This is a genomic window from Paraburkholderia phenazinium, assembly GCF_900100735.1.
In the GTDB taxonomy this organism is placed as follows: domain Bacteria; phylum Pseudomonadota; class Gammaproteobacteria; order Burkholderiales; family Burkholderiaceae; genus Paraburkholderia; species Paraburkholderia phenazinia.
Genome location: NZ_FNCJ01000011.1, coordinates 1 through 112,337, shown reverse-complemented (window position 1 = coordinate 112,337; position 112,337 = coordinate 1). Strand labels below are relative to the sequence as shown.

Here is a 112,337-nt window from a genome sequence, read left to right as displayed (position 1 = left end):
TCGGTGGGGATTCTGGACGCCGATATCTACGGCCCGTCGCTGCCGATGATGCTTGGAATCGTTGGGCGCCCCGAGTCGGTGGACGGCCAATCGATGAATCCAATGCGCGGCCACGGCGTGCAGGCCAACTCGATCGGCTTTCTGATCGAGCAGGACAATCCGATGGTGTGGCGCGGCCCGATGGCGACTTCCGCGCTCGAACAGCTGCTGCGCCAGACCAACTGGCAAGACCTCGATTACCTGATCGTCGACATGCCGCCGGGTACCGGCGACATCCAGCTCACGCTGTCGCAGCGCGTGCCGGTGACCGGCGCGGTGATCGTCACTACGCCGCAGGACATTGCGCTGCTCGACGCGAAGAAGGGCCTCAAGATGTTCGAGAAGGTCGGCATTCCGATCCTCGGGATCGTCGAAAACATGGGCATCCACATCTGCTCGAACTGCGGTCACGAAGAGCATATTTTCGGCGCCGGCGGCGGTGACCGGATGGCCAGGGAGTACGGCGTCGAAGTGCTCGGTAGCCTGCCGCTCGACATCGCCATTCGCGAGCAGGCCGACTCCGGCCAGCCCACCGTGGTGGCCGATCCGGACGGCCGGATTGCGGAGACTTACCGCTCGATCGCACGCAAGGTGGCCATCCATATCGCCGAGCGGGCCCGCGACATGACCTCGAAGTTTCCCAATATCGTCGTGCAGAACACCTGAGCCTTCCTGCGCAAGGCTGCTGAGACGCGGCGGAAGGCGTTGGACACGCCTCCGCTCGCGGTATCATGTCGACTTCATCAGGTTCGGCTCGGCGAGTCGCAGGGGCGGCCGGCGGTCGACAAGAGGATCGCATGGGAAAACGAATTGACGGACAGGCGGTGCATGCGTTCATCGTCCTGGCTGCCAGCAGTCTGCTGTTATGCGGCTGCACTGCATTCCTGAGACCACAGGAGAAACGCGCCGATGCACAACTACTGCCCACAGTGGGGAATCAGGCGCGGGGTCTGGTCACGTTCATCGAGCGCTCGGACGGCGTGCAGGTGACCTACAACCTGAGCGGCTTGCCGCCCGATAGCGACCACGCACTGCAAGTGCACGAGCGTGGCGACTGCAATGCGGCGGACGGTTCCAGCGTCGGTCCGGTGTTCGCACCGGCGGCCGAGCGGCTGAAAATGGGCTCGCGGGTCGAGGGCGACCTCGGCAATATTCACGCGGATTCGACCGGCGTCGCCACCGGCTTTATCGTGGCCCCGGACGTCTCGCTCGACGGCATTCGCTCGGTGCTGCAACGCGCCGTCGTGCTGCATCGCGACGCTTCCGATCCTTACGCCTGGCCGCAGCATGGCGCAGGTGCGCCGCTTGCCTGCGGCGTGATCCGGCAGTAATGCCGCTTGATGCCTCATTGATGCCTCGTTGATGTGGCTTCGCTGCGCTGCAGCAGGGCGCGGCGGCATCCGGTCAAACGTCCGCGCCAACGAGGTTATGCGGTTTTCGGCGGCATGCCGGACGCATCGAAACCGCCCCCAGCCAGCCCTTATTTGCCGCAGTTGCGGCAGCGGCGCGCTGATCGCGTAAAATAAGCGCCTTTCTTCCGGCAGCACGCGGCCCCACGGGCCCCTGGCTGGACTTCACCCCCGACTTGACGCGGCGAGCAGCGTACACATATGACCATCAAATCCGACAAGTGGATCCGGCGCATGGCCGAATCGCACAAGATGATCGAGCCGTTTGTGCCCGATCAGGTGCGTCTTTCCGAGGACGGCCGGAAGATCGTTAGCTACGGCACGTCGAGCTACGGCTACGACATCCGCTGCGCTGACGAATTCAAGATCTTCACGAACATCAATTCGACGATCGTCGACCCCAAGAACTTCGACGAGAAGTCGTTTGTCGATTTCAAGGGTGATGTCTGCATCATCCCGCCGAACTCGTTCGCGCTGGCCCGTACGGTGGAGTATTTCCGCATCCCGCGTAGCGTCCTGACGGTGTGTCTGGGCAAGTCCACCTATGCCCGTTGCGGGATTATCGTCAACGTCACCCCGTTCGAACCGGAATGGGAAGGGCACGTGACGCTGGAATTCTCAAATACGACACCTTTGCCTGCGAAAATCTACGCGAACGAAGGTGTCGCCCAGGTGCTGTTTTTCGAAAGCGACGAAATTTGTGAGACGTCGTACGCGGATCGCGGCGGCAAATATCAAGGTCAGCATGGCGTGACGTTGCCCAAAACGTGACGCCCGCAGCGCACTGACCCACCCGGCTATACAGGTGACCGCTGCACTTTACAAAAGTCAGCGGTCGTTCCTTTTGGAGAATCGCCCATGAAGTTTCGTTTTCCCGTCGTCATCATTGACGAAGATTTCCGTTCCGAGAATATCTCGGGTTCCGGCATTCGGGCTCTCGCCGAAGCAATCGAGAAAGAAGGCGCGGAAGTGCTCGGGCTGACGAGCTATGGCGATCTGACCTCCTTCGCGCAGCAGTCGAGCCGTGCCTCGTGCTTCATCCTGTCGATCGACGACGATGAGCTGCTGCCGTACGTCGACAATGTCGTGGTCGAGGGCGAGACGCCTGAACTGGCCGCCGCGATCGTCGCACTGCGCGCGTTCGTGACGGAAGTGCGCCGCCGCAACGCCGATATTCCGATCTTCCTGTACGGCGAGACGCGGACCTCGCGCCACCTGCCGAACGACATCCTGCGTGAGCTGCACGGCTTCATCCACATGTTCGAGGACACGCCGGAGTTCGTCGCGCGCCACATCATCCGCGAAACCAAGGTGTACCTCGATTCGCTCGCGCCGCCGTTCTTCAAGGAGCTGGTGCAGTACGCGGACGAAGGTTCGTATTCATGGCACTGCCCCGGGCACTCGGGCGGCGTGGCGTTCCTGAAGAGCCCGCTCGGCCAGATGTTCCACCAGTTCTTCGGCGAGAACATGCTGCGTGCGGACGTCTGTAACGCCGTCGACGAACTCGGCCAGTTGCTCGACCACACCGGTCCGGTGGCCGCCTCCGAGCGCAACGCGGCGCGCATTTTCAGCGCCGACCACGTGTTCTTCGTGACCAACGGCACGTCGACCTCGAACAAGATCGTCTGGCACAGCACGGTTGCGCCGGGCGACATCGTGCTGGTGGACCGTAACTGCCACAAGTCGATCCTGCACGCGATCATGATGACCGGTGCGATTCCGGTGTTCCTCACGCCGACGCGCAACAACTTCGGCATCATCGGCCCGATTCCGCGCAGCGAGTTCGAGCCGGAGAACATCAAGAAGAAGATCGCGGCGAATCCGTTCGCCCGCGAAGCGCTCGCGAAGAATCCGAACCTCAAGCCGCGCATCCTGACCATTACGCAGAGCACCTACGACGGCGTGATCTACAACGTCGAGATGATCAAGGAAATGCTCGGCGACTGGCTCGATACGCTGCACTTCGACGAAGCGTGGCTGCCGCATGCCGAGTTCCATGAGTTCTATCAGGACATGCACGCGATCGGCGCGGGCCGTCCGCGCATCAGTGCGCTGGTGTTCGCCACGCACTCGACGCACAAGCTGCTGGCCGGCATTTCGCAGGCTTCGCAGATCGTCGTGCAGGACTCGAAGAACAGTAGCTTCGACAAGCACCGCTTCAACGAAGCGTATCTGATGCACACGTCGACGAGCCCGCAGTACGCGATCATCGCCTCGTGCGACGTGGCTGCGGCGATGATGGAAGCGCCGGGCGGTACTGCGCTGGTGGAGGAGTCGATCGCCGAAGCACTCGATTTCCGCCGCGCCATGCGCAAGGTCGACGACGAATACGGCGACGACTGGTTCTTCAAGGTGTGGGGTCCGGAGGAATTCGCGGAAGAGGGCATCGGCTCGCGCGAAGACTGGATGCTGCGCCCGAACGACGCCTGGCATGGCTTCGGCTCGCTGGTCGACGGCTTCAACATGCTCGACCCGATCAAGGCGACCATCGTCACGCCGGGTCTGGACATGGACGGCGGCTTCGGCGAATCCGGCATTCCGGCGGCGATCGTCACCAAGTACCTGGCCGAGCACGGCATCATCGTCGAGAAGACGGGTCTGTATTCGTTCTTCATCATGTTCACGATCGGCATTACGAAGGGCCGCTGGAACTCGATGGTGACCGAGCTGCAACAGTTCAAGGACGACTACGACAACAACCAGCCGCTGTGGCGCGTGCTGCCGAAGTTCGTCTCGCATCATCCGATGTACGAGCGCGTGGGCTTGCGCGATCTGTGCGAGCAGATCCACAGCGTCTATCGCGCCAATGACATTGCCCGCCTGACCACGGAGATGTACCTGTCGAGCATGGAGCCGGCCATGAAGCCGTCCGACGCGTTTGCCAAGCTGGCGCACCGCGAGATCGACCGGGTACCGATCGACGAACTCGAAGGCCGCGTCACGTCGATTCTGCTCACGCCGTATCCGCCGGGCATTCCGCTGCTGATTCCGGGCGAGCGCTTCAACAAGACGATCGTCAACTACCTGCGCTTTGCGCGTGAGTTCAACGAACGCTTCCCGGGCTTCCATACCGACATCCACGGCCTGGTAGGCGAGACGATCAACGGCCGCATCGAGTACTTCGTCGATTGCGTGCGCGGCTGAAGATGGGGCGGTTGCAACGGCTCGGCGGCGCCCGCAGGCTTGCCATCGCGGTAGTGCTGGCGGCGGCGTCGACCATGACGATCAACGCCCGCGCCGAAGTGGCCGCGGCCGATCCGATCGACGCGGCGATGCGCGCCTGTCTGGCGCGCAGCGACATGTCCTCGACGGCGGGCCAGTTGCAGTGCATGGAGAAGGCCCGCTTCGGCTGGCAGGCCGCGATGAACACCGCGTGGCAGCAGCTTCTGGCGAAGCTGCCGCCGGCGCGGCGCAAGGTGTGGGAAGAAAGCCAGACGCGCTGGCAGGCGTCGCGCGATGCGCAGGCGCCGCTGCTCGACGCGGTCTTTGCGACGGCGCACGGCGCCATGTACCAGATCGGTGAAGCGGACATGCAACTGCAGCCGGTTCGCGACCGCGCGCTGGCGCTGCGCAGCGCGGCTGCCGGTGCGGCTACCGGCGCGACCGCACCAGTTCGCCCGCGCGCGTGTTCGGCGGATGCACTGTGCGAGCACGCGACCTTCGACATGAACCGCTACTACCACCGTCTGCAGACGAAGCTACCGGCGCGTGCCCGCCCGACCCTGGTGCAGGCACAGCGGGCGTGGAACGCTTATCTGGTGGCGGCGACGGCGGTGACCGACGAGCGCGGCCGGGTGGACATCATCGGCGCGCGGGTGGCGACGCTCAAGCGCCTGTCGGAGACGGTCGGCAACGACTGAACGGGCCACGCGCGGCGGTGCTTGAGGGCACCGCTGTTTGGTGTATCTGTGGGTCGCCTTTGGGTTCGCCCAGCGGTGCGGGCATTAGCTGACCATGAACTGCTCTTCTTCCGGGCCGGGGATGACGAGGGCCGGTTCGCCGAGCAGATCGCGCATGGCGTCCTCGATATAGACGGACATCATGTTGAGGGCGAGGTCGTTGTCGTCGATGCCGAAGGGGTCTTCGAGCTGTGAGGCGATGGCTTCGTGGGCCATGAAGGCATACGCGACGAAGACGGCGAAGACTGGCGTAAAGATGCCGATGCTCTCGACGAGTCCGAACGGCAGCGCCGCGCAGAAGAAGTAGACGGTACGGTGAATCATCACCGAGTAGGCAAAAGGCAGCGGCGTAGAACCGATACGCTCGCATCCGCCGATGACATCCGAGAGTGAATTCAGATTGCGATCGAAGGCCAGCATGGCCATCGGGTCGATGGCGCCTGCGCGCGCCTGGCGGTGCACCCATTCTCCGAGCACGAGCATGAGGGTGGTGGGGCGATAGCGCGATGCCATGACACGTTCAAGCAGGGGCGCGGGCAGGCGCGCGGCCAGCTCTTCGCGGGGATCGGTTTTGCGGAGTTGGTGACGCAGTGCGTGGGGGAGCGCGCTGAGCAACTGCACGAATTCTTTGACTTCGTCGTTGCTTAGTGACTCGCGGGGCAGGGTGAGGGCCTGGCGGGTCATGGAGCGGGCGTCGTTGAGGAGTTGGCCCCAGAGCTTGCGGGCTTCCCACCAGCGGTCGTAGCTGGCGTTGTTTCGGAAACCGAGGAAGACGGCTAGCGCGATGCCGATGAGGGAGAACGGTGTTGTGCTTAGGTTGACCGTGATGTTCAGGATGTGGTCGTGGACGGCCACCGCGACGATCGAGATGCAGAAGATCAGGAAGAGGCGTGGTAGTAGTCGCGGGAGAACCGAGCCGCGCCAGGCTAGCAGCATGCGGAACCAGTGGAGGTGGGGGCGGATGATCATCGCAAGGGGTTTGGTTTTTTTGACCTTCGGTCGGTTTGGGTATTATCGCTCCTGTGGTGTTTGTTTTGCCTGCGGCGGCTCTTTGTTGGTTTGCCTACGGCGTTGGCCTTTCCTTGCATTCTTATCGGTCTATTAGCTTCGCCCCTGTGCGGGGCGGCACTTACTTTCTTTGCCACCGCAAAGAAAGTAAGCAAAGAAAGCGGGCTGACAACCGCCAGCTCGTAGTGAGCCGTCTCGGACTGCCACAGGGAACGGCCCAAGACGAGACCTGCCCTCGCACATTCCCACTCAGTGACACAGCACTCATCCGTTCCAGCGTCGCGCTGCGCGCCCCGCCGCCGGGCAGAACGCCTTCTGCCAATTCCGTAGGTATTCTAACTATTGCGGCTGCCCGCTTTCCCAGGCATACCCATCCGCGACGCACGTAGTGCGGAGTGGGGTGGATGAGCGCTGTGTCACAACCGTGGGAAATGCGAGGGCAGGTCTTGTCTTGGGCCGTTCCCGGTAGCAAACCGAGACGGCTTACTATCAACTAGCGGGGTGAGCCCGCTTTCTTTGCTTACTTTCTTTGCGGCGGCAAAGAAAGTAAGTGCCGCCCCGCACAGGGGCGAAGCTAATAGACCGATAAGAATGCAAGGAAAGGCCAACGCCATAAGAAAACCACAAAACCAAGGCGCCGCAGGCAAAAAGACCAAACCCCTACTTCAAAGCCAGCCGCGCAGCGGCCACAGCCTGACGTACTTGCTCCGGCGCGGTTCCACCAGGATGATTCCGGCTAGCCACAGACCCCTCAAGCGTCAAATACTCAAACACATCCTCCCCGATAAGATGCGCCACATTAGGCAATTCCGCCCGCATCTCATCGAGAGAAAGATCAGCCAAATCGCAATTACGATCAACACAAATCCGCACAGCATGTGCCACAGCCTCATGCGCATCGCGGAACGGCAGGCCACGCTTAACGAGATAATCTGCCAGGTCAGTAGCAGTCGAAAAACCTTGAAGTGCCGCAGCCCGCATAGCCTGCGGCTTAACCGTAATTCCCGCTACCATCTCCGCGAAAATGCGCAGCGTATCGGCAACGGTATCGACCGTGTCAAACAGCGGTTCTTTGTCTTCCTGGTTGTCCTTGTTGTACGCCAGAGGCTGACCCTTCATCAACGTCAGCAAGGCCATCAAGTGACCATTCACGCGCCCCGTCTTGCCGCGTGCCAGCTCGGGTACATCCGGGTTCTTCTTCTGCGGCATGATCGACGAGCCCGTGCAGAAGCGGTCCGCCAGGTCGATAAAGCCCACGCGCGGGCTCATCCACAGCACCAGCTCTTCCGAGAAACGCGACACGTGCGTCATCACCAGCGCCGACGCCGCCGTAAACTCAATCGCAAAGTCGCGATCCGATACCGCGTCCAGCGAGTTAGCGCAAATTCCATCGAAGCCCAGTGTCTTCGCCACCGCGTGGCGGTCGATCGGGTAGCTCGTGCCAGCCAGCGCCGCCGCGCCTAGCGGCAGGCGGTTCACGCGCGTGCGGCAGTCGCGCATGCGCTCGGCGTCGCGGGTGAACATCTCCACGTAGGCCAGCAAGTGGTGGCCGAACGTCACCGGCTGCGCCACCTGCAAATGCGTAAAGCCCGGCATGATCGTTTCAGCGTTCTGCTCCGCCAGGTCGATCAGCGCCGTGCGCAGATCCTTCAGCAAGCCGCCGATCCGGTCGATCTCGCCGCGCAGCCACAAGCGGATATCCGTCGCCACCTGGTCGTTGCGCGAGCGGCCCGTGTGCAGGCGCTTGCCCGCGTCGCCGATCAGCGCCGTCAGGCGAGCTTCGATGTTCAGGTGTACGTCTTCCAGGTCGAGTTGCCATTCGAACTCGCCTCGCTCGATCTCACCCTTGATCTGCGCCATGCCGCGCTGGATGGCCGTCAGGTCGTCGGCGCCGATGATCTTCTGCGCGGCCAGCATCGCGGCGTGCGCCAGCGAACCCTCGATGTCGACGAGCGCCAGTCGCTTGTCGAAGAAAACCGACGACGTGTAGCGCTTGACGAGCTCCGACATCGGCTCCGAGAAGCGAGCCGACCAGGCTTCGCCTTTTTTATGCAGTTGGGACGTCATGGTGTTGGGCAGTTGAGCTGTGAGGAGGCTGAATGCATTCGCCCGCACTGTCGCAGGCGCCGCCGAAGCGTGCAAAGACAGAGATTTTAACACCGGCCGCGGGCCTTAAAGACGCTGCCGGCGACGCGCCGTGCTCGTCGAAGCCCGTCGAAGCCCGTCGAAAGATGGGGGCGGCCAGAGCGGCCATGGCTCGCGTTCCTGTACCGCCAGTTCGCGATCCTCGCGGGATACGGGCTCGAGCCTGCCGTCGATCACTTCAGCGCAGCGCTAATCACATGCGATTTGCATACGACAAAGCGCCTTAATCAGCGTGACGGAAGTCCTTCTGCTGGGCAACGTTTGGAAAACGTTTACTCAATTTGTACTCGCTGATAATATTAGATAAAGACAAGGTGACGCCCGATAATTATGTTTCATAAGGAAAACGTTGCCCAAAGGAATATCTCAAAAATAATCGGCTTGTCAAAACGTTGTGGCATTTCAACCCAGTAGAAAAACGGAGGCAAAATGAAGAGCGGAATCGCGACCTGTTTAATTGGGGCGCTGTTGGTAAGCATGCTGTCGGCGTGCGGCGGCGGGAGCCCCGGCGGCGGAGCGGCGGCAGTTGCTCAAAAGCAAGTGGTTCAAGATGTAGCGCTGCCAGCGCTCAGCACCACCAGTCCGCCGGGGTCGAACTTCGATCTCACGCCGTTTACGCTGCAGTTGCCGACGGGCTCGTCAGGCAAGGTCGACACAGTCAGTGGCGCCAAGCTTGCCGCCGGCTACACGAACCCGTACTACTTCTATACCGACAGCTCGGACGGTTCCATGGTCATGATGGATCCCGCCCAGGGCTGGACTACCTCCGGTTCGCTGCATCCACGAGTCGAATTGCGTGAAAACGCAATCTGGAGCACGGACGGCACCAACAAGCTGGACGCCACGGTCGCCGTGACCCAGGTGCCGAACCACACCACCATCGGCCAGATTTTTCAGGGTAGCGGACCCAGCAAGCCTCTGTGCGAATTGCAGTTCACCTCAAGCGGTGTGGTGCAGCTGTTACTTGAGAGTACTAACCAGGGCGGAAGCTCGACGACGACTGCCATTGCCAGCGTTCCGCTCGGCACGGCGTTCAACTATGAGCTGAGCCTGACCGGCACCACGATTACCGTGACGGTCAACGGGACGGTGAAAACCTTTACGATGGATTCCAGCTTCGATGGCGAAAGTTTCTACTTCAAGGCTGGCGACTACGATCAATCCGCTGTGTCGGGCACGCCTTTGACGACCCCGGGCACCGTCGTCAAGTTCTCCGCTTTGACGCTGACACACCAGTAGGCGTTTCTGTTCATACTGGTCAGGTGTGGCCGAAGTGCCCCGGAAGCGACGGGGCACTACTTCGATCGTTCTTCAGCGCTTACGGCCGCATGTACAACATGCGCACGTTCGATCAGTAGCGCTTATTCGCGCACCAGCACCACCAGTTTCAGATCTTCCCGGTGCGCCGGCTTGAACGTGATCTGGTCGTACACCACTCGGCCATCGCGCGGATGGTTGAATTCGCGTCGGCCGCCTTCGCGTTCGCCCACGTCCTGCGAGGCCCAGAAGCGCGCAAAGGCGTCGCTCGTACTCGTCAGCGTATCGATCAGGCCGCGTGTGGGTGCGTCGCTCAGGTGCCGGATCGAGTCCGCGCGAAACTCCGCGGCGAGCCGCCGTGCCCGGGTTTCCCAGTCAACAATGAGTTCGCGCGCCGCCGGTTCCGTGAACGTGAAACGCAGCAGATTGCGGTCATGGGTGCCGTCCAGCCAGCCCACAAACAGGTCGGCCGCGCGCTCGTTCCAAGCCAGCGCGTTCCATTGCCGGTCCAGCACATAAGCTGGCGCGTTGACGAGTTGCACTGTCTCGAGCAGTGTTGCGGGAGCGTCGGCGGCGGCCGGGTCTGGCTCGGCTGGGTCGCGCTGCGCCGCCAGTTCGAACAGATAGGCCCGTTCGGCGCGCGACAGTTGCAATGCGACGGCGATCCGCGCCAGTGCATCGGCGGAGGCCGACACCGGCCGTCCTTGTTCGATCCACGTGTACCAGGTGGGGCTCACCCCGCACAGTTGCGCGACTTCCTCGCGGCGCAGGCCCGGCGTGCGTCGGCGCGGGCCGGGTGGCAGACCGACTGCCTGCGGCGAAAGCCGTTCGCGGTGGGCGCGGATGAAATCGCCCAGCGCGTGAGCGGGCGTCGCATCGAGCGGGGGCGGGGACGATTCGGCGGAGGGCGGCGTACTCATCGTGTCAGCAAGAGGGGTGTTGGCGATACCAGAATAATTGCTTAACTTGTACTGGTACAGGGTGGGCTCTATTGTAGCGGCTGGAACGGCGCATGCGCGCCGCGATGTGGCTCGCAAGCGATCCCGAGTCACCGTTCCATCCTCGCCACCAAGAGTAAGGGAGCCCTCATGAAGCATCACGATCAGGTCGCCGACGCCTTCGGCTCGACTGCTGCGTCTTATTTGACGAGTCATGTGCACGCCACCGGCGCCGATCTGCAAACGCTGGCGGCGTCCATCGCGGCGACGCCCGGCGCCACGGTGCTCGACATGGGATGCGGCGCCGGGCACGCGAGCTTTGCCGCTGCCCAGCATGCGCAAGCCGTGGTGGCTTATGACATCGCCCCGCAGATGCTCGCCACGGTTGCCGCAGCCGCCAAAGAGCGGGGTCTCGACAACATCCGCACCCAGCAAGGGGCGGCGGAAACCCTGCCGTTCGACGATGCGTCGTTCGACTGGGTCATTAGCCGGATGAGCGCGCATCACTGGCACGACGTGCCGAAGGCGCTGGCCGAAGTGCGGCGCGTGCTGAAGCCGGGCGGCCGGGTGTTGTTCATCGATATCGCCGGCATCGATCATCCGCTGCTCGACACGCATATCCAGGCGGTCGAGGTGCTGCGCGATGCCTCGCATATCCGCGACTATCGCGCGGACGAGTGGCTGGCCTATTTCGCGGCAGCGGGCTTCAAGGCGACGATTCGCGAGCGCTGGCGCCTGCCGATCGAGTTCGCCTCGTGGGTGGCGCGTATGCGTACGCCGGAGCCGCGCGTGGTGGCGATCCGCTCGTTGTGGACCAGCGCGCCAGATGAGGTGCGCCAGTATTTCGATGTGCAGGAGGACGGCTCGTTCAAGCTCGACGCGTTGATGATCGAGGCGAACTGAGGGGCGCCGACGGGCGGAGCATCCGCCCGTCGGCGCAAAACCTGCCTCAACCCGTATTGCGCAGCCCCGCCGCAATACCGTTGATGGTCAGGTGAATCCCGCGCCGCAAGCGCGCATTCGTATCGCCCGCGCGGTGGCGCTTGAGCAGTTCAACCTGCAAGTGATTCAGCGGGTCGAGATACGGGAAGCGGTTCTTGATCGAGCGCGCCAGCAGCGGATTGTCCGCGAGCCGTTCGCTCTTGCCCGTGATCTCGGAGAGCACCTTCGACGTACGCTCCCATTCCGCCACGATGCGCTCGAACACATGCTTGCGCAGCTTCTTGTCGGTCACGAGCGCAGCGTAGCGCGAGGCGACCGCGAGGTCGGTCTTCGCCAGCACCATGTCCATGTTCGACAGCAGGTTCGAGAAGAACGGCCAGGTCTTGTGCATCTTCTTGAGCAGCGCGAGGCGCCGGGCCCGCTCGGCATCGGAGGGCGCGCCGTCCAGATGCGCAGCCACCGCGCTGCCGAAGCCGTACCAGCCGGTCAGCAACAGGCGGCACTGGCCCCACGAGAAGCCCCATGGAATCGCCCGCAGGTCCTCGATCTTGCGCTGCTTCGGATCCTGCAGCTTGCGCGAGGCCGGACGGCTGCCGATGTTCAGCTCGGCGATCTCCGAAATCGGCGTCGACTCGAAGAAATACTCCTTGAAGCCGGGCGTTTCATAGACCAGCGCGCGGTACGAGGCCATCGCCGCGTCGGACAATTGCTGCATCGTTTCCTCGAAGGCCGGCAACTGCGCCGGCGTATTGCCGTGCGGCAGCAGCGAGGCTTCGAGCGTCGCGGCGACCACGGTTTCGAGGTTGCGGCGGCCGATTTCCGGATTGCCGAACTTGCTGGCGATCACTTCGCCCTGTTCGGTCAGACGAATCTGGCCGTCCACGGTGCCCGGCGGCTGCGAGAGGATGGCCTGGTAAGTCGGGCCGCCGCCGCGTCCTACTGTGCCTCCACGGCCATGGAACAGCCGCAGCGTCACGCCGCGTTCGTTGAACAGCGACACCAGCGCGAGTTCGGCGCGGTACAGTTCCCAGTTCGAGGTCAGGAAGCCGCCGTCCTTGTTGCTGTCCGAATAGCCAAGCATGACTTCCTGCTCGCCGCCTTGATGTTCGATCAGCGAATCGACACCCGGCAGCGCGATCAGGTCGCGCATGATGTGCGGAGCGTTTTGCAGGTCGGGGATCGTCTCGAACAGCGGAATCACCATCAGGCCGGCCTTGGCCGGATGGTGCGCGTCGCCGAGGAGCCCATTGAGCAGCCCGGTTTCCTTTTGCAGCAGCATCACTTCCACCAGATCGCTGACGGTTTCCGTGTGCGAGATGATGTAGTTACGCACGGCGCGCGGGCCGAATTTCTCGCGCGTCACGCGGGCGGCTTCGAGCACGCCCAGTTCGCTTTTCACCAGATCCGAATACTCGAGATACGGCGAGCGCAACAGGCGTGGCTGCGCGAGTTCGGATAGCAGCACGCGCAGCTTGTCGGCTTCGGACAGCGCTGCGTAGTCGGCTTCGACGCCGGCGCGCTTGAGCAATTCGGCGATCACCGCTTCGTGGATATCCGAGCTTTGCCGCAAGTCGATGCTGGCAAGGTGGAAGCCGAACACTTCGGCGGCGCGCGCGAGCGGCGACAGGCGCGGACTTGCCAGCGAGGCGCCGTGGTGCTCGGCCAGCGAATCGATCAGTACGTGCAGGTCGCGCGCGAACGCATCGGAGTCCTCGTAGGGTTGCGCGCGCACCGGCGCTGCGCCGCGGCCGGCGCTGCGCAACGGCACTGCGCCTTCGCCCAGGCGTACCCGCGAGCTTGCCGCGAGGCGCGTGTAGATGCCGATCAGCGCGCGGCGGTACGGCTCGTCGACGCGGTGCGGCGACTGGTCCGGCGAGGCGGCCGCCAGTTCCTTCAGCGCGTCGCTCGCGCCCGTCAGCAGGTTCGATACCGACAGCTCGGCGCCGAGCTTGTGCACCTGCTCCAGATAATGTTCGAAGATCACCGCGGCCTGGCGCGTGATGGCTTCTTCGAGCGTGGCGGCCGTGACGTTGGGATTGCCGTCGCGGTCGCCGCCGATCCAGCTGCCCATCTGGAAGAACGCCGGCAGGCGGGCGTCGAGACCGTGCTCGGCGAGCGCAGCTTCGACGTCGGCATACATGGCCGGGATTTCTTCGAGGAAGGTGGCGCGATAGTACGACAGCGCGTTCTCGATTTCGTCGGCCACCGTCAGGCGGGCGTCGCGCAGCATGCGCGTTTGCCACAGCGAGGTGACGCGGGCGCGCAGCATCGCTTCGTTGTGGGCGCGCTCGCGCTCGGTCAACTGCTGGTCGCGCTCGGCGAGCAGCCGCGCAATGTCGTGCTGCGCATCCAGAATGCTTTTGCGCTGCACTTCGGTGGGGTGGGCTGTCAGTACCGGGACGATCAACGCGTCGTTGAAAAACTGCTGCAGGACCGGCGTGGCGGCCGCGTTGGCCTCCATCAGCCGGTCGAGTGCATGAGCGATCGTACCGGCCTGCGAGGTCGAACCGGCCAGCGCGTGAATCCGGTGGCGGCGGTTGCGATGGCGATCTTCAGCAATGTTCGCCAGATGCGAAAAGTAGCTGAATGCCCGCACGACGCTCACGGTCTGCTCGGGGCTCAGCGAGCGCAACTTCTTGTCGAGCGTCTGCGCGGCGCTGCTATCGTCTTCGCGGCGAAAGCGCACCGCCGTTTGCCGGATCGTCTCGACCACGTCGAACACGGCGTCGCCTTCCTGCTCGCGCACCACGTCGCCGAGCAGGCGGCCCAGATAGCGGATGTCCTGGAAAAGCGGCTGGTCCTTGTCTTCACGCGTGCGGCTGCCGGCTTTCGGCGCCGGCGCTACCGTGTCTTTCGACACTTCATGCAGGATCGTGGCGGCCGTGCCGTTGCTGGCCGGCGTGCTGGCGCCGGCTTTGGTCTTCGAGGACTTGCCGGTTTTCGCGGCGCTTGCCGCATTGGCGGCTTTATCGGCCTTCCCGACCTTGGCGGCCTTGGCCGTTTTGACGGCTTGCGCGGTCTTGGCGGGGCGCTCGGCGCTGCGTTTGGCGAGGGCGCTGGACGTGGCCGGTGCGGTAGGGGCGACTACGGGCGCACCCGCAGAACCGTTGAGCGATGCAGTGTTGCGGCGGGCAGGGCGCGCCGATCCGGAAGACGTCACGATGGGTTTCCTCAGGGAAGCCAGGGTCTATTGAGAGATGGACTGCTACTACACGAACTACGCATGAACTACGTACGAACTGCGGGAACTGCAGAAACTTCGGTCACGACGAGAGCGGCAACAAACGCTGCAGGAAGCACGCGGGAGAGGAGAGGCCCCAAGTGCTGTCACGCGGTGCGCCGCATTGCATCATCCCGCATGATGCCTGATAGCGCGCGAACGATCGTGCGTGAACGGCGGCACAGCGATGGCTCGAGGCTTGCGATGCACCCGGCGCGAGCCTGTCTCCTCCAACACCGACGCGCCGGCACGGCCATCGGGCCGCTAAAGCGAGGTAGGGGCGCGTGCTAACATTGTTTGTTATTACCTCCCGTCATCCAGTGACCTTGCAATGAATTCCGAGACGCTTTCGGCGCCACCGCCCTCTACCCTGGTCATCGCTTCGCGGGAAAGCCGCCTCGCGATGTGGCAGGCTGAGCACGTACAGTGTGCGCTGCACAAATTATATCCATCTTGCGACGTAAAAATCCTCGGGATGACGACACGTGGCGATCAGATTCTCGATCGCACCTTATCGAAGGTTGGTGGTAAGGGCCTGTTCGTGAAGGAACTGGAGAACGCGCTGGCCGAAGGCCGTGCCGACCTGGCCGTTCATTCGCTCAAAGACGTGCCGATGGAGCTGCCGCCGGGTTTCGAGCTGTCCACCATCATGGAGCGCGAAGACCCGCGCGATGCCTTCGTTTCGAACGCCTACGATTCCCTCGCGGCATTGCCGGCGGGCAGCGTAGTCGGCACCTCCAGCCTGCGCCGCGAGGCGATGCTGCGCACGCGCTATCCGCAACTGGTCGTGCAACCGTTGCGCGGCAACCTCGATACGCGTCTGGCCAAACTCGACCGTGGCGACTATGCGGCGATCATTCTGGCCGCTGCGGGTCTGAAGCGCCTGGGTCTGGGCGAACGCATCCGCGCCTTGCTCGATCCCGAAGACAGCTTGCCGGCTGCAGGGCAGGGTGCGCTCGGCATCGAGATTCGCGCGGGGCGCCCCGAACTCGCGGCATGGCTCGCGCCGCTGCATCATGAGCACACCGCTGCGGCGGTCGAGGCCGAGCGGATGGTCTCGCGCGCGCTAGGCGGCAGTTGCGAAGTGCCGCTCGCGGCGTATGCCACGTGGCACGACGGCGCGCTGCATCTGCGCGGCATGGTTGCGACGCCTGATGGCCAGAGGGTGCTGAGCGCCCAGGCCTCGGCGCCGGCGCCGACCGTCGAACGCGCGCTGCAGTTGGGCCGCGAGGTTGCGGACGCCCTCGAAAGCCAGGGCGCGCTTGAAATCGTCCGTGCGCTCAGCACGGCGAGCGGTCCGGCGACTGACGCGTGATGGCGGAGCAGGCTAGCGTCAACTCATCCCCCAACTCGCCTGGCAAGGCGCGGTATACGGTTGTGGTCACGCGTCCGGCGGGGCAGTCGGCCGCGCTCGCGGCGCAACTGGCGGCGGCCGGCATTGCCACGCTCGAGTTTCCGCTGATCGACATCGCGCCCGCCGAGGACGCGGGACCGCTGCATGCGGCGCTCGGCGCGCTGGAACGCTATGCGCTAGTGGTGTTCGTCTCGCCCAACGCGGTCGATTACGCGTTCGGCCAGTTCGGCTCGATCTGGCCGCATGCGCTGCCGGTCGGCGTAGTCGGGCCGGGCAGCGTCGCGGCGCTGGCGCGTCACGGCGTAGAAGCGCCGGCGTATCGCGTGATCAGCCCGTCGGCCGCGGAGGACGACGAGGCGGCGCGGTTCGACTCCGAGGGCCTCTTTGCGGCGATCGACGCTGCGCTCGAGGTTGCCTCGCTCGAGGGCAAGCGCGTGCTGATCGTGCGCGGCGACGGCGGCCGCGAGTGGCTGGCCGAGCGTCTGCGTGAAGCAGGCGTGGAAGTGGAGACCGTGGCGGCCTACCGGCGGCTCGTGCCGGAGCCGTCCATCGGCGCCTGGACGCGGGTGCACGAACTGCTGGCGGGCGAGCCGCATGCGTGGCTCGTCACCAGCTCAGAGGGCGTGCGCAATCTGGACGAACTCGCCCGCGAACATCTGAACACCGGCGAAATCGCGCAACTGAAGCGCGCCACCCTCGTCACGCCACACCCACGCATCGCGCAGACCGCGCGCGGACTGGGTTTTGATAGCATTACGGTGTCCGGTGCGGGCGATGAGCGCATTGCCCATGCCTTGCTTCTAGCCGTACCTCCCGTTGTTCAACCGGTACCGACCAACCCGGCTCACTCACGCATGACTGAATCGAACGCATCCACGAACGCTTCACCCCAGCCGGCTACAACCGCTGCGTTGCCGCCCAATCCTCCCTTCACGCCCTACGAAGCGCAACAGCGCCGCAGCGCGAGCGGACCGTTGCTGTGGTTGGTCGTCGTGATCGTCGCCTGTGCCGCCACGGCGGGCGGCATTGCGCTTAATCGCAAGGTGATCCGTCTCGATCAGCAGTTGACCCAGCGTCAGCAGGCCAACGATGCGCAAACCGCCGAACTGCGCGTGAAAACCGATCAGGCGGTGACGACCGTTCACGACATCGATTCGCAGATGTCGCAACTCGACGGCAAGCTGGCCGATGCCCAACAGGCCCAGCAGGCGCTGCAGCAACAGTACGCAGACCTCGCGCGCAATCGCGACGATTGGACCCTCGCCGAAGTGGGGCAAATGCTCTCGAGCGCGAGCCAGCAGTTGCAACTGACGGGCAACACGCAACTCGCGCTGTTCGCACTGCAAAGCGCGGACACGCGTCTTGCGGCGTCAGACTCCCCGCAGGCGCTGGCGGTGCGCAAGGCGATTGCACAGGACATCGACAAGCTGAAGTCCGCCCCTTCGACCGATCTCACGGGCCTCGCCATCAAGCTCGACAACGCGATCGATCAGGTCGACTCACTGCCGCTCGACGGCGAAGCGCTGATCGCTCACACCGTGCCGCACGCCATGCCGCCCGCCGATACCGCCAAGGTCGCGGCGGCTACCGGCGAGCCGCGCTGGAAGGTGTGGTGGCAGGAGTTCTCGGCCGGGATTGGCCAGCAGTTGACGAGCCTCGTGCAGGTGCGCCGCATCGACAATGCCGATGCGATGCTGGTCACGCCGGATCAGGGTTACTTCGTGCGCGAGAACCTGAAGCTGCGCCTGCTGTCGGCGCGTCTCGCGCTGCTCTCGCGTAACCAGACCACGCTGAAGTCCGACCTGCACGCCGCCGACGCGGCGCTCGCGCGGTACTTCGACAACGCCTCCAAACGCACGCAAACCGTGCGCGAACTCGTCAAGGATGTCGACACCGGTTCGGCAGCGGTGGAAGTGCCGAACCTGAATACGAGCCTGCAGGCCGTCAATCAATACCGGAGCCGGGGTTAATCATGGCGATCCGGGGACTCCTGTGGTTGGCGTTGCTGTTTGTCATCGCGGTGGCATTGGCGACGGTCGGGCGCTTCGATACGGGGCAGGTGCTGCTGGTCTATCCGCCGTACCGGGTGGATGTGTCGCTGAACCTGTTCGTGGTCGCGCTGGTGGTGCTGTTTATCGTGGTGTATGCGCTGCTGCGCATCGTGCGCAACATCTGGCGCATGCCGCAGCGCGTGGCCGCTTACCGGGCCCGCTCGCGAGTGGCGAAGGCGCATGCAGCGCTGCGTGATGCGATCGGCAATCTGTACGCCGGACGCTTCTCGCGCGCTGAAAAAGCGGCGCGCGACGCGCTTGCCAATGGCGACAACAAGGGCGCGGCGGGCCTCGTCGCAGCCACCGCGGCGCACCGCATGCACGAGTACGCACGGCGCGACGAATGGCTCGCGCAGATCGACGAAGCGGACTGGCAGGACGCGCGCCTGATGGCGACCGCCGATATGCGTGCGGACGGCCGCGATGCGGACGGCGCGCTGGCCGCGTTGACGGAGATGCAGTCGCAAGGCGGGCGGCGGATTCATGCGCAGCAGATCATGTTGCGCGCGCAGCAGCAGTTGAAGAACTGGAGCGAAGTGCTCAAGCTCGTCAAGACACTGGAAAAGCGCGAGGCAATTCACCCGGCCGTGGCGGTGCGTCTCCGCCAGCTTGCCGCTGAGAACCTGTTGCGTGACCGGCGTCACAACGCGGATGCGCTGCTCGAATTGTGGCATTCGCTATCGCCCACCGAGCGGCACTCGCCGCGTCTCGCCGACCTCGCCGCGGAGTTGCTGGTGGCGCTCGGTCGCCCACACGACGCGCGCAAGATCGTCGAGGAAGCGCTCGCGCAGAACTGGGACGCGCGCCTGTTGCGCCGCTATCCGGACACGACCGGCGGCGATGCCTTGCCGCTGATCCAGAAGGCCGAAGCCTGGCAGAAGGAACGTCCGGACGATGCCGATCTGATGTTCACGCTGGGCCGTCTGTGCCTGCACCAGCAACTATGGGGTAAGGCGCAGTCGTTCCTCGAGGCGGCACTCAAGCTCGCTGACAACGAGACGCTGAAGATCCGTTCTCATCGCGCGCTCGCGCGCTTGCACGAGCAGCTTGGCGATACCGATAGGGCGAGCCAGCACTATCGGGAAAGCGCGCTCGCGATGAATATCGTCTGAGCGCGCGGCGTCTCTATTTGTTGACGAGCTTTGCCGGCACGGAAAGCGCAAGCAGTCCACCCAGCAGCATGAACGCCGCCAGCATGTACATGCCGGAGTCGTTCGCTGCGGTGGCCTGCTTGAGCCAGCCCACCGCATAGGGACTCAGAAAGCCGGCCAGATTGCCGATCGAATTGATCATCGCAATCCCTGCCGCCGCGCCGGTGCCGGCAAGAAACGCAGTGGGCAAACTCCAGAACAGCGGCAGCGTGGTGAGGATGCCCATGGTGGCGAGCGTAAGCGAAGCCATCGCCAGCAGCGTGTTATGCGCCCACACCACGGACAGCACCAGGCCGATCGCTCCTGCCAGTGCCGGTAGCGCGATATGCCAGCGCCGCTCGCGCCGGTGGTCCGCGCTGCGCGACACCAGCACCATTCCCACCACCGCCGCCGCAAACGGGATGGCCGAGAGCAGGCCGATCATGAACGCATCGGTCACGCCGGTCGCCTTGATGATGGTCGGCAGCCAGAAGCTCACGCCGTACAGCCCCATCACGAACGAGAAATAGATCAGGCTCATTAGCCAGACGCGCGGGCTGGCGAACACCTGGCGGATCGGCAGGTCATGCTTGGCCGCGTCTTCGGTGGAGATATTGCTTTCCAGCAGTTGCCGTTCTTCCGGCGTGAGCCAGGTGGCCTTGGCGATGCGGTCGTCGAGCACGACGAACACCAGAACGCCCACCACGATGGACGGGATGCCTTCGAGCAGGAACAGCCACTGCCAGCCATGCCAGCCGTTGGCGCCGTTGAAGGTCTTCAGGATGTAGCCCGACACCGGTCCGCCGATTACGCCCGACAGCGCAATGGCGGTCATGAACCAGGTGGTCATGCGGCCGCGCCGGTGCGCCGGATACCAGTAGGTCAGATACAGGATGATGCCGGGGAAGAAGCCCGCCTCGGCTAGGCCCAGCAGGAAGCGCATGACGTAGAACATGGTGGGCGTGGTGACGAACATCGTCAGCATCGAGATCACGCCCCACGACACCATGATCCGCGCAATCCACACCCGCGCGCCGACCTTGTGCAGGATCACGTTGCTGGGGATTTCGAAGATGAAGTAGCCCAGAAAGAAGATGCCTGCGCCGAAGCCGTAGACCGCATCGCTGAGGTTGAGATCCGTGGTCATCTGCAGCTTGGCGAAGCCGACGTTCACGCGATCGAGGTATGCCACCACGTAGCACAGCATCAGGAGCGGCGTGAGGCGCCACGCGACCTTGCGGTAGGTTGCTTCCTCGAAGGTGGATGGCGGCGCGCCCGCGCCGGGATGGTGAAGCGGATTCGCAGGACTGCCCATCGTGGTGTCTCCTCGTTTTCTTGTGGATTTGGGTGCCGCCGGGTTTTACATGGTGTTACCTGGTGTTGCCACCGCGAATTCCAATCACCTAGACGCAGCGACCGCCGTCCACCTCCAGGCACACGCCGGTGATGAACTCCGCTTCGTCCGAGGCCAGATAGAGACAGGCGTTGGCGATGTCCTGCGGGGTCGAGAGGCGGCCGAGCGGAATCCCCGCGAGAAAGCGCTTGCGGTTTTCCGGCGTATCTTCGACGCCCATGAACTCCGACAGCAAACCGGTTTCGCCCATCACGGGGTTGACGCAGTTGACGCGGATGCGCTCGGGGCCCAGTTCGGCCGCGAGCGCCTTGCTGGCGATGATCACCGCGCCCTTGCTGCCGTTGTACCAGACGAGGCCGGGCCGCGGGCGCACGCCCGCCGTGGATGCGATGTTGATGAACACGCCGCCGCCTTGCTGGCGGAAGTACGGCACGAAGGCCTGCACGCTCCAGTAGAGGCTTTTCACGTTGACCGCATAGACGCGGTCGAACTCGGCCTCCGTCACCTCGAGCACGGGCTTGTTGCGATGCGTGGTGCCGGCGTTGTTGACGACCACCTGGACACTGCCGAAGTCCTCGAGCGCGGCCTCGCGCAGGCGGGTCCAGTCGTCGCTGCGGGTGACGTCGCCGGCCACCGCGATGGCCTTGCCGCCCGCCAGCGCGATTTCGCTGGCAACGCGTTCGGCCGCCGGCCCGTTCAGATCGTTCACCACGACGTTGGCGCCTTCGCGCGCGAAGGTCTTGGCAATGCCCTCGCCGAAACCCGAGCCGCCACCGGTGACGATGGCCGTTTTACCTGTCAAACGCATGATGTCTCCGTTTTTATGTTGATCCTTGTTGGCCGTGCTCTGCATTAGCCGTGGCGGATCGCAACCGTCTTCAGCACCGTAAATCCGTACAGTGCCTCGAAGCCTTTTTCGCGCCCGTGACCCGAATGCTTGACGCCGCCGAACGGCAATTCCACGCCGCCGCCCGCGCCGTAATTGTTGATGAACACCTGGCCCGAGCGCACCCGCCGCGCAAGCCGCAACTGGCGCGCGCCGTCGCGCGTCCAGATGCCGGCGACCAACCCATACTTCGTGCCATTCGCGAGCGCCACCGCTTCGTCCTCGTCGGCGAAGGCCATCGCCGCGAGCACGGGACCGAACACCTCCTCATGCGCGAGGCGGTGGCCTGGCGGCACGTCGCGCAGCAAGGCCGGGGCCTGGTAGAAGCCGGTTTCCGGCGCGTCGTGGATCACTTCGCCGTGGGCCGCCATGGCGATCCCGTCGTGATGCGCGTCGGAGAGAAAATCCCATACGCGTTGCTGCTGTTTGGCGCTGATGAGCGGGCCGCAGTCGAGATCGGCATGGGCGGGCCCGACCCGCAGCGCATTGAAGGCCGTGGCGAGTCGCTCGAGCAGCGGCTCATAGACTGCGCGCTCGATCAGCACCCGGCTGCCTGCCGAACAGGTCTGTCCGGCGTTCTGCACGATGGCCGAGACGAGTACCGGCAACGCCGCATCGAGATCCGCATCGGCGAAGACGATCTGCGGCGACTTGCCGCCCAGTTCGAGGGTGACGGGCACGTGGTTTTCCGCCGCCATCTGCACGACCAGCTTGCCGGTTTCCGGCGAGCCGGTGAACGAGATGTGGTCGATGCCGGCATGGCTTGCAAGCGCGGCGCCCGCCTCATGGCCGTAACCGGTGACGATGTTCAGCGCGCCAGCCGGCAAGCCGGCCTCGGCAGCGAGTTCGGCCACCCGCAGCACCGACAGGCAGGCGTCCTCGGCCGGCTTGACGACGCATGCGTTGCCCGCCGCGAGCGCCGCGCCGACGCTGCGGCCGAAGATCTGCATGGGGTAGTTCCACGGCACGATGTGGCCCGTTACGCCGTGCGGCTCGCGCACGGTGAAGACGGTGTAGCCGGCCTGATAGGGGAGAGTCTCGCCGTGCAGTTTGTCGGCGGCGCCTGCGTAGAACTCGAAATAGCGGCCTAGCGCCGCCGCGTCTGCGCGTGCCTGGCGCAGCGGTTTGCCGGTGTCGCGCGCTTCGAGTTGCGCGAGTTCTTCATGACGCGCGGCGACCAGCATGGAAAGCCGGTACAGGATGCGTCCGCGTTCGGCTGCGCTGGCTGCCCCCCAGGCGCCTTCGAAGGCGCGCCGCGCCGCCTCTACCGCGGCGTCGATATCCGCGGCGGTGCCGCGGGCCAATTGCGTGAACGGCTGTCCGTCGGACGGATCGAGCACGGGAATCGTCTCGCCCCCGAGAGGGGCGGTCCATTCGCTGCCGATGAAGTGCTTCGCTTCTTCCATGCATGCTCCTGGCTGAAAAGGCTTCCGAGGCGCCCGCGAGTGCATCTGCAAGGGCGCCCGCAATCCCGCGTTCGCCCTCGTCCTGACGCGCGGTGCAGCGATGCGGTTGCAACGATTATCGCGCCGATCGTCACGGCGGTGCCATCGGCCGATTGGCTATAATGCTGTATTCCGCACTTGCGGCCCGCGGTGCCTTGTCTGATCTGAGTCAGACGCTGCAGCGCGCGCTGTGTTCCGACTTCCATCCTGATCAGAGAGCGCTCATGAGCTTCAATCACGTCCCCGCAGGGAAAGACCTCCCGCACGATTTCAACGTCATCATCGAAATCCCGGCGCAAAGCGATCCGGTGAAGTACGAAGCAGACAAGGATCTGGGCCTGCTCGTCGTCGACCGTTTCATCAGCACCGGCATGCGCTATCCGGCCAACTACGGCTTCATTCCGCAAACGCTGTCCGGCGACGGCGACCCGGTCGACGTGCTGGTGATTACGCCGTTCCCGCTGCTGGCTGGCTCGGTCGTGCGTGCGCGCGCGCTCGGCATGCTGCAAATGACGGACGAATCGGGCGTTGATGCCAAGCTGATCGCCGTGCCGCACGACAAGGTCTGCCCGATGACGGCAACGCTGAAGTCGATCGACGACGTGCCGGCGTATCTGAAAGACCAGATCAAGCACTTCTTCGAGCAATACAAGGCGCTCGAAAAGGGCAAGTGGGTGAAGGTCGAAGGCTGGGCAGATATCGATGCCGCCCACAAGGAAATCAGCGAAGGCGTGGCGAACTACAAGAAGTAAAGCAGCGCATTCGCGAAGTGAAAGCGTCAATTCACTGAAGCGAATGCCTCGCAGAGGTCGAGAGGCAAGCTGTTCTGGTTTGCCTCTCCATTGCACCGGGTTCCACCCGCCGCATTAAGGGTTTTCGCGCCGCGCCAGCGGGCTTCCCGCAAACGGGTCGTCACGCCAGTTGACCGTATCTCGCTTCGACTGGGTGGCTGCGGGCTGCTTCGACGACATTTGAAAATGCTCGATCGATTGTCCCGCACTCGTCGCCGCTTTCAGCCATTGCGGCATTTCTCCTTCACCGCTCCAGATATCGCCGGTTGCACTGCGGTAGCGCGCTTGCGCTTGCTTTTCTTGATCGCTTGCCAGTGCTGAAGCCAGGTCGTCTGCGGTAATACCAAACTCTGCCATGCGGTGGCGGAGGTAGGCGATGATGCTGTCGCGCTTCCTTTCGTCCATGGGATATACGTCCTTCAAATGGTTTTTCCGGCCCCAATGGGAGCACGGTGTGCGGGATATGCCGCGAATGGGGTGAATAACTGCGCCTGGCGTTGCCGCCGTCTGCCTCGTTTAGCCACGCTCAGCCACGTTTAGGCCCGCGCGTCATGCGCTGGGCGATTCTTGCTCTTCTGTTTCCACGATTACTTCCGCTTCGGCTTCCTCAGCCACCACCGCCGGCATAACCGATTCGAGGGTGCGTGCGCCCGCCGCCAAGGCGCGTTTTTCAGGCGCCGGCAATCGCTTGACCCAATATTCGGCGCGCGACGCGCTTGAGCGGTTCGCCAATTCGAACGATGCCAGCACCTGTACCGGTTTGCGGGAGCGCGTGTAACGCGCGCCGGTGCCGTTCAGATGTTTTTCGAAGCGCGCCTCTACGTCGACGGCAATGCCGGTATAAACGCTACCGTCAGCGCATTCGATCAAATAGAGAAACCACGGCATGGGTGCAGCCAATTCGATGGGGACGGCAGAAAAAAGGGCGGGTTGACGGCCCATAGCGCGGGGAAACAGGCGCTTCAGGTGCAAAGTGTCCCACAGAAATGGTTTGTCGTGGTTACAGCGTGGTGGCGAGGGGCAAAGTATTTTGCCGCGCCTCCTTAAAACCACGCCATTTAACTCTTGAACGGATTATGGTCGCGCAACTCGTCGACGTAGGCATGAATGCTGTTTGTCTCATTGTCGAGAAAGCGCGCCACCGCATCCGAGAACGCCGGATGAGCGAGCCAGTGCGTCGAACGGGTGACCGTGGGCAGGAAGCCGCGTGCCATCTTGTGCTCTCCTTGCGCGCCGCCCTCGAATACCGCGAGCTTCTCTTCGATGCAGAATTCTAGAGGCTGATAATAGGCGGTCTCGAAGTGCAGGCACGGCACATGTTCGAGCGCGCCCCAGTAGCGGCCATACAGCGTGCCGCCGGTCTTGTCGTCGCGCTGATATACGACGAGAGAACTGGCAATCGGCTTACCGTCGTATTCCGCGATCACGAGCAGTAGGTTCTCCGGCATCGTCGCGCCGATAGTGCGGAAGAACTCCAGATTCAGATACGGACTCGAAAAGTGCTCGCGATAGGTCTGCTTGTAGCACTTGGCGAAGAACCGCCATTGCGCATCGCTGATATCTTCGCCGCGCACGCGGCGCATCGTGACGCCCGCTTCGCGCACCTTGCGGCGCTCGGCGCGAATGTTCTTGCGCTTCTTCTGCTCGAGCGTCGAGAGGAAGTCGTCGAAGTCGCGATAGCCGTCGTTGAGCCAGTGAAACTGCACCCCCTCGCGCTGCATCATGCCGATTTCGGTGAGCGCCTCGGCCTCGCTGGCGGTCGGAAACAGCACATGCAGCGACGATACGTCCGCCTGTTCAGCAAACGCCATCAGCGTGGCTGCCAGATGGCGCAGCGCATGCGGGTCGGCAGCCAGCAGCCGGTTGCCCTGCACCGGCGTGAACGGCACGGCGCATAGCAGCTTCGGATAGTAGGTCAGGCCGTTGCGCTTGTAGGCGTCGGCCCATGCCCAGTCGAACACATATGTACCCACCTTCTTTTAAGCCATTTTTTGAACGGGTTGAACTTGCCATCAATGTAAGGTGGTTTAGGGCCCGAAGCTAGGCTTGGGGTGGCTTTTCTGCTCTTCATTTTATGGATTGGGCAAGCCGGCGTAGCCGGCGCGTCAGGTATTCGAGTGTGTGCAACTTCGGAACCGCCGTTAGGCGGCTGTCCACGCCCTTGTGGTGTGGGCAGCGGAGTTGTGCACACGGGGAGCGGACAGGAACCGAAGCGGCTTCGACTGGATTCTCCCAAACCATCGTGAACTTCACGTTTAGCCGCATTTCTGGATGCCTCGACGGGACCGTCTTGGTTCCCTAGGTGCTGATGAGCACTGCTGGGTCAACCTCCAATCCCTCGGCCAGCCTTTGAAGGTTGTCGAGCGTGATGTTTGTCACCGCCCGCTCAACCTGGCTCACGTATGTGCGGTGAAATCCGCACTGCTCGCTGAGAACTTCTTGGGAGATATCCTTTTCCAGCCGTAGTCGACGGACATGCTCAGCCAATCGGCGCCGCAAGTATGGGTCGATTTCTTTGTTAACAAATTCGCTCATGCCCGGGAGATTGGCGGAACACTATGTTCACGTCTACCGTGTATTCGTCTACTGTCTAAACATCTACTGTTTAAACGTATATACTGAAGGGGCGCGGTTAGAGGTGTTCCCGTCGGCGCGGATGCGGAGAGGTTCGGAGTTCGCGGCCTCAGCGTCACTTGCTAAATGAACTATCGGCTCGTGAATGAGGCTTCTCGTTGCTACCGCTATTTGTTGCATAAGGTACAAAAGAAGGAAGTAGTCCAGTGAACGCTAGCAATGGATGCGCTCGTGCGGAGGCGCTCGGTGACACGCACGCGATTGTCAAGGAATCACGTCCGTGGATGGCTATCGAGCAGCAACAGAAACTATTTTCGCGATACCCGTTGTTCTTCCGCTCAGTGCGCTATCCCGAGGTGTACCCGTCGAATCTCGCGTTTTTTGGTATCCAGTGCGGCCTTGGGTGGTATCCGATTATCGAAGCAGCTGCGCAAGAGATAGAGGCGGAGCTTCGCTCGATGTGGTGCGAGCAAGCTCCGAGTATCGAGAACATGGCGTCGCTGGACTACCAGCTACTGATGGACGAGAGTGCCGTGTTTCCGGTCATTCCATTTTGCGTTGATATTCGCGAAACAGAAGGACGACTCCAGATTCCGCTGCTCACTGGCTACTTATGCGATGAGGACGTGTGGCCTCGCATTGTTGGGTCTGCAGAAAAAGCGATGCGCATGGCCCGTGGCGTCTGCGAGCGTTGCGGAAAGCCAGGGAAGCTAAGGAAAATTTACTGGCATCACGTCTACTGCGACGAATGCTCAGCGCCCTTGCACTTCGAGAGTCCCGAAGAGCCAGCAGAACGATGAGGAAGCCGAACGGAGTCGTCGTAGTCAATGCTCGACCAGGTTAATGCGCTTCAAGCGCCCTACATGACTGATTGCGGTAGAAGGCCATATCGATGAGACAACCAATTTTTCCGATGGACCGGACCGCCCCTACGCTATTTGTTGATTTCGATGGGACACTACACAGTGGTCACGCTGTTCTCAGCGCAGATGGTCACGTGTCTCTCGACTCTGGTAGACCGCTATTCGAATACGCGCCGCTGCTTGTCGCAATGCTTGAGCCGTACCCGTCCGTGCAAATCGTCCTTACGACGTCCTGGCTACGGACACTGTCTGTCGAGAAGGTCATCTCACATCTGCCGCCGGCACTTGCTCGAAGGGTTGTCGATACGACACAGGATGTAAAGGCGCGATTGAGCTACATATTGAACGGCTCCGAGCGCACTTATGTCATTGCCAGGTATGCGCTTGGACATGACTTGAAGAACTGGCTCGCAATTGATGACTCCGTATACGACGCCTATCACATCGGCAGCGAACCCGGCCAACTGACGCAGAACTTCGTTCTCCTAGACGCGGGACGCGGCATCCGCGATGAAGCAGCCCAACAGCGAATTAGAGATTGGCTCATTGGTGTACACAGGGACAACAGCTCCGGGTGACTCCTGAACACCTGGAGGGGGTATGAAAAATTCACGAACCATGACGGTTCTGGTTCGAGCATTTCTAACATGACACACGTGACCGAGGCACTGTTGATGCTCAAAGTAACTGTCGAAATTTGGCCGGGCGGACGCGAAAGCGGTCGCAGGGTATTGGCAACTGCAAATATTGGACGAGTCAAAAATGGCGCGCTCGCTGACTACCGAGTCGAACTGAGCGAGGAGCCGCACGGGAAAATCTGCGGGTCCCTGCAAGACTACCCGCGCTACTCCGTGACCTTGTGGGACCTGGTAGCTCGCGCAATTGCGGTCGCGCTGACAGGGAAAGAGGAACTGCCTCAACGCCCGCAGCAGCTCAATGTTCCAGTTCGCACCTCCTCCGGTAATACCCCGTATGTGCGACTCCGGGAAATACCGGAACCTGCGCGAAGCCTGTTCGAAAAACGCATGGTCTATTCGACACGTCCGGTAATTGAAGAAGACCCACAGCCCATGGATTGCGTGTACGCATGGGACTGGACCGACTTTTTGGCCGGACGCAGGTAGTGCCGTCGAAATTTGCCTGGCGAGCTCCAACGTGAAATGGCTACTCCGTTTTGCTTCATCGCAGAAGAATATCGATTGTGTTGCCAAATGGCTCGGCGGGTCCATCGCGGTATTCGGCGTGGTCCTCGTTCTCGTCATCCTGGTCGCCAAGATTTTCAGATAGTCGCGTCTGTTCGGCAACGGTATCGTCGCCGAACGGATGGTTTCGGGAGGTCCAAAGTGAACGTCGAAGAAGTGGCGAGATACCTGTTTGTGAGTCGAACCCACGTGGACCTACTCATCGAGCGCGGCGATTTGACTGGCGCGTTCAACGATAGTGGGCAGTACCTCATCGACGACGCGTCTATCGAACGTTACCGTGCACGAAGGGGAATCGCCAGCAAAGCGTACTTCGACTCGCAGGACGAAAGCAAAAGCCCACTTGGTATATGAGACGCGGCGCCCTGACGCGAGTTTCGCCTCCGACCAGAAGCGGGGTACGGCGTGTCTTACTGGCGACGATACCTGGCTGTTCGAACCAAGCGGCAATATGTTGCTGGTTACAGCCAAAATCGCGTTCTATAGGCGGAATGTTGCCTGTAATTTCAGGGTTAGAGCGACGCATATTGGAGAGCAAATCGTGCAAACATCGCGGCAGTCGCGAATGTGTCAAACGCCGGAAGAGATGGGAGCGGTCCTGGGAGAACGGCTCAAGACGCTGCGCGTACATCGAAATTTGGACCAGGTTACGCTCTCGGCGCGCGCCGGTGTCAGCGTACGGGCTTTGCGTAATCTCGAGAGCGGCAACGGTTCATCGTTACATACCCTACTGGTGGTCCTGCGCGCGCTCGGTCGCGAACAATGGTTAGAAACCATTGCGCCGGTGTCGACCATCAACCCGCTCATGCTAACGAGGAAGGCAAAAGCACGGCAGCGCGCGAGCAAACCGAGACGGTCCGAATGAAGTATCGCGTCATCACGGTGGACTCGCCTCCGGTTTTTCAACCCGGAAAGTTAAATTTGATTCGGGTCGCTCCTATAGACGGGCACTTTTGCCCGAAGCGGATTTTTTGTGAGCGCTGAGGTAAGTCATGAAATGGCTATTTCGTTTTGCGTCTTCGCAGAGAAATGTCGATTTCGTGGTCGAGTGGGTCGGCCGGATAGCTCTGGTGCTCGGACTAATAGCTGGCATCGTCCTTGTGGTTGCAATCATCCGGAGATGACTTTCGTTCCGGCAGGGTGCGGGTGATGTCTATGAAGGAGTTCAGATGCCAACCTATGACGAGGATGTCTCCGCGTGGGCTTTTGAACAAGCTCGATTTCTGCGGGAACGTCGTTTCGACCTCCTGGACATCGAGCACCTTGCCGATGAAATTGAAGATGTCGCGAAGGCGGAACTGCGTGAGCTCACCAAACAGATGTCGGTCCTGCTCGCCTATCTACTCAAGTGGCACTACCTGCCAGCCGAGTGCACAGGCAGTCGTTCGGCAATGATTGAGGCTCGACGGCTAGATGTTGCCGAAATTCTGGACGACTCACCGAGCCTGCGAGCTCGGATTGATGAACCCCGAACTTCCCAGTTGATATGGGAGGACGCACTCGCTCAGGCGGCGATTGAAAGCGGACACGATTCGTTCCCATCGGAATGTCCTTGGGCTATCGACGACGTTCTTTCTGAGGGCTGGTTGCCAGACACCGCCTCGAAGCTTCGCCGCGTGGACCTGAGGGCCTTGGCATTCAACATGGACGCAACGTTTATACGCGTTGGCGGAAAAGGTGGTGCACGCATCCGCTACCGCCGAATTAATGTTGGGCGCCTTACCAAAGGCCTCAAAGCCAAAGCGGGGGCCATAATTTCGCGTATGGCACCGATGTTTTGCATGCTCGCGCCCGATGTGGTGGATACGATTCTCACCATGCCATCTGGGCCGCTCGGACGTTTGGTCAAAGCGAAGGTCCGTCGCGCACGAACACCGAAACACACTCGAGGATTGGTTAAGCGTCGTCCAGCAAGTACTGTCTTTCGTATCCGGGACAATCAGCGCTGATGGACCAATCCACTTCAATGCCGGATATCAACTCATCGTGAAACTTGCGATATCAACGAAGGAGGCGAAGTGACCCAAGTCTTTGCATGGGGCTATGTGGGATGGATGACGCAGCGGGCCTCGGGCTATTCGTTGTCGGGATACATCGACGGCCGGGATTTTGACGTTGTCACGGACTTGCCGCAAGAGGCTGAGAGGGAATTCACTCACGCAGCACGTTCGGCGTGGTTGCGCCGCAAAGTTCGGGTTCTCCGGGGGCTGCCCGCTCGGGAGTCTCAGCCCGTCAATTCGCTAGATACGTACCATGAAATTTCTCTCAGAGAGATTTTCGTGGCTGTCGTGACCGCGTTATGGAGCCGTGTATTCCGGTGACCGACTCATCAACAATCGGATGAAAGTGCGTAAATTCAAGCGTGCGCGCAGCCGCATCACGCTCGGTCCCGCATACTTACTTGGTGACGAAGCGGTGTGTCCAGCGAGTGCTGTCTGTATGAGGAAAACCATCTCACCGCGCTAGCCGTGGCCTTCGACCCACGCGCGACACCACGAGAGGTCTGTCATTTTGGTCACCTGTGTTGTTTGAGGCTGCATTTGCCTTCCGGCTACACGGCTGCTACGCTGACTCTGTGGTTTACACGAGGGCGGCGCAACTATTGGCATGGGATGCAATATGGCTTCGTATAAAGAATTGCTAGTGCAAAGGATGCTCTTGGATTTTTCGTCTAACTCACAAGCGACGCCTGAGTGGAGCATCAAAGAAATTAGTGCATATCTTAAGCACACGTCCATAACGCAAACTCGGGCTTATATCGCTCGCATATTTGGTGTGGACGGAACTTCAAGCTATTTGGGAGGGCAGAATGGCGAGAAAATTAAAAGATGGTTGTCTGACGTAGGCATTGCCGCTCCCTTTGAGGAGCTTTTCCTCATTGACGTCTCCTGCCATTGTGGCGCCGTTTGCTTCACCGTCGACGTCGCGCCCGTTGAAGTCAACGCGTGCGAATGCTCCATTTGCTGGCGATACGGCGCACTGTGGGCGTACTATGACGAACCGAGCGTCACGTTCCCCGCCGACAACGACTCGACCGACACTTACACTGACATGTGCAATGAGCACAGACTCGAATTTCATCGATGCAGCTTTTGCGGCTGCGTCACGCACTGGCGCGCGGTCGATGGAAGCCAGCCACGCATCGGCGTCAACGCACTCATGATGCCGCCCGACCTCATCGCAGAGGCACGCTTTTTGCGCAACGGTCAGCCGGCTGAGTGAGTTCCAACGAAGCGCCGAAGCTCGCGACCGTTGAAGGCCGGGAGGTGTAGCGATTTGGAGTATCGATTTATCCTCTGAGCCGGCCTGCCCGATTATCCAGCGCCATAAAAGGGACCCGCTTTTTAGGCGGGCAAGCCATGTGGAGCACATGCAGGCGAGCTGCCCGTAGTTTATCCGTCCCACGTAAGCGGGGTGCAGTGTTGAATGTAGCCGCTATCAGACTTCTGTTTGTTCCTTTCGACCCGACGTTGACAGGTCAGTCAGCAACCACTTTGCCGCGACGTCAGGTCCGGTCATGCCGTAGTCGGCAAACTTGAGTTCGCTGTCGTGGTAAGCGATTACGCTAGCGGACACCGCGCACCGACCAAACGTGTGTTCTGTGCGCTCACAGCCCAAACGCAGTTGTTTCAGCGACTTGCATTGCTTCGTGGCGAGTTGTCCACAGCTTTGCGAACAGATTCTGTGGACAACTCGACGACCTTAATCGAGGCGTAAGAGGTTCAAAACGTGTTAGCCATGAGTATTCGCGGCGGCCCGTTATCGGGCGGCTCCCGATGTGGGTCTGAGCGGCAGGCGCGTCGCCATAAACGATGAAATGATGTGCGTCCTTGGTGCGCAAGGTCTCAAATGCCTCTTCAAAGCTCAAAAACTTTTTGCGCCCTGACGACATTTCGGTGTGGTTGCGCTTGAATTCAATCAATACAAGCTTCGCGTCGCTGGCGAAGATACCGTCCCCAGCCCGCTCCTCGACTCCCGACCGTGGCGTAGCAAAATCGACTAGGGATTTCATTTGCAAGATGAACACGTACTCGACCGTTTTCTCCCACCACGCGTAGTGTTCGGACATTTTGTTCTGATTCCTCTTCGCTGCGATGCACTGCTAGTACGTTGCATCGATGCACGGTGACCGGAGACTGGGCACCACTAGAGGCGACTCTTGCAGCCGCTCGATGAGGCGGGACCAATACCCTGCCCAACCAGCCGCTGTCCCTGCTACGCGCGCCGGGGACGTCTGGGCACGACACAGCACGACACAGCACGACACAGCACGACACAGCACGACACAGCACGACACAGCACGACACAGCACGACACAGCACGACACAGCACGACACAGCAAGGCATAACCGATGCGATGCGCCGTGCACCTGGAATGGACGGCGATGTCAGATAATCCTGAATACGCCGAGCCAGTTCGGTCAAACTCTTCAAATGAAAAGGTAAAATTTTCTTCGCTTATGTTTGAATCAGAATAAATTTCACAGTTATGTGAAATGAATATATTAATTTTCAGATAACTGTCAAATGTTGTGTGGTCTCGGTGGGCGCGCCGTATTTTTTATCATATGATTTTGCTCGGTTTCAGGTTTTTATAAAACGGGGCAATGGGGTATGGGTGCGCAGGACCTGATTTCAAGCATCACGAGCGGAGTGAGCCAGGTTGACCGCCTGCTAAAGCTCGACACGCCTGCCGGACAGGACGTGCTATTGCCATTGCGGGTCGCGGGTAAATCACGGCTTGGGCGTAATTTCGATTACACGGTGGACATCGCGTCGCTGAACGGGACGCTTGAGCTGAAAAGTCTCATTGCGAAACCGGTCACGCTGTGGGTACAGCAGGCGGACAAATCCTATCTGCCCTTCAATGGGCTCGTATATGCCGCGCGAAAACTTGGGGCTGATGGTGCGCTCAGCTATTACCAGCTGAAATTTTCATCGTGGCTCCATTTCCTGAAGTTTCGCAAGGACGCACGGATTTTCCAGGACCAGACGCCGGACGAGATTCTCGCAGAGGTGTTCAGCGCCCATCCGCAGGCCCAGGGCGCATTTCGCTTTGCAGTCCTCAACCCGGCGCCGGCCCGCTCGTACTGCACCCAGTACGAAGACGACTGGAATTTCGTGAACCGAATCATGGAGTCGGAGGGGTGGTTCGGGTATTTCGAGCAGTCTGCCAACGGCAACGCACATACGCTCGTTATCACTGACGACCTGTACTCAGTTCCGCCGTCCAGCCCGCAGTCCATCGACTTCTCTCGGGCAAATGTGAGCGGGGAATCTCTTGCACTCGGCCTGACAGTAAGAGAGCGCAGCAAGCCGGCATCGTTGTAACGTTCGAGCCCGGCGCAGCCCCCAATCTTGCCGCCTGAGTCTTCCGCTACCAGGAAGTCCACGAGCAAGGCTGCATTCACATCGGTGACCGGCAGTTCATTTTCTGCGAGCAAGGCTTTTATGACACCGAGGTCATCACTTCGTGCGGCACGTATCTTCATGGCGAATGTATCAATGCTGGACCAGGCGGAAGGAAATATCACGCTACGCTAGTCGCCGCGTGGCGGCTAACTCGGACAGCTACAAAGAACGCGATTGCTGACACTATCGAGATGAGGAACACTGTCCACTCGACGGCCACGTATCCGTGCGTGAAGCTCCAGATACTGGCTGCGGCAATCGGCGCTATGCCCTTCGCGACGTTTGACGGGAAGGAAAGCATACCGCTGACCGCACCGTAGCCTTCGGTCCACATCAGGTCCTGGACAATTGTGCCTCGCAGGATTGTCATCATCCCGTTCGCAGCGCCGTAGCAGAGTGCAAACAACCACAGCATCACGGCCGTGTGCCCAGCGCTTATTAGGACGACGGTCGACAGCGGAAAGAGCGTTACGACGATGATGCCGACCGTACTGACGTGCACCGTCCGGCCGAATGTGAACCACACCGCACGGGCGGCGACCTGAGCCGGACCAATTAGCGCCATGGTTGTGACCAGCACGACGTTCGAGACACCGCGCTCGACCATGAGCGGAACCAGATGAAATGTGAGTGCCGCAAACGTCGCGTAGTAGGCTGTGAAGCACACCGCGAGCGCCCAGAAAACTGGAGAACGGAGCGCGCGACGTGTGGCTGCGTCGTTGGCCAGCTTTACTGCACCATTGGTTGGCCGGGAGCCCGGGTCCGCGCGCGAGGAGCGAATTGCCAGCACATGGATAGGCAGGCAGATAATCAGGTTGAGTGCCGCAAGCACAACAAGCGATGTACGCCACCCGACCGAGCCAACCAGAAACTGGGTCAGCGGTATGAAGACCGTGCTGGCAAATCCTGCGACCAGCGTGATGAGCGTGATTTTGGTGCGGAAGCTTCGCGGGTAGCGGTGCGTCACAACCGCGAAGACCGGGTCGTAAAACGTGCCGGCCATTGAAATGCCGAGACCTATCCACGCGACGAAGAGTGCAGTCAGCGACTGCGCGTCGGCCCAGAGCAGCAGCATCGCCGACGCGATAACCGAGCCGACGGCCATCACCCGGCGCCCGAGTCCGTGGTCAATCCAGCGGCCGATGGGATAGGCAGCGAACCCGGAGACCAGCAGCCCAACGGAAAGCGCGGCGTTCGTGGCTGTCCGGCTCCAACCCATTGTCTGCTCCATCGGCACAACGAGAAGCGAAAAGGAATAGTAGACGGAGCCCCATGAGACAAGCTGCGCCAGCGCCAAGGCCCATATAACCAATCGGTCCTGGCTGTCTGCCGGCGCGTTGTCTCCGCTGGCGTTCTCGGTTCGACTCGACATCGTGCTCAATTTGTTCAGCCTCTCTACTTGCTCAAGTTAGGGACGATGCCTGTGCGAAATGCGCTGCAACAGAAGAAAGTTGCTGAGGCGAGCCTCTGCGCCAAACCAGCGGCGAGGCGCTCGGCGTTAGGACCTATCTGGGGCATGGCGACCAGGCCCTGCGCTTCGTTGACGGTACCTAAAAAGCCGATTCCCTCCCGATTGCAGAAATGCTCAACACGTTGCGAGACAAATTTCACGCGTACCCTTTGGAGCATTGCCGCCATTCCGCTTTTCTGACCCTGCGTTGACAATGCGACGAAGGATTTCAAACCCTCGTCAGCCAGACGATTGCGAAGTCTCATCAGGGGCGTTTCCCAGTCGCATGGTGGACGCCAACGGCCGAGTGCTTCCGCATTCATCACTAGCACCGCTGCAGAGGAGCCGCCCGTGGCAAGGAAGCGCGCTATCGCAAGGTTCTCGTCGACGGCAGCCGTCAGCGCAATGGCCGACGCCACGTAGCCGGTTTCCCGCTGAAATGCCGACGATAGCCCAGCCGCTAGTGCCGCGCTCCCGGATGCAGACTCAGTACCCTCATCCTTCGTTTTGTGTTGGCAAACGTCCGCGCGCTCATGTGCGGCCAACAGGATGAGTCCCTGCGCGGAGCCGCATTGCCACCCTCCCGATGCCGGCAGGAGCCATTCAGACGAAACCCGGTCATCGCAGCTCATGGCACCCCTCCAAAGATTTCATATTTCCAGAATACCGGAAATGTTGTAGAATGCAAGTAACGAGTGAGGGTTGGTGCTGCTGGGGCGGAGCGAAGCCGGCTGAATGCACCCAATGCCTCCATATACTTGGAAGTATCAAATTGCAGGGTAATGAAATGACAGTTCACGCAATCAAGGGCGACCAGACATTCCCGGCCGCCAAACCAGATTTTTTCGACACTGACATCGCCGCGCGTCTTGGAATGGAAGGCCAACCGCCAGTGCGGATACTGCTGCTCTATGGCTCGCTTCGTGAGCGTTCGTACTCGCGTCTGCTCGTTGAAGAGGCGGCACGGCTGCTGCAGACATTCGGCGCCGAAACGCGGATTTTTGACCCGCGTGGTCTGCCGCATGCCGACGATGTTGATGTGAAGAACCATCCGAAAGTGAAAGAGCTGCTCGAGCTGTCCCTTTGGTCGGAAGGACACGTCTGGTGTAGCCCGGAGCGCCACGGCACCATCACCGGTCTGATAAAGACACAGATTGACCATCTGCCACTGGTCAGCGGCGGTATCCGGCCGACGCAGGGGCGCACGCTCGCCGTCATGCAGGTGAGTGGCGGCTCGCAGTCGTTCAACTCAGTCAATCAACTGCGTCAGCTCGGACGATGGATGCGCATGTTCACCATCCCCAACCAGTCGTCTGTTGCCCAGGCTTTTGAAGAATTCGAAGAGGACGGACGGATGAAACCGTCGTCCTACTACGACCGGTTGGTCGACGTGATGGAGGAGCTCGTGAAGTTCACGCTGCTGCTGCGCGGCCGTGCCGGGTATCTCGTTGACCGCTACAGCGAACGCGTGAAAGAAGACCGTCCACTCGACCCGGCAACCGACCTCGCTTCGCGTGCAATTGCCGACTATTCCCCTCAGGAAGCGAAGGCGAGTAACCAATAAAGGACTGTGATGGCAACCCTGGATTCGAAGCTTGCAGTCAAGGCGCTAGCGGCGCTCGCGCACGAGACCCGTCTCGCGGTATTCCGCCTTCTGGTCACCGCCGGACGTTCGGGTATGAGTCCGGGTGCCATTGCCGAAAAGCTGGGCCTCCCTGCGCCGACGTTGTCATTCCACCTGAAGGAGCTCGCACACGCTGAGCTCATCGAGGGCAAGAGTCAAGGCCGGTTCATCATCTACTGCGCCAGCTATGACCACATGCAGACATTAATGGATTTCCTGATGGAAAACTGCTGCGCGGCGGAGCAGGCAGAGCAATGCGGCTGCGCGACCAACGAAACGGAGGCGTAAATGAAGCGATTTCACGTGCACGTTGTTGTCCCGAAGCTCGACGAAAGCGTGCGTTTCTATAGCAGCATGTTCGGCGCACAGCCCACCGTGCTCAAAGACGACTACGCCAAGTGGATGCTCGAAGACCCGCGAATGAACTTCGCCATCTCAGCGCGCGGTGGTGAAACGGGTGTCAATCACCTGGGCTTTCAGGTCGACAGTGACGAGGAGCTGACCTCTCTTCGCGAACAGGTTGTCGCGGGAAGTGTCACCGTCGAGGACCAGCCCGGCGCACAGTGCTGCTACGCAAGCTCGAACAAATACTGGACGCAGGACCCAGCTGGCGTGCCTTGGGAGACGTACCACACGCTTGGTAACATTCCTATATTCGGCGCTGACAGCCGACAGGCACCGGTGTCAGAGTCCAGTAGCGCGTGCTGCGCGCCCGTCACGGCCATCCCTGCAGTGATTGAGAAAAGGTCGGATGGTGTCCGTAGCGATTGACCGGCTATTAGCTGACATGCAGTGCATGCCTGGGGATGCGTCCACACCAGGCTACCGTCAAGGACACCGGCCGCTTTGCGCTTTCAACGAGAGACGAATCAAATGAAGTTGCTATGGATGACCGACTTGCATTTGATGAGCGGCGGCGAAAAGCATCGCAGCGGCGTTGACCCGGCGGTTCGCCTACGGGTATGCCTCGATGACATGTTGGCTGAGCACGCAGATGCTGCACGACTCATCATCACCGGGGACCTCATACAGCTGCGGCACACTGCAGCCTACGGAATGCTGGCCGAAGCATTGGCCGAAGTGCCGATTCCAGTGCGCTTACTTGTCGGAAATCATGACGACCGTGAAGCATTGGCCCGAGCGTTTCCGGCACTGCAGCTATCGAACGGCTTCGTCCAAAACGCCGAGCAACTCAACGGCTACCAACTCATCTATCTTGATACGCTTGCCGACAATAGCATGCACTCCGGTCAGCTGAGTGCTGAACGACTCGCGTGGTTGGAGACGACCTTGGGAGAGAGTCAGGGGCCGGCGTTACTTTTCATGCACCATCCGCCAGCCACCGTCGGAATCCCGGCACTGGACAAGGCCAGGCTCAACGACGGAGACATCGAACTCGCGCGAATCCTGCAGCGTCACCGTCATCGACAGCCTTATCTGCTTTGTGGCCACCTGCACCGAAATGTCTCTGGTGTGTGGAAGGGGACGCCGTTCACGGTCATGACCGCGCCCTACATCGGATTCGCTCTGCGCATGCAGGAGCAAAAGCTTGTCGCAGTTGATGAGAATCCGGGGTACGGCGTAATTTTGTGCAACGAGGAAGGCGTCGTGATTCACACGAACTCGCTTCGGAAGCGGGTGGACACGCTGGAGACTCTGAGCGCGAGGTAGTGGATGCTTCCGCGACAAGCTTGCTGGCTAACACTTCACCTTTTTGCGCGGTTTGCAGTCTGCCGATTCGACGCCCTGACAGCAGTTCTCCGTCAGAAAGTCGACCAGGCCATTCATCTGGTCTATCTCCGGCGCGTAATAGACGAAACGGCCCTCCTGGCGTGACGACACCAGACCCGCATGGGTGAGTTCCTTGAGATGGAACGACAGCGTGGCGCTCGCCAGGTCCAGTTGCTCCTGAATGACGCCGACGCTTAGTCCGTCGGGGCCGGCCGTCACTAGCAGCCGAAAAATGCCCAAACGCGTGGGCTGTGCCAACGCTGAAAGGGCTTTGATTGCGTCTTTTTCCTTCATGGTGCACAAGTCGTCGAAATTAACCGACGATTCTAAACCTATTGAGATGACAGAGGGACGACAACTCGTTTTCGGGCGTATTTCGCGCCAGCATGTGGCCCGCTGTCAGCCGGCACGCCGGGCTGCGCGTCGGTGCCTATTGATGCGGTTCACGGCGACCACGATAAAGTACCCGGCTCACCAGGGTGGCGATTGTCGCCACGGCTGAATAGCCGAGAGCCGCCGGCGTCAGACCGACAAAAATCAGGCTGAGGATGGCTGCAATTGCGAACGTCATCTGCACAACACCCAGTGCAAACCGGAGAATCCCCCAGACGATGTAGTGCTTCCTGCGCGAACCCAGGACGCGTCCGCCACTCCCGGCAGGTTGGGCCGTCCGGTGTTCACCCCCCGAGTCCTCCTGGTGTCTGACCGCTTTCATGTCGTGGAGTCCGTCCGGTTTCAGCAGCAATCTACGAAGTGGCAAAAGTGCGGACTGACGCTATGCCCCTTCAGCTACGCCGCATTCTCGATTCGATGTGGCAATGGCACTCGCGTAAGCCTGTAACCGCTGCCGCGTACGGTTTCGATGATGGCTTCACAACCTATCGGTTTCAGGACGGAACGGAGCCGTTTGATATGTTCATCCACCGTCCGTTCCGCGATAAACGCGTGGTCGCCCCAGACCTGGTCCAGGATGAGAGCCCGACTGTGGACACGCTCGGGGTACGTAAGGAAGAAATGCAGAAGCTTGAACTCGGTCGGTCCGGGATACGCGGGTAACTCGACGCCGTTTTCCTTGACGTAGACACGATGTGCGCGAGGGTCGAGAGTCAGACCATTTACGGTCACTGCATCATTGGTAAGTTGCGGCGCGCGCCGACGAAGTACGGCCTTGATACGGGCAACCAGCTCCTTGGGGGAGAAAGGTCTGGATACGTAGTCGTCGGCGCTTGCCTCATGGCTATCCAGTGAATCTTTCTCCTCGGAGCGCGCCGTCAGCACGATGACCGGGACCTCACGGGTCCGCGAGTCCGCTCGAAGCGCTCGAAGAAAGACCGGGCCAGATGTTTCCGGCAACATCCAGTCCAGGACGATGAGGTCGGGCAGCACCTCAGCTATCAGTGCGTTCGCAGCATCGACATCCCGCACCTGCAGCGGGTGGTATCTCGCGTGTTTTATGTTAGCGGCCAGTAGTTCAGCTATCGCTAGCTCGTCTACGACTATCAGAATACTGGCAGGCATTGCCTCTCCCTCTTCATTCCTGGGCACCTGGCGTTTCCCGCAAAGGACGTTTTCGGGAAACGTGTCTTACATCGGTGCCTTTGACGATATAGACGATAAATTCGGCGATATTGGTCGCGTGGTCACCGATGCGCTCGATAGCTTTCGCCACAAACAGGTAGTCGAGGCTGACCGAAATGCTCCTTGGGTCTTCTGTCATGTAGCTGACAAGCTTTCGTACGAAGGCACGGAATTCCTCGTCGATAGCATCGTCGTCCTGGACAATCCGGGCCGCCGCCTCGGTATCCAGCCGCGCGAATGCATCGAGTGCCCTGTGAATCATGTGAGAAGCCATCTCGCCGGAGTGTTTGATTTCAGCAATGTTGATGGTCCGCGCGGCGCTGGCCTCAGCGATGCGGCGCGTCCGCTTCGCAATCTTTCGGGCCTCGTCGCCCGCGCGCTCGAGGTTGGTGATGGTCTTGGAAACGGACATCAGCAGTCGCAGGTCGCGGGCGGCCGGCTGCCGACGCGCGATGATGTTGCTGACTTCTTCATCGATGTCAATTTCCATGGCGTTGAGACGGTGCTCGTCCTCAAGCACTCGTTCCACGATGGCCAAATCAAGCGTGTCGAGCGCCGCCATCGCCTGTGCAATCTGCGACTCCACAAGTCCGCCCATTTCGAGCAGCCTGGTGGAAAGCAGATTCAGGTCGGCATCAAACTGGCTGGAGAGATGTTTATCGGACATGGCCTTTTCTTAGCCGAAGCGCCCCGTAATGTAGTCCTCGGTGGCCTTCTGGGTGGGTTTCGAGAAAATGTGTTCAGTGGTACCAAACTCAACAAGCTTGCCCAGATGCATGAAAGCCGTGTGCTCGGAGACGCGAGCGGCCTGTTGCATGTTGTGAGTCACGATGACCACCGTGTAGTGCTTGCGTAGTGTGTGCAGCAGTTCCTCAATCTTGCCTGTGGCTACCGGGTCCAGGGCGGAAGTGGGTTCGTCCAGTAGCAGCACTTCCGGGTCGATTGCGAGTGCGCGAGCAATGCACAGACGCTGCTGTTGACCGCCTGACAGCGCGAGCGCGCTCTGGTCCAGCTTGTCTTTGACTTCGTCCCACAGGGCTGACTGGCGAAGCGCGAACTCCACCCGCTCGTCGAGTTCGCTGCGTGTGAGGGCCTCATGGTGCGTGATGGCCAGCGCGATGTTGTCGTAAATTGACATCGTGAAGGGCGTCGGCTTTTGAAACACCATGCCCACTTCCAGCCGCAATTCGTTCAGTTTGAAGTGCGGGTCAAGAATGTTCTTGCCGTCGAGCTCAACGGTGCCAGTCGCAATCTGGTCCGGATATACCGAGTACATGCGGTTGAGTACGCGCAGCAATGTCGACTTGCCGCAGCCAGACGCGCCGATGATGGCCGTGACCTCCCGGTCCGGGAAATCGACGTTGACGTCGTAGAGCGCCTGACGTCGGCCATAGTGGAAATTGAGTCCGCGCACACTGATGCGGGCGCTTGTCGTGCTGGCAGATGGCATCTTAACGGGAGGCATGAGCGCGATTGAAGAAGGTGCGGGACAGGATGGCCAGAGCCAGGACGAAAACCGTCATCAGGAACGCGCCGGCCCATGCCAGCGAGTGCCACGCGTCGTAGGGGCTCATCGCGTACTGGAAGATGACAACCGGGATGTTGGCGAGCGGCCCGTTGGGTGTTGTCGACCAGTACTGGTTATTTAGCGCCGTGAAGAGCAGCGGCGCAGTTTCTCCGCTGATGCGCGCCACCGCGAGCAATGCGCCTGTCACGATGCCGGCGCTGGCAGCCTTCAACAGGATGCGATAACTGATTTTCCAGCGTGGGATGCCGAGGGACAACGCGGCTTCCCGCATGCTGTCCGGAATGAGCTGCAGCATTTCATCCGTGGTGCGGATAACGACGGGCAGCATGATAATGGCCAACGCCACAGCGCCAGCCCACCCGGAGAAGTGGCCGACCTGCCGCACGATGAGTTCGTATGTGAACAGGCCAATGACAATCGACGGCGCGCTCAGAAGGATGTCGTTGACGAAGCGGACGATTGCGCCAAGACGCGTGCGTCGTGCGTACTCTGCCAGATAGATTCCTGCCATCAGTCCGAGCGGTACGCCGATGAGCGACGCGATACCAATCATAAGAAAGCTGCCGTAAAGCGCGTTGAGAAGGCCCCCCTGCTGCCCTGGTGGCGGTGTCATCTGCGTGAAGAGACTCGGGCCGAGTGCAGCGATGCCGTTAATCACGGTAGTCGCCAGAATCCAGAACAGCCAGAACAGACCAAATAGCGTCGAGAGGACCGACAGGACGAAGACAACGTTGTTTGTTATCCGCCGACGGCGGAACTTAGCCATGTCGAAGGTCGTGTCCATCATTTCGCTCCCTCCATGCGGTTCAGGCGCAGCAGTAACAGCTTCGCGAGTCCGAGAACGACAAAGGTGACAACGAAAAGGACAAAGCCCAGTGCGATGAGCGACGACAGGTAGATGGGCGAATCGGCTTCGGTGAACTCGTTGGCGAGGGTCGCCGCGATGGAGTTGCTGGGGTCCAGCAGCGAAACGCTCAGGTCGTGGGCGTTGCCCAGCACGAAGGTCACCGCCATGGTTTCTCCCAACGCGCGTCCGAGGCCCAGGAAAATGGCTCCGATAACTGCTGAGCGCGTGTACGGAAGAACCACTTTCCGAATCACTTCCCACCGGGTTGCCCCGAGCGCAAAAGCAGATTCTTTGAGCATCTGTGGGGTCGCGGAGAAGACGTCGCGCATCACCGCGGTGATGAACGGGATAATCATGATGCCGAGAATCAGGCCGGCGGGCAGCATGCCAAGCCCGATGGGTGCACCGGAGAATAGCGGACCAATCAGCCAGGCATTGCCGAGCGTGTTGATGAGCCAGGGCTCCACGTGGTCGGCGAGCACCGGTGCGAACACGAACAGGCCCCACATGCCATAGATGATGCTGGGAATCGCAGCGAGCAGTTCGATTGCCGTGCTGACAGGTCCCTTCATCCAGCGCGGTGCAATTTCCGTGAGAAACATTGCAATGCCGAAGCTGATGGGGACCGCGATGAGCAGCGCCAGGAATGAACTCACCAGCGTGCCGTAGATTGGAATCAGAGCGCCGAATTTGTGAGCGACCGCATCCCAATCGGTGCTGACGAGAAAATGCCAGCCGAACGTCTGGAATGCGAGCCGTCCACCCCACAGCATCGAGAACGCGACGCCAGATAGGAGGACCAGGACGAATATCGCTGCGCTAAAAGCCGCAAACCAGAACATGCGGTCCGCCGCCGAGTCGGCTAGCCAGCGCTTTCGGGCCCTGAACGTCAGTTCGGTTCCGAGGATGGTGCCTTTGCGGCGTTCCCCCGGCAACCCTTTGGCCAACTCTTCTGCAGTAGTAGGCATCAGCATTTCCTCTACGGGTGGCGAGCGCTATCGGCTCCGCCACCTTGGGTTGCGGGACCGTCAGAACTTGAAGTTGGTCGACCAGTACGTCTCGATTTGCTTGACGAGCGGCTCCGGCAACGGAACGTAGTCAAGAGACTGTGCCTGCTGCTGGCCCTTCTCGAGCGCCCAGCGGAAGAAGTCGATGGTCGCCTTCGACTGCGCGGCGTTCTTCGGCTGCTTGTACATCACGATGAATGTCGTTGCGGTGACCGGATAGGCATCCGGCCCTGCGGCGTCGGTCATCACCAGGTCGAAGTCCTGCGCCTTGGACCAGTCGGCGGTCGCCGCCGCTGCCTGAAAAGATTTCGCATTCGGCTCAACGAAGTTGCCCGCCCTGTTCTGCACGGAGCCGTACGTCATCTTGTTCTGCAGCACGTAGGCGTACTCGACGTAGCCGATGGAATTCTTCAGGCGGTTCACGTAGGCTGCGACGCCTTCGTTACCTTTGCCGCCGACACCTGTGGGCCACGCGACTGACGTACCTTCACCGACCTTGCTCTTCCAGTCCGGGCTGACCTTCGAGAGGTAGTTGACCCAGTTGAACGTCGTACCCGAACCATCGGACCGGTGCACCACCGTTATGATTGCGTCCGGGAGCTTCAGCCCCGGGTTTACCTGCGCGATGGCGGGGTCACTCCACTTCCTGATTTTGCCCAGGTAGATGTCCGCGAGAATGGGCCCAGTGAAGCGAAGCTTGCCCGGCGTAACGCCTTCGATATTCACCACTGGAACGACGCCGCCGATGACAGAAGGAAACTGCCCCATTTCCTTGGCCTTCAGGTCTTCGATTGACATCGGCATGTCCGTTGCGCCGAAGTCGACCGTCGCAGCCTTGATTTGCGCGATACCGCCGCCTGAACCAATGGACTGGTAATTGACCTTGGTACCCGAAGTCTGGTTGTAGTCCGAAGACCACTTCGAGAGAATGGGGTACACGAAAGTGGAACCCGCGCCGGTGATTTCCACTGCCTGGGCGGCGACCGCGAAGGTTGCCGCCACCAGAGCACCCGCCAGACGTTGCACGAACCGCTTGTTCATCTTGGTCATCCTCGTAGGTAAGCATCATTTCCATAAAACTAGATACGTTACGACTGTCGGGATGCTAAGTATAGTTCGTGACATTCAGGTGACAAGGGTGCACGTTTGTGAAATTTATGTGACGAACGAATTGCCGCGCGGCTACTGAGGCATCATGCGACCGAGGCAACTTGCCGTACAGTGACATTTCCATTATATTGGAGATGTAGATATAACACGCCACTGCCTGAAACAGGCTGGAGAACCTCGTGACCGAACATCGCAAATACAACGTCCTGTTCCTCTGTACGCACAATTCCGCGCGCTCTATCCTTGCAGAAGCAGCGCTCAATCAGCTCGCTGGCGACCGCTTCGTCGGCCATAGCGCAGGCAGCCACCCAGGCACGGCTCCTAATCCTTTTGCACTGGACCTCCTGCGTTCGCAGGGAATTCCGGCGGAAGGGTTACGCAGCAAGAGCTGGGACGAATTTGCGGAAGATGGCGCACCGAAGATGGATTTCATCTTTACGGTGTGTGACGACGCAGCGGGCGAAGTCTGCCCGATTTGGCCTGGTCACCCGGCAAAAGCACACTGGGGCGTACCTGACCCGTCGAAGGCAGAAGGCTCGGACGATGACAGGCGCAAGGCGTTCCTGCATGCGTATGTGCAGATGAAGAAACGCATCGAGCTCTTCACGAACCTGCCGTTCGAGAAACTCGACCGTATGGCGGTCCAGCATGAAATGCAGAGCATCGGCACTTCGTTGCGTGAGAAGGGAGAGTAAGCATGGCGGGCAGTCAGACAGTCGCGAAAGCCGCGCGGCGCGAACCCGGTAGCATTGGCTTCTTCGAACGGTATCTGTCGGTCTGGGTCGCGCTGTGCATCGTGGCTGGTATTGTTCTTGGCAAGCTACTGCCCGGCGCGGTACACATCGTATCGACGCTTGAGGTCGCGCACGTCAACCTGCCGGTGGGCGTGCTCATCTGGGTCATGATTATCCCGATGCTGTTGCGCATCGACTTCGCATCGCTCGGCAAGGTGCGCAGCCAGGTAAAGGGCATCGGCGTGACGCTTGTCATCAACTGGGCGGTCAAGCCGTTCACCATGGCTTTTCTGGCATGGGTCTTCGTGCGGCATGCCTTTGCGTCGCTGCTGCCGGCCGACCAGTTGGACAGCTATGTTGCGGGCCTCATCCTGCTCGCTGCTGCGCCTTGCACAGCGATGGTCTTCGTGTGGAGTCAGCTGACGAAAGGTGACCCGTACTTCACGCTGTCGCAGGTCGCGCTGAATGACCTGATTATGGTTTTCGCGTTTGCCCCGGTCGTGGGTTTGCTGCTTGGTATCTCGAACATCACCGTGCCTTGGGATACGCTGCTGACGTCAGTGTTACTCTATATCGTCATCCCGGTCATCATCGCCCAGGTCCTTCGCAGGATTCTTTTGCGCAAGGGCGAGCAGCATTTCCAGCGCGCGCTGGCGAAAATTGGTCCGTTCTCCATCTCAGCACTTCTGTTGACGTTGGTGCTTCTGTTCGCATTCCAGGGCGAGCAAATCATCGCGCAGCCGCTGGTCATTTTGCTGTTGGCGGTGCCCATCCTGATTCAGGTGGTTATCAACGCCTCGCTCGCGTACCTGGCGAATCGCCAACTCGGCGTTCCGCATGACGTTGCTGCACCATCGTGCCTTATCGGAGCGTCCAACTTCTTCGAACTGGCCGTGGCGACGGCGATTAGTCTGTTCGGCCTGAAGTCCGGCGCAGCTCTGGCAACGGTGGTCGGCGTGCTCATCGAGGTGCCGGTCATGCTGGTCGTCGTCAAGGTGGTCAATTCGTCCCGACGCTGGTATCAACGCGAGTCTTGACGGAGGTCAGCCGACAGCCATCGCCCTGGAGCGCGGCTTTGTCGGCGACCCAAAGTCCCAAGCTAAAGGTACGCCGTCAGGTTGAGCGCGTACATCGACATCCCGACGAGAACTGTGCCTAGAATTATCAATGCCGGGTCTACCTTGAATCGAACCATCAATGGAAGAGTAATCAGCGCCGCGATTGCACTGACCGGACCCGTTACCGCGCTTTTCGCGAATGGATAGACGGTTGCAAGGAGCAGAGCCGCGCTCGCAATGACGATGCATTGAAGCGCGGAGTGCACCCGAGGGTGTCGCAAATATCGTCGAAACAGCAGGAGCAAGGGAAGGATGGCCAGTGCAGGCGCAGTCATCGCCGCCCATCCAGCGACCGCCCCTGGAGTACCTGCAGCCTGATATCCGACCGCAACCACGTACAGTCCCACTGGGCCCGGTGTGCTTCGCGTCACCACAACGGCCTCGTTGAGCTGCTCGTCCGTCAATACATGGCGATGCACGACCAGTTCATCGCGAACGACTGAAATCGACGCTAGCCCTGCGAAGCTCGTTACTGTGGCCTTGAGCAGGACGAGAAAAAGTATGAAAGCGTTCATGTCTTTCTCGGAAAGAGGAAACCCACGGCGCCCGCTGCGAGCAGGACATAAAACGGCGGAATTGCCGCCTGGGCAACGAGCGCAGCTGCTGCAACAGCGAGGACTCGCCATTGCGTCGCTCGACTGACGTTCGGTTTCACAATGGTCCAGCAGGTCACGGCCGTCACGCCGACTGCAGTTGCCATTGCTCCTCTCAGTCCGGCCGTGAAAAGGGCATTGCGCGCGAGTACGTCAATGGTTGCCATCACGGTAGCCGTAATGACCGCGCATGGGATAGAGGCTGCCAACAGGGTAATGACAGCCCCCCACCAGCCTCTCAGAAGCCAACCAATGCCGCAGCAAAACGCCAGCAGGTTTGTTCCGGGTGTCAGACGTGCAATCGCGAATACGTGGGAAAAATCCTCTTCTGGCAGCCATCTGTTCCGGTCAACAATTGCTCTGCGAATTGTTGCCACAGTGGCGCTGCCGCCACCAAAGGTCAGATTCGCATAGAGGACAAACGTCAGGCCCAGGCGAAGCAGACTTACGCGGACATTGCTCATTCAATTGGCTCCTCGCCAGATTGCCAGTCCGCCGACATGGCGTGGGTGGTTTGCTCCCGGAAAACGCGCCCGGCGTTACCAATTCGTACGGTAACTGGACTTTCTTCACTCACGCCGGCACGCCGGAGACTTCGCTCGCTGATTGTCAGCGACAGTGCTGCCCACCACGTTGTGCTGGTGCGGCAGCTGTCTCGGCAATCCTCCAGCCACGATAACGTCCGCGAAGCCGGGACAAACGCGCACAGGCACCTTTCGCCCCTCATGAAAGTACGCTGGTTCAGCGACTTTCAGCAGAATCAGGCGTCCGCCCGAACAAGAGCAACGCGATGGTCAAAACGCAGAAACCTGCTCCCGCATAGAACGTGGCGGCTGCACCCAGGCGGTCCCACAGGGAGCCCGCGATAACGCTGGACACAAGCGTAACGACTCCGCTGAGCAGATTGAAGAAGCCAAACGCGGTGCCGCGCAGTTGCGCAGGCGCGGTGTGAGCGACCATCGTGGCCAGCAGCCCCTGCGTCATCCCCATATGCAGCCCCCACAACGCCACACCCACGAGGACAACGCTCCAGTGCGTGCCTTGCGCGAGCACCACATCCGATGCAATCAATATGACGAGGCCCGCGACTAGCAATCTTGTGTGGCTCATCGTGTCGGCGAATTTCCCGAACGGATAGGCCGACAGCGCATACACGACGTTCATCGCGACCATCACGAGCGGGACCAGCGCAATCGGCACTCCACTTCCCATGGCCCGCAACACGAGAAATGCCTCACTGAACCGCGCCAGCGCAAATACCCCCCCCACCACAACCACCCACCGGTAGCTCGTGCTGAGTTGCCTGATGCTGTCCCAGCGAATCGGATTAACCCGCTTTGCGCCCGGCTCCCGCGCAGGCTCATCGATGCCAAACGTCAGCAGGGCGACCGCGAGCAGGCCAGGAATGACAGCAAGCCAGAAGGCGAGGCGGAAATTATCGGCCCACATCAGCATGATGACAACGGCCAGCAGCGGCCCGAGGAATGCGCCGATGGTGTCCAGTGACTGGCGAAGCCCGAATGCAGCGCCTCGCAGATGTGGCGGCGTGACATCAGCTACAAGCGCATCGCGCGGCGCGCCTCTGATACCTTTGCCCACCCGGTCCATGATGCGCGCGGTTACCACGATACCTATGCTCGGCGCCATAGCAAAAAACGGTTTGCTTAGCGCGCCCAGTCCGTACCCTGCAACGGCAAGCCATTTGCGATTTCCCAGATAGTCGCTGAGCGTTCCGGAAAACACCTTCACGATAGGAGCTATCGCCTCGGCAATACCTTCGATGACACCAATCGTGGTCGCGCTGGCTCCGAGAGCGGCCATAAGGAACATGGGCAACAGGCTATGGACGATTTCGGATGAAATATCCATGAACAGACTGACACAGCCGAGCACCCACACGCTGCTGGGAATTTGCCGTAGAACACTGACTCGCTGTCCAGTCTGCATGGAATCCAAACTCCTCAGGCCGCCGCATGCGACGGCTGCACCTCGACGGTGACATGAGACAGCCCCTTGAAGCGCTCGAGCACCGCGTGATAAAAGCGCGAGTCTCGTTGTGACTCAGTCGTCGCGACCGACACCACCGCGCTCATGTGACCAGGACCCACCCGCCATACATGCAGGTCGACGACCCTGTCGCCACCGTCCTCGATAGCGTGCCGCACGTTCTCCGCCATGCGCCGGTCGGGACTCATGTCGAGCAGGATTGCACCGGTGTCGCGCACCAACCCGTACGACCAGTTTGCAATCACCAGCGCTCCGATGATACCCGCCAACGGGTCCATCCAGAGCCAGCCAAACGTGCGCGCCAGCACCAGGCCGATAATGGCCAGCACAGAGACGGCCGCATCAGCCATCACGTGGATGTAGGCCGACCGGATGTTGTGGTCCCGGGTAGCCGCATCATGAGCGTCGTGGCCGTGCTCGTGCTCTTCGAATACGACCTCGTGCTCGCCGTCCACCATCCGCACGATGGCCCTGAAGGCGTGTGGTTCAGGAATGTCTTCCTTCGATTCCAGATAGCCACCACGGTCCGCGAAAGCGAATACCTGTTGCGTCCCGTCAGGCCGTACCGTCCTCACGGACACCGCCGACGAGTCCAGTCGCGAGTTCGCCGTTGCTGGCGTAATCCGGAACACGGGCGGCACACCATCCTCGAAGATGGAGACGGCAAACACGCCGGACGGCGCAAAAATCTTCTGCACCTCGTCTTCGTGAGCGGGGTCGCCATGACCATGCCCGTGGCTATGTCCGTGATGGTCGCCGCTCAGCAGCCACATGCTTGCCAGGTTGACCAGCAAGCCGACCACCGCGATGGGAATCGCTTCGCCGAAATGAATCGGTACGGGTGACAGAAATCGCGCCACTGCTTCGTAGCCAATCAGCACGGCAATCATCGCCAACACTATGGCACTCGTGAACCCTGCAAGGTCGCCCAGTTTGCCAGTACCGAACACGAAGCGGGAGTCGGTGGCGTGCTTGCGCGCGTATGTGTACGCGAGCGCTGCAATCAGCATCGCACCGGCATGTGTGGACATGTGCAGCCCGTCGGCAACGAGCGCGAGCGACCCGAACATGCTGCCGCCGACGATTTCAATCAGCATCATTGCGCTGCACAGCGCAATGACCGCCCATGTCCTGCGCTCATTCTGCTCGTGGGCCGCACCCAGAAAGATGTGGTCGTGTCCTGCGCCGAACGCGGCGTCCCTGAAATCACTCATGTTCTGCTCTACTTGAAATAGCTGTGAACGACTTCGATGAGCTGGTCTGTTGCGCTGCCGCCGGGCTCTTCGTGAGTGTCGGCATCGACGAGGTGATTCCTGATGTGGTCCTCCAGGACGACGGCCAGCAAGCCATTCATCGCTCCGCGGCAACTCGTAATGCGCTGCAGAACGTCCGAACAACCGTGCTCTTCCTCGAGTGCGCGCTCAATGGCTTCCACCTGCCCTTTAATACGGCGCACGCGGTTGAGAAGCTTCTGCTTTTCCTGAATAGTGTGGCCCAATGCTCCTCCCTCATACACCGATGGGGTATATTGTCCGTGGAGCATAGCATAGGGGGGTGGGGTATCTGGGAGCGGCGCGTGCGGGTAAGCTCTGGATGAGTAAGTGCGTACGTTTTCGTCACGGAGGGCCTGCGCGACACACCGGCGGCTCACCGCTTCGATTTAACCAGTCGACGGCTCCTGCCCGGCAATCCTGTGACGCCGCATCCGCTCCCATAAGCTCTTGCGCGAAATGCCCAACACTGCAGCCGTCTCAGCAATCCGCCCGTGGTGCTGAACTAGCGCATTGTTGATATAGAGCGTCTCACATCGGTCCATATAGGCGGACAGCGTGGGAGCGTCTGTTTGCTCCTCGTCGCCGTAAGCGGCATGGTCGCTGAATACATCAGCGGGCATCAGAACACTTCTGCCCGACAGCAGACACGCGCGCTCGAGGCGGTTGCGTAGCTCCCGCACGTTACCCGGCCAGTTGAACGCGACGAGCGCGGCCTCTGCGGCAGGATGAAGTTCTTTTGCAGGCTCACCGTTAGTCTCGGCATACGCCGATAAAAACCGGCGCGCAATCCATAGGACATCGTCGCTTCGTTCACGCAGAGGTGGCACACGCAACGTGACGACGTTCAGGCGATAGAACAGGTCTTCCCGGAATCGTCCTCCTTCGACCAGCTGCTGCAGGTCTCTGTGAGTCGCGCACACCAGACGGAAATTGCATTGCACATCGCGCTCGGCGCCTACCCTGCGAACGCGCTTCTCCTGAAGGACGCGCAACAACTTCACCTGCATCGCCAATGGCAATTCACCAATCTCGTCGAGAAACAATGTGCCGCTATGAGCAAGTTCAAAAAACCCTTTTTTCTGACGGTCCGCGCCGGTGAAAGCCCCGCGTTCGTAGCCGAAGAATTCGGCCTCCATCAGCGTGTCAGGGACTGCACCACAGTTCACGGCGATGAATGGCTCGTCCTGACCAGATGTTGCGACATCGTGGATATGCCTGGCGAGCACCTCCTTGCCTGAACCCGATTCGCCGTTGATGAGAATGGACGATGCCCGTTTCGCGATTTTGGGTACCACATCCGCGAGCTTCCTCATCGCAGTGGACACGCCAAGTGGCCCGTGTGCCGGCATCGCTTCTTCGGGAATGTTTGATGCCGATAACGCCTGAATCTTCTGGACCAGCTCAGCAATATCGAACGGTTTCGTAACGTAGTCCGCCACACCCGCCTTGAGCATCGACACCGCTTTGTCAATCGATGCGTATGCCGTCACGAGCATAAACGGCGGCACCTTCGTCATGGTCGAGGTCAGTCGCGTGTACAGTTCATCGCCAGAGAAGTCGGGCAGGCGCACATCACTGACGACGACCGCATAGCTTTTTCGCGGAATCGCGTCAAACGCTGCTGCCGCTCCTGTGTGCCAGTCGACTCCGAACCCCTCTAGCCGGAAGCGCTCCACCATGGACTCACCCATGATTGGGTCGTCTTCAACCAGACATATCAATGATTCACTCATGGCAGGTCTCCATATTTCTAATTGGTAGCGCGACTTCAAAGGTCGTCTCGCCGGGCACACTGCTTACCGATATCGTGCCGCCGAGCTGGGTCGCAATCTGGTAGCTCACCCACAAACCCAGCCCGTAGCTTCGCAGGCCATGCGCTTTCTGGTTTGGCCAGTACGGCTCAAATAGCTGGTCGACCACCTCGGTTGGTATGTGTTCACCCGAGTTCCACACCGTCACCCGCAGCTCCGACGCATCCATCGTGGCACGGCATCTGACGCTGCCGCCAGATTCGGCCGCCTTGATGGCATTGAGCAAGAGGTTCAGCACGAGCTGGCGAACCAGATGTGAAGGAATAGGAACGGCTTCTGTTGGCATCGACCATTCGAGAGCGACCTGCTTGGAAGCCAGCTGCGGCTGAATCAGGATGTTCAGGTCGTCCCAGTCCGCTGCACGCATCGCCGGCGAATCGAGTCGGGCCTCAAAGAGCAACGCGCCTACTGTGGCTCGAATCTGGGCAAGCCCGCGCTTGAGCAGAGCAAGCGTGCGAGTGGTCAGTCCGTCCGGACTACCGTGGGTGACGAGGGTGTCGACGGCGTTAATCATTCCGCCGAGCGGGTTGTTGATTTCGTGGACGATGCCGGCTGCCACGCGGCCGACCGCCGCAAGTCGCTCCGACACGACCATGTCGCGCTCCAGTTGCTGCTTCTCGGCCAGCTCGTCGAGCATCTCGCGAAAGCTCGTGGAGAGGCGTCCAATTTCGTCACGCCCGCTTGCCGACACTTCCTGCTTCAGCGTGTCGGGGTCATCCCTATGCACACGTGCCATCGCGTTGCTCAGCGTGTGCAAAGGCTTCGCCATCCTGTTGCCCCACCACCATCCGAGGGGAAGCAGTATTAGCAAGCTGCCGATGTTAAGCAACACCATTCGTCGCAACAACGTGTTCACGCTGTCGCGCAGCTTTTGTGTGTCGTACGTGATTGCGACATATCCCAGCGGACTGCCGTCTTCTGCTGTCACCGCCTGCGCCGCGACGATGTCGTCTGGTCCCAGAATGCTTGGAAAGCTGAAATAGAAGTTGTGTGGTCGGCTTTTCAAAGCGCTTATCGCGTGACTGATGGCATAGCCGTATCTCGATGCTGGAGACAGCGTTGCGTAGTACTTTGGGTCGGTCGCCGCATACACGCGCCCATTCGCGTCGAACACAATCAGCTCTTTTAGCGGATTGGCGGGTTCCTTTGCCGCAACCGGGGCACGCAGCACCTCGAATACACGAAACAGGTCGTCCCGGACGATTAGGTCCCGCACCGACAGCGCTGTCACGTTCGCAAGGTTATGGGCACCGCTCTCCACGTTGCGGCGTGCATCGGATAACGTGAACGAGATGAGCACCGCCGTCACCGCCAGTTCAGTCAGCAAGATGGCCAGCGTCAAGGCGACTGGAATCTTGTATCGGTAGCTGACGTTCTCCAGCATGTTCGTCTCACACCGGCATCGTGTCGGATAGTTTCACCAGGTTGCGAATATCGTCAAACAGCGCATCTGCGCCGATGACGAACCGGTCGAGGTTCAGGCGATTAAGCAAGTCGCGACCCACCGTGTCTTCCGTCATTCCGAGCAGCGCGGCTTGCAACTGCGCGAATGTGTCGACGCTGAGGCTTCGCCGTGCGACGATGGGTGGAAACCCGTAGAGCGGTGATTTCCAGGCGACACGCACCCCGGTCACGGCGTCAGGAACCTGCTTCGCAAGCGTGTCGAAAACGTAGCCATCAATTTCACCAGCGGCGGCGAGCCCGGATGCAACTGCCTCTACTACCTTGCGATGAGCGAAAGTGAAGAAGGTCTTGCTGAAGAAGCGTCGCGGGTCGATGCCGTGCCTGATGAGTTCGGTCCTTGGAACGAGGTAGCCTGAATTCGATTGCGGGTCGCTGTAGGCAAAGACACGATTGCCGAGCTCGACGATGTTCGTCGTAGACGTATCCGCAGCCGGAACGAGCAGATAGGAGCGGTATAACGGCTTTCCCTGGTATTGCGGCACTACAAGCAACTTCATCCGGTCTGCGTGCGTGACGTATGGGTAGCCGCACACCCAGGCGATGTCCAACTGGTCGGCTAGCAGCATCTCAGTGATTTCGCCGTAACTACCTCGCTGAACGAAATGTACCTCGGCGTCCAATTGCTCTTCCAGGCGAGCGCACCATTTGCCTAGCAGCCTGACCTGGTTGTCGAGGAAAACCGGGGTCGTCCCGAAAAGAACTTTTCGCGGCGATGCAGCATCGGCGGCACACGCCGGTCTCCTGGCTGTGACCAGCCCGGCGCCAACGGCGCAAAGTATCCTGCGTCGCCCGTTACTGAACGGTAACCCTGACATATCCCCGTCCTCTCCTGCCGTTACCGGTCTGAAACTAATTACGACGTCTCTAGGAACGTCGAATCGTCAGTTGCCGCTCCGCACGGCGTTCTGGTCGTTTTGGCATAGAGCTTGCCCTTGTCATCAAATAGTAACGGTTGCCCACACGGGTATCAAGGAGCAGGCATGTCCAAAGAAACACTTAGTCGGCGCACCTTCCTCAAGGTGAGCGGGACGAGCGTCGCAGCGACCGCGGCGGTGATAGTCAGGCCTGCCTGTGCCGCTGCAGCGCCTCCGGCCGCGGCCGCGACGCCGCAGACGAGCCATACGTTGCTGCCGTACCTCGCGAAGACTGTTGCCAGCGCTGGTCAGATGACACAGGGCACACCGCTGGTCTTCAGCTATCCGGACGCCGCGTCTCCTTGCGTCGCCGTGAAGCTGGGTGTCGCAGCGCCTGGTGGCGTTGGTCCCAATCAGGACATCGTCGCGTACAGCATGATGTGCACGCACATGGGGTGCCCTGTCGCCTTCGACTCTGGGACCAACACGTTCAAATGTGGTTGCCACTACAGCATGTTCGACGCGGAGAAGTCCGGCCAGATGATTGCCGGTCAGGCCACGGAGAACCTTCCGCGCGTGCGGCTCAGCTACGACGACAAGACTGGTCGGATATCAGCAACAGGCATCGACGGCATGTTGTACGGCCGCCAGGCCAACGTACTCTAATCAGGGGAACGACATGGACAATCAGAGCGACCGCATCACGTTGCCGCCGGTCGGCGCGCAGCGCACGAACATGACGTGCCACTTCTGCATCGTTGGTTGCGGCTACAACGTATTTAAATGGCCAGAAGACATGGAAGGCGGGCGGGCGCCATCGCAGAATGCACTCGGACTTGATTACACCAAACAGCTGCCCCCTCTGTCGGTGACGTTGACGCCGGCCATGACGAACGTCGTCCAGGACCGGGATGGAAGCCGGCACCGCATCATGATTGTTCCCGACCGGGAGTGTGTCGTGAACAGCGGGCTCAGTTCGACCCGCGGCGGCAAGATGGCGAGTTATATGTATAACGCCGATGGCCTCACGCGGGAGCGATTAAAGAACCCACGTCTTTATGCGGGCGACCAGTGGGTCGATACCGACTGGGACCATGCCATGGCGATTTACGCTGGGGTCCTGAAGCGGACCCTGGACAAGGATGGTCCTAGCGGCATAGTCTTCTCTGCGTTCGACCATGGCGGTGCTGGCGGTGGTTTTGAGAACACATGGGCAACAGGCAAGCTCATGTTCACTGCAATCCAGACGCCGATGGTGCGCATTCACAACAGACCCGCATACAACTCTGAATGTCATGCGACGCGCGAGATGGGCATCGGTGAACTGAACAACTCGTACGAAGATGCCGAGCTCGCCGACGTCATCATGGCCGTTGGTAACAATGCTTATGAGACGCAGACAAACTACTTCCTGAATCACTGGGTCCCGAACCTGCAGGGCGGCACTGCCGCCAAGAAAAAACAGCGGTTTCCCGGTGAAGCGACTCCCGCGACAAAGGTTATTTTCGTCGACCCCCGGCGCACTCCCACGATAGCAATCGCAGAGCAGGTCGCTGGCGCCGGAAACGTCCTGCATCTCGATATCCTGCCGGGCACCGACGTCGCTCTGTTCAACGGCCTCTTCACCTACGTCGTCGAACAGGGGTGGATTGACCGTGACTTCATCAACCAGCACACGAACGGGTTCGATGACGCCGTGAAGACCAACAGGATGTCGCTGGAAGATGCTAGCAAGGCAACAGGAGTTCCGGTCGAGAAGCTTCGTACAGCGGCAGAATGGGCCTATAAGCCAAAAGCGTCCGGGCAACTGCCGAGAACAATGCATGCCTACGAGAAGGGCATCATCTGGGGCAACGACAACTACCTTATCCAGTCGGCGCTCGTCGACCTCGTCCTTGCTACTCACAACGTTGGGCGTCGAGGCACGGGCGTCGTACGCATGGGTGGTCACCAGGAAGGCTATACGCGGCCACCGTACCCAGGAGACTCCAAAATCTATATTGACCAGCAACTCATCCACGACAAGGGTCGTGTGATGACCTGGTGGGCATGCAATAACTTCCAGACCAGCAACAACGCTGAGGCATTGCGCGAGGCGGTGCTGCGCCGGTCGCAAATCGTCAAGGTGGCGATGCAGAAAGCCAGAGGAGCAACCGACGCAGAGATGGTTGACGTCATCTTCGACGCGACGAGCAAAGGCGGATTGTTTGTCACGGCGGTCAACCTCTATCCGACAAAGCTCGCGGAAGCTGCCCACCTGTTGCTACCTGGCGCCCATCCAGGGGAGGTGAATCTGACCTCCATGAATGGCGAACGCCGGATGCGTCTGTCGCAGAAGTTCATGGACCCTCCCGGCAGCGCGATGGCCGATTCTCTCATTGTGGCGCGGGTAGCGAACACGTTGAAGGCGATGTATCAGGCCGAAGGCAATTCAGCGATGGTGGCCCGCTTTAGTGGCTTCGACTGGAAAACTGAGGAAGACGCATTCAACGACGGTTTCCGGCAGGTGGGGCAACCCGGTGTCGGAAAAATTGATAGTCAGGGCGGCCCGACCGGGAACCTCGTGACGTATGAGCGGTTGCGTGCGGCAGGAAACAACGGCGTGCAACTGCCCGCGCAGTCTTACACCGACGGGAAGCTGGTCGGCACCGAGATGCTTTACATCGATTCGAAGTTCGATACGCCGGACGGAAAGGCGCAGTTCAAGCCGGCACCATGGAATGGTTTGCCTAAAACCGTGGCCCAGCAAAAGGAGAAGTATCGCTTCTGGATTAACAACGGCCGGAACAATGAAGTCTGGCAGACCGCTTATCACGACCAGTACAACCAGTTCGTTCAGGCACGCTATCCGATGGCATACATCGAGATTAACCCGAACGATGCGAAGGAACTGAACATTTCGGCCGGCGACATCGTCGAGGTGTTCAACGACTTCGGCTCTACCTACGCGATGGCCTACCCAGCGAAGGAAATCAAGCCGAACCAGACGTTCATGATGTTCGGCTACGTCAACGGCATCCAGGGTGACGTGACCACCGACTGGACAGACCGCAACATCATTCCCTATTACAAAGGTACCTGGGCCAATCTCCGCCGAATTGGAGGCATGGAGGACTACAAGCGAACCGTGAGCTTCAAGAGCCGGCGCTTTGCCTGAATTTTTCCCGGCCGCGAGACATCCACTCGCGGCCTTTCTCACCGCACATAGGACCTTGAAGATGAATCGACTGCTTATCGCCTGCCTCACGATGTTCGCCACCAGCCATGCTTTCGCCGATGTAGATGCCGCAAAGGCACAGGAAATTGCCAGCAAGAATATGTGCTTCAGCTGTCACGCTGTCGACCACAAGGTAGTTGGCCCCGCATACCACGATGTCGGGGAAAAATACAAAGGAGATGCTGCAGCCATGGCCATGCTCATGAAGAAGGTCAAGGGCGGCGGGTCGGGCGTGTGGGGTGCCGTTGCGATGCCTCCGAATCCGGGCATCAGTGATGCCGACCTGAAGGTGGTACTGACGTGGGTGCTGGCCGGCGCCCCGAAGCAGTAATCCGGGAAGAACGCCATGTCACTGACAGCTCGACGGGTTATCGCCATTCACGTTGCGCCGCGACTGGCTGTCGCGACCCGGCGTGAGCCAACTGAAGGGAACACGTTCGACCTGCTGGGCCGGCCGCTCCGCGACCTTCGCGTCTCGCTAACCGACCGGTGCAACTTTCGCTGCACGTACTGCATGCCCAAGGATGTGTTCAACAAAGATTATCAGTACCTTGCCCGAGAACAGATTCTGTCGTTCGAAGAAATTGAGCGGCTGGCGCGCGAGGCGGTATCGCTCGGTGTTGAAAAGATACGTCTTACGGGTGGTGAGCCGCTGTTGCGCAAAGACATTGAGGTGCTCGTCAACCAACTGTCCCAGCTACGTACGCCGGATGGTGGCCCCGTGGATGTGACAATGACGACGAACGGCTCGTTGCTCGCCAGAAAGGCAGCCGCTCTGCGCGATGCCGGGATGACCCGCATCACTGTCAGCCTCGATGCGCTGGACCAGCATACTTTTAGTGCCATGAGCGGGAGCGATGCCAGTGTAGGTACAGTGCTTGACGGTATCGAAGCCGCGAGGCAACTCGGCTTCTCGCCGGTCAAGGTGAACACCGTCGTCAGACGGGGCGTCAACGAGGACCAGATTATCCCGATTGTCCGGCGGTTCAAGGGGACGGGAGTGACGCCGCGCTTTATCGAGTTCATGGATGTGGGAAGCACTAATCGCTGGGAACTACGCGAAGTCGTTCCTTCTGCAGAGCTTGTTCGGCGGATTGACTCGGTATTTCCCTTGACGCCGTCCGGCGCGCGCCCCGGACGTGCAACGTCGCGCACATTCGACTTTCTCGACGGGTCGGGTCGCGTTGGCTTCATCTCAAGTGTCACTGAACCGTTTTGCGCCGATTGCAGCCGGTTGAGGCTCACCGCTGACGGGAGGCTCTTCACGTGCCTTTTTGGCGCAGAAGGTGTGGATGTGCGCGCAGCGCTTCGCCACGGTGACGGTGACCTTGCCGGGATATTGCGCAGCGTCTGGTACGAAAGGTCTGAGCGCTATTCCGAACTGCGGGGCGAGTCTGGCGCGCCGGGGACGGCACAGCATGCCGAAATGTCATTGCTTGGCGGCTGAACGCGGCCCTATCGCACGCGCTTGCCGGTCTCGTCGACGACAACCTCACCGTCCTCTTTCACGAATGGCACTGTGCGGGCTTCGGGCAGGATGTCCAGAACTACTTCAGACGGTCGGCACAGCCGTACGCCGTGGTTGGTCACCACAAACGGGCGGTTGATGAGTATGGGGTGCTCGAGCATTTCGTCAATGAGCTCGTCATCGGTGATAAGTGCGTCATCCAGTCCCAACTCCGCATACGGAGTACCCTTCTGGCGTATGGCTTCCCGCACGCTCAACCCCGACCTCTGGATGAGGTCTATCAGTGTTTCGCGAGACGGAGGCGTTTTCAGATACTCGATAACGGCCGGTTCGATGCCGGCGTTGCGAATCATGGCGAGGGTGTTGCGCGAGGTTCCGCAGTCGGGGTTGTGGTAAATCGTGACGCTCATGGTGTCTGCTCCGCGAGGGAAGTTAGGTACTGGTTAATCTGTGCCGCGGTGGACCGGGCGCTACGCATCACGCCGATGAGGGTGGCAGATGCGAAGCCGCACCATTCGCCGTACCCCACAAGCCATAGTCGAGGCTCCGCGACCGAGCGACCCTCTACCACATCGACTCTGCCCGCGACGTTGACGACGTTCAAGGCCTGGAGATGTTCCAGTGCCGGCCGGAAGCCGGTGCACCAGATAACTGCGTCGACCCGCGAGCGGCTCCCATCCGCCCAGACAACGCCGTCATTAACGAAGTGCGTGAAAGGGCGAACCGACGTCAAAACGCCCCGCTCGCGTGCTTCGCGCACGGGCGGCACCATCACGACGTCGCCCAGACCGCCAGTCAGCGCGGGGTCCGGTCGGCCCTCGGAGCGGGCTTTCCACCGTTCGGTCGCACGTTCGAAGAGAACACGTCCGTCGACATCGTCCGGCAAGAACGTGGGCTCCTCCAACGTAACCCAGGTTGTGTGACAGACCTGCGACAGCTCGCCGAGTATCTGCGCACCTGAATTTCCTCCGCCTACAACCAGGACGTCCTTTCCGCGAAACCTCTCCGGGCTACGGTAGTGTGCCGAGTGGAGCTGCTCGCCTTCGAACCCGCCTTGTCCTGGGTAATCTGGAATGTAGGGGTGGCCCCAGGTGCCCGTGGCACTGACAACCGCTTTTGCGAGCCACGCGCCCTTGTCCGCCGATACGAGCAACCCGTCATCCCGACGCGACACGGACGTCACGTCCACCGGGCGTCGGACCGGAATTTCATAGCGCTTCTCATACTCGGTGAGATAGCGAATGACATGGTCTCGCGACGGGTATTGCTCGGAAGTGGGTGGCATCAACCAGCCTGGCAGCGAGCTCCACTGGGCGGGCGAAAAGAGGTGAAGCGAGTCCCAAGTATGCTGCCATGCTCCGCCAGGAGCCGGCTGGTCGTCGAGCACGACATAACCGATACCAGCACGGCGCAGGAACCAGGAAACGGCCAACGCGGATTGGCCGCCACCGATAACGGCGACGTCGATTGGGGTTGTCGCTGACGAATTACTGTTAGACATGGCGGATTGGGTGGCTGATACTTCGATAATACCGGATATGTTGTATTCAAATGTGAGTACGCGAGGTGTGCAGTGACTTCTGACCTGTCGAAGATTGCGAACGGCCTCGGGCCATCCGCCGCACGTTTGCAACTGCTCATTGAGCGTACGTTAGAACTTTACGGTGGCGTTGCCGACATGCCATTCACCGAGCAGCGCATGGCCCTCCGGGAACTCAATGGCTTGTTGGCGCGGATAACAGAAGCCGCACGTGACACGGCCGATGGGATTGAGGCACTGGCAGGTCGCAGCCCCTGAGCTTCCCGAGCCGCAGGAAGGGTCGATGTGTCCGATGCCGTGCAAGCACTGGCTACGCTCAGGCGTTGTTGTTGCCGAGCAGCCACATAACATGGGTTGGTTGGCGGCTTGTTGCTGGACGGTGTCCCGGATTAGAAGCGAGCATCACAAGCCCCGCCCCGTTTGCCCTTTAGCGCAATGACCTCGTAGATGTCTGGCGCCCAGAGGTAGTACCTGAGGGATTCAGTTTTGCCTTTCCGGTCTATGCAATATCCCTACAAAATTTAACCTTCAAGCGTGAAGCGCTGAACATTTCAAAGACGACCACCATCGAGGGTGTCACAGTCGTGCAGATACCAAAATTTCGGTGGCGGTACCGGGGTGTGGCATAAAATCATGCCACACCCGGCAGTGATTCAAGCCTGTTCAATCGGTCGCTTCGAACAACTCTCATCGGCAACTGCGATGCTAACTGACATTTTTGCGTATCGATATCTGAAATACCCGATTTGGTCGGCCTACTCGGAAGCAGAGAGGCGCCTTTTGAATCAAACAGTCAGTCTCGCGAAAGAGATTTACCCGGTCTTCAATCGCGACGGGAAGAAGGTCGAGGCAAACGAAGCGAAGTGGGAGCTCATTCATAATCGGCTCGCGCATGAGTATGGTGTCACTGAATTGGCGCAGCGCTACTACTCATTTGTGCAAAAGGGACCTATGGGGCAAGACTGGCCCACTTCTGGCTTTTTCACTTATGACCATGTCTGTGAGCAGTTCGTTATCTCTCAGCCGCCATCCAATCTAGCCAACGTCGACCGCTTCATCAAGGAGCGAATAAGCTTTATCGAGCTCGCTGTGCGCCTTCGCGAAGAGGAGGTCGCGGCAGCGAATGTTGAATTGCCGCGAGCTCTGCTAACAGCGAAAATTCGGTCGGCTGCAGGACGAGGAGGCATGAGGGTGCCGGGAAATCCTGAAGACAGCATGAAAGCTTTGAACGAATCGCTGAACGCTTCTTTCCGGTCGCAAGTTGACGAACTCAACGAACGATTCCGTCGAGCCGGGGCGTTCCTGACATACCACAACGGGTTCATTCAGGTAGCGACCGACGAAGTCATCGAAAGGGAAGTCGCCGCTCCATTCTGGCAACTCGTTGCCGACCCTACTTGGAAGAATGTCAGCATAGACATGGCGGAAGCTCTCGACCGACGTGACTCCAACGACAAGGACCCAGCCATATTTGCCTCGAAGGCGCTCGAGAGTGCCATCAAAATTGTGTCCGATTTGAAGGGTTGGACGCGCGGCAACGAAAGCGGTGCCTCTGCGTACATTGACAATCTTGTCAGCAAAAGCAACGGCTCGTTCCTCGCCATCTGGGAGGGAGAGCTGCTGCGAGACTATTTTCGGAAAGTGAGAAACTCGCTCGGACACGGGCCCGGTTCAGAGCCTATGCCGGGCCTGACGCAAGTCCAAACGGACTGGGCTATTGAGACCGCGATGTCTTGGGTTAAAACGCTTGTTCGTAGGCTGTGAGCCCAACTTTCGAACCACCCGGCTCTGAGGATACGATTGCTTCCACATGAGCGGCTAGCATGACTGCGCCCCGCCGGTTGGCCGGTTGGAGAAGGACCCGCCGGCCAGAACTCGGAAATTGACGGACACCGGCGCTCAATAGAACCCGGATTGAGTGTCTGGTAATCTGTCATCCTGACAATCCGACATTTCCGACGAGCAGCACGACATGCATCGTAGCGATTTTAAAAAGGCGACTGTGGAAGACCTCGCCAGAAGAGTGGCGCACAAGTGTTCAAATCCAGGCTGCAGCGTCATTACGGTAGGTCCACAGACCGGCGAACGGGGGACCGCGATTACAGGTGTCGCGGTGCACATTGCTGCCGCTTCGGCCGGAGGCCCACGTTATGACGCGGGGATGTCGATAGAAGAAAGAGCCGCGAGTAACAACGGTATTTGGCTGTGTGGAAATTGTGCGTTGTTGATTGACCGAGATGTCGCCGCATATCCTGTCGACAAGCTTGTCGATTGGAAACGCAGTGCGGAGGCTCGCGCGCTGGTGGCAATAAACAAGCCCCACTTCACAGGTGCCGAGAGTACGGTCAACGCTGTTCCGACGGGGGCGCAATCTGCCGAAGATGCGCTGGCGCGAACGGAAACCCGCAGCGGCCAACGAGATACAAACATTCAGGTCGACGCCCGGACGCTGATAAGCACTCAGGTGATGCTTCAAGAGCAACGCCGCCCCGCAAAGTTGGTCGGTGAAGGGTTCAGCAATGAGGCTCAAAAGCAGACCACGCTGAGCAAGTACTTGGAGCTCGAGACATGGACGCCGTTACTGGCATCGCTGCTCGTGTGCGGTATTCAACCGCAACTAGACTGCGTTGAAATGCCTGACGGCGCGATGGGTCTCGATAATCAGTTTATTGATGGCTCGTGGGACCGCTTTCACGAGGTACGTCGAGTTTTGACAATTTGGAACAGCCGCGAGAAGCGACCTGAAAAGGTCCGCCCCCGAGACTTTGTCGCTTGGTGCCAAACAAAGAGAATCAACACTGACTGGCTCAGCGAGATTGAAGTCAGTCCGCGGGTATACGAGCGAAACGCGTTGACCGAAAAGCACATTATCGAAATTGCAAGTGGCAGCGAGTTTGTGCTGGCAGCGAACATCCCAAGCTGGGTAGCCGAACGACTAGAACCGATAAAGCAAGCCCCAGCAGCAACGGGTAGCGTCGCGTAGAATCTCGGCACTCCGGTGGCAACTGCGGTTTAAGGCTGCCATTGCATGGGCTCTCAATGGCGGTTGCCTCCATAGGCTACCTCATACAACCGGACATTCAGAAATCATCGGGAAGCGAAGTACTTGATGGCTTATCTTCGAAGCCGAACAGAATACGGAGCAACTGACGCTCGCGCGTGTCGGCGGAGCCAACGTCTATCGACAATATTACCTGTCTGCACGGGCGCTGCTAGGTTTTTGGATGCCGCGCAGGTGACTTGGCTGCAGCGGAGCTCGTTCGGACGGACCCAATTCAGCTCGTTGGAAATCAGCAGGAGTAACAGACAACGCAGGACGTTTTCTTGCGCGAGCGGCGCATGGCATAGTGCGGTTATTTACAACAGTAGGAGCTACCGCAGTGGCAACACTCGAACAAATCCAGGCAAAACTGAAGAAGCTGCAAGCACAAGCCGAGGCTAACTACGACGACCAGCGCGCACGAGCTGGACTGGAAGCGCTGGCCACCTTGTCCGAAAAAACGCAGGTCGTGTTTCTCAGCCACCACGACCACCTAACGTCCATTGTCCGAGAAGTCTTTGGAAATGCCGTGAATGTGGTCCATCTCGATTCGCAATAGCGGAAGCCGTCGGCTCAAGCTGCGGGGAATGCGGCTCGCCCAAGCGCGGGCACCAGGCGACAGTTACGATGACCCAAATCTTGCCGACATTGATTCGAATAGCTGCAGTTGCGAACGTGCGATGTGAACAGCCGGCAGTGTCGGCAACGTTCGCGGCAACCGCGTGTAAGGCGCTCGTGGTAAAGGGTGTATGTGATTTTGGCGATGCCGGCAAGGAAGATTCTGTTCAGCGAGTTGCGGCGCTGCGGAGCGCAATGGTACTACGTGCGGTGCTAGAGGAGCACGTGGCGAGTTTCGGATAACAACCTCTCTCGCGTCTATACCCGAACACGGCCTGAAGGGATGCTCTTGCCGCGCGCACCTATCTGGCCTCGCCGCGCGACTCAGCCACATAGTGAATAAGCAAATTCCGTGACGACGGCGGCCGCTCGGGCGCTTGGGGGCGCCGCTTTCCGCATTCCTGTCGACCAGGACGGCTGTTCTTCTTGACTTGCGTTGGTCCCTGAAGACTTTTTCAGTTTCGGCGACAATGCTGGTTGTCGCCGCGCAGGCGGGAAGGTCGTTCAGGAGCAAAGCCAGGTGAGCAGTAAGGTCGAAATTCACGTCGTAGACTCAATCTCGGAGGTCCCCGCAGACCAGTGGAACGTGCTCGCCGACGGGAATCCGTTCGCGCAGCACGAATTCCTGTCAGCAATGCACGATACCGAATGCGCGTCAGCGGCCACCGGCTGGCGCCCATACTACCTCCTCATGCGACGGGGGCATGAGCTGGCTGGCGCCATGCCGCTATATCTGAAGTCGCATTCCCGCGGCGAATATGTCTTCGACCATGCGTGGGCAGACGCCTTCCAGCGTCATGGCCTGCGGTACTACCCGAAGCTGCTCTCCGCGGTGCCATTCTCGCCCGTGACGGGGCCGCGGCTACTTGCTGCGAGCCATGCTGACCGTGTGATGCTGGCACGGGGTGCGGTTGAACTGGCCAAGCAGCTCAACGTCTCCTCAATCCATGTTCTGTTTCCCCACGAGGCGGACCTTCAGGCTCTGACCGACGCTGGTTACATGCTCAGGGAAGGAGTCCAGTTCCACTGGGAGAATTTTGGCTACGAGAGTTTCGACGAGTTCCTGTCGAAGATGAGTCATGACAAGCGGAAGAAGGTGAAGCAAGACCGCCGTCGAGTGGCCGACGCCGGTGTCACTTTTCGATGGCTGCATGGGGCCGATGTCAATGCCGACGCCCTTGACTTTTTCTACGAGTGTTACGAGAACACTTACCGCGAGCACTGGAATCCTCCGTATCTGTCCCGGGAGTTTTTCGACCAGATTCACGCGACGATGCCCGACGCAATCATGCTCGTTATCGCAGAGGTTGGCGGGAAGCGGCTCGCTTGTGCGTTGAACATCGTTGCCGGCAACACGATGTACGGCCGGTACTGGGGAACGAAGGAGTTCGTATCGGGACTGCATTTTGAGACTTGCTATATGCAGGGTATCGAATACTGCATCGTGAATAGGCTGGCGAGCTTCGAGGGCGGAGCGCAGGGTGTGCACAAGATGTCACGTGGATTGCTGCCTACGGCGACCTGGTCGGCGCACTGGATTGCAGATAGCAGGTTTGCGCATGCCATCAGTGAGTTTCTGGACCGAGAGACGGCGGCGATGGATGAGCACATTGACGAACTCGAAGCACATACACCGTTCAAGCGACGCTCGTAATGTTCCCAAGGATTTAGGCGCAACCGGAAGGCGGAACAAGCATCGCACGCACATAGAAAGCTTCCATAATTCGGATGGCGATTTGAAGCCAAGTCGTCTGATAGTTGATTTCCCAGACAACCCATCGATTTGAACAGATGCAGCGAATCCCACATGGAACATGCGGGACTTCGTCATCAGCAAAACTTTCTAATCATCGTCTAACTTGGACGCATCCCCTCGCGCGGATGTAAGCCGTCGCGTTATCAATGAGTACCTCGACCATGAGACCGAAGCGATGGATGCGCAGATTGGCGAGCTAGAGGTGCACACGCCATTCAAGCGTCCGAAGTCTCCCGAATAAGCTCTGTTGCTTGCTCGATAAGCTTTCGGTCGTACGCATTTCTCACATTCGATTTTCCGGAGATGAGCTGGCCAAGGAGTGCGCGGACAGCCGCATTCTCGCTACGGAGCTGTGCGATTTCGTCGTTCAGTTCCGCGGCCTGATTACGCAGCTGCTGTTCGACGCTCATTTTGCGAATTCTGGACAGAACGCGGTGATACGCATCTTGAGAAACTATCGACTCATGGCCAAGGTCGTCTGCCACCGCCATCGCGATGTCCTCATACGCTAGTGAAAGACCTTCGCGTATGCGGAACTCAATTTCTTCAGCCCAGCGTTGTTCGGCGAATTTCCGCCGGAACGAATGGGTTGCCGCCCCCGCCTTTCGGCCAATTGCGCGGAAAGCTTTCCCAAAGATTTTAGACACGGCGCCATGAGTAAGCGGCCAGCCGCGAGTGGCGTTCGATGTAGACAGGAAAATTCGATTCCGGTGAATCGACTTGTCCGTTTCGGAACACCCGGCCTTCGCAAGCAGCTGACGCCGTTCCGTGTTGATGTAGCGATTGATTGCGATTGCGAGGTTCAGCGACACGGGGAACGCACGGTTGTAGCCGAATTTTTGCTCTGGTGGCACGACGGAAATATGGGTGAGGCCCTCGTCGATGGCCTTTTCGATGACTGCGTCAGAGAACACGTACGTTGTAAGGCTGTTCGCGCTGGCCCTTCGGAATCCCGTCGCATCTATCACGCGCATCAACAAGTCGTTCCTCGACGCAGCATCTTCGTCGCAGTGCTCCCAGAAGTATTCCCTCAGCTCAGCAAAGTCGGTCTCGGTCGCCCAATATTGTCTATCGCTCGTCCGCGACGACGAGCCAACATCTTTGTACAGTTTGGGGAAACGTTCTTTGGCGGAGCGGAATGAACGATGTGTGGAACGGCGTAAGAGCGGAAGAGACGAACGGACTGGGAACCGTTCAGAAGGCCCTACCACCCCCTCAATCAGAAGCGCATCTTCCTGTGCCCACGTTAAAAATTCATAGATGACACGCAAGCGCTGATTTGTCGTCCGCTTCGCGCTCTCTTCGTTTTTTGACTTCGGCTTCTTCCGCGTCTCCTCCTTCAGCCAGTCGCGGAAGCTGACCAAGTGCTCATCGTTGAGCTCGTCCCACTTCAGCTCCCGATGGGTTGCGAGGAAGCGTGCAAGGGGAACGAGCGCGTACACCACATTCTCGATGCCCGAGTGGAAAGCCGAAGGGTCCGCTCTCGTGTCTCGCATTTCTCGCGCTTTTGCGAGAATGTATTCCAAGAACGGTTCAATGATGTTTCGACGGTGGTCCCGAATCACGGCAATCCGGTATTTTTCCGACCAAGCTATCCACATCACAGAAACCGGGTATAGATACTTGCTCATCGTCGACTCCAGTCGAGTAAGGGTACGTACGAGCTTTCGCGGACTTCCTTGGTTAGCGCATCTCGCAACGAGTGTGCTAGGTCAACGATGACGAGCTGTTCAACCGCGCGAGTCGCGCTTCGCCACAGCCAGGAGTTGTTGAGGTTCTGGCTTGGCGCAGCCGCAATGATGACCTTTCGCCACCGGGACATCGAAGCATGATGAACTTGAACTGCGTGGCCTAACATCATCGATAGGCAATCGCGAGCGCTTACCTCCAACCAGCCGGCGGTGTCGAATTCAATCTTGGCTACGGCCGTTGAATTGCGGCACTTCGTCTTTCCAGTGTTCGGGAAAATTTCGGTTACCAACCCTCGGCTTCCATGAAACAACCCCCGACTGAAGTCTCGCGACATATATATGACTTGGTCGCCGACCGTAGCCGTTTGTTTATTCTGCAGGGATATGGTTGCGTGGGGGCTACCTTGTGACACGGCATAGTCGACAACCTCCTGATGCAGAGCGTCATTTAGCAACGTAGCGAGTGCCCGAGTCGAGGCAATGATGATGCCCTCCGATGGGTTCTCTTCGAAGATGGCCCGATACTGGGCAAGCACGGTGGACGTCAACCTATGCGTTGAGTCAACGGGCATATATTGGGCCAGTTCCGCGATAGCATGCAACGCATTGGCCGACGGCAGTAGCGCGGGAAGGCTCGCCAGCGGCGTGGGAATAGATGACGACTTGAATCGCTTTGTAGTATCGATGCTCGGAATAGCATCGCTTTGCATAAGCCCGGGAAAGATGTGTCCCGGACCAAAGGCAGGGAGCATTCTCCGGTCACCAACTAGCACCAACTTTGCTGCATCGGCAGTATTTCGCAGGAGTTTTTTCGCAGTAAGCAGGTCGAGCATCGAAGCCTCCAGAACGACGACGACTTTGCCTGTGACGTCAGGAGGGGGCCCGCCGTCGGTAAATTCACGAAGCCGATGCGTACGCACTTCCCCAGAAGATGGGCAGGCAAACGCTAGGGTAGGCGAGATGATGAGAGTCTCACCATTTATTGCCGATACTATCTCATCGATTGCCGTCGCCGCCGCGCCAGGCATGTTGACTAGGACAATCGGATTCTCTTGGATAAACCTGCCAAGTCTATCGAAAAGACCCGGGACCACATCGAGCCGAGGGCGTTTCTTTAGGAGCCAAGTTGGGTTTGGTTCGGAAGCGAGCAATCGCTGAAGATGAGACTGAATCTGCGTCTCGACTTTTGCGAGCGTCGCTCCCTGAATGTACTGGGCCCGACCAGTCTTCACTATTCGCATGCGCTTCGCCTGGATGCACCTGGAGAATGCGGTCTTGACGTCTGTATCGCCTCCAATGCGCTCCGCAAAAAGCTCCTCGAACTCAGACATGAACAGGGCCGCTCTCCCTTGTGACGCTCCTTCATTAAATATGGAGGCGGCAAAGCCAAGGTAGCGTCGGTTATCGTCGTGAGCGCAATGAAACATGCTGGTGGCTACGGCGTCTACCTCGTGCCACGGCGCAACAGCAAGCAGCCGGTAAGGATTTTCACGAACGACATCGACAATGTCGTTGCCCCATAGCCGCGCTGCCATTGACGCCGTATCCTGACTCACGCCGTGGTCAAGCAGAAAGCGTTTTGCCACTATCGTGGCTGAATAGTCGGTCCACGCAGCGACAAGGTCATGTGCGACGCTAAACTCGGCTCCGCAGGCAATCAGCTTGTCGACATCAGCATTCTCGAGAGTTGACAGAAGTTGCGAGCCAAGCCGTGCCGAAAGCTGCCGCTTAATAGGGTTCGGAACATGGACGAAGGTGTGATTCCCGCTGAGGAGGGTGTCTAAGGATGCGGGGCTGGCCGGTTCTGGAAGGACCGCCGCCGCGACGAGCTGAAGACCATAGTGACCACGCTCAAACTCGCCCTGTACGGAGAGCCGGTCACCAATGTCAGGGGCGTCACGAATAACATCGTAGTCCGCCTTCACGCGCACGCTCCGCACACTATCGTCTGGAAGAAAGCGAAATACGACCCCGCCGTGCGGCGACGCGTGAGTAATCCGAGTTGTCGTTCCAATCAGTATCACGCGCCTCTCCTATTCGTCATCGGTGCTGCGTCCGGTATCGTCGCTCCATCGGATGCGATTGAGCTCAGCCTTCAAACGGAGATTCTCGCGGTGGAGGCCGATAACATAAGCATGCCGCTGAGGGTCGGCGGAAGCGTCAGCTTGCCCCCGTTCGAACGCCGTTGGAATCGCTCGAAGCTTTACGTCCAGAGCTTCGAACAACTCCGTGATTCGCGGGTTGCTGGCAGCTGTCGAACGCGAGATGCTCAAGAGGTTTAGGATGGCCGTCCGAGACGCGCCACCATACTGATTGGTCGGCATTTCCTCCAGGCTCGTTTTCCGTATCCAGTCTCGTAGTGTATCCACGTTCGAGGCAGCCTTGACCGCCGTGCTCATGTTCTTTTGATGGCTCATACGATGGCAACTACCTTATAGGAGAAATTTTGGAAAGGAGCTCGGTGAGGCTTGCAATCTTTGCGTCCTTCTCCGCGGTCACGCGGGTCCACTCAACTTTATTGCCTTTGACCGCAGCCTTCGCTTCGCGCAATTCCCTCTCGGTCTTCGACATGCGCTCCCGCAGAGCAACTATCTCCTGTTCTTGCTTTTGGGCTAGCGATTGCCAAAAGCTGACTGATGATTCCAGTTCTGCAATCTGGGTGGTCTTGTTGGCAGTCTCCAGTTGAGTGATAGCCTTTGCTCGCAATGCTTTAAGAACGTCGTCCAGCCGCGATTGCAAATCCGGATGTGACTCCGGAGCAGTCCGTCGGCGCGTCTTTTTTAGGCGCTCGAGCTGAGGATAGAGGACTTTTGTGGCCTCGCAGTTTTGCGTTCCGTCCCAATTGGCAAAGTGAATGTCTCGCGTCGGAAAAAAGTCGAGGACACGTTCGCCCTCGGCGTCTCTCGCATAAACGCCCTTTGCGTCGCGAAGCCAAGGGATTTCCCTTGCCGCCCACACTTCAAGCACCTCGAGCTTCGCTATCAGGTCTGACCTCGGCGGAGCGTCGTCGCGTTGATTCGTTTCATCTTTCATCTCTCGCTCATCTCTTCCAATTCTGACCAGCTTTCCACGAGCTTCAGGATGATTTGCTTGTTTCCCTCTGCAATACGTCGGTCCGCCGCGAGGTACGCATCGATGTCCGCCGCATCTTTCTTTTTCGCCTCTCGCACTGCGCGCGGCAGGGTCATGTCCGCAGCCTCTAGGAGCAACCCGTCCCTCTCCTGTTCCAAATGATGTTGATAGCCCTTGGGGTTCATCAGATTGATGCAACCCCCGCAAACCTTGGGGCTGGCAACCTCGGGGTGTGGCTCTCCGTCGTGAGCGCAATTTGCTTTCTTCGCCGTATGTCGGGCAGTTCCCGCCATGCACATGCCGTGGCCGTTCTCCAAGGCAGCAAAGCCACGCCTGTTCATCTTGTCAGCCACGATTCTTCCCTTGGTTTCTACCGGAGCTAGAGCGAACGAACTGTCTCTCGAAAGGCGTGCGGTGAGCTTTAAAATGAGTCTCGAATAGATGCCGCCGACTGACTTGCCGCCGAGCAATTCAATCACCTTCGCAACGTGGTGCTCTTGCCGAACCTCAGAATTGATTGAGAGGAAGGATTCGTCGTCAGCTTCCTCCCGGCGGAAAAGCGCAGCGGATTTCTCTTCAGCCTTGCGGCCATGAGGGTCCAGGCCGTAGATGGCCGTCACGCCCATGTGAGAGTGGTCGAGGTGATACTGAAGGGCGGCGGCTACCGGATTGTCGTACCGGTTCACAAACAGGTTGCAATAAAACCTTCGAAATATGCTTCTATTCTTATTAAAAATGAGATTTTGTTCGATTCCGCATAGGCGGAAAAAATCACCGCAGTGCAAAGAAATTTCAAAGCTTGCCGGCTCCATGATGTGAGGCAAGTAGGATTTGAAATTTCTTAGCGCAAACAGTTTGTCTTCCCGGGCCCGAATCAGGTTCTCATCGGGAATTTTCCGGCTGCTACCCAGCGGACGGAATACTTGTGATAATTCTTCGAGTGCTCTGATGGAGTCCACGCAAGTTTTCGGTGCCCAGAATTCCTTGTAGTCCTGAAGAGTTTTTTCAATGTAGAAGTCTGCCTTGTAGTCCTCGCAGCCATCTTGCACTTTGTGAAGGCATCCAAAATATAGTCCGTAGGTACGGCCCTCGCCGGTTATTTCGTTTCGTCGGCGTGCAGTGGTCCCCGCTATAAGGAAAAACAGAGCGGTCTGATAGATGAGGGTCAACATCCGCAGCTTCTCGGGTTGACGTTTCGGGTCATCCAGTTCGGGAAGCGGAATGTGGTGTTGCGATTGAAACTTTTTCAAGGCCGTGCTGAAAATTCGCAGAGCCAATCTTTGGCGGCGTCGAATGTGAAGATGACTGTTCTTGTCGGATTCTTCGAGTTCGCTGCGGATGTCGTTAAGTATTTCGAGCAACGTGGGCCCGTAGTCGTAGAGCCAAGCAAGTGCCTGTTTTATGATGGCCACGGCTACTGGTAACGTGAGGGTCTTCGTTCTCCTATCTTGTGTTTTTGCCTTAAAGTAATCGGCGCAGGTTTTGGCCGCGTAGGGGAAAGCGACAAATGGGATTGCATCAAATCCATCGCGTGAGAAGCAAAATAAATTGATGGTATCGAGGACCCCTTTGCATGACTTTTCGGTCGGTGTGGGCGTATTATCTGCTTCGCTAAGTGGCGGCTTGATTTCTTTGGCGATTTCTCGATATTCCTCATAAAACCATTGAGGAATCATATGGGTGGCAATGCGAATTCCAGCTTGTATTTGCAGCTCTTCGACATTCAGGCTAAAATTGGTGTTGTTGAGAGTTTTCCTGCGAAGACTCTCATGGGGAATATCTGCTGATTTTAACTTGGTCAGAAGCCGTTTCAGTTGAAGGTCATAATCGTTGGCGTGCCACCAACCCAATTTCAAGACTTTTTGTTGGTATTCTGCGGCAAGGTCGCGAGTTACGTCGGATAGGCGATAGACGCCTTTCCCGATGCAGAAAGAGAAGAATCGAATTCCATGATTAAGAACTTGGGTCACATATGCACGGTGGTTTGCCTTTTTATTGCGTAACGCCGAGTTGATGGCGAACTTTAGTGTGGAGATAAAGTCTGGGAAATTTTTAAGCGGGATGGGTTCAGCTGAATAAATTGACAGCTCGCCAGCCGTAGAGATTGTAATTTCGGACAGCGGAAAGATGAGAGGTTCGCCCAACGCCTTACCATCTGCGCGTGAGTCGATAACTACGGTATTGTCGTCCCATTCACTGAGATAACGTCTGTTTTTGCGAACACCATCCCAGATGCTGGTTGCATTATCGATGGTGCTTGGGCGTTGCTGTGCTGCCGGTTTCGCGGCGGTCATTTATGTTCTCCTTCGATGTCTTTGAGTTTGCTCCCCAAGGGGCTCTGTGCGATGAATCGGTGCAGTGCTTCGCAAAACAAAATGCGGGGCAGGTGGTATTTGGCGAACCTTCGGGGGTTCTCGGAAACGAGCTTTGCACAGCTTTTTCTGTAATAGTTTTTCTGGTACACGCAGTAAGCTATCTCTTCCTCGCCGATTTGGAAGCTGAACGTGCCGTCCGAGTTTAGCCATCGGTCGGCAATCGAATCCCCATCCTCCGCGTGGAGCGAAGACGGCGGAAACAATAGAAGTGTTCGTGTAAGGCGAGATTTTCTGTCCTTGGCGTCGGGATTCACAAAGAGTTTTCCTGCCGCGAAGAGGTACGAATCAGACAGGATAGAGCCGAAGTCTTTTATGATTGACTCTTTTGATTGCCGTAGCGCCGCGCCATTGACATAGGTCAGTGTTGAGCCGGGATTTGCATGCCCCAAATCGGCTTGGGCTAGTCTTAAGTCGCGAGTCCGAACGTACTTCGTGTTGACGGCTTGCTTCCGTAAGTCGTCAATCAGGAATGGTGGGTGGCCTATAAAATCACAGAATTGTCGCGTTGCTTGCCCAATGTCTGGCACTCTGAACATTTGATTTCCTTGCTTTATTTTGAGCGACATGAGCAAGAAAAGTTGCCGAGTATCCGTTTTCGAATTTTTGTCAATGTTTGCCCGGTGGCTTAAAAGCAGATTGATGGCTCGTACAACGATTGGATTTTCCATTTTCACTGGTTTTGCTAGGTCGTCTTCTTCATAAATCTTACTCACTAAGCCGTTCGATTCTGACCGTTGCGGTGTGGATTGGACGGCAGAGCCCGAAGCGTTAGTTTCGGACCGTTGATTCTGGCCAGACTTCGACTTGTACCCATGGAGATAATATTTGCCGTCGATTTCCTCGATTCGGTCGGATGTGAGGGTGAGGACAGTGCTCGAATTCCATCCCGTTTCGAGCATAAGGAGGACTAAACATGCCATATAGACGTGCACGCTGAGATAATTTTCGCTCAGTAGTATTCCAAATTGCTCTTGGAATCCGCCGTGGGTCAGCAGTGGACTGAATGCTTCAATTTTTTGCGTGGGAAGGCGTATACAGTATGGTTTTTTATACAGCTCGTTTGCGTCCATGAGGTAGACACATACCGGAAGTAGTGCCTCGCTGTGAATCATCCGAATCGCGTAATGGGGGATTTTCTTCTTGTCGACTATGTGGTCGCATAAGAAGGGGGGCAAGTTCAAGTCATCAATCGCAATTCTCCGCGCCGCGCGTATTGACTCAACAACGAAATCATGTGCGTCGAGTACCGTAGCGCACAGCTCGACCAGAACGCGGTTCCGCCCTTCGAAGTGGGCTACTTGCTTCGTTCGGAGGTCCTCAAGGTCTGTGAATTCAATTGCGCTTGCCGGCCTTGCAAGTCGGGAATCTTCAAGGTTCGGATGCGGGCGGTCACTCAACGTATCTCGTGCTCGCGGAACCGGAGTCTTCAGCGACGTGTAGTAGCGTACGTCGCGGATAAGGTCGCCGGTAGCGAGTGGTACGGTTGGTCGCGAGAGAAATTGACGAACCTTTTGCGAATATTGGATAGCTGTGCCCACACCGCTGCGTTCGACCGTTGCGTCGACGGCTTCGAAGAGAGCGATGACATCTTCGCGCTGGAGTAACGTTACTGGTCTGTCGAGATAGGAGCGATAGGAAGGGTTCGACGCAAGCTGTACGATGAATCTGGCGACCGCGCCTGCTTCCGGGGTAGCCATTGGATTTGGTGCAGAGTCGACTGCGGCCTCCAGCCAACCTCCGCGCTGCAGACCCAAGGCGCCAGCGTTAATCTCATAGGTTGTATGCCGTGTTTTGGTGTGGGCCTTTGCCGATGCCGCGAGGAATATCTGGTCTCCCGTCCAGATGTGCTTACCCAGCTCCTTGATTGTGTAGCTCCGCCATCCCTTCGCCATCTTCACGCCCCAATCTCGTTTAGACGCTTGGGATGTTAGAGAAGGTCGAAGTTCTCCGCTATGTTATGTTGCGTAGAAAAAACGTATATAAAACAATGAGTTATTTGCCAACTGGTGCGGCTAACTTCCGGAAAGATAAGGGCTTTTTTTGTGTCGCTAGAGCTGTGCAGCTTGGTCAAAAACAGCGGAGCAACAAAAATTTTCTTTGGGGGTTGACGAGCCGCCTTGCCAATGCCTCGGTCGGGACCGACTGATTGCCTGTACAGCCGGCTACGAGGAAGAGGGGTTAGTCCTGAGCGACGCAGGGGAAAAGAATAAACCTCGACACGGACCCGTGCCGTCTGACCGCTTAGCACCCAATGCCGAGCCCCATTTTTGAACGCAAGCAACCGATGCTTCGCACACAGAAATCAATTCAACAAATCAATAACATACGACTCAATCAATCAGTCGGTCAAAATCGCGGCCGCCACATAAACGTCCGTACTCGCCGTATGAGTGCCCCTTCAGATACACCGGCGCGGCGGCCGCCAATCGTCCCGTGCGCGGGTCGGTCAGCGTGACGAACTGCGGCGCCCAGCCGGTATCGGCCACCGCGGACTGGCTCGCATGCAGCGCGCTCAGGAACTCATGCCGCAGAAACGGCGTGGGCTGTGCCTGCTGGGCGAGCAGGGCATTCCACTCGGCGGCGTCCACCTCGGAGGGCGAGGCCAGAATGCCCGTGCGATAATCAAAGCGTTGCTGGTTCAATCTGTTTGACTGTTCCTGATCTGAGCGGCGCTCCGCGTCTAGCGGGGCATCGTTCGTTTGTCCGTGTTGTTCCGACTCTGTCTGTTTCGTCGCGCCACCTGGCCGGCGTAACCGGCAAGCCGCGCGGCTTGCCCCCGATCCTGCCATGAAGACCCGAATCGCTCTTGCTCAACTGAATGTCACTGTCGGCGACTTTGCCGGCAACGTCGCGAAGATCGTCGCCGCGGCGCGCGCTGCGCACAACGATGGTGCGAAGCTGCTCGTCGCGCCCGAACTCGCGCTGTCCGGCTACCCGCCTGAAGACCTGCTGCTGCGCCCAGCCTTCTATGCTGCCAGTGCCGCCGCGCTCGCCGATCTCGCCGAACAATTGAAGCCGTTCGCCGGCCTGCACGTGGTGGTCGGTCACCCGCACCGCGACGCCGCGCACGGCCATGGTAAAGCAAACGCGCCAATCGAGCGCGGCGTGCCGCCAGTCGATACCTTCAACGCCGCGTCGCTGATCGTCGACGGCAAGGTGACCGGCACCTACCTGAAGCAGGATCTGCCCAACAGCGAAGTGTTCGACGAGAAGCGCTACTTCGCCTCGGACCCGAAGCCGTTCGTCTTCGAACTCGACGGTGTGAAGTACGGCGTGGTGATCTGCGAGGACGTCTGGCATGCGCCGGCGGCCCAGCAAGCCAAGGCGGCCGGCGCCCAGGTGCTGCTGATTCCGAACGGCTCGCCCTATCACCTGAACAAGGAAGCGGTGCGGGTGGACATCCTGCGGGCGCGGATTCGCGAGACCGGCCTGCCGATGGTCTATGTGAACATGGTCGGTGCGCAGGACGAACTGGTGTTCGACGGCGGCTCGTTCGTGCTCGACAGCCAAGGCGAGATGGTCGCGAAGATGCCGCAGTTCGAGGAAGGACACGCCATCGTCGAATTTGACGGCGCGCGCCCGGTGCCCACCACGGTGGCGCCGGAGCTGTCGCTGGAGGCGCAGGTCTATGCGGCGCTGGTGATGGGCGTGCGCGACTACATCAACAAGAACGGTTTCCCGGGTGCGTTGATCGGCCTGTCGGGCGGCGTGGATTCGGCGCTGGTGCTGGCCGTTGCCTGCGACGCGCTCGGCGCCGAACGGGTGCGCGCTGTAATGATGCCGTCGCGCTACACGGCGGATATTTCGACTACCGACGCCGCCGAGATGGCGCGCCGGGTTGGTGTGCGCTACGACGAGATTGCGATTGCGCCAATGTTCGACGCATTCCGCAGCTCGCTTGCCGATGAATTTGCCGGCCGCGCGGAAGACGCCACGGAAGAAAATATCCAGGCACGGATTCGCGGCACGCTGCTGATGGCGCTGTCCAACAAGTTCGGCTCGATCGTGCTGACCACCGGCAACAAGAGCGAGATGGCGGTCGGCTATTGCACGCTATATGGCGACATGGCGGGCGGCTTCGCCGTGATCAAGGACATCGCCAAGACGCTGGTCTACCGTCTGTGCCACTACCGCAACGCGGCCACCACGTTCCCTAAGCAGGACATCATCCCGGAGCGGATTCTGACCCGCGCGCCGTCGGCCGAGCTGCGCGAGAACCAGACCGACCAGGACAGTCTGCCGCCGTATGAAGTGCTCGACGCCATCATGCGCATGTACATGGAAGAAGACCGCTCGCTCGCCGAAATCATCGCGGCGGGCTATGCGGTGGATGACGTCAAGCGCGTGACGCGGCTCATCAAGATCAACGAGTACAAGCGCCGCCAGGCGCCGATCGGCATTCGCGTGACGCACCGCGCATTTGGCCGCGACTGGCGCTATCCGATTACGTCGCGCTATACCGAGCCGGTTGAATGAATGCCGCTGGCCGCGCAGCAAAAAGCGCGGCCCGCAACGCAGTCCGAATCAGGCGCGCGCCGGAATATCCGCAACGCATCCGGCGCAGCGTAGAATCAAAGCTATCTATTTGCTTTCGCTATTTCCGAACTATCCGATCAAGAGACGAGGTCCGCCATGAAGCGCATCACTGCAGTCATTAAACCGTTCAAGCTCGACGAAGTCCGCGAAGCGCTCGCAGAGGTCGGCCTGACAGGCTTGACCGTTACCGAAGTCAAAGGCTTTGGGCGCCAGAAGGGTCACACGGAGCTGTATCGTGGCGCCGAATACGTGGTCGACTTCCTGCCGAAAGTGAAGATCGAAGTGGTGGTGGCGAACGATCAGTGCGATCAGGTCATCGACGCGATCATCGGCGCGGCGCGCACTGGCAAGATCGGCGACGGCAAGATCTTCGTGGCGGATGTGGAGCGGGTGATCCGCATTCGTACCGGCGAGGAAAACGAAGCGGCGGTCTAAGGCGGCACCAACGAGCAACGCGTGCGGCGGACGCAGATCCGCTTACGCCAATAAAAAACGGTGCGATACCCTTGCGGACATCGCACCGATACGCGCCTCTCGCAGCAGCGTGAAAATGATTCTGGAGTTCTCTTGCCTACACCGTTCGCTTAGAACGAGTGTTGGATACCTGCATATACACCGGTTTGGCTGTGGCCAGCAATCGGGTTCTCGTTGTACGTAACCGAGCTGCCCGAACCGCTGTTGCCGCCAGCGCCAGCGCTGTTGGCATCGAGACCGAAGTTAGCCGTCTTGCTGTTACGCACGGTAGCGATCTGGATGTCGAGCAACGTACGCTTGGACAGGTTGTACGAACCACCAATCGTGTAGATGTTCGCGTTGCCTGCACCGTTGTTCGCGTTGACGTGATACACGGCTGCGATCAGTGCTGCGGCCGGCGTTGCCTGCCACGTCACGCCACCCCATTCCTGGTCGGTCGTCGTAGGCGTGCCGATAGGTACACCGGTTTCACCCGAAGTACGTGCGCCCTGGTACACGGCCTGAATCTTGAACTGGCCGAGGAACACGTTGATGCCGGCGAAGTACTCGCGGCCGTAGTTGAACGGACCGTTCGGGGCACCCGCGGTCGGATCGCCGAGGCTACCGTTGATGTTGTTGCGGATTTCGTCGTACAGGCCACGCACCTGGAACAGCGAGTTCGTGTAGGTCAACTGCACGCCGTCTTCACGACCTTGCGCCGAACCGTTGCCGCCGTTGAAGGCCGTCGAGTTCGAGAAGGCGTACTGGCCGTACACGTCAAAGCCGTAGAACTTCGGCGACTGGTACGAAATGTTGTTACTCGACTGCGGCCAGTTGCGGCCACGGACCAGCGATGCCGACGACCAGTTCGACTGACCGAACGGGTCGAAGTCCCACACGCCGTTCGAGATGAACAGTTCGCGACCGAGGAGCAGGGTACCGAACTGGTCGTTCGACATACCGACCGTTGCCCAGCGATTGAAGAGTCCGTTGTTGCCCGGGCCCGTGCCGTTCACCGTGCTGAACGAGCCTTCCAACTGGAACAGCACCTTGTTGCCGCCACCGATATCTTCAACGCCCTTCATACCCCACAGGCTCGTGCCCCAGTCGCCGCTCTCAACGCGGAAGCGCGAGGTGGAGCCCGTGTAGTTGGCATTCGGAAGGCCGCTGATGTATTCGACACCCGCATCCAGACGACCGTACAGCGTCACGCTGCTTTGTGCGTGCGCAACTACACCGGCCGACATCAGCGCCGCGGCGAGTAATGCTTTCTTCATCTTCTCCTCCATACCCTGTCAAAAGAAAAACCCAGTACTGCGAATGGTGTCCGGACGCCAGCGGCGCCGAACAGAAATCCGTACCAGGGAGACGGTTGGGGTCGATCGGGTGTGTTGTCATGACGATGCAGCCTGGGGCTATCTTTGCGTCATGCCGATCCCTCGTCGACCGGATCTCCTCTGCGTTTTTGAAGTGAAACTACTTTTAATCAACTTTGTTTTGGTACTTTGGTTACTAATTTATCAAAAATACCCAGGGCTGGGAGAAGAAATTGGTCTTGGGTCGCGCAGGTGTCTCCAAATTGCAATAGTGGTGTGCTCAACATCTTGACCCCATGTCCATAAAACACGATGAAACCCTTATGTGACAAGGGAATCACGGATCGGCGAAGGCAACCTTAAGGATTGCCACTATTGACGATGCAAAACGGTGGGAGTAGGGCAAAAAGCGGGATGCGAGAGCGATATTTGGGACGTTTGACGCCGCCAAATGCGATGCGGAAATGAAAAAGGCGCTTTTTGTAAGCGCCTTGTAATGCTACTTCAACTACAGCCGGTATCCTAAATGTTATCTCAACGTTATTTGAGGCTGCCGGAGAGGAATTGCTTGAGCCGTTCGCTCTTGGTGTTCTTGAATACTTCGTCCGGATGGCCCTCTTCTTCGACACGGCCCTGGTGCAGGAACATCACATGGTTCGACACGTTGCGGGCGAACGCCATCTCGTGGGTGACCACGATCATGGTGCGGCCTTCCTCGGCGAGCGTCTGCATCACCTTCAGCACTTCGCCTACCAGTTCGGGGTCGAGCGCCGAGGTCGGCTCGTCGAACAGCATCACGTCGGGGTGCATGGCTAGCGCGCGGGCAATCGCCACGCGTTGCTGCTGGCCGCCCGAGAGGTGCGAGGGATACTGCTTTTCCACTCGCGGTGCGAGGCCGACCTTCTCCAGGTACTGACGGGCGCGCTCTTCCGCCTCGCGGCGCGGCAGGCCGAGCACGTGCACCGGCGCCTCGATGATGTTCTCGAGCACGTTCATATGCGCCCACAGGTTGAAGTGCTGGAACACCATCGACAGCTTGGTGCGCACCCGCTGCAGCTGCTTCGGATCGGAGACCTTCAGCGCACCGGTCTTGGCCTTCTGCGTGCGCACTTCTTCGCCGTCGACGAAGATGCGTCCGGCGTTCGGTTGTTCGAGAAAGTTAATGCAGCGCAGCATCGTGCTCTTGCCCGAACCGGACGAGCCGATCACGCTGATTACGTCACCGGCGTTCGCGCGCAGCGAGACGCCCTTGAGAACTTCGTTGTCGCCGTATTGTTTGTGCAGCTCGTCGACGAAAAGCTTTTGCTTCCTGGTGTTCATGAATTGAGATCCTTGACGGCTTATTTGCCTTGCGGCCGCAAATAGGCGAGCCAGCGGCGCTCGGCGCGGCGGAACAGCCACACGAGCGTGAAAGAGATTGCCAGGTAGAGCAGGGCGGCGAGGCCGAATGCATTGAACGACTGATAGGTCGCCGAGTTCACGTCACGGGCGATCTTCAGGATGTCCGGCACGGTGGCGGTGAAGGCGACCGTGGTGGCGTGCAGCATCAGGATCACTTCGTTGCTGTAGTACGGCAGCGCGCGGCGCAGCGCCGACGGCAGGATGACGCGCCGGTACAGCGTGAACTGCGACATGCCGTAGGCGCGCGCGGCTTCGATCTCGCCGTAGGGCGTGGCCTTGATGGCGCCGGCGAAGATCTCCGTGGTGTACGCGCAGGTGTTCAGCGTGAAGGCGAGCAGCGTGCAATGCATGCCGTCGCGGAAGAAGGCGTTGGTCAGTTCGTGATTGCGGATCACTTCGAGGCTGTAAAGGCCGGTGTAGCAGAGCAACAACTGCACATACAAGGGCGTGCCGCGAAAGATGTACGTATACAGCCACACCAGACCCGAGAGCCATTTCTTCTTCGAGACTCGCGCGACCGATAGTGGAATCGACAGGCAGAAGCCGAGGCCGATCGACACCACCAGCAGCCACAAGGTGATCACGACGCCGGTGAAGCGGTAGCCGTCGCTGTAGAGGTAGTTGCGCCAGTATTCCTGAATGATCTCGATCATAGATCCGCCTTTCGTACGCCGGTCGAGTAGCGTTTTTCGAGGTACATCAGCACGAAGTTCGAAACCGTGGTGATGACGAGGTAGATGGCCCCGGCAAGCAGGGTGAAGAAGAAGAACCGCAGCGTGCCTTTGCCGGCGTCCTGCGAGGCCTTCACGACATCGGCGAGGCCGATGATCGACACCAGCGCGGTGGCTTTCACCATCACCTGCCAGTTATTGCCGATGCCCGGCAGTGCAAAGCGCATCATCTGCGGGAACATGATGCGGGAAAACACCTGCCAGCCGGTCATGCCGTAGGCGGCGCCCGCTTCGAGCTGGCCGCGCGGCACGGCGAGGAAGGCGCCGCGGAAGGTTTCGGTGAAGTACGCGCCGTAGATGAAGCCGAGTACCGCGACGCCGGCCACGAACGGGTCGATGTCGATCTGGTCCCAGCCGAGCAGGTCGGTCAGGTTGTTCAGCCAGATCTGCAGGCTGTAGAACAGCAGCAGCATCAGCACGAGGTCGGGTACGCCGCGCACAAGGGTCGTGTAGACCGTGCCCACACTGTATGAGAAGCGGTTCTTCGACAGTTTGGCTGCCGCGCCGAGCAGGCCCAGCACGAAAGCGAAGGCAAGCGACAGTACCGCCAGTTTGACGGTCTGCCAGGTGCCGTTAAGAAGCAACGGGCCGTAGCCTTGAAGAAACATATATGAGGGTCCTTGACGATGCGTGAGGTGCGCACCGCGAAAGACGCGGCTTGTTTGCACCGCGTGGTGTCTGGATTCCGACTGTTGTGCAGCGGGCGGCAGGCCGTCGCTATTCTAGGCGGTCAAAATTCTCGTGCCGGATCCGTTTTGGTGGGCCACGCGGCCGAGTCTGCCCGAAAAGGGCGGTATTTTACCCGAACGGGCGAGTCGTGCGAGTCTGCCGGCCTGGTACCCCTTAACGCGAGCGCGATTGCCTGCATTTATGGAACGATCCGGTGCGCCCGTGCGGGTTGTGCCGGATGCCGTGCGCCCCTACATTCGGTGCATCGCAACGCATTGACCGGGAGAACCCTATGATCGAGATCCGCCGCTCCGCCGAACGAGGCCATGCCAACCACGGCTGGCTCGACTCCTGGCACAGCTTCTCGTTTGCCGATTACTACGATCCGCAGCACATGCACTTCGGACCGCTGCGCGTGATCAACGAAGACCGCATTGCGGGCGGGCAGGGTTTCGGCACCCATGGGCACCGCGATATGGAGATCGTCACCTACGTGCTGGACGGCGCGCTCGCCCACCGCGACAGCATGGGCAACGGCTCGACCATCCGCCACGGCGACGTGCAGCGGATGAGCGCCGGCACCGGCGTGATGCACAGCGAGTTCAACGCGTCGCCCGACGAACCGGTGCATCTGCTGCAGATCTGGGTGTTGCCGAGGCGCGCGGGCGATCCGCCCGGCTACGAGGAAAAGCGCTTCGATGCTGCCGACAAGCGCGGCCGTCTGCGCATCGTCGCGTCGCCGGACGGGCGCGACGGTTCGGTGACGATTCACGCGGACGCGTCGATCTACGCCGCTCTGCTCGACGGCGCCGAACAGGCTGCGTTGCCGCTGGCGGCGGGCCGGCGCGCCTATGTGCACGTGGCGCGCGGGGCGCTGACGGTCAACGGCGAAGCGCTGCAGGCGGGCGATGCTGCGATGCTCGCCGATGCCGCTACAGTCAAGCTGGAGCAGGGGCGCGACGCTGAGGTGCTGGTATTCGATCTCGGCGCTCTGAACGGCTGATTGGGTCAGTCGCTGAGGTCTCGCAGCCGAGGGTAAGGCGAGCAGGGCAAGCCGCTACACCCTCGTTAGCGCGACGCAGAAACGAAAACGCCACGGAATTCGCTTCCGTGGCGTTTTTCTTTGGTGCTCAACGAGTGCCTGGCGGGCGGAGCCCGCCGGCCAGTTCGCTAACGGCTACTGCTTACTGGTTTGCCGCCGGAGCCGATGCCGCGCCCTTGCCATGCTCCCAGTGCTGGCGCATCTTTTCATGACGCTCTTCCATCTTCGCCCAATGCTGCTTGAGGGACGTGCTGACGATGGTCTTCTGCTGGTCGTTCAGGCCGTTGTAGAAGTTGAGCCAGGCGGCCGCAGTCTGTTCGCGCAGTTGATGGTTCTGCGCTTCGGCCTTCTCGTGCATGTCATGCAGCGCGTTCAGGTCGAGAATGGGTTGCTGTTGCATCGACTTCATCTGGTCGTGCATCTGCTTGTGGGCGGCACGTTCGGCCTCACGATTCTGTTTCATCGTGTCGAGCGCGGCTTGCCACTGTTTTTCCTGGTCCGGGCTCAGCTTCAACTGGGTGTGCAGCTGATTCATTTCCTGCATGAAGTGGCCGTGGTGCCAGCCCCCGGGGCCTCCCTGACCATTGGGTTGAGCGGCGTAAGCGCCAAGGCCGATTGCGAGCGATGCAGCGGCGACGGCGACGAAGCGTGACATTTTTGTGGACATGATTGGCTCCTTGTAATGGAATAGCCGACGATGCAAACACGGCAACACAGGACGGGATGCATTCGGTAAGACACAGCGTAAAGACCCGCGAGCGGCGCTGTGTTACCTGAGAGCGTGTCGCTATTACGCGACATTACGTGCGCCTTTCGTCGTAACACCCGGTAACCCTTTGCGGGGTGGCCGGCCCGGAAACCCCATCTGCTGCGCGTTAAACTTCATCCCATGGCTACTCAAATACTTGTCGTCGACGACGACGTCGAACTCCGCGATCTGCTGCGCGACTATCTGGCCCGTCAGGGCATCGAGGTTTCGGTGCTGCACGACGCCGGCTCGCTCGAGCGGCGGCTCGAGCGCGAGCGCCCGGATCTGATCGTGCTCGACCTGATGATGCCGGGCGTCGACGGCCTGACCGCGCTGCGCAAGCTGCGCGCCGCGGGTGACGACATCCCGGTGATCATGCTGACGGCGCGTGCCGACGACGTGGACCGCATCGTCGGTCTCGAACTGGGCGCAGACGACTACCTCGGCAAGCCGTTCAATCCGCGCGAACTGCTGGCGCGCGTGCAAGCGGTGCTGCGCCGCCGCCGCACGCTGCCCTCGGCGGCTGCGCCGGAGCAGCGCGAGCCGTTCACGTTCGGCCGCTTCACACTGGATTTCCAGTCGCGCACGCTGAATCTGGAAGACAAACCGCTGACCTTGTCGGGCAGCGAGTTCGCGCTACTGAAGATTTTTGTCAACCACCCCATGCGTACGCTGACGCGCGAGCGCCTGCTCGAACTGCTGCACGGTCCGGAATACGACGGCACCGACCGCGGTATCGACGTGCAGGTCTGGCGTCTGCGCCGCATTCTCGAAACCGATCCGTCCACTCCGCGCTTCATTCAGACCGTGCGCGGTCGCGGCTACGTGTTCGTGCCCGATGGCGAACAGCATGCGCCGGCCCATTGATTCGCTGTTCGGACGGCTGGCGTTGCTGGTCGTCGGGGTCCTGATGCTGTCGCATTTCGCGGGGTATGCGCTGTTTCGCCTCGAGCGCAACCAGTTCCAGAACCGCTATGCCGTAGAAGAGGCCACCTTCCTCGTCGACGCGGTGCGTCAGCACGTCGCCCATACGCCGGACCAGCCCCTGCCGTCGCGCGTGCGTCTGGTCGATCCGGCCGCGAAAGACGTGCCGCCGGAGCAGACCGATACGAATACGGCAATGAGCCGCTTCCTCGACGACGTGCGCGACCGCATGCCGCCGGGCACTCAGGTGCGCATCGGCGAACCGGGCAAGCCGCCGGTGTTGTGGGTGCGCCAGCCGACCGACCGCAACTGGATTGTCGTGCCGGTGCAGCCGCTGCGGCCGCCGCGTTCGGTCGACCGGATGGTGCTGTGGCTCACCATCATCTTCACGTTTGCGGTGATGGCCGCGCTCTTCGCCGCCTGGCAGTTGCAGCAGCCGTTGCGCTCGCTGGCCGGCGCGGTGGCGCGTTTCGGCCGCGGTTTGCCGGTGCCGCCGGTGCCCGAGCGCGGGCCGCGCGAATTGCGCCAGCTGACCCACGGCTTCAATCAGATGGTCCAGGAAGTGGCGCGCACGGAGAACGACCGCGCGGTGATGCTCGCGGGTGTCGCGCACGATCTGAAGACGCCGCTCGCGCGGCTGCGGCTGCGTGCGGAAATGATGGACGAGGCCAAGGTGCGCGACGGCGTGGTGCGCGACGTGGACTCGATGACGCATATCGTCGAACAGTTTCTGGTGTTCGCACATGACGGCGCCGACCGCAGCGAACCCGTCGAAGTGGATGCCCAATGCGAGCGCGTAGTGCGCAGCTACCGGGCGGTCGCAGCCGGCTCGTCGAGCGTGCTGACCGACCTGAAGGCGGGGCCGGACTTCCTGCTGCCGGCCGCCACGCTCGACCGGATTCTCTCGAACCTGCTCGATAACGCCCACGCCTATGGCGCCCCGCCTGTTGTCGTCGCGACGGCGCGCACTTCGACAGGTTTCACCCTGTCCGTGCAGGACAACGGCAGCGGCATCGCCGCCCAGGATCTGATCAATGCGAGCCGGCCGTTCGTGCGGCTCGACCCGGCTCGCGGCGGCAACGGCCATAGCGGGCTGGGGCTCGCCATCGTCGAGCGGCTGGTGCGGCGTGCCGGTGGCGAGTGGGAATTAGGCAATTACGGCGGCCGCGGCTTGCGGGTGCTGATGACGTTTCCGTTCGAGGTGGTGCCGCGCGTGACCTCGATCTCGGAGAGCGTTTGGTAAGTCACGCGGGCAAATGACGCAGGCAAATGACGCAGGTAAGGACTGCGAGTGGGTGGCGCGCGGTGCAGGGGAATGGCGCCCGTGAGGCGCCCCCGCAGCGACCGCGCTTACTTCACTGATTTCAATTACTCCGCAAACAGCGTATTCAACGCACCGGCCGCCTCGCTGTCCACCGTATTCCACGTCACGGTTTCTGCCTCGAAGATATAGTGCGTCGTGTACTTCCCAAGGCGCGCGAGAATCTCTTCCTGAATCAGCTCCGGCGCCACTTCCAGCTTCAGATACCACGCCGTCGACGATAAACGCGTCTGAAAGGCGCCGTATTCGGCAAGCAGATGGTCGAACGCGTCAGCATCCTGATCGCGGCAAACGATGACCAGATTTCCCTTCATGCAAATCTCCCGATAGAGCAGTGGCGACAAGCTTCGTATGAAGGTTGATGATACCTGCTTGGCCGCGTGTCCTCAGCACGCTCTTACCATGTCGTCGCGACGGTGCGCGCCGGCGGTGCGGTGTCGTCCGGCGGCAGCGCCTCGGTGCGGTCGCGGCCGCCCGACTTGGCGGCGTACAGCGCGAGGTCGGCGCGGCTCATGATCCGCTCGGGCAGGTCCTCCGCCGAGAGTTCGGTGATGCCGATCGACACGCTCAGGCTAGCCGACGCGGGCAGCTTGGTCGATGGCCTGGCCTTGAGCCGGGTGCGCAGCCGTTCGACCACCTCGCGTCCCCCCTCGAGCGCGGTGGCTGGCAACAGGATGCCGAACTCCTCGCCGCCCAGTCTGCCGATCGAGTCGCTGCCGCGCAGTTCGGCCCGGCAGGTATCGACAAAATGTTCGAGTGCGCGGTCGCCGGCAGCGTGGCCGAAGCAGTCGTTGATCTGCTTGAAGTGGTCGAGGTCGGCAATCGCCATGCACAGCGGCTCGCCGCTCGCACGGGCCCGTTCGATCTCGTGACGCAACAGGTCGAGGAAGTAGCGCCGCGACAAGGCGCCGGTCAGCGAATCGTGACGGGCCTCGGCGGACAGCAGCGTATTGGCCGATTGCAACTGCTCGGCGAGATCGCGCGTGGCGCGGTGATGGCGGCGCTCGCGCACATAGGAAACGGTGATCACCCACGCGAGTGCCGCGGTGCCCGCCAGCGTCAGAAACACCAGCAGGCGGTCGCGTTTATGGTTGCGCAGCAGCTCCGGCCACGCGGCAAGCGGATCCACCAGATGCGCGGACAGGCCCGAGTTGAGGCCGTCGCGCGATTCGTAGAGGGCAGGTTCGGGCCGTTCCGCCACGCCGAAGAGTTGCGCCGCAATGTCGGTAGGCACCCACGGTGCCTGTTCGCGTAGCCGCTGCATGTCCGCTTCGATCTGCACATTCGGGAAATCGAGCCGGCGGTAGGTATTGCGGCGCTCATCCGCGCTCATCTTGCGGACGTGTCCATCGGCCAGCGCATGTCCTTCGAGCGCGCTGTTGTGCGCCATGATGATGACGCCGTTTTCGTCGGCGACGAAGGTGCCCGCGTGGGCGACCCAGTGGCGCAAGCGCCCGATGCCGACCTTGGCGACCACCGCGCCGACCAGCACGCCGCCTTCGTCGTACACCGGCGCGGCAATGAAGATGCCCGGCTCGCCGCTCGCCCGGCCTACACCGTAAGCCTCGCCGAAGGCGCCCAGCAGGGCGTTGGTCAAATAGTTGCGCGAGCGCATGTCGATGCCGACGAAGTTGCGCGACTGTGCGTTGCTGGAGGCGATACACAGGCCGTTGGCGTTGACGAGCCAGATCGAGTCGAGTCCGGAGAAGCCTTGGGCGTCATGCAGGAAGTTGCTGACGGCGGTCAGTTGCGGCGCCTTGAGCAAGATGGCGCGCAGCATGGGCGGTGGCATGGCGCCGTTCGCCGCGTAGTTTTGCGATTGAGCGAGGGCGCGCTGGACGACGTCCATTTCTGCCATCGTCGCGGGAATGGCGCGGGACATGGAGAGGTCGCTGGCAATTACCTCCGCCATATTGTCGACGATCGAGGCGGACATTTGCCGTTGCGTGCGCAGCGCGGCATCGAGCTCTTGCTGAACCATCCGGTCCGCGATGATGCCGGACGCGAGCCAGCACAGGAGCACGACCAGCACTAAGCTGAGCGGTCCGGATGCCTGGCGCAAGGATTTCCTGTTCATCGACTCTCAGATCCGTCTGACTTTTATATGCAACCAGGTCAATCGTTGCAGCGCGCCGGCGCTGGGTCGTTGCTTGGGCGGCGAGTGTTCCGCGGCCTTCAGAGACGGGCTGGATTCAGATCATCCACGCCCGGCCGGCAGTAGCCGTCCGCCCTGTCTCGATTTTAACCGCCAGATGGCGCAGCGCCATCCGTTATTGCGGAATGTGGGCGCGTCAACAGGCTATTAACGGCTAGCGCGGGCGCTTTCTGAATGGGATTGCGGGTTTTCCAGCCCTATGGTCGACTCATTTGGTCCGAAAGGTTGTGCCTGAAACACAGGTTGTAGTAGTGTCGTGCCGTCCAAAACAAGGAAAGCTCGCCAACCGCCCATGACGGCGTCCGCCGTGACCGGCGGCCGGAGCGGCGCTGCAGGTCGGGGGTGGTTCGCCCGCGGCCCGGTTGCCGCTGGTCAATCTCTCTCCGACGCTATCGACTAACGCGCCTATGTTTGTTGCCATGCCTGATTTCCGCTTTCTTAACGTAGCCTACCCAACCAGGAAGGGTGCCTGATGGACTTCAGCTTCGATCTGAAACGCACCGCCAATGCTTCCGCCTGGCGGTTGCTGCCGAACGGCTGGGACTTCGTCGCCTTCCCGCTGATCATCTGCGTGATCGCTTTCACAGCGATCGGCTTTCACCAGACGCTCGCGCCGATGTCGACGCTCAAGACCCAGGTGATCTCGCTCGACCCGTCGAGCCTGCCCGAATACGCGCTGCGCACCACGCTGCGCATGCTGGCGGCGATGGTCGCCTCGCTGGCGTTCACACTGATCTACGGCACGCTCGCCGCCAAGAGCCGCCGCGCGGGTCTGGTGCTGGTGCCGATCCTGGACATCCTGCAATCGGTGCCGGTGCTCGGCTACATTTCGTTTACGGTCACGTTCTTCCTCGCGCTGTTCCCGGGCCGGGTGCTGGGCGCGGAGCTCGCAGCGATCTTCGCGATCTTCACGAGCCAGGCCTGGAACATGACGTTCAGCTTCTACCAGTCGCTGCGCACGGTGCCGCGCGACCTGGACGAAGTCTCGCGCGGCTTTCACCTGACCGGCTGGCAGCGTTTCTGGAAGCTCGAAGTGCCGTTCTCGATGCCAGGCCTCATCTGGAACATGATGATGTCGATGTCGGGCGGCTGGTTCTTCGTGGTGGCCTCCGAAGCGATCACGGTGGGCAACAACACGATCACGCTGCCGGGGATCGGCGCGTATCTGGCCCAGGCCATCTCGGACAAGAACCTGCACGCGGTGGGTTGGGTGATCCTGACGATGACAGTCGTGATTCTGGCTTATGACCAGTTTCTGTTCCGTCCGCTGGTGGCGTGGGCCGACAAGTTCCGCATGGAAACCACCAGCTCGGGCAACGCGCCGGAATCGTGGCTGCTCGACCTGGTGCGCCGCACCCGCCTGATTCACCGCCTGCTGGTGCCGATGGGCTGGATCTTCGCCAACGCCGCACGGGTGCCGATGCGCCTGCCGTCGTTCGCCCGCGTCAGCTTCCCGATGCCGCAGCGCCAGAAATCGTCGCGCGTCGGCGACATCGTCTGGGGGATCCTCGTGATTCTCCTCACGGTGTATGTCGTCTATCGTGTGGTGGCCTATGTGCGTACGGGTGTGACGCTCGACGAAGTGGGCCACGTGTTGGTGCTCGGCCTGATCACGCTGCTGCGCGTGGCGCTGCTGATCGCCATCTCCTCGGTGATCTGGGTGCCGATCGGCGTGCTGATCGGGCTGCGTCCGGCGCTCGCCGAGAAGATCCAGCCGCTTGCGCAGTTCCTGGCGGCGTTCCCGGCCAACCTGCTGTTCCCGGTATTCGTGATCGTCATCGTGCGCTTTCATCTGAATCCGGATATCTGGCTGTCGCCGCTGATCGTGCTCGGCACCCAGTGGTATATCCTCTTCAATGTGATTGCGGGTGCCAGTTCCTATCCGAACGACTACCGCGAAGCGGCCACCAACTTCGGCATCCGCGGCTGGCAGTGGTGGCGCAAGGCGATGCTGCCGGGCATTTTCCCGTACTACGTGACGGGCGCGATTACCGCCTCGGGCGGCGCGTGGAACGCGAGCATCGTGGCCGAGTTCGTGCAGTGGGGCGATACCAAGGTTCAGGCTCATGGCCTGGGTGCGTATATCGCTCAGACCACCGCCGCGGGCGACTTCCCGAAGATCATTCTCGGCATTGCCGTGATGTCCCTGTTTGTGACTTTGTTTAACCGCCTGCTGTGGCGTCCGATGTACGCCTATGCCGAATCCAAGCTTCGGCTCGATTGACAGGAATTTAAAGGCAAACCGCGATGCAAAATCCTAAAGCTGCCGTAACCGCTGCGCCGGTCCAGACCCCGACGACGCCGCCGCGCCTGGGTGAAGAGATTCTGGCCGTCAAGGACGTGTCCAGAGGCTTCAACAAGAATCAGGGCGAGCTGCTGGTGCTGGACGACGTGAACCTGTCGCTGCGTGAAGGCGAGATTGTCGGCATGCTGGGCCGTTCTGGCTCGGGCAAGTCGACGCTGCTGCGTATCATCGCCGGCCTGATCGAACCGACCGGCGGCGAGGTCTCGTACCTCGGCAAGCCGCTCGACGGTCCCGCCAAGGGTGTGGCGATGGTGTTCCAGACCTTCGCGCTGTTTCCGTGGCTGACCGTTCTGCAGAACGTGGAAGCCGGTCTCGAAGCCCAGGGCGTGGGTGCCCGCGAGCGCCGCGAACGCGCGCTGGCGGCGATTGACCTGATCGGTCTGGACGGGTTTGAGAACGCCTATCCGCGCGAACTCTCGGGCGGCATGCGTCAGCGCGTGGGCTTTGCCCGTGCGCTGGTGGTCGACCCGACCCTGCTCCTGATGGACGAGCCGTTCTCCGCGCTCGACGTGCTGACCGCCGAAACGCTGCGTACCGACCTGCTGGATCTGTGGACGCAGGGCCGCATGCCGATCAAGTCGGTGCTGATCGTCACGCACAACATTGAAGAAGCCGTGTTCATGTGCGACCGGATCCTGGTGCTGTCGTCGAACCCGGGCCGCGTGATCGCCGAGATCAAGGTGCCGTTCAATCATCCGCGTAACCGTCTCGATCCGGCATTCCGCCGTCTGGTGGACGAAATCTACGCCAAGATGACGGCGCGTCAGACCGACGAAGCAACCAAGAAGGGCCTGGAGCTGGGCAGCTGGTTGCCGCACGTCTCGACCAACCTGATGGCCGGTCTGATCGAAACGCTGGCTGCTGCGCCTTACCATGGCCGCGCCGACATGCCGGAAATCGCCCGCTCTCTGCATCTCGAAGTGGACGATCTGTTCCCGGTTGCCGAAGTGCTGCAGTATCTGGGCTTTGCCGACGTGCGTGAAGGCGATATTTTCCTGACGCCGCCGGCTCGCGTGTTTTCGGAGTTCGGCACCCAGGAACGCAAGATGATGTTCGCCGAGCATCTGCTGCGCCACGTGCCGCTCGCCGCGCGAATCAAGAAGGTGCTCAACGAGCGCCCGGGGCATCGCGCGCCGCGCGTGCGCTTCGAGCAGGAGCTGGAGGATTTTCTGTCGGACAGCGCCGCGGAAGAGACGCTCGACGCGGTGATCAACTGGGGCCGCTACGGCGAGATCTTCTCGTACAACGACCAGACGGAAATTTTCAGCCTCGAGGACGTCGAGTCCTGAGCGTCGCGGTTGCAGCTTGACGTAGTGGTCGAAGAGGGGCGGCAAGGTCAGACTTGCCGCCCCTCTTGTTTTATTGCAGGTTGCCCCAGCGTTCCACGGCCGGTTCGGCCGAAGCCCACTTCCAGCCCTTGTCCTGCAGGCACGCGCTGGCGGTGTACCAGTCTTCGTGCGCATCCGGCTTATCGCTGTCCGCCACCGAGAACACAAAGTCCTTGCAGATGGCGAGCGCCGAGGTGAATGCGCGCGTCACCCGCACTTCGCCGTGACCGTTCTCAATCGGCATGGTGTGCTTGACGCTCCACGGCTTGGTGGCGCCTACCGGCATGCCGCCGGCAAGCGCGGCGATCTCGTTCTGCTGGTCGCTGTGCATGTTGCGCATGTAGCGCTTCACCGCTTCGTCGGTGGCTGCTTGCACCGCAATGCCGACGCCGATGCCGACCGCCGGATTGGCGGTGACGAGCCCCGAGGCGACCCCGGCCGCAGCGCCGCTCGCTGCGCCTACCGACGAGCAGCCGCTCGTCAGCAGGCTGGCGCCGACGCACAGCGCGCCGGCCAGCACGAGACGCAGGCTCACGGGAGAATAAGCGACAGTCCGGCGCGGCGTCATTGCAGCGCGCCCCAGCGTTCGGTGGCGGGTTCGGCGGAGGCCCATTTCCACGCCGTGCCGTCGCGGCAGATGGAGGCGACATAGAACGCGCTGCTGGCCGGTTTGTCCTTGGTGGCGTCCGCATCCACCGAGAAGACGATTTCCTTGCAATCGAGCGCACCGGTGCTGATGGTGCGGCTCACGGTGACCCGGCCGTGTTCGTCGTCTTCGATCGGCACGCTGTGGGTGACGCTCCACGGCGCGACCGCGCCGACATCGAGCGGGCCCGCTATCCTGGCGATACCGTCCTGGGTGTTGCGGTGGACCACGCGTTCCGAGTACTGCACGCCGGCTTGCGCCGCAGCGACGACGCCGAGGCCGATACCGGTCGCAACGGTGGCGTTGCGGGTGACCTTGCTTGCGATCGCGGCTCCGGCGATACCGGCGCCGGTGGTGGCGCTTTCCGAGTAAACCGAGCTGCAGCCGCTCAAGCTTGCCGAGGCCAGCACGGCCACAGCAACGAACGACGAGACGAATGATATGGCGCTTGCACGCGGAGCCCGGTCGGCCCAGCGCGCACTACTGTTGTTTGATTTTTGCATTTCCCTGTCTGTGCTCCTGCCTCTGCCGTGCGCGCCGAGTGGCCGCGGCGTACTGGGCTGATACTGTGCCGCGCGCGACGCCGCAACATTTTGCAGGATGCCTTTTGCAATTGGCATAGGGAAAATGCAAGCAATTGCAAAAGATGATGCGACCCACAGCCTTTTCTGGCTTGGCTCGCCGTGCAGGGCGGAGTAGGTCGCGGTGGCCTTCATCGCAGTGTCCAGAAGCGGCGGCGCCGCTGGGCGGCCCCGCTCCGGGACAAACTGGATTGCCGCGCCGGCGGGGACAGGCGGGCCTCAGGGCTCGCTGTCCTCCGCCGCGTCGTCGGTGCCGTAGGTGCTGAGCCGGTTGTAGAGCGTCTTCAGGCTCACGCCGAGCGCTTTGGCCGCGCGTCGCTTGTCGCCGCCGCAGTACTTCAGCGTGCCGAGGATGATCTGCTTCTGCGCGTCAGCAAGCGGCGTGCCGATCCACACGCTCATCGAGTCGCCCTGGGTGACGGCCTTTTTCACGCGCGAGGCGAGATGCGGGTGCGGCAGCTCGACGGTCTTTTCGGCAAGAATGAAAGCCCGGTAGATGGCGTTTTTCAGCTCGCGCACATTGCCGGGCCACGACCAGGTGCGCAGTGTCTCGATGGACCGCTTGCTGAAGCTCTTGCTGGTGTTTTCCTGCACGTTCAAGGCGGCGAGGAAATGCTGTGCGAGCAGTTCGCGATCGCCTTCGCGCTCGCGTAGCGGCGGCGCGCGCAGCGGAAACACCGCGAGCCGGTACATCAGGTCCTCGCGCAGGCCGTTTTCCTTCACGGCGATCGCCGGGTCGCGGTTGGTGGCCGCAATCACGCGTACGTCGCCGCTGATTAGTTCATTGCCGCCAACCCGATAGAACGTGCCAGTCTCCAGCGCACGCAGCAGCTTGACCTGACGCACCGGCGCCATTTCGGTGATCTCGTCGAGAAACAGCGTGCCGCCGTTGGCGTGCTCAAAGTAGCCGATGCGCCCCTGCACCGCGCCGGTAAAGCTGCCTTTTTCATGGCCGAACAGTTCGGCTTCGATCAGTTCGTCGGGAATCGCGCCGCAGTTGACGGCGATGAAGGGCGCGTCCTTGCGCGCGCTCTGATCGTGAATCGTGCGGGCGATCAGTTCTTTGCCCGTGCCGGATTCGCCGATGATGAGGGCGGTTGCATCGGTCGATGCAACCCGTTCGATTTGATCGTATAAATCGAGCATCACGGGGGAGGAGCCATACAGCAGGCCGTATGACTTGAGCCCCGCCACGCCGTCCGTCACGCGAGACTTGCCCGCTGCCGCCGCGTCGGCGGTGGCAAGAGCAGGCGCGTCTAGATCGGTTGACGCCATAACCAGGTTGTCCTGTGCAAATGTGTTCGATGGTGCCGCGCAGGCGTGTCAAGCGCGTGAGCCTGTGCATGTGAGCAATGGGTCACTATCTCACAAAAATCGATTTAAGCATCGCTCGCACGACACGGCAATCCGCATGTCGATTGCGCGTGAAGCCTGAGGTGCCGTGCTAACGATTGCCCGGCCACGCTGTCCAATGAGCATGTACTGCTGCTTCGCTCCCCGGTGGGCGGCACGCGCTCGTTTTCATCAACTGGATGATCGGGTACGCCGTTTGCGACACCAGGACTTTTGGCTCGCTGGATACGTTACGGAGGATCGACTCATGGCACGGCCCAAGATTGGCATTTTCGGCGCGCTGGTCGCCGTCGGCGGTTTGCTGGCATGGCGCTGGGCGCAAAAGCATCGCGCTTCGCAAGCGAGTTTGAATCGCGAGCTGAACCGCTGGGAGGACGAGGGCGGGGCGGTCGTCGCGACCGCCCAGGCGGCGCCGGCCGCACCCGTCGTTGCGGCCGGCGGGGCACCCACCGCTGTCTCAAATGGAGCGCACCATCCGAATGGCCTCGGCGAGGCGTGGCCGTTTCCACATAGTTGAGAAGCGGCTGAGAAGCGCTGCGCGTGACAAGTTCCTGTTGCGCGCGACAGGGGCGCCAGGGAGGGCGCCAAGGGCGGCGCTCGAGGAGACGGACGTCACAGTTCGTCTCAATAAAGTTTTACAATAGTTATTGATGGAACAATAGGTCCGTTTGGCACCGCGCATCACGTAAATTGTTGCGAATTTGTGCCAAGTCATCCACAACCAGAACTTTCGGACTTTCGAGACGCGATGCCACACGTATTGATTGTCGATGACGACGCCGGTACCCGTGAGGCGCTTGCCGCCATCATTGGGGAAGACGGCCTCACTACCGCCACTGCCGGCGACCTGCGCGAAGCGCGCATCCAGTTGGTCCGGCAGATGCCGGATGTCGTATTTACTGACCTGAAGCTGCCGGACGGCAGCGGCGTGGACCTGTTCGAAGATCTCGACCCGCGCTCGGGCGTCGAAGTGATCGTGATTACCGGCCACGCCACGGTGGAATCGGCCGTGAACGCGCTGAAAATGGGCGCGACCGACTACCTCGTGAAGCCGATCAACATGCAGCGCGTGAAGGCGATCCTGTCGCGCCTGCCGCGTCCCGGCGACCTCAAGGCCGAAATCGGCACCTTGCGCGGCGAACTGCGGCGCATGGGCCGCTTCGGTTTGATGCTGGGCAATTCGCCGGCTATGCAGGAGGTCTACGACCAGATCAGCCGCGTGGCGCCGACGGCCGCCTCCGTGATGCTGGTGGGGGAGTCCGGCACCGGCAAGGAAGTCGCCGCGCAGACCGTGCACCAGTTGAGCTTGCGCCGCAAGCACGCCTTCCTCGCGGTCAACTGCGGGGCCATCTCGCCGAACCTGATCGAATCGGAAATGTTCGGCCATGAACGCGGCTCGTTCACGGGTGCAGACCGGCAGCACAAAGGCTATTTCGAGCGGGCCAACGGCGGCACGCTGTTCCTCGACGAAATCACCGAAATGCCGATCGAGTTGCAGGTCAAGCTGCTGCGCGTGCTCGAAACGGGCATGTTTATGCGGGTCGGCACGACCAAGGAAATCGAGACCGACGTTCGCCTGATTGCGGCCACCAATCGCGACCCGGAGCAGGCGGTGCTCGAAGGCAAACTGCGCCTTGACCTGTATCACCGCCTGAACGTGTTTCCGATCAGCCTGCCGCCGCTGCGCGAACGCGGCAAGGACGTCGACCTGCTCGCGCAGGCCTTCCTCGACGAGCTCAACGAGCGCCACAGCACCCGCAAGCACTTCCCCGCTGCGGTCAAGGAAATGCTGCTGTCGTATCCGTGGCCGGGCAACGTGCGCGAACTGAAGAACTATGTGCAGCGCGCGCACATCATGTCCGGCACGGATTCGGATAGCACGGCGACGGTGCCTTTGCAGATCACGCTGTCCAAACCGGCCGCCGGCACGGCGATCACGATTCCGTTCGGCACCTCACTTGCCGAGGCGGATCGCCAGTTGATTCTCGCCACGCTCGAGCAGTGCGGCGGCGTGAAAACGCGTGCCGCGGAAATCCTCGGCATCAGCCTGAAGACGCTGTACAACCGGCTGGTCGAATACGGCAACGATGCGAGCCGCGGCGAGGACGGCGACGCTTCAGACGAATCGCGGGCATTGGGCGGCGCCGACGTCTGACGCGCTGCCGGGGGCGTGTGCGCCACGGCATAGGCCTTGCTGCGATCCCTCCAAACGCACACAAGGAACTCCTATGCCGCTCCACGTCCCCGCTCCTACGCTCGAAGCGCATCGCCCCGAGCCGACTGATCCGCCCAATCCCGGCGAACCCGATACGGTGCCGGAGCCGACTCGCGAGCCGGGGGAACCGACCGCACCGCCGATCGGCGATCCGCCTCCGCAGCCCAATGAAACGCCGCACATTTCGCGCGGTGCAGTTCGCCCTATGATGTTCTGAAGCCGCTCTGCGCAGCGGCGGCCAGCCTTGGCCGCCGCCGGTCCGCTGGTTAAATCGAATTGCTGTACTTGTTACAAAGCCGGCGACGCTTTTACCGGCAAATTGACACCGCGGGCCCTAGACTATGTTCAAGCCGCCAACGAGGGCGGCGGGCTTTAGGGCCTGTTATAAGCGTGAACGGGCCCCAGGAGGCATCGATCATGAGACACCCGGCATTGCGGCGCTCCGCGCGCCATTCGAAGCGCGACTCGCGCCCCGGCAGTGGAGCGGGGGGGCCGCCGGCAGGACCGGATCCGGCCGGGCAGAACCGCGTCGCACCTGACGCCCCGCCGGATGGCGAGCACAACCAGGGCGGCGTGCGCCCGGAAGGACTCGAATACCAGCGCGACCTCGGCTCCGAGCAAGACGCCTGACCGATTTCGCCGGCGCCGGGCGAAACAGAAAATTCTTTTGCGTGATGCCCGCGAACGGCAGGTTTATCCCTGTCTGTCACATTTGCATACATTTTTATTTCGCCAGTTTTGAGATGCGGCACGCGACTTGCATGCACCAAGGCGGCACATCCCCGCATGCAACGAACAACTGAGTGAGGTGGAGCTCCAATGAGCAGATTGATCGTGGTATCGAATCGTGTCGCGCCGACGCAGGAAGGCCGCCCCGCAGCAGGCGGTCTTGCAATCGGTGTACTGGACGCCCTCAAGGAAACCGGTGGCGTATGGTTCGGCTGGAGCGGCGAGACGGTGGCGGAGCCGGCAGCGCCGGTGATCGAAAAGCAGGGCAACGTGACGTACGCGACGGTGGGTCTCACCAAGCGCGACTACGACCAGTACTACCGCGGCTTTTCGAACACGACGCTATGGCCGACTTTTCACTATCGTAACGACCTGTCGCGCTTCGATCGTCAGGAGTACGCCGGTTATCTGCGCGTGAATCAGACGCTCGCGAAGCAGTTGAAGGAGATGGTCAAGCCCGATGACATCATCTGGGTCCACGACTATCACCTGCTGCCGTTCGCCAAGTGTCTGCGCGAACTCGGCGTGAAGAATCCGATTGGCTTTTTCCTGCATATCCCGTTTCCGGTGCCGGAAGTGCTGCGCAGCGTGCCGCCGCATGAAGAGCTCGTGAAGGCTATGTGCAGCTATGACGTGGTCGGTTTTCAGACCGAAGCGGATCGGCAGTCGTTTGTCGACTATATCGAGCGCGGGCAACACGGCACGTCGAGCGAAGACGGCATGGTGCACGCCTATAACCGCTTCCTGAAAGTCGCGGCCTATCCGATCGGGATCTATCCCGATGCGATTGCCAAGGCCGCCGAGCAGTTCACCGATCGCAAGCCGGTGCGCAGCCTGCGCGACGGCATGCGCGGCCGCAAGCTGATCATGAGCGTGGACCGCCTCGATTATTCGAAGGGCCTGGTCGAGCGCTTCCAGGCCTTCGAGCGTCTGCTGCTCACCGCGCCGGGTTGGCACGGCCGCGTCTCGCTGGTGCAGATCGCACCGCCGACGCGCTCCGATGTGCAGACGTATCAGCGCATTCGTCAGACGCTTGAGGGTGAAGCCGGGCGCATCAACGGCCGCTTTGCGCAGCTCGACTGGACCCCGATCCAGTACCTGAACCGCAAGTACGAACGCAATCTGCTGATGGCGCTGTTCCGCCAGTCGCAGGTGGGCTATGTCACGCCGCTGCGCGACGGCATGAACCTGGTTGCAAAGGAGTACGTGGCATCTCAGGATCCGGCCGATCCGGGTGTGCTGGTGCTGTCGCAGTTTGCCGGCGCGGCCGAGCAGTTGCCGGGCGCACTGGTGGTGAACCCGTTCGACCTGTCGCAGATGGCCGAGGCGTTAGAGCGGGCGCTGTCGATGCCGCTCGCTGAACGCCAGGCGCGGCACGCGGACATGATGGCGCCGCTGCGCGAAAACAATCTCTCGGTGTGGCGCGATACCTTCCTGGCGGACCTGCGCCATGTGTCGACGGCGTCTTCGGTGACGGCCAAAGCGGTAAAGCTCGCAGACGTGACAGCGACTTGAAGCGCTGAAGGGCGCTCAATGACGCTGAGGGAGGCCTGGAGCAGCGCTGAATTAATGCGGCGTGGGGCTTCAGCTCTGGCGGTGGGTGGGAGCGGTTCTTACCTTTGCTGTCACGTCTAATCCATGATGCGGCTCGCCGGGTTTGCTCAGGCGCCCGCCGCTAACAAAACCTTCTCCACGGCGGCCGTCCGGCCGCCGTTTTTATTGGCGCTCTCGTAACGCGAGCCTTGCCAGGCGCGCGTTACGCGTGCTGCTGGTTCAGATCGCCAAGCGGCACAGGCGTCGCGGTCGGATCGAAGTCCGCCCAACGACCGCGCTGCCAGCGTCCGGAGGCGCGCTCGAGGTCGGTGCCGCCCGCTTCGCGCAGTACGGCGGCGGCGTCGAGCTGATTGTCCTCGCAGACATGCACGGCCACCAGTACACCTGAATTGCGCATCTCGTGATGGACGATCTCATGATGCGCAGCGCGCGCGTTGCGAGCCTGCAGGAACGCGCCGACCCGCAAGCCGAGATACGCCCCGACCCCCGCCGCGATTACGACCACCGGCAGCGACGCCGCGAACGCCATGAAGATTGCCGCGCCGATGATTGCCCCGGCGACCGCGCCGATGCTCGCGCCGTGGCCAGCCGGGTGGTGGAGTGGCGGCGCGGCGCTGGCTCCCGGATCGTGGTGATCCGGCGCGTGGCGCGCGTGCTGACCGCGTGGATTGACGAAGAACAGCGTGACGTCTTCTTCGACGAAGCCACGCTCGAACAGCTTTTGCGCAGCGGCTTCGGCAGCAGGAAACGTGGTAAAGCGTGCAGCGACGATGAGTGACATGGGAACCCCCTCGGCATCGTTCAGAAGCCATGCAGGGAAGTGCAGGGACGCCCGCTGCCACGCGATGCATGAAGATGCGGCGCGGGTTAGTGCCTTAGACATCACGGGGCACCGCAAGTGCGGGCCACCGTTATAAGAGGTTAGCACCGCGTGAGGGCTTTTTCACGGCTGGATGAGCGTGGGCTCAACGCTCGTTGAGGGCTCGACTGAGGTGGCTCGTTTAGAACCGCCCGATCAAAGCGCGTGTTCGTTTACGCGGCCGCGGGGCTCGCATGCTGCATCACCCGCATCGTGCTGACGACGGACGCCACTGCGGCAAAGCCCGCCGCGACATACAGCGCGATGGTCGGCCCATGTTGCGGTGCGATGCCGAAGATCAGCGCCACCAGCGCGGCGCCGAGCGTTTGTCCGGTCAGACGCGCGGTGCCCAGCATGCCGCTGGCGCCGCCGCTGCGTTCGCGCGGCGCGGCGGCCAGCATGGTGCGATTGTTGGGCGACTGGAAGATGCCGAAGCCCGCACCGCACAAGGCCATGCGCCAGGCAATCTGCAGCGGCTCAGGATGCGCGCCGAGCGTGGCAAGCAGCAGCAAACCCGCGGTCAGCGCGAGCAGTCCGATGCCCCCCAACCACCCCGCCGACAGCCGGTCCGACAGCACCCCCGATAACGGCGCCGCCACCACGATGACGAGCGGCCACGGTGTCATCAGCAGCCCGGTCTGGACCTGCGACAGTCCGAGCGTGTCCTGCAGCATGAACGGCAGCGACACGAAGGCGAGCATCTGCGCTGCGAACGAGCAAACCGACGTGCCGATCGACAGCGCAAACACCGGAATGCGCAGCAGATCGACAGGCAGGAGCGGCGCCGGTTGCGTCAACTGCCGGCGCACGAAGAAATAGCCGATCGCCACAGCACTGAGTAGTTCGAGCGCGACATAGCCCCAGGTTTCGCCATGCCCGAGTCCGTCGACAGCGAAGATCAGCAGGCCGAATACCAGGGCATTCATTACGGCACTGAGATAGTCGTAGGGCGCCTTATGCCCCGCATTGCCTGGCAGCGCCTTGAGGCCCGAGACGACCGCGGCGATCCCGATCGGTACGTTGATGGCGAAAAGCCACGGCCACGGGGCGATGGCCAGCACGCCCGAGGCCACCGTCGGGCCGACCGCGGAGGAGACCGCCACCACCATCGCATTGATGGCGACGCCGCGCCCCAAGTGGGCGCGCGGATAGATGGTGCGCACGAGGGCGGTATTGACGCTCATGATGCCCGCCGCGCCGAAGCCCTGGATCACGCGAGCGATCGCGAGCGTCGTCAGCGAGGTAGACAGCGAGCAGCCGAGCGAGGCGACCGTGAACAGGATCAGGCCGCCTAGATAGACGCGCCGGTAGCCGATCCGGTCGCCCAGCGACGCCAGCGGCAGCAGCGAAATGGTGATCGCCAGTTGATAGGCGTTGACGACCCAGATCGACGCCGCGGCGCTCGCATGTAGATCGCGGGCGATGGTCGGCAGCGCCACGTTGGCGATTGCGCTGTCGAGCACGGCGAGGGTAATGCCGAGCGCCACCACCACGATGGCCCAATAGCGCTGCGGCGGGGGCAGTCCCAGTTCGGTGTCGGGCGTGGGGGAGTGGGCGCCGCTGGGGGCGCCCGCAGGAATGGAACCGTTTTTGCCGGAGGCTGGTGCGTGCATCGCGTAGCGCGTCGTTTATTTCAGTTCGTACAGACCGGTATGCGTCGTCGAGTCGATTTCGTTCAGGTGCGTCATGAAGCGCGCGATCGCGTTGGTCGTCTCCGCATTGATCGGCAACTCCGCCACCTTTAGCGCGTGCAGGCGGAAGATGTAGCGGTGCGTTCTATCGCCGCGCGGCGGCGCGGCGCCACCGAAGCCCACCGTGCCGTAATCGTTGCGCACTTGCAGCGCGCCTAGTGGCAGCAGGCTGCTGTCGGCTGTGCCGGCGTTGCGCGGCAGCGAGCGGACATTGGCCGGAATGTTGACCACGACCCAGTGCCAGAAGCCGCTGCCGGTCGGCGCATCGGGATCGTGAACGGTCAGGGCGAAGCTTTGCGTATCCTCCGGCGGCGCCTCCCACTGCAAAGCCGGGGAGATGTTATCGCCGTCCACGCCGAATGCCTTGTCGTTGTATTCCTGGGCTTTCGGCATGAAGCCGTTGGTGGGGAAGTCGTCGGACCAGAGACGGAAGTCAGCCATCGTATGCCTCCTTAAGGTGGTTCTCAGATGGGTCGAGCTGCCGGAAAAGCGCATTGCGGACAGACCCGGGTGAGCCAATCGAGTGTATCACCGGCGGCTGTTTCTATTGTTCGAAGCGGGCAGTGCTCTGTCTCGCGTGTCAACTGCGTACTTCGAGTTCGGCGCCGTCGCTGTGCAGCCACTCGACCAGGCGTTGCAGCACGCCGTCGAGATCGCGGTTGGCGCCTCGCAACGCGCATTCCCACACCACGGCGACGCGCCAGCCGGAGGCGAGCAGGGCGGCGCGCGACTTCGCGTCGTTGCTGCGGTTGCGGCCGATTTTCTCGCGCCAGAACTCCGGGCGCGTCTGCGGCCATTTGAAGAGCGGGCAATCGTGGCCGTGCCAAAAGCAGCCGTGTACGAACACGACGGCGCGGTAGCGCGGCAGGACAATGTCGGGGCGTCCCGGCAGGTCGCGCGCGTCCAGACGGAAGCGGAACCCCTGCCGATGCAGCAGGCTGCGGATCAGCAGCTCCGGTTTCGTGTTGCGCCCGCGAATGCCGGACATCATCCGGCTGCGCGTGGCGGCATCGACGACGTCGACCATCAGCCCACGCGCACGCGCGCCTGCGGGGCGCTCCGGCGGGCCGCGACGGGGCGAGCGCCGGTGCCCCGTTGCGCCGTGTTCTTCCGCTTGGTTTGCCGTTCTTTTTGCGGCGCTGCCTCTAGCCCGGACCCGGCTGGCAGTCCGTCATTCAAGCCGTCTTCCGTGCCGCCGTGCAAGCTATCGCTGTGGACTGCGCTCTGCAGAGCGTTGCCGGCCGCAGCTTGTGAAACGCCGTTCGCCTGACTGTCCGCCGCGCCAAGCAGCGCCTGCACATGCGGCAGCATGATGCGCGCCACTTCCTGCATCACCGGCATGACGACGCTGTTGCCGAACTGGCGGTACGCCTGGGTGTCGCTGACCGGGATCCGGAAGGTGTCGGGAAAGCCCATCAGCCGCGCGCATTCGCGCGGCGTGAGTCGGCGCGGGCGCAGCCGCTTGCCCTGGGAGACGAGGATCTCGGAGCCGTCCTTGTGATAGCGGGCCGACAGGGTGCGCGTCACGCTGTCGGGGTAGGCCATGCCGAAGCCGAAGCCGTTGCCCGCCGCGCGGTGCTTTTCCGCATAGTTCTGCAGATAGGTCCACAGATTCGGCGTCAGCGTGTACTTCGGCTGCACGCGCTTTTTCGCGTGATCGAAGAAACGGTCGTGGTCCCACGGCAGCACCGGCTCGCTGCCGTCGGTGCGATGCAGGATCGAGCCGAGCCGCGGACCTTGCTCGGGCAGCCGCAGGTCGTCCCACGAGAACGCCGTCTTGCCGCGAAAGCCGACGATGATGATCCGCTCGCGGTGTTGCGGCGTGAAATGCTGGCCGTCGACGATGCGGTAGTGCACTTCGTAGCCCAGCTCTTCGCGCAGCGTCTGCAGGATCACCTCGAAGGTGCGGCCCTTGTCGTGCGACAGCAGGTTCTTCACGTTCTCCAGCAGGAACGCCGCGGGACGCTTGGCGGCGATGATGCGGGCAACGTCGAAGAACAGCGTCCCCTGGGTCGCGCACTCGAAGCCATGCGGCCGGCCCATCGCGTTCTTCTTGCTGACGCCCGCAATCGAGAACGGCTGGCAGGGAAAGCCGCCGAGCAGCACGTCGTGAGAGGGCACGTCGCTAGCGGGATACGACACAATGTCGCCAATGAACGAGTGATCCGCGCCGTAGTTCTCCAGGTAGGTCTTCTTGGAGAAGTCGTTCCATTCGCTGGTGAAGACGCACGCGCCGCCTTGCGCCTCGAAACCCATGCGGATGCCGCCGATGCCGGCAAACAGGTCGATGAAGCGGAAGTTGGCTTCACCACTCGCGCCGTGCTTGCTGGCGGCGCCTCCCTGCAGCAGATCGCGCAAGGCGGGCTCGAGCATTGCCGGACAAGGCGTTTCGCCCTTTTCCCAGCGGCGCACGGTCTTGATGTCCTTGCCGACGTGAGCGGCGATTTCTCGTTGGGTGAAGCGGGTGCGCGCCTGTTTTAGCAGCTCGAGCGGTGGGGCCTGGGTCACTAGCAGTCCTTGCTGGGGATTTTTGCGGACATTATGACCTGGAGTTGTCCCTTTTTTCCAGGATTCGTGGTTCGAACGGGCAAAATTGGCTCGGCTTGCCGCCTTGCGCAGCAAGCCATCTGTTGGCTAACGGTCAAGCTTCGTCAATTTCATGTCTGACAGATTGCGAGCGTTATTTAGGGTTGTTAGCCTACGTCCGGTGACGCAAGATCTCCGCGTTACGGTGTGTTCAAGCCGCGGCGTGGTCCGCGGCTTTTTTTACACGGTGCGTTGCCGGTAGAAATGACAAGCGGAGCGCGAGGCAGTGGGCAGCCGCGCCTGCGCTCAGCTCAGTCGCTGCGAAAGAGGCGGATGGTTTTCGTGCGCGCGGAGCGGCAGCGCCTTCCACGCGGGCACACAGCCTGCCGGGTCGAACTGGTCGAGTTGCAGCAGCAGACTGTCGACGGCGCACAGTTGCGCGTGGGACAGATGTCCGGCGTCGAGCAATCGGTGTAGACGCTTGCGCCAGTAGGCAGGCGGCAGGATCGACCCACCCAGATCGCCGAGCAGCGAGGGCTGCATCACACGGCGGATATGCGCGATATCCTGGTCGATGAGCGTCGCCGACAAGGTGTGGCTCGGCAGGGTGAGCGTGGGGTCCATGGCTCATTAACGGCAGGCCGAATCCTGACTTTAGGGGCGCAGCAGAATCTTTTCGAACGCGTCGGCGCGTGCCGGCAAGGGCTGGGCACAGCGGTTGCTGGGTAGGAACCACTGGCGCAACTTCGCGCCGGCATTGCAATCGCATGGAGCTACACATGAACAAAGACCAGGTGAAAGGTGTCGCTGAGCAGGTCAAGGGCAAGGTCAACGAGGCCGTCGGCAAGGCCACGGGCGACAAGGCCAAGGAATTGAAGGGTGATCTCCAGCAAGGCGCCGGCGAAATCCGCAAGGCCTACGGCGACGGCAAGGAACAAGCCAAGGACAACGCCAAGCGGAACGCACCGTAACAGGCAGGCCGGTTTGATGGAAAGGCGCTTCGGCGCCTTTTTGTTTGTCTGCCGCGCTGCGGCAACGGTGGCGAAGACCCCCCGCGCCCGGATGCGCTCGCCTAAACTGAATGCATCGACAGGGAGGTGTGCGATGACACCCGAAAAAGTGATCTCGATGTTCGAGCTGCAGTTCCTGGAGGGGAAGGCGCCGGTCAATGTCGAATATGTCTGTGCCGGCTTCGCGGATTGGCTCGCTTCGGCCTGGGAATACCTCGATGGCGAAGAAAAAGCCCTGTTGATGTCGGTTGGGGCGGCACTGTGGCGCGAGGGCTATAACCGGCGCGCCGGGACTGCGACGAACGATCCGTGGTGAGGTCGGCGATGTTTTGTGAGCCTCGCGGGCCTCAATTGATTAGCATGCCTTGTTATTGGGTGGAGTGCGAGGGTTGCCGATAGACCGCCTTTGCCGCCGCGCCGGAAAAATTTTGCAGGAGCGTTTATATTGGACGGCTTGTTCGCCGGGCCGGCTTGCCACGCATAGGCATTGTCGCCGCCTTCCGTCCATCCCGTCCAATAGGGCTTCTATGACCGATCTTTCCGCTTTTCCCATCACGGCCAAATGGCCGGCCGAGCATCCCGAACGCCTGCAGCTTTACTCGCTGCCCACGCCGAACGGCGTCAAGGTCTCGATCATGCTCGAGGAGACCGGCCTCGCTTACGAACCGCATCTGGTGCGCTTCGACACGAACGACCAGATGTCGGCGGAATTTCTCTCCCTCAATCCGAACAACAAGATCCCGGCCATCATCGATCCGAATGGACCTGACGGTAAGCCGCTCGCGCTCTTCGAATCAGGCGCGATCCTGATCTATCTCGCAGACAAGACCGGCCAGCTGATTCCGCAGGACACCGCCGGCCGCTACGAAACGATTCAATGGGTGATGTTCCAGATGGGCGGCATCGGCCCGATGTTCGGGCAAGTGGGCTTCTTCCACAAGTTTGCCGGCAAGGAGTATGAGGACAAGCGCCCGCGCGAGCGCTATGTCGCGGAGTCAAAGCGTCTGCTTGGCGTGCTGGAAGGGCGCCTCGCCGGCCGTGCGTGGATCATGGGCGACACTTACACGATCGCCGACATTGCGACCTTCCCGTGGGTGCGCAATCTGATTGGCTTTTACGAGGCTGCGGAGCTGGTGGGATTTGCGGATTTCCCCAATGTCAAACGGGTGCTCGATGCGTTTGTTGCGCGTCCGGCGGTGGCTCGCGGGCTGGAGATTCCGAAGCGGAACTGATGCCGCTGGACCTACACCGGCGACGCTAGCGCCTCGCGGACTGACGCGATGGCGCTGTCCCAATCACCCAACGCCGGCTGGCGAAAGATCTGCGCGTTCGGGTACCAAGGGCTGTCCTGGCGCTCCAGCATCCAGCGCCAGCAGGTGTCGAAGCGGTTCAGGATCCACACCGGCTTGCCGAGCGCACCGGCCAGATGTGCCACGGCCGTATCGACGGTGATGACAAGGTCGAGGTTTGCGACGAGCGCTGCGGTGTCGGCGAAGTCGGCGAGTTCTTCCGTGTAGTCGACGATCCGCTCACCGAGTTCCGGCCATTGGGTCAGTTGTTGTTCCGCAGGCCCTTTCTGCAGGCTGTAGAAACGGATTTGCTCTACATTGAGGACCGGACGCAGGGCGTCGAGTGTGATCGAGCGGCGGGCGTCGTTCTTTCTCAGCTCCGCCACATGCGGCCGGTTTCCGCCGGCCCAGACCAAGCCGGCCTTCAGCCTGCGGTCATCACCCGCATCGAGTGCGATACGCTCGGCCCAGCGCTGCGACGCCTGTGCGTCGGCGAACAGGTAAGGCACGGTCGCAGGAATGCTTGCAAGCTCTGTCTTGAACGCGAGCGGCAGACTGAGCAGTGGAGTATGGCAATCGAACGGCGGCAGCGGCTGGCCTTGTTCGATCAACTGCGCTACGCCTTCCAGACTTGCCAGCAGTCGCATCAGTTCCGGCGGCACTTCGAGCAGCACCCGCGCGCCCAGCGCCGCCACCATCGACACGTAGCGGCAGAACTGCAGCGTATCGCCCAGACCCTGCTCGGCATGCAGCAGGATAGTCTTGCCGTTGATGGCGAAGTCCCCCAGCCATAGCGGCTGCGCGAAGCCGCGTTGGCTTGCCTTGGTCCGGTTGCGTTGCCAGCGCCATTCGTATTTCGACCAGCCTTCTGCCAGCTTGCCCATCTGCAGCAGACAGAGCGATTCGTTCCAGTGCGCCTCGGCGAACCCGGGGTCCAACTTGAGCGCGCGCTCGTAGCTTTGCAGCGCTTCTTCGTGCTGACCCAGGTCGACGAGCGTCAAGCCGAGATTGTTCCAGGCGTCGGCAAGTGCCGGCGCGAATTCGAGCGCGCGCTGGTAGTTCAGTTGCGCGTCTTGCGGCCGGTTCAGATCGCTCAGGGCGTTCGCACGATTGCTCCACGCCTCCGCATAGTTCGGTTGTAACGCGATAGCCTGGTCGCAACTCACGAGTGCGTCTGCGGGGCGGCCGAGATCGCGCAGCACGCAGGCGCGGTTGCTCCACGCCTGCGCGAATTCCGGGCGCAACTTCAGCGCGCGCTCGAAGCTCGCCAGCGCTTCGGCGGGCAGATCCAGACCGGCCAGCGCGTTGCCGCGATTGTTCAGCGCATCGACGAAATCGGCTTGCAGGGCGAGCGCACGGTTTGCGCTGGCGAGCCCTTCCTTAAAGCGCCGCAGCGCGTTGTAGGCGAAGGCGAGATTGGAGTGAATCGGCGCCTGCATGCCGTTGATGGCGACCGCTTTCTTCAGCAGTTCGATTCCTTCGTCGAGACGGCCCGACTGCAGCGCCAGGGCGCCGAGCAACTGGATCGCATCGAAGTGCCTGGGCCGCAGCACGAGGATCTCGCGGTACACGTCCTCGGCCTCGGCATAGGCCGCGTTTTGCTGCAGGGCGAGCGCCTCGTGGAGCAGGTTGTCGATCTGGCGCTGCGGGTTCGCTGTCTTGCTCATAGAGTGCTTAAGGCTGGGCGCTTGCCTGAATGAACGGCTTGGCGTGGCCCGGCCGGATGGTCTTCGGTCGCGGTGTTTGGCTAGTCTGCCGCTTCCCCGGCGGCGCACGGGCGGCACTGGGGTAGGGCAGGCGGATGGCGGCGATTATCGCCGAAAAGAACGCGGCTGGCGTGGGCCGCGGCGACCCGGTGGAGTTTTCGGCCACCGGCGCTGGTGCACCTGACACGTCGCGCACCGACGATCTGGATTTCGGGCCGATGGACCATTCCATTGCCGTATGCAAGGCCGCTGCGCAAAGTGCCGGGCAGGGACGCTGCGTCAAAGTTCGGGCCTACGAGGCCTGTATGAAGACGCGTGGTTATCTGACCGTGCTCGGGCAGGAGAATCCTGCCGGATGCTGGCAGCCTACCTGGGAGCCGGATGTGCGTAAGCTGCTTCAGTGATGAGCGGGCGGGCTTCCAATTGAGGTGTTGCTAGCCATGCAAACAACAGACTGGTCGGTCGAACCGACGCTGTGCCGGGCCGCGCGTCCTGGTTGGCCTACGGTGTCGAAAGCCTGCCACTGACACAGAAGCGTTTGATACGTGGGTTTGCTTGCCCGATCCGCAGGGGGTAGTTCCTTGGCGCTACGAAGCAAGTTCAACCTGCGCGTGTCTGGAAGAGGGCGACTTCGTGCAAAGGTCGAACTCGTCGAGTTCCAGCAGCAAACTATCGACGGCGCGAAGCTGTGCGTTCGTCAGGTGCGTGGTGTCCAGTATCTGGTAAAGGCGCTGGCGCCAGTAGGCGGACGGCAGATACGAGCCGCCGAGATCCCCATGCAAGGCTGGCCGCATGACGCGGGCGATATGGGCGATGCCTTCGTCGATAAAGGTATTCATATGTGTCCCCGTAAATCCTGCCGGCTGGTCGGGCCGCTTGCGTTACGTCTGATGAATGTGGCGCATCGATGCATGTGCGTTTGACGTCGGTGCGCAGGAATTAGGTAGGAATCCGTTCAATTCCACGCGTCCCATGAATCGAAGAGTACGCGTGCGCCACGCCGCTCAATCAGACGAATACCGCTGGTTTACCGCGTCAATTCGCTTGCTGCGAATCGCCCGTGCGATGGGGTTGCCAGAGGGGCTGGTGTCCCGGGAGGTCCGGTGGCCGGGGATTGTGATGTTTGCGACAACAATGAATTCAAAATTTCGGTCTTCACCCCAGATTCGACGCCTCGTAGACTGTACTTACTCGCTACACACAACCGTGTTTGTAGCACTGCACAAGACAATCTTTGGAGGTCCCATCATGAAATCGCTCATCAAGGCTGTTGCTATTGCTGCCCTGCTTGCCGCCCCGGTTGTGTCGTTTGCTCAGACGAATGAACCCGTGACGCGCGCACAAGTGCGCAACGAACTGATCCAGCTGGAGAAAGCCGGATATAACCCGTCGATCTCGAACGACGAAGACTATCCGGCTGACATCCAGGCCGCCGAAGCACGCGTCGCCGCCGAAAAAGCGACCGCACAAGCCGACACAACCGGTTATGGCGCGAGCGCCAACGGCTCGACACAAGCCGGACAACGTACCGAAACCGTCGTGAGCCCGTACTCGCCGCCGGTTTATAACGTGCGCTGATCGATGGCGCGACCGGCGTGTGAATGCCGGTCGCGTAGCGCGCCAGTGAGTGGCGCTGGTTGATACGAGGCGGGCCCGCATCTCGAACGAGATGCGGGCCTGTTTGCATGGGTGGCGGTGTTTCGCCGGCTCGTGGCAGCGATTTGGGTTTTGCAGTATTTTTCACAGGCCTTGTTGAGACCCGTGTGATTGCCGTGACCACGTAACGGAAGGATCCGTTTATGAAAGAACGCAAGCCCTTTGATGCTGCCGTATGCCGTTTGCTCGATGAGCAAGCCGCCACCGCAGGCGCTCCGCCAGCCGTCGCCAACAATGAGGAGCGTGTGCACATGGCGCGCGGCTTCATGATGCGTGCGCTGGAAAGCCGGGTGTCGATTGCGGGGTTGCCGAACCGGGTCGAGACGCGTGACGTAGAGATGGCGGCGGGTTTGAGCGCGCGTCTATATCTGCCGCCTGTGGAGGCGGCGCCGCGACCAGTGATGGTGTATCTGCATGGCGGCGGCTGGGTGGTCGGCGCTGTGGCGACCGTCGATCCGTTCTGCCGACTCTTGAGCGAGGCGGCGGGGGTGATCATTGTCTCGGTCGAGTATCGGCTCGCACCCGAGCATCCCTATCCGGCAGCGTTGGAGGACACGCTTGCGGCTGTCGAATGGGCTGCGGAGCATGCACATGAGTTCGGCGGCGATGTGTCACGGCTCGCGTTGGGCGGCGATAGCGCCGGGGCGAATCTGGCCGCGGTGGCCGCGAACCGGATTTGCGGCGAGGCGCAGCCGCATGCGAATGTGCTGCGCGCGCTGCTGTTGCTCTATCCCGTGACGGATCATCCGAGTGCGGGCCATCCGTCGTATGCAGAGAACGCGGTCGGCTACGGGCTCGAAGCGAATCTGATGCGCTGGTTCTGGGAGCAGTATGCGCCGGGCATTTCACCCGACGATCCGAATGTTGCGCCGCTGCGCTTGCGTGAAGTGCCGGCGCTGCCGCCGACACTGGTGACAACCGCCGAATACGATGTGCTGCGCGATGAAGGTCTCGCTTATGTAGAGAAACTGAAGGCGGCGGGCGTGGCGCTTACTCACTTGCATGCGCCGGATATGGGGCATAACTTCCCGGTGACGCCGGCCCAGGTTGCGCGGTTTGCGCAGGGTGTCGAGACTTTGGGTGAGATTGCCGGGTGGTTGAAGGCGCGCCTGGTTGCTGGCTAGTCGGTGACAACAACGGATACGGGTTTGGGCTGAGTCAACTCGAAGCTGCGAACCCGGCCGGCGCGTACGTCGAGGATGAGCCGCTCGAGTAACTCGAGCTGGCGTGACTCAAGTTCAACGTTGCCGCTTGGCGTGGCTGTGATGGTCGCGAACCACGCGCGGCGACGCGCTATCAGATACGTCACGGCGCTCCCGCGCCCCATGAAAAACTTCTCCATTACCTTTGACCGTCTGTTGCAACGGTGTTTGCGTTAATGCGGGTGCGCAACTTAACACGTGGGTGTCGCGGGGAGAGAGTGGGTGAAGGGGGGGTAAGGCGGGGGGCTCGATCGTGGGTTTCACAATCTTCGTAAGCGCGGGGAAAGGGCGCGTCGCCACGTCATTGTGGCGGCGATTCCAACGATGGATCCCACGAGTACGATTGCACAGGCGAAGTAGAACAGCAACGGCACCTCGGCAATATCTGTGTCAGGGTCCGGTATGTCATTGTGCAGGAAGATCCTGAACCCGAGCCGGACGGTCTGGTCAAGCCAGAATGGCATTTCGCCCGGTAGCGTGACGTAATAGAGCGTCAGGTAGAAAGCGCTAACGATGGTTAGCGCCGTGCAGACACGCAGCCATGCAAGCAAAGCAAAGCGTCTCATTGGACGTTTACCGTTCCGTATGCCAGAAAGCCCCCGATAGTTCCGTACCGGATCTCGGGAAAAGTGACTTTACGGCACATTGCCCGAATGGATCATGCCGATGTTAGCTTTAGCGCAGGCACTGATTCGCCGCGCATATAAATATCCTGAATTTCATCCGTTTGACATTTCTTTGGCGTTCGTTGATTTTCCCGCGGACCATTGGTCTGTAGAATTGCGCGATTCAGACTGAAAATAAAGTCAGAGGCGGCATGGATACCCAGAACATAATCGGGGCGATCAGGGGCGGTCTTTCACAACAGGGCCGCCTGCTTAAACTGGACACTCCGGCAGGAAATAATGTCCTGCTTCCCCAGCGGGCTATCGGACGCTCACGGATCGGGCGCGATTTCACGTGGA

Annotated in this window: 107 protein-coding genes and 3 pseudogenes (1 of these 110 running past the window's edge); 52 read left to right on the top strand and 58 right to left on the bottom strand. The window is 60.6% G+C overall.

Annotated elements, in window-relative coordinates; translation table 11 throughout:
- The 5 genes from apbC to BLQ92_RS23320 form a co-directional block, all read left to right on the top strand.
- Window positions 1-705, top strand: the 3' portion of a protein-coding gene (gene apbC, locus BLQ92_RS23340; protein ID WP_090687210.1) for an iron-sulfur cluster carrier protein ApbC. The gene continues 384 nt to the left of window position 1, outside the view; 705 of the gene's 1,089 nt are visible here — the last part of the coding sequence; its start codon lies beyond the left edge, outside the window; the stop codon is at window positions 703-705.
- A 131-nt stretch (window positions 706-836) separates the two neighbouring features.
- Window positions 837-1,370, top strand: coding sequence for a superoxide dismutase family protein (locus BLQ92_RS23335; protein WP_090686910.1), 534 nt, complete (start codon window positions 837-839; stop codon window positions 1,368-1,370).
- Between the two features lie 279 nt (window positions 1,371-1,649).
- On the top strand, window positions 1,650-2,219 hold the full coding sequence (gene dcd, locus BLQ92_RS23330; protein WP_090686908.1) for a dCTP deaminase: 570 nt from the start codon (window positions 1,650-1,652) through the stop codon (window positions 2,217-2,219).
- Window positions 2,220-2,306: 87 nt separating this feature from the next.
- Window positions 2,307-4,592, top strand: coding sequence for an arginine/lysine/ornithine decarboxylase (locus tag BLQ92_RS23325; RefSeq protein WP_090686906.1), 2,286 nt, complete (start codon window positions 2,307-2,309; stop codon window positions 4,590-4,592).
- A gap of 2 nt (window positions 4,593-4,594) precedes the next feature.
- Window positions 4,595-5,308, top strand: a complete 714-nt coding sequence (locus tag BLQ92_RS23320; RefSeq protein WP_090686904.1) for a lysozyme inhibitor LprI family protein — start codon at window positions 4,595-4,597, stop codon at window positions 5,306-5,308.
- Window positions 5,309-5,392: 84 nt separating this feature from the next.
- Here the strand turns inward: BLQ92_RS23320 and BLQ92_RS23315 are convergent, their stop codons facing one another.
- Together BLQ92_RS23315 and argH are read right to left on the bottom strand one after the other, a co-directional pair.
- Window positions 5,393-6,316 (bottom strand): bestrophin family protein, encoded by a 924-nt coding sequence (locus BLQ92_RS23315; protein WP_090686902.1) that lies wholly within the window; start codon window positions 6,314-6,316, stop codon window positions 5,393-5,395.
- Window positions 6,317-7,015: 699 nt separating this feature from the next.
- Window positions 7,016-8,422, bottom strand: a complete 1,407-nt coding sequence (gene argH / locus BLQ92_RS23305) for an argininosuccinate lyase (RefSeq protein ID WP_090686897.1) — start codon at window positions 8,420-8,422, stop codon at window positions 7,016-7,018.
- Window positions 8,423-8,929: 507 nt separating this feature from the next.
- On the opposite strand from argH, the gene BLQ92_RS23300 reads away from it, so the two are divergent.
- Window positions 8,930-9,739 carry a polysaccharide lyase family 7 protein gene (locus tag BLQ92_RS23300; protein ID WP_090686894.1) on the top strand — a complete coding sequence of 270 codons (810 nt, stop codon included), beginning with the start codon at window positions 8,930-8,932 and terminating at the stop codon, window positions 9,737-9,739.
- 122 nt (window positions 9,740-9,861) lie between these two features.
- On the opposite strand, the gene BLQ92_RS23295 is transcribed toward BLQ92_RS23300, so the two are convergent.
- Window positions 9,862-10,677, bottom strand: a complete 816-nt coding sequence (locus BLQ92_RS23295) for a helix-turn-helix transcriptional regulator (RefSeq protein WP_090686892.1) — start codon at window positions 10,675-10,677, stop codon at window positions 9,862-9,864.
- A gap of 168 nt (window positions 10,678-10,845) precedes the next feature.
- Here BLQ92_RS23295 and BLQ92_RS23290 point away from each other — a divergent pair, with 168 nt between their 5' ends.
- Window positions 10,846-11,598 (top strand): class I SAM-dependent methyltransferase, encoded by a 753-nt coding sequence (locus BLQ92_RS23290; protein ID WP_090686890.1) that lies wholly within the window; start codon window positions 10,846-10,848, stop codon window positions 11,596-11,598.
- 46 nt (window positions 11,599-11,644) lie between these two features.
- On the opposite strand, the gene ppc is transcribed toward BLQ92_RS23290, so the two are convergent.
- Window positions 11,645-14,797, bottom strand: a complete 3,153-nt coding sequence (gene ppc, locus BLQ92_RS23285) for a phosphoenolpyruvate carboxylase (protein ID WP_090686889.1) — start codon at window positions 14,795-14,797, stop codon at window positions 11,645-11,647.
- Window positions 14,798-15,188: 391 nt separating this feature from the next.
- Here ppc and hemC point away from each other — a divergent pair, with 391 nt between their 5' ends.
- The 3 genes from hemC to BLQ92_RS23270 are packed head-to-tail and all read left to right on the top strand — an operon-like array spanning window position 15,189 to window position 19,374.
- The gene (hemC, locus tag BLQ92_RS23280; protein WP_090686888.1) at window positions 15,189-16,172 is read left to right on the top strand and encodes a hydroxymethylbilane synthase; all 984 of its coding nucleotides are present in this window, start codon (window positions 15,189-15,191) and stop codon (window positions 16,170-16,172) included.
- Window positions 16,172-18,181 (top strand): fused uroporphyrinogen-III synthase HemD/membrane protein HemX, encoded by a 2,010-nt coding sequence (hemDX, locus tag BLQ92_RS23275; protein WP_090686887.1) that lies wholly within the window; start codon window positions 16,172-16,174, stop codon window positions 18,179-18,181. The genes hemC and hemDX overlap by 1 nt, the downstream gene beginning before the upstream one ends.
- 2 nt (window positions 18,182-18,183) lie before the next feature.
- The gene (locus BLQ92_RS23270; RefSeq protein WP_090686886.1) at window positions 18,184-19,374 is read left to right on the top strand and encodes a heme biosynthesis protein HemY; all 1,191 of its coding nucleotides are present in this window, start codon (window positions 18,184-18,186) and stop codon (window positions 19,372-19,374) included.
- Window positions 19,375-19,387: 13 nt separating this feature from the next.
- Here the strand turns inward: BLQ92_RS23270 and BLQ92_RS23265 are convergent, their stop codons facing one another.
- From BLQ92_RS23265 to BLQ92_RS23255, 3 genes are all read right to left on the bottom strand, one after another.
- The gene (locus BLQ92_RS23265) at window positions 19,388-20,707 is read right to left on the bottom strand and encodes an MFS transporter (RefSeq protein ID WP_090686885.1); all 1,320 of its coding nucleotides are present in this window, start codon (window positions 20,705-20,707) and stop codon (window positions 19,388-19,390) included.
- Window positions 20,708-20,795: 88 nt separating this feature from the next.
- Window positions 20,796-21,554: an SDR family oxidoreductase gene (locus tag BLQ92_RS23260; protein WP_090687208.1), complete on the bottom strand. Its 759-nt coding sequence runs from the start codon at window positions 21,552-21,554 to the stop codon at window positions 20,796-20,798.
- A 44-nt stretch (window positions 21,555-21,598) separates the two neighbouring features.
- Window positions 21,599-23,038 carry an aldehyde dehydrogenase family protein gene (locus tag BLQ92_RS23255; RefSeq protein ID WP_090686884.1) on the bottom strand — a complete coding sequence of 480 codons (1,440 nt, stop codon included), beginning with the start codon at window positions 23,036-23,038 and terminating at the stop codon, window positions 21,599-21,601.
- A gap of 263 nt (window positions 23,039-23,301) precedes the next feature.
- On the opposite strand from BLQ92_RS23255, the gene ppa reads away from it, so the two are divergent.
- Window positions 23,302-23,829: an inorganic diphosphatase gene (ppa, locus tag BLQ92_RS23250; RefSeq protein ID WP_090687206.1), complete on the top strand. Its 528-nt coding sequence runs from the start codon at window positions 23,302-23,304 to the stop codon at window positions 23,827-23,829.
- Between the two features lie 114 nt (window positions 23,830-23,943).
- On the opposite strand, the gene BLQ92_RS23245 is transcribed toward ppa, so the two are convergent.
- From BLQ92_RS23245 to BLQ92_RS23230, 4 genes and pseudogenes are all read right to left on the bottom strand, one after another.
- Complete coding sequence (locus BLQ92_RS23245; RefSeq protein ID WP_090686883.1) at window positions 23,944-24,273, bottom strand: H-NS histone family protein; 330 nt, start codon at window positions 24,271-24,273, stop codon at window positions 23,944-23,946.
- A gap of 144 nt (window positions 24,274-24,417) precedes the next feature.
- Window positions 24,418-24,756, bottom strand: coding sequence for a GIY-YIG nuclease family protein (locus BLQ92_RS23240; protein WP_090686882.1), 339 nt, complete (start codon window positions 24,754-24,756; stop codon window positions 24,418-24,420).
- A gap of 170 nt (window positions 24,757-24,926) precedes the next feature.
- A pseudogene (locus BLQ92_RS23235) lies at window positions 24,927-25,838 on the bottom strand (GNAT family N-acetyltransferase); the annotation flags it as partial.
- A gap of 328 nt (window positions 25,839-26,166) precedes the next feature.
- Complete coding sequence (locus BLQ92_RS23230; protein ID WP_090686881.1) at window positions 26,167-26,403, bottom strand: helix-turn-helix domain-containing protein; 237 nt, start codon at window positions 26,401-26,403, stop codon at window positions 26,167-26,169.
- A 245-nt stretch (window positions 26,404-26,648) separates the two neighbouring features.
- On the opposite strand from BLQ92_RS23230, the gene BLQ92_RS23225 reads away from it, so the two are divergent.
- The 7 genes from BLQ92_RS23225 (at window position 26,649) to BLQ92_RS23190 (ending at window position 31,729) form a co-directional block, all read left to right on the top strand.
- On the top strand, window positions 26,649-27,242 hold the full coding sequence (locus tag BLQ92_RS23225; RefSeq protein ID WP_143016658.1) for a hypothetical protein: 594 nt from the start codon (window positions 26,649-26,651) through the stop codon (window positions 27,240-27,242).
- A 92-nt stretch (window positions 27,243-27,334) separates the two neighbouring features.
- Window positions 27,335-27,883 carry an HAD domain-containing protein gene (locus tag BLQ92_RS23220; protein WP_090686879.1) on the top strand — a complete coding sequence of 183 codons (549 nt, stop codon included), beginning with the start codon at window positions 27,335-27,337 and terminating at the stop codon, window positions 27,881-27,883.
- A 69-nt stretch (window positions 27,884-27,952) separates the two neighbouring features.
- The gene (locus BLQ92_RS23215; protein ID WP_244896669.1) at window positions 27,953-28,429 is read left to right on the top strand and encodes a hypothetical protein; all 477 of its coding nucleotides are present in this window, start codon (window positions 27,953-27,955) and stop codon (window positions 28,427-28,429) included.
- A 219-nt stretch (window positions 28,430-28,648) separates the two neighbouring features.
- Complete coding sequence (locus BLQ92_RS40125; RefSeq protein WP_090686878.1) at window positions 28,649-28,861, top strand: helix-turn-helix domain-containing protein; 213 nt, start codon at window positions 28,649-28,651, stop codon at window positions 28,859-28,861.
- 187 nt (window positions 28,862-29,048) lie between these two features.
- A complete protein-coding gene (locus tag BLQ92_RS23205; RefSeq protein WP_244896668.1) occupies window positions 29,049-29,372 on the top strand; it encodes a helix-turn-helix transcriptional regulator in 324 nt (107 codons plus the stop codon).
- A gap of 304 nt (window positions 29,373-29,676) precedes the next feature.
- Window positions 29,677-30,456 (top strand): DUF29 domain-containing protein, encoded by a 780-nt coding sequence (locus BLQ92_RS23200; RefSeq protein ID WP_090686877.1) that lies wholly within the window; start codon window positions 29,677-29,679, stop codon window positions 30,454-30,456.
- A 670-nt stretch (window positions 30,457-31,126) separates the two neighbouring features.
- Complete coding sequence (locus BLQ92_RS23190; RefSeq protein ID WP_090686875.1) at window positions 31,127-31,729, top strand: GFA family protein; 603 nt, start codon at window positions 31,127-31,129, stop codon at window positions 31,727-31,729.
- Window positions 31,730-32,114: 385 nt separating this feature from the next.
- Here the strand turns inward: BLQ92_RS23190 and BLQ92_RS23185 are convergent, their stop codons facing one another.
- Window positions 32,115-32,576 carry a hypothetical protein gene (locus BLQ92_RS23185; protein ID WP_090686874.1) on the bottom strand — a complete coding sequence of 154 codons (462 nt, stop codon included), beginning with the start codon at window positions 32,574-32,576 and terminating at the stop codon, window positions 32,115-32,117.
- 545 nt (window positions 32,577-33,121) lie between these two features.
- Between BLQ92_RS23185 and BLQ92_RS23180 the strand changes: the two genes are divergently transcribed.
- Complete coding sequence (locus BLQ92_RS23180; protein ID WP_090686873.1) at window positions 33,122-33,838, top strand: type VI secretion system Vgr family protein; 717 nt, start codon at window positions 33,122-33,124, stop codon at window positions 33,836-33,838.
- Window positions 33,839-34,037: 199 nt separating this feature from the next.
- Here the strand turns inward: BLQ92_RS23180 and BLQ92_RS23175 are convergent, their stop codons facing one another.
- Complete coding sequence (locus tag BLQ92_RS23175; protein ID WP_090686872.1) at window positions 34,038-35,291, bottom strand: MFS transporter; 1,254 nt, start codon at window positions 35,289-35,291, stop codon at window positions 34,038-34,040.
- 23 nt (window positions 35,292-35,314) lie between these two features.
- A complete protein-coding gene (locus BLQ92_RS23170; RefSeq protein WP_090686871.1) occupies window positions 35,315-36,001 on the bottom strand; it encodes a hypothetical protein in 687 nt (228 codons plus the stop codon).
- A 242-nt stretch (window positions 36,002-36,243) separates the two neighbouring features.
- Here BLQ92_RS23170 and arsH point away from each other — a divergent pair, with 242 nt between their 5' ends.
- From arsH to BLQ92_RS23150, 4 genes are all read left to right on the top strand, one after another.
- Complete coding sequence (arsH, locus tag BLQ92_RS23165; protein WP_425312491.1) at window positions 36,244-36,933, top strand: arsenical resistance protein ArsH; 690 nt, start codon at window positions 36,244-36,246, stop codon at window positions 36,931-36,933.
- A 9-nt stretch (window positions 36,934-36,942) separates the two neighbouring features.
- The gene (locus BLQ92_RS23160) at window positions 36,943-37,281 is read left to right on the top strand and encodes an ArsR/SmtB family transcription factor (protein WP_087645399.1); all 339 of its coding nucleotides are present in this window, start codon (window positions 36,943-36,945) and stop codon (window positions 37,279-37,281) included.
- Window positions 37,282-37,764: an ArsI/CadI family heavy metal resistance metalloenzyme gene (locus BLQ92_RS23155; RefSeq protein ID WP_090686869.1), complete on the top strand. Its 483-nt coding sequence runs from the start codon at window positions 37,282-37,284 to the stop codon at window positions 37,762-37,764.
- A gap of 102 nt (window positions 37,765-37,866) precedes the next feature.
- Window positions 37,867-38,664 (top strand): metallophosphoesterase, encoded by a 798-nt coding sequence (locus BLQ92_RS23150; RefSeq protein ID WP_090686868.1) that lies wholly within the window; start codon window positions 37,867-37,869, stop codon window positions 38,662-38,664.
- A 27-nt stretch (window positions 38,665-38,691) separates the two neighbouring features.
- On the opposite strand, the gene BLQ92_RS23145 is transcribed toward BLQ92_RS23150, so the two are convergent.
- The 8 genes from BLQ92_RS23145 to pstS form a co-directional block, all read right to left on the bottom strand.
- Complete coding sequence (locus tag BLQ92_RS23145) at window positions 38,692-39,018, bottom strand: ArsR/SmtB family transcription factor (protein WP_090686867.1); 327 nt, start codon at window positions 39,016-39,018, stop codon at window positions 38,692-38,694.
- Between the two features lie 136 nt (window positions 39,019-39,154).
- Entirely contained in the window at window positions 39,155-39,295 is a 141-nt protein-coding gene (locus BLQ92_RS40120) for a hypothetical protein (protein WP_176860771.1), read from the bottom strand.
- Window positions 39,296-39,513: 218 nt separating this feature from the next.
- Window positions 39,514-40,242 (bottom strand): winged helix-turn-helix domain-containing protein, encoded by a 729-nt coding sequence (locus BLQ92_RS23135; protein ID WP_090686865.1) that lies wholly within the window; start codon window positions 40,240-40,242, stop codon window positions 39,514-39,516.
- A gap of 13 nt (window positions 40,243-40,255) precedes the next feature.
- The gene (phoU, locus tag BLQ92_RS23130; protein ID WP_090686864.1) at window positions 40,256-40,969 is read right to left on the bottom strand and encodes a phosphate signaling complex protein PhoU; all 714 of its coding nucleotides are present in this window, start codon (window positions 40,967-40,969) and stop codon (window positions 40,256-40,258) included.
- A 9-nt stretch (window positions 40,970-40,978) separates the two neighbouring features.
- Window positions 40,979-41,767: a phosphate ABC transporter ATP-binding protein PstB gene (gene pstB, locus BLQ92_RS23125; RefSeq protein ID WP_090686863.1), complete on the bottom strand. Its 789-nt coding sequence runs from the start codon at window positions 41,765-41,767 to the stop codon at window positions 40,979-40,981.
- Window positions 41,754-42,617 carry a phosphate ABC transporter permease PstA gene (gene pstA, locus BLQ92_RS23120; protein WP_090686862.1) on the bottom strand — a complete coding sequence of 288 codons (864 nt, stop codon included), beginning with the start codon at window positions 42,615-42,617 and terminating at the stop codon, window positions 41,754-41,756. The genes pstB and pstA overlap by 14 nt, the downstream gene beginning before the upstream one ends.
- Window positions 42,614-43,645: a phosphate ABC transporter permease subunit PstC gene (gene pstC, locus BLQ92_RS23115; RefSeq protein WP_090687197.1), complete on the bottom strand. Its 1,032-nt coding sequence runs from the start codon at window positions 43,643-43,645 to the stop codon at window positions 42,614-42,616. The genes pstA and pstC overlap by 4 nt, the downstream gene beginning before the upstream one ends.
- A gap of 60 nt (window positions 43,646-43,705) precedes the next feature.
- Window positions 43,706-44,725 (bottom strand): phosphate ABC transporter substrate-binding protein PstS, encoded by a 1,020-nt coding sequence (gene pstS / locus BLQ92_RS23110; RefSeq protein WP_090687193.1) that lies wholly within the window; start codon window positions 44,723-44,725, stop codon window positions 43,706-43,708.
- Between the two features lie 248 nt (window positions 44,726-44,973).
- Here pstS and BLQ92_RS23105 point away from each other — a divergent pair, with 248 nt between their 5' ends.
- Both BLQ92_RS23105 and arsB read left to right on the top strand, forming a co-directional pair.
- Complete coding sequence (locus tag BLQ92_RS23105; RefSeq protein ID WP_090686861.1) at window positions 44,974-45,489, top strand: arsenate reductase ArsC; 516 nt, start codon at window positions 44,974-44,976, stop codon at window positions 45,487-45,489.
- A gap of 2 nt (window positions 45,490-45,491) precedes the next feature.
- Complete coding sequence (gene arsB, locus BLQ92_RS23100; protein WP_090686860.1) at window positions 45,492-46,565, top strand: ACR3 family arsenite efflux transporter; 1,074 nt, start codon at window positions 45,492-45,494, stop codon at window positions 46,563-46,565.
- Between the two features lie 62 nt (window positions 46,566-46,627).
- Here arsB and BLQ92_RS23095 read toward each other — a convergent pair whose 3' ends face one another.
- The 8 genes from BLQ92_RS23095 to BLQ92_RS23060 all read right to left on the bottom strand — a co-directional run bounded on the left by BLQ92_RS23095 (window position 46,628) and on the right by BLQ92_RS23060 (window position 54,550).
- Window positions 46,628-47,161: a chromate transporter gene (locus tag BLQ92_RS23095; RefSeq protein WP_090686859.1), complete on the bottom strand. Its 534-nt coding sequence runs from the start codon at window positions 47,159-47,161 to the stop codon at window positions 46,628-46,630.
- Entirely contained in the window at window positions 47,158-47,703 is a 546-nt protein-coding gene (locus tag BLQ92_RS23090; RefSeq protein ID WP_090686858.1) for a chromate transporter, read from the bottom strand. Before BLQ92_RS23090 ends, BLQ92_RS23095 begins: the two co-directional genes overlap by 4 nt.
- 277 nt (window positions 47,704-47,980) lie before the next feature.
- Window positions 47,981-49,186 (bottom strand): MFS transporter, encoded by a 1,206-nt coding sequence (locus BLQ92_RS23085; protein WP_090686857.1) that lies wholly within the window; start codon window positions 49,184-49,186, stop codon window positions 47,981-47,983.
- Between the two features lie 14 nt (window positions 49,187-49,200).
- Entirely contained in the window at window positions 49,201-50,460 is a 1,260-nt protein-coding gene (gene dmeF / locus BLQ92_RS23080) for a CDF family Co(II)/Ni(II) efflux transporter DmeF (protein WP_090686856.1), read from the bottom strand.
- A gap of 8 nt (window positions 50,461-50,468) precedes the next feature.
- Window positions 50,469-50,744, bottom strand: a complete 276-nt coding sequence (locus tag BLQ92_RS23075) for a metal/formaldehyde-sensitive transcriptional repressor (protein ID WP_090686855.1) — start codon at window positions 50,742-50,744, stop codon at window positions 50,469-50,471.
- Between the two features lie 162 nt (window positions 50,745-50,906).
- Window positions 50,907-52,253: a sigma-54-dependent transcriptional regulator gene (locus BLQ92_RS23070; RefSeq protein WP_090686854.1), complete on the bottom strand. Its 1,347-nt coding sequence runs from the start codon at window positions 52,251-52,253 to the stop codon at window positions 50,907-50,909.
- Window positions 52,246-53,715, bottom strand: a complete 1,470-nt coding sequence (locus BLQ92_RS23065; protein WP_090686853.1) for a sensor histidine kinase — start codon at window positions 53,713-53,715, stop codon at window positions 52,246-52,248. The genes BLQ92_RS23070 and BLQ92_RS23065 overlap by 8 nt, the downstream gene beginning before the upstream one ends.
- Before the next feature lie 7 nt (window positions 53,716-53,722).
- A complete protein-coding gene (locus tag BLQ92_RS23060) occupies window positions 53,723-54,550 on the bottom strand; it encodes a substrate-binding domain-containing protein (protein ID WP_342342409.1) in 828 nt (275 codons plus the stop codon).
- 225 nt (window positions 54,551-54,775) lie between these two features.
- Between BLQ92_RS23060 and BLQ92_RS23055 the strand changes: the two genes are divergently transcribed.
- The 4 genes from BLQ92_RS23055 to moaA all read left to right on the top strand — a co-directional run bounded on the left by BLQ92_RS23055 (window position 54,776) and on the right by moaA (window position 59,313).
- Window positions 54,776-55,315, top strand: a complete 540-nt coding sequence (locus tag BLQ92_RS23055; RefSeq protein ID WP_090686851.1) for an arsenate reductase (azurin) small subunit — start codon at window positions 54,776-54,778, stop codon at window positions 55,313-55,315.
- A gap of 13 nt (window positions 55,316-55,328) precedes the next feature.
- Entirely contained in the window at window positions 55,329-57,806 is a 2,478-nt protein-coding gene (locus BLQ92_RS23050; RefSeq protein WP_090686850.1) for an arsenate reductase (azurin) large subunit, read from the top strand.
- 61 nt (window positions 57,807-57,867) lie between these two features.
- The gene (locus BLQ92_RS23045; protein ID WP_090686849.1) at window positions 57,868-58,197 is read left to right on the top strand and encodes a c-type cytochrome; all 330 of its coding nucleotides are present in this window, start codon (window positions 57,868-57,870) and stop codon (window positions 58,195-58,197) included.
- Between the two features lie 15 nt (window positions 58,198-58,212).
- Window positions 58,213-59,313, top strand: coding sequence for a GTP 3',8-cyclase MoaA (moaA, locus tag BLQ92_RS23040; protein WP_090686848.1), 1,101 nt, complete (start codon window positions 58,213-58,215; stop codon window positions 59,311-59,313).
- 8 nt (window positions 59,314-59,321) lie between these two features.
- Here moaA and arsC read toward each other — a convergent pair whose 3' ends face one another.
- On the bottom strand, window positions 59,322-59,744 hold the full coding sequence (gene arsC / locus BLQ92_RS23035; RefSeq protein ID WP_090686847.1) for an arsenate reductase (glutaredoxin): 423 nt from the start codon (window positions 59,742-59,744) through the stop codon (window positions 59,322-59,324).
- On the bottom strand, window positions 59,741-60,835 hold the full coding sequence (locus BLQ92_RS23030) for an ArsO family NAD(P)H-dependent flavin-containing monooxygenase (RefSeq protein WP_090686846.1): 1,095 nt from the start codon (window positions 60,833-60,835) through the stop codon (window positions 59,741-59,743). Before BLQ92_RS23030 ends, arsC begins: the two co-directional genes overlap by 4 nt.
- Window positions 60,836-60,907: 72 nt before the next feature.
- Here BLQ92_RS23030 and BLQ92_RS23025 point away from each other — a divergent pair, with 72 nt between their 5' ends.
- From BLQ92_RS23025 to BLQ92_RS23005, 5 genes are all read left to right on the top strand, one after another.
- On the top strand, window positions 60,908-61,132 hold the full coding sequence (locus BLQ92_RS23025; RefSeq protein WP_090686845.1) for a hypothetical protein: 225 nt from the start codon (window positions 60,908-60,910) through the stop codon (window positions 61,130-61,132).
- Between the two features lie 444 nt (window positions 61,133-61,576).
- Window positions 61,577-62,638 carry an AbiJ-NTD4 domain-containing protein gene (locus tag BLQ92_RS23020; RefSeq protein WP_090686844.1) on the top strand — a complete coding sequence of 354 codons (1,062 nt, stop codon included), beginning with the start codon at window positions 61,577-61,579 and terminating at the stop codon, window positions 62,636-62,638.
- Window positions 62,639-62,846: 208 nt separating this feature from the next.
- Window positions 62,847-63,857: a hypothetical protein gene (locus BLQ92_RS23015; RefSeq protein WP_143016656.1), complete on the top strand. Its 1,011-nt coding sequence runs from the start codon at window positions 62,847-62,849 to the stop codon at window positions 63,855-63,857.
- Window positions 63,858-64,254: 397 nt separating this feature from the next.
- Window positions 64,255-64,473 (top strand): hypothetical protein, encoded by a 219-nt coding sequence (locus BLQ92_RS23010; protein WP_090686842.1) that lies wholly within the window; start codon window positions 64,255-64,257, stop codon window positions 64,471-64,473.
- A gap of 579 nt (window positions 64,474-65,052) precedes the next feature.
- Window positions 65,053-66,186, top strand: a complete 1,134-nt coding sequence (locus tag BLQ92_RS23005) for a GNAT family N-acetyltransferase (RefSeq protein WP_090686841.1) — start codon at window positions 65,053-65,055, stop codon at window positions 66,184-66,186.
- A gap of 317 nt (window positions 66,187-66,503) precedes the next feature.
- On the opposite strand, the gene BLQ92_RS23000 is transcribed toward BLQ92_RS23005, so the two are convergent.
- The 6 genes and pseudogenes from BLQ92_RS23000 to BLQ92_RS22970 form a co-directional block, all read right to left on the bottom strand.
- Entirely contained in the window at window positions 66,504-67,919 is a 1,416-nt protein-coding gene (locus tag BLQ92_RS23000) for a site-specific integrase (RefSeq protein ID WP_090686840.1), read from the bottom strand.
- On the bottom strand, window positions 67,916-69,904 hold the full coding sequence (locus tag BLQ92_RS22995; protein ID WP_090686839.1) for an AAA family ATPase: 1,989 nt from the start codon (window positions 69,902-69,904) through the stop codon (window positions 67,916-67,918). The genes BLQ92_RS23000 and BLQ92_RS22995 overlap by 4 nt, the downstream gene beginning before the upstream one ends.
- A gap of 502 nt (window positions 69,905-70,406) precedes the next feature.
- Window positions 70,407-71,012, bottom strand: a complete 606-nt coding sequence (locus BLQ92_RS22985; RefSeq protein WP_090686837.1) for a hypothetical protein — start codon at window positions 71,010-71,012, stop codon at window positions 70,407-70,409.
- A complete protein-coding gene (locus tag BLQ92_RS22980; protein WP_090686836.1) occupies window positions 71,009-73,345 on the bottom strand; it encodes a hypothetical protein in 2,337 nt (778 codons plus the stop codon). The genes BLQ92_RS22985 and BLQ92_RS22980 overlap by 4 nt, the downstream gene beginning before the upstream one ends.
- Window positions 73,342-75,324 carry a hypothetical protein gene (locus tag BLQ92_RS22975; protein ID WP_090686835.1) on the bottom strand — a complete coding sequence of 661 codons (1,983 nt, stop codon included), beginning with the start codon at window positions 75,322-75,324 and terminating at the stop codon, window positions 73,342-73,344. Before BLQ92_RS22975 ends, BLQ92_RS22980 begins: the two co-directional genes overlap by 4 nt.
- Window positions 75,325-75,801: 477 nt before the next feature.
- A pseudogene (locus BLQ92_RS22970) lies at window positions 75,802-76,068 on the bottom strand (peptidogalycan biosysnthesis protein); the annotation flags it as partial.
- 145 nt (window positions 76,069-76,213) lie between these two features.
- On the opposite strand from BLQ92_RS22970, the gene BLQ92_RS22965 reads away from it, so the two are divergent.
- On the top strand, window positions 76,214-77,902 hold the full coding sequence (locus BLQ92_RS22965; RefSeq protein ID WP_090686833.1) for an NAD+ synthase: 1,689 nt from the start codon (window positions 76,214-76,216) through the stop codon (window positions 77,900-77,902).
- 156 nt (window positions 77,903-78,058) lie between these two features.
- The gene (glnK, locus tag BLQ92_RS22960; protein WP_007587958.1) at window positions 78,059-78,397 is read left to right on the top strand and encodes a P-II family nitrogen regulator; all 339 of its coding nucleotides are present in this window, start codon (window positions 78,059-78,061) and stop codon (window positions 78,395-78,397) included.
- A 149-nt stretch (window positions 78,398-78,546) separates the two neighbouring features.
- On the opposite strand, the gene BLQ92_RS22955 is transcribed toward glnK, so the two are convergent.
- From BLQ92_RS22955 to BLQ92_RS22940, 4 genes are all read right to left on the bottom strand, one after another.
- Window positions 78,547-79,692: a porin gene (locus BLQ92_RS22955; protein ID WP_090686832.1), complete on the bottom strand. Its 1,146-nt coding sequence runs from the start codon at window positions 79,690-79,692 to the stop codon at window positions 78,547-78,549.
- A 579-nt stretch (window positions 79,693-80,271) separates the two neighbouring features.
- Window positions 80,272-81,051 (bottom strand): ABC transporter ATP-binding protein, encoded by a 780-nt coding sequence (locus BLQ92_RS22950; RefSeq protein ID WP_090686831.1) that lies wholly within the window; start codon window positions 81,049-81,051, stop codon window positions 80,272-80,274.
- A gap of 20 nt (window positions 81,052-81,071) precedes the next feature.
- Window positions 81,072-81,785 (bottom strand): ABC transporter permease, encoded by a 714-nt coding sequence (locus BLQ92_RS22945; protein WP_090686830.1) that lies wholly within the window; start codon window positions 81,783-81,785, stop codon window positions 81,072-81,074.
- Window positions 81,782-82,471, bottom strand: a complete 690-nt coding sequence (locus tag BLQ92_RS22940) for an ABC transporter permease (protein WP_090686829.1) — start codon at window positions 82,469-82,471, stop codon at window positions 81,782-81,784. Before BLQ92_RS22940 ends, BLQ92_RS22945 begins: the two co-directional genes overlap by 4 nt.
- Before the next feature lie 353 nt (window positions 82,472-82,824).
- Here BLQ92_RS22940 and BLQ92_RS22935 point away from each other — a divergent pair, with 353 nt between their 5' ends.
- Window positions 82,825-83,535: a pirin family protein gene (locus BLQ92_RS22935; RefSeq protein WP_090686828.1), complete on the top strand. Its 711-nt coding sequence runs from the start codon at window positions 82,825-82,827 to the stop codon at window positions 83,533-83,535.
- A gap of 181 nt (window positions 83,536-83,716) precedes the next feature.
- Here BLQ92_RS22935 and BLQ92_RS22930 read toward each other — a convergent pair whose 3' ends face one another.
- The gene (locus BLQ92_RS22930) at window positions 83,717-84,241 is read right to left on the bottom strand and encodes a Spy/CpxP family protein refolding chaperone (protein WP_090686827.1); all 525 of its coding nucleotides are present in this window, start codon (window positions 84,239-84,241) and stop codon (window positions 83,717-83,719) included.
- 222 nt (window positions 84,242-84,463) lie between these two features.
- Between BLQ92_RS22930 and BLQ92_RS22925 the strand changes: the two genes are divergently transcribed.
- Together BLQ92_RS22925 and BLQ92_RS22920 are read left to right on the top strand one after the other, a co-directional pair.
- Window positions 84,464-85,189 (top strand): response regulator, encoded by a 726-nt coding sequence (locus BLQ92_RS22925; RefSeq protein WP_090686826.1) that lies wholly within the window; start codon window positions 84,464-84,466, stop codon window positions 85,187-85,189.
- Entirely contained in the window at window positions 85,173-86,489 is a 1,317-nt protein-coding gene (locus BLQ92_RS22920) for an ATP-binding protein (RefSeq protein ID WP_090686825.1), read from the top strand. The genes BLQ92_RS22925 and BLQ92_RS22920 overlap by 17 nt, the downstream gene beginning before the upstream one ends.
- Before the next feature lie 125 nt (window positions 86,490-86,614).
- Here the strand turns inward: BLQ92_RS22920 and BLQ92_RS22915 are convergent, their stop codons facing one another.
- Window positions 86,615-86,881, bottom strand: a complete 267-nt coding sequence (locus BLQ92_RS22915; RefSeq protein ID WP_090686824.1) for a double-stranded DNA-specific endonuclease — start codon at window positions 86,879-86,881, stop codon at window positions 86,615-86,617.
- Between the two features lie 83 nt (window positions 86,882-86,964).
- Entirely contained in the window at window positions 86,965-88,644 is a 1,680-nt protein-coding gene (locus BLQ92_RS22910) for a sensor domain-containing diguanylate cyclase (protein ID WP_090686823.1), read from the bottom strand.
- A gap of 550 nt (window positions 88,645-89,194) precedes the next feature.
- On the opposite strand from BLQ92_RS22910, the gene BLQ92_RS22905 reads away from it, so the two are divergent.
- Entirely contained in the window at window positions 89,195-90,946 is a 1,752-nt protein-coding gene (locus BLQ92_RS22905) for an ABC transporter permease (protein WP_090686822.1), read from the top strand.
- Window positions 90,947-90,969: 23 nt separating this feature from the next.
- Entirely contained in the window at window positions 90,970-92,316 is a 1,347-nt protein-coding gene (locus BLQ92_RS22900; protein ID WP_090686821.1) for an ABC transporter ATP-binding protein, read from the top strand.
- Window positions 92,317-92,386: 70 nt separating this feature from the next.
- Here BLQ92_RS22900 and BLQ92_RS22895 read toward each other — a convergent pair whose 3' ends face one another.
- The 3 genes from BLQ92_RS22895 to BLQ92_RS22885 form a co-directional block, all read right to left on the bottom strand.
- A complete protein-coding gene (locus BLQ92_RS22895; RefSeq protein WP_090686820.1) occupies window positions 92,387-92,923 on the bottom strand; it encodes a hypothetical protein in 537 nt (178 codons plus the stop codon).
- A complete protein-coding gene (locus BLQ92_RS22890; protein WP_090686819.1) occupies window positions 92,920-93,504 on the bottom strand; it encodes a hypothetical protein in 585 nt (194 codons plus the stop codon). The genes BLQ92_RS22895 and BLQ92_RS22890 overlap by 4 nt, the downstream gene beginning before the upstream one ends.
- A gap of 297 nt (window positions 93,505-93,801) precedes the next feature.
- Complete coding sequence (locus BLQ92_RS22885) at window positions 93,802-94,857, bottom strand: sigma-54 interaction domain-containing protein (RefSeq protein ID WP_090686818.1); 1,056 nt, start codon at window positions 94,855-94,857, stop codon at window positions 93,802-93,804.
- Between the two features lie 325 nt (window positions 94,858-95,182).
- Between BLQ92_RS22885 and BLQ92_RS22880 the strand changes: the two genes are divergently transcribed.
- The 5 genes from BLQ92_RS22880 (at window position 95,183) to otsA (ending at window position 99,394) form a co-directional block, all read left to right on the top strand.
- Window positions 95,183-95,452 carry a hypothetical protein gene (locus tag BLQ92_RS22880; RefSeq protein ID WP_090686817.1) on the top strand — a complete coding sequence of 90 codons (270 nt, stop codon included), beginning with the start codon at window positions 95,183-95,185 and terminating at the stop codon, window positions 95,450-95,452.
- Between the two features lie 231 nt (window positions 95,453-95,683).
- Window positions 95,684-97,090 (top strand): sigma-54-dependent transcriptional regulator, encoded by a 1,407-nt coding sequence (locus BLQ92_RS22875; protein WP_090686816.1) that lies wholly within the window; start codon window positions 95,684-95,686, stop codon window positions 97,088-97,090.
- A gap of 73 nt (window positions 97,091-97,163) precedes the next feature.
- Window positions 97,164-97,367, top strand: a complete 204-nt coding sequence (locus BLQ92_RS22870) for a hypothetical protein (protein WP_090686815.1) — start codon at window positions 97,164-97,166, stop codon at window positions 97,365-97,367.
- 200 nt (window positions 97,368-97,567) lie between these two features.
- Entirely contained in the window at window positions 97,568-97,780 is a 213-nt protein-coding gene (locus BLQ92_RS22865) for a hypothetical protein (RefSeq protein WP_090686814.1), read from the top strand.
- Between the two features lie 189 nt (window positions 97,781-97,969).
- Window positions 97,970-99,394: an alpha,alpha-trehalose-phosphate synthase (UDP-forming) gene (otsA, locus tag BLQ92_RS22860; RefSeq protein ID WP_090686813.1), complete on the top strand. Its 1,425-nt coding sequence runs from the start codon at window positions 97,970-97,972 to the stop codon at window positions 99,392-99,394.
- Window positions 99,395-99,635: 241 nt separating this feature from the next.
- Here otsA and BLQ92_RS22855 read toward each other — a convergent pair whose 3' ends face one another.
- From BLQ92_RS22855 to BLQ92_RS22830, 6 genes and pseudogenes are all read right to left on the bottom strand, one after another.
- The gene (locus BLQ92_RS22855; protein ID WP_090686812.1) at window positions 99,636-100,214 is read right to left on the bottom strand and encodes a hypothetical protein; all 579 of its coding nucleotides are present in this window, start codon (window positions 100,212-100,214) and stop codon (window positions 99,636-99,638) included.
- A gap of 251 nt (window positions 100,215-100,465) precedes the next feature.
- The gene (locus tag BLQ92_RS22850; RefSeq protein WP_090686811.1) at window positions 100,466-101,905 is read right to left on the bottom strand and encodes an MFS transporter; all 1,440 of its coding nucleotides are present in this window, start codon (window positions 101,903-101,905) and stop codon (window positions 100,466-100,468) included.
- A 15-nt stretch (window positions 101,906-101,920) separates the two neighbouring features.
- A complete protein-coding gene (locus BLQ92_RS22845) occupies window positions 101,921-102,424 on the bottom strand; it encodes a YbhB/YbcL family Raf kinase inhibitor-like protein (RefSeq protein ID WP_090686810.1) in 504 nt (167 codons plus the stop codon).
- Window positions 102,425-102,563: 139 nt separating this feature from the next.
- Entirely contained in the window at window positions 102,564-103,010 is a 447-nt protein-coding gene (locus BLQ92_RS22840; protein WP_090686809.1) for a very short patch repair endonuclease, read from the bottom strand.
- Window positions 103,011-103,267: 257 nt separating this feature from the next.
- Window positions 103,268-104,491, bottom strand: a pseudogene (gene dcm, locus BLQ92_RS22835) (DNA (cytosine-5-)-methyltransferase); the annotation flags it as partial.
- 324 nt (window positions 104,492-104,815) lie between these two features.
- Entirely contained in the window at window positions 104,816-105,133 is a 318-nt protein-coding gene (locus BLQ92_RS22830) for a hypothetical protein (RefSeq protein WP_244106363.1), read from the bottom strand.
- Between the two features lie 155 nt (window positions 105,134-105,288).
- Here BLQ92_RS22830 and BLQ92_RS22825 point away from each other — a divergent pair, with 155 nt between their 5' ends.
- The 3 genes from BLQ92_RS22825 (at window position 105,289) to BLQ92_RS22815 (ending at window position 106,751) form a co-directional block, all read left to right on the top strand.
- Window positions 105,289-105,480, top strand: a complete 192-nt coding sequence (locus BLQ92_RS22825) for a CsbD family protein (protein WP_090686808.1) — start codon at window positions 105,289-105,291, stop codon at window positions 105,478-105,480.
- A gap of 133 nt (window positions 105,481-105,613) precedes the next feature.
- Window positions 105,614-105,835 carry a hypothetical protein gene (locus tag BLQ92_RS22820; RefSeq protein WP_090686807.1) on the top strand — a complete coding sequence of 74 codons (222 nt, stop codon included), beginning with the start codon at window positions 105,614-105,616 and terminating at the stop codon, window positions 105,833-105,835.
- A 211-nt stretch (window positions 105,836-106,046) separates the two neighbouring features.
- On the top strand, window positions 106,047-106,751 hold the full coding sequence (locus BLQ92_RS22815) for a glutathione binding-like protein (protein WP_090686806.1): 705 nt from the start codon (window positions 106,047-106,049) through the stop codon (window positions 106,749-106,751).
- 11 nt (window positions 106,752-106,762) lie between these two features.
- Here BLQ92_RS22815 and BLQ92_RS22810 read toward each other — a convergent pair whose 3' ends face one another.
- The gene (locus BLQ92_RS22810) at window positions 106,763-108,475 is read right to left on the bottom strand and encodes a tetratricopeptide repeat protein (protein WP_090686805.1); all 1,713 of its coding nucleotides are present in this window, start codon (window positions 108,473-108,475) and stop codon (window positions 106,763-106,765) included.
- Window positions 108,476-108,609: 134 nt separating this feature from the next.
- On the opposite strand from BLQ92_RS22810, the gene BLQ92_RS22805 reads away from it, so the two are divergent.
- Entirely contained in the window at window positions 108,610-108,918 is a 309-nt protein-coding gene (locus BLQ92_RS22805) for a hypothetical protein (protein ID WP_175772684.1), read from the top strand.
- Between the two features lie 183 nt (window positions 108,919-109,101).
- Here BLQ92_RS22805 and BLQ92_RS22800 read toward each other — a convergent pair whose 3' ends face one another.
- Window positions 109,102-109,353: a hypothetical protein gene (locus BLQ92_RS22800; protein WP_090686804.1), complete on the bottom strand. Its 252-nt coding sequence runs from the start codon at window positions 109,351-109,353 to the stop codon at window positions 109,102-109,104.
- A gap of 409 nt (window positions 109,354-109,762) precedes the next feature.
- Between BLQ92_RS22800 and BLQ92_RS22795 the strand changes: the two genes are divergently transcribed.
- Both BLQ92_RS22795 and BLQ92_RS22790 read left to right on the top strand, forming a co-directional pair.
- Complete coding sequence (locus tag BLQ92_RS22795; protein ID WP_090686803.1) at window positions 109,763-110,092, top strand: DUF4148 domain-containing protein; 330 nt, start codon at window positions 109,763-109,765, stop codon at window positions 110,090-110,092.
- A 221-nt stretch (window positions 110,093-110,313) separates the two neighbouring features.
- Window positions 110,314-111,294: an alpha/beta hydrolase gene (locus BLQ92_RS22790; RefSeq protein ID WP_090686802.1), complete on the top strand. Its 981-nt coding sequence runs from the start codon at window positions 110,314-110,316 to the stop codon at window positions 111,292-111,294.
- Here BLQ92_RS22790 and BLQ92_RS22785 read toward each other — a convergent pair.
- On the bottom strand, window positions 111,291-111,497 hold the full coding sequence (locus tag BLQ92_RS22785; RefSeq protein WP_090687191.1) for a hypothetical protein: 207 nt from the start codon (window positions 111,495-111,497) through the stop codon (window positions 111,291-111,293). The two genes, BLQ92_RS22790 and BLQ92_RS22785, sit on opposite strands and share 4 nt — an antisense overlap.
- 135 nt (window positions 111,498-111,632) lie before the next feature.
- Window positions 111,633-111,938 carry a hypothetical protein gene (locus tag BLQ92_RS22780; protein ID WP_090686801.1) on the bottom strand — a complete coding sequence of 102 codons (306 nt, stop codon included), beginning with the start codon at window positions 111,936-111,938 and terminating at the stop codon, window positions 111,633-111,635.
- Window positions 111,939-112,337: the final 399 nt, after the last annotated feature.

Bases quoted from the DNA above. Each gene is read 5' to 3' on its own strand.
- BLQ92_RS22935 (WP_090686828.1), top strand. From the start codon at position 82,825: ATGATCGAGATCCGCCGCTCCGCCGAACGAGGCCATGCCAACCACGGC.
- BLQ92_RS23185 (WP_090686874.1), bottom strand. From the start codon at position 32,576: ATGTCCGAACACTACGCGTGGTGGGAGAAAACGGTCGAGTACGTGTTC.
- BLQ92_RS23160 (WP_087645399.1), top strand. From the start codon at position 36,943: ATGGCAACCCTGGATTCGAAGCTTGCAGTCAAGGCGCTAGCGGCGCTC.
- BLQ92_RS23260 (WP_090687208.1), bottom strand. From the start codon at position 21,554: ATGCGTTTGACAGGTAAAACGGCCATCGTCACCGGTGGCGGCTCGGGT.
- BLQ92_RS23320 (WP_090686904.1), top strand. From the start codon at position 4,595: ATGGGGCGGTTGCAACGGCTCGGCGGCGCCCGCAGGCTTGCCATCGCG.
- moaA (WP_090686848.1), top strand. From the start codon at position 58,213: ATGTCACTGACAGCTCGACGGGTTATCGCCATTCACGTTGCGCCGCGA.
- BLQ92_RS23030 (WP_090686846.1), bottom strand. From the start codon at position 60,835: ATGTCTAACAGTAATTCGTCAGCGACAACCCCAATCGACGTCGCCGTT.
- BLQ92_RS22950 (WP_090686831.1), bottom strand. From the start codon at position 81,051: ATGAACACCAGGAAGCAAAAGCTTTTCGTCGACGAGCTGCACAAACAA.
- BLQ92_RS23315 (WP_090686902.1), bottom strand. From the start codon at position 6,316: ATGATCATCCGCCCCCACCTCCACTGGTTCCGCATGCTGCTAGCCTGG.
- BLQ92_RS23200 (WP_090686877.1), top strand. From the start codon at position 29,677: ATGCCAACCTATGACGAGGATGTCTCCGCGTGGGCTTTTGAACAAGCT.
- glnK (WP_007587958.1), top strand. From the start codon at position 78,059: ATGAAGCGCATCACTGCAGTCATTAAACCGTTCAAGCTCGACGAAGTC.
- BLQ92_RS23220 (WP_090686879.1), top strand. From the start codon at position 27,335: ATGAGACAACCAATTTTTCCGATGGACCGGACCGCCCCTACGCTATTT.
- BLQ92_RS22845 (WP_090686810.1), bottom strand. From the start codon at position 102,424: ATGGCTGACTTCCGTCTCTGGTCCGACGACTTCCCCACCAACGGCTTC.
- BLQ92_RS23085 (WP_090686857.1), bottom strand. From the start codon at position 49,186: ATGCAGACTGGACAGCGAGTCAGTGTTCTACGGCAAATTCCCAGCAGC.
- BLQ92_RS23050 (WP_090686850.1), top strand. From the start codon at position 55,329: ATGGACAATCAGAGCGACCGCATCACGTTGCCGCCGGTCGGCGCGCAG.
- BLQ92_RS23190 (WP_090686875.1), top strand. From the start codon at position 31,127: ATGGCTTCGTATAAAGAATTGCTAGTGCAAAGGATGCTCTTGGATTTT.
- BLQ92_RS23255 (WP_090686884.1), bottom strand. From the start codon at position 23,038: ATGGAAGAAGCGAAGCACTTCATCGGCAGCGAATGGACCGCCCCTCTC.
- BLQ92_RS22965 (WP_090686833.1), top strand. From the start codon at position 76,214: ATGAAGACCCGAATCGCTCTTGCTCAACTGAATGTCACTGTCGGCGAC.
- BLQ92_RS23145 (WP_090686867.1), bottom strand. From the start codon at position 39,018: ATGAAGGAAAAAGACGCAATCAAAGCCCTTTCAGCGTTGGCACAGCCC.
- BLQ92_RS22910 (WP_090686823.1), bottom strand. From the start codon at position 88,644: ATGAACAGGAAATCCTTGCGCCAGGCATCCGGACCGCTCAGCTTAGTG.
- BLQ92_RS22805 (WP_175772684.1), top strand. From the start codon at position 108,610: ATGGCGGCGATTATCGCCGAAAAGAACGCGGCTGGCGTGGGCCGCGGC.
- BLQ92_RS22840 (WP_090686809.1), bottom strand. From the start codon at position 103,010: ATGGTCGACGTCGTCGATGCCGCCACGCGCAGCCGGATGATGTCCGGC.
- arsH (WP_425312491.1), top strand. From the start codon at position 36,244: ATGGAAGGCCAACCGCCAGTGCGGATACTGCTGCTCTATGGCTCGCTT.
- BLQ92_RS22895 (WP_090686820.1), bottom strand. From the start codon at position 92,923: ATGACGCCGCGCCGGACTGTCGCTTATTCTCCCGTGAGCCTGCGTCTC.
- BLQ92_RS23045 (WP_090686849.1), top strand. From the start codon at position 57,868: ATGAATCGACTGCTTATCGCCTGCCTCACGATGTTCGCCACCAGCCAT.
- BLQ92_RS23230 (WP_090686881.1), bottom strand. From the start codon at position 26,403: ATGAGCGAATTTGTTAACAAAGAAATCGACCCATACTTGCGGCGCCGA.
- BLQ92_RS23175 (WP_090686872.1), bottom strand. From the start codon at position 35,291: ATGTCGAGTCGAACCGAGAACGCCAGCGGAGACAACGCGCCGGCAGAC.
- BLQ92_RS22815 (WP_090686806.1), top strand. From the start codon at position 106,047: ATGACCGATCTTTCCGCTTTTCCCATCACGGCCAAATGGCCGGCCGAG.
- BLQ92_RS22875 (WP_090686816.1), top strand. From the start codon at position 95,684: ATGCCACACGTATTGATTGTCGATGACGACGCCGGTACCCGTGAGGCG.
- phoU (WP_090686864.1), bottom strand. From the start codon at position 40,969: ATGTCCGATAAACATCTCTCCAGCCAGTTTGATGCCGACCTGAATCTG.
- pstC (WP_090687197.1), bottom strand. From the start codon at position 43,645: ATGCCTACTACTGCAGAAGAGTTGGCCAAAGGGTTGCCGGGGGAACGC.
- BLQ92_RS22890 (WP_090686819.1), bottom strand. From the start codon at position 93,504: ATGCAAAAATCAAACAACAGTAGTGCGCGCTGGGCCGACCGGGCTCCG.
- BLQ92_RS23215 (WP_244896669.1), top strand. From the start codon at position 27,953: ATGACACACGTGACCGAGGCACTGTTGATGCTCAAAGTAACTGTCGAA.
- arsC (WP_090686847.1), bottom strand. From the start codon at position 59,744: ATGAGCGTCACGATTTACCACAACCCCGACTGCGGAACCTCGCGCAAC.
- pstS (WP_090687193.1), bottom strand. From the start codon at position 44,725: ATGAACAAGCGGTTCGTGCAACGTCTGGCGGGTGCTCTGGTGGCGGCA.
- BLQ92_RS22800 (WP_090686804.1), bottom strand. From the start codon at position 109,353: ATGAATACCTTTATCGACGAAGGCATCGCCCATATCGCCCGCGTCATG.
- BLQ92_RS23095 (WP_090686859.1), bottom strand. From the start codon at position 47,161: ATGAACGCTTTCATACTTTTTCTCGTCCTGCTCAAGGCCACAGTAACG.
- BLQ92_RS23135 (WP_090686865.1), bottom strand. From the start codon at position 40,242: ATGCCTGCCAGTATTCTGATAGTCGTAGACGAGCTAGCGATAGCTGAA.
- BLQ92_RS22795 (WP_090686803.1), top strand. From the start codon at position 109,763: ATGAAATCGCTCATCAAGGCTGTTGCTATTGCTGCCCTGCTTGCCGCC.
- BLQ92_RS22945 (WP_090686830.1), bottom strand. From the start codon at position 81,785: ATGATCGAGATCATTCAGGAATACTGGCGCAACTACCTCTACAGCGAC.
- BLQ92_RS22955 (WP_090686832.1), bottom strand. From the start codon at position 79,692: ATGAAGAAAGCATTACTCGCCGCGGCGCTGATGTCGGCCGGTGTAGTT.
- BLQ92_RS23020 (WP_090686844.1), top strand. From the start codon at position 61,577: ATGCTAACTGACATTTTTGCGTATCGATATCTGAAATACCCGATTTGG.
- BLQ92_RS23180 (WP_090686873.1), top strand. From the start codon at position 33,122: ATGGGTGCGCAGGACCTGATTTCAAGCATCACGAGCGGAGTGAGCCAG.
- BLQ92_RS22900 (WP_090686821.1), top strand. From the start codon at position 90,970: ATGCAAAATCCTAAAGCTGCCGTAACCGCTGCGCCGGTCCAGACCCCG.
- BLQ92_RS22870 (WP_090686815.1), top strand. From the start codon at position 97,164: ATGCCGCTCCACGTCCCCGCTCCTACGCTCGAAGCGCATCGCCCCGAG.
- BLQ92_RS23155 (WP_090686869.1), top strand. From the start codon at position 37,282: ATGAAGCGATTTCACGTGCACGTTGTTGTCCCGAAGCTCGACGAAAGC.
- BLQ92_RS23245 (WP_090686883.1), bottom strand. From the start codon at position 24,273: ATGGACGAAAGGAAGCGCGACAGCATCATCGCCTACCTCCGCCACCGC.
- dmeF (WP_090686856.1), bottom strand. From the start codon at position 50,460: ATGAGTGATTTCAGGGACGCCGCGTTCGGCGCAGGACACGACCACATC.
- BLQ92_RS22980 (WP_090686836.1), bottom strand. From the start codon at position 73,345: ATGACCGCCGCGAAACCGGCAGCACAGCAACGCCCAAGCACCATCGAT.
- BLQ92_RS22830 (WP_244106363.1), bottom strand. From the start codon at position 105,133: ATGGACCCCACGCTCACCCTGCCGAGCCACACCTTGTCGGCGACGCTC.
- BLQ92_RS23265 (WP_090686885.1), bottom strand. From the start codon at position 20,707: ATGGGCAGTCCTGCGAATCCGCTTCACCATCCCGGCGCGGGCGCGCCG.
- BLQ92_RS22850 (WP_090686811.1), bottom strand. From the start codon at position 101,905: ATGCACGCACCAGCCTCCGGCAAAAACGGTTCCATTCCTGCGGGCGCC.
- BLQ92_RS23240 (WP_090686882.1), bottom strand. From the start codon at position 24,756: ATGCCGTGGTTTCTCTATTTGATCGAATGCGCTGACGGTAGCGTTTAT.
- BLQ92_RS23325 (WP_090686906.1), top strand. From the start codon at position 2,307: ATGAAGTTTCGTTTTCCCGTCGTCATCATTGACGAAGATTTCCGTTCC.
- BLQ92_RS22865 (WP_090686814.1), top strand. From the start codon at position 97,568: ATGAGACACCCGGCATTGCGGCGCTCCGCGCGCCATTCGAAGCGCGAC.
- dcd (WP_090686908.1), top strand. From the start codon at position 1,650: ATGACCATCAAATCCGACAAGTGGATCCGGCGCATGGCCGAATCGCAC.
- argH (WP_090686897.1), bottom strand. From the start codon at position 8,422: ATGACGTCCCAACTGCATAAAAAAGGCGAAGCCTGGTCGGCTCGCTTC.
- BLQ92_RS23015 (WP_143016656.1), top strand. From the start codon at position 62,847: ATGCATCGTAGCGATTTTAAAAAGGCGACTGTGGAAGACCTCGCCAGA.
- BLQ92_RS23055 (WP_090686851.1), top strand. From the start codon at position 54,776: ATGTCCAAAGAAACACTTAGTCGGCGCACCTTCCTCAAGGTGAGCGGG.
- BLQ92_RS23270 (WP_090686886.1), top strand. From the start codon at position 18,184: ATGGCGATCCGGGGACTCCTGTGGTTGGCGTTGCTGTTTGTCATCGCG.
- otsA (WP_090686813.1), top strand. From the start codon at position 97,970: ATGAGCAGATTGATCGTGGTATCGAATCGTGTCGCGCCGACGCAGGAA.
- BLQ92_RS23090 (WP_090686858.1), bottom strand. From the start codon at position 47,703: ATGAGCAATGTCCGCGTAAGTCTGCTTCGCCTGGGCCTGACGTTTGTC.
- BLQ92_RS22885 (WP_090686818.1), bottom strand. From the start codon at position 94,857: ATGGCGTCAACCGATCTAGACGCGCCTGCTCTTGCCACCGCCGACGCG.
- BLQ92_RS23290 (WP_090686890.1), top strand. From the start codon at position 10,846: ATGAAGCATCACGATCAGGTCGCCGACGCCTTCGGCTCGACTGCTGCG.
- BLQ92_RS22820 (WP_090686807.1), top strand. From the start codon at position 105,614: ATGACACCCGAAAAAGTGATCTCGATGTTCGAGCTGCAGTTCCTGGAG.
- BLQ92_RS23065 (WP_090686853.1), bottom strand. From the start codon at position 53,715: ATGCTGGAGAACGTCAGCTACCGATACAAGATTCCAGTCGCCTTGACG.
- BLQ92_RS22785 (WP_090687191.1), bottom strand. From the start codon at position 111,497: ATGGGGCGCGGGAGCGCCGTGACGTATCTGATAGCGCGTCGCCGCGCG.
- BLQ92_RS23300 (WP_090686894.1), top strand. From the start codon at position 8,930: ATGAAGAGCGGAATCGCGACCTGTTTAATTGGGGCGCTGTTGGTAAGC.
- pstA (WP_090686862.1), bottom strand. From the start codon at position 42,617: ATGATGGACACGACCTTCGACATGGCTAAGTTCCGCCGTCGGCGGATA.
- arsB (WP_090686860.1), top strand. From the start codon at position 45,492: ATGGCGGGCAGTCAGACAGTCGCGAAAGCCGCGCGGCGCGAACCCGGT.
- hemDX (WP_090686887.1), top strand. From the start codon at position 16,172: ATGGCGGAGCAGGCTAGCGTCAACTCATCCCCCAACTCGCCTGGCAAG.
- pstB (WP_090686863.1), bottom strand. From the start codon at position 41,767: ATGCCTCCCGTTAAGATGCCATCTGCCAGCACGACAAGCGCCCGCATC.
- BLQ92_RS22985 (WP_090686837.1), bottom strand. From the start codon at position 71,012: ATGAAAGATGAAACGAATCAACGCGACGACGCTCCGCCGAGGTCAGAC.
- BLQ92_RS22915 (WP_090686824.1), bottom strand. From the start codon at position 86,881: ATGAAGGGAAATCTGGTCATCGTTTGCCGCGATCAGGATGCTGACGCG.
- BLQ92_RS23150 (WP_090686868.1), top strand. From the start codon at position 37,867: ATGAAGTTGCTATGGATGACCGACTTGCATTTGATGAGCGGCGGCGAA.
- BLQ92_RS22905 (WP_090686822.1), top strand. From the start codon at position 89,195: ATGGACTTCAGCTTCGATCTGAAACGCACCGCCAATGCTTCCGCCTGG.
- BLQ92_RS22930 (WP_090686827.1), bottom strand. From the start codon at position 84,241: ATGTCCACAAAAATGTCACGCTTCGTCGCCGTCGCCGCTGCATCGCTC.
- ppa (WP_090687206.1), top strand. From the start codon at position 23,302: ATGAGCTTCAATCACGTCCCCGCAGGGAAAGACCTCCCGCACGATTTC.
- BLQ92_RS23070 (WP_090686854.1), bottom strand. From the start codon at position 52,253: ATGAGTGAATCATTGATATGTCTGGTTGAAGACGACCCAATCATGGGT.
- BLQ92_RS23295 (WP_090686892.1), bottom strand. From the start codon at position 10,677: ATGAGTACGCCGCCCTCCGCCGAATCGTCCCCGCCCCCGCTCGATGCG.
- BLQ92_RS22920 (WP_090686825.1), top strand. From the start codon at position 85,173: ATGCGCCGGCCCATTGATTCGCTGTTCGGACGGCTGGCGTTGCTGGTC.
- BLQ92_RS23170 (WP_090686871.1), bottom strand. From the start codon at position 36,001: ATGAGCTGCGATGACCGGGTTTCGTCTGAATGGCTCCTGCCGGCATCG.
- hemC (WP_090686888.1), top strand. From the start codon at position 15,189: ATGAATTCCGAGACGCTTTCGGCGCCACCGCCCTCTACCCTGGTCATC.
- BLQ92_RS22790 (WP_090686802.1), top strand. From the start codon at position 110,314: ATGAAAGAACGCAAGCCCTTTGATGCTGCCGTATGCCGTTTGCTCGAT.
- BLQ92_RS22855 (WP_090686812.1), bottom strand. From the start codon at position 100,214: ATGTCACTCATCGTCGCTGCACGCTTTACCACGTTTCCTGCTGCCGAA.
- BLQ92_RS22780 (WP_090686801.1), bottom strand. From the start codon at position 111,938: ATGAGACGCTTTGCTTTGCTTGCATGGCTGCGTGTCTGCACGGCGCTA.
- BLQ92_RS22810 (WP_090686805.1), bottom strand. From the start codon at position 108,475: ATGAGCAAGACAGCGAACCCGCAGCGCCAGATCGACAACCTGCTCCAC.
- BLQ92_RS22940 (WP_090686829.1), bottom strand. From the start codon at position 82,471: ATGTTTCTTCAAGGCTACGGCCCGTTGCTTCTTAACGGCACCTGGCAG.
- BLQ92_RS22825 (WP_090686808.1), top strand. From the start codon at position 105,289: ATGAACAAAGACCAGGTGAAAGGTGTCGCTGAGCAGGTCAAGGGCAAG.
- BLQ92_RS22880 (WP_090686817.1), top strand. From the start codon at position 95,183: ATGGCACGGCCCAAGATTGGCATTTTCGGCGCGCTGGTCGCCGTCGGC.
- BLQ92_RS23000 (WP_090686840.1), bottom strand. From the start codon at position 67,919: ATGAGCAAGTATCTATACCCGGTTTCTGTGATGTGGATAGCTTGGTCG.
- BLQ92_RS23335 (WP_090686910.1), top strand. From the start codon at position 837: ATGGGAAAACGAATTGACGGACAGGCGGTGCATGCGTTCATCGTCCTG.
- BLQ92_RS40120 (WP_176860771.1), bottom strand. From the start codon at position 39,295: ATGACGTTCGCAATTGCAGCCATCCTCAGCCTGATTTTTGTCGGTCTG.
- BLQ92_RS22925 (WP_090686826.1), top strand. From the start codon at position 84,464: ATGGCTACTCAAATACTTGTCGTCGACGACGACGTCGAACTCCGCGAT.